114 protein-coding genes and 10 pseudogenes (1 of these 124 cut by a window edge) are annotated in these 110,158 nt (G+C 64.3%); 73 read left to right on the top strand and 51 right to left on the bottom strand.

Annotated elements, in window-relative coordinates; genetic code table 11:
* The 3 genes from AB6806_RS28460 to AB6806_RS28450 all read left to right on the top strand — a co-directional run.
* Positions 1-99: the end of a haloacid dehalogenase type II gene (locus tag AB6806_RS28460; protein WP_370956325.1), read on the top strand. It extends 624 nt beyond the left edge of the window; only the last 99 of its 723 coding nucleotides appear in the window; its start codon lies off the left edge, out of view; the stop codon is at positions 97-99.
* Between the two features lie 22 nt (positions 100-121).
* Positions 122-613 carry an Lrp/AsnC family transcriptional regulator gene (locus AB6806_RS28455; protein ID WP_370956324.1) on the top strand — a complete coding sequence of 164 codons (492 nt, stop codon included), beginning with the start codon at positions 122-124 and terminating at the stop codon, positions 611-613.
* 101 nt (positions 614-714) lie between these two features.
* Entirely contained in the window at positions 715-2,127 is a 1,413-nt protein-coding gene (locus tag AB6806_RS28450) for an FAD-binding oxidoreductase (protein WP_370956323.1), read from the top strand.
* Between the two features lie 162 nt (positions 2,128-2,289).
* On the opposite strand, the gene AB6806_RS28445 is transcribed toward AB6806_RS28450, so the two are convergent.
* From AB6806_RS28445 to AB6806_RS28420, 6 genes are all read right to left on the bottom strand, one after another.
* Positions 2,290-3,234, bottom strand: a complete 945-nt coding sequence (locus AB6806_RS28445) for an electron transfer flavoprotein subunit alpha/FixB family protein (protein WP_370956322.1) — start codon at positions 3,232-3,234, stop codon at positions 2,290-2,292.
* Positions 3,234-3,980, bottom strand: coding sequence for an electron transfer flavoprotein subunit beta/FixA family protein (locus tag AB6806_RS28440; RefSeq protein ID WP_370956321.1), 747 nt, complete (start codon positions 3,978-3,980; stop codon positions 3,234-3,236). Before AB6806_RS28440 ends, AB6806_RS28445 begins: the two co-directional genes overlap by 1 nt.
* 58 nt (positions 3,981-4,038) lie before the next feature.
* Positions 4,039-4,935 (bottom strand): 2-hydroxyacid dehydrogenase, encoded by an 897-nt coding sequence (locus tag AB6806_RS28435; RefSeq protein WP_370956320.1) that lies wholly within the window; start codon positions 4,933-4,935, stop codon positions 4,039-4,041.
* A 105-nt stretch (positions 4,936-5,040) separates the two neighbouring features.
* A complete protein-coding gene (gene gabT / locus AB6806_RS28430) occupies positions 5,041-6,345 on the bottom strand; it encodes a 4-aminobutyrate--2-oxoglutarate transaminase (RefSeq protein ID WP_370956319.1) in 1,305 nt (434 codons plus the stop codon).
* A 38-nt stretch (positions 6,346-6,383) separates the two neighbouring features.
* The gene (locus AB6806_RS28425) at positions 6,384-7,562 is read right to left on the bottom strand and encodes an NAD(P)/FAD-dependent oxidoreductase (RefSeq protein ID WP_370956318.1); all 1,179 of its coding nucleotides are present in this window, start codon (positions 7,560-7,562) and stop codon (positions 6,384-6,386) included.
* A gap of 55 nt (positions 7,563-7,617) precedes the next feature.
* The gene (locus tag AB6806_RS28420) at positions 7,618-7,956 is read right to left on the bottom strand and encodes a tRNA-binding protein (protein WP_370956317.1); all 339 of its coding nucleotides are present in this window, start codon (positions 7,954-7,956) and stop codon (positions 7,618-7,620) included.
* Between the two features lie 161 nt (positions 7,957-8,117).
* Here AB6806_RS28420 and AB6806_RS28415 point away from each other — a divergent pair, with 161 nt between their 5' ends.
* The 3 genes and pseudogenes from AB6806_RS28415 (at position 8,118) to AB6806_RS28405 (ending at position 10,853) form a co-directional block, all read left to right on the top strand.
* Positions 8,118-9,575, top strand: coding sequence for an NAD-dependent succinate-semialdehyde dehydrogenase (locus AB6806_RS28415; protein WP_370956344.1), 1,458 nt, complete (start codon positions 8,118-8,120; stop codon positions 9,573-9,575).
* Between the two features lie 172 nt (positions 9,576-9,747).
* Positions 9,748-10,263 (top strand): Lrp/AsnC family transcriptional regulator, encoded by a 516-nt coding sequence (locus AB6806_RS28410; RefSeq protein ID WP_370956316.1) that lies wholly within the window; start codon positions 9,748-9,750, stop codon positions 10,261-10,263.
* A gap of 378 nt (positions 10,264-10,641) precedes the next feature.
* A pseudogene (locus AB6806_RS28405) lies at positions 10,642-10,853 on the top strand (DNA-binding protein).
* Between the two features lie 466 nt (positions 10,854-11,319).
* Here the strand turns inward: AB6806_RS28405 and AB6806_RS28400 are convergent.
* The gene (locus AB6806_RS28400; protein ID WP_370956315.1) at positions 11,320-11,865 is read right to left on the bottom strand and encodes a MarR family winged helix-turn-helix transcriptional regulator; all 546 of its coding nucleotides are present in this window, start codon (positions 11,863-11,865) and stop codon (positions 11,320-11,322) included.
* A gap of 95 nt (positions 11,866-11,960) precedes the next feature.
* Here AB6806_RS28400 and AB6806_RS28395 point away from each other — a divergent pair, with 95 nt between their 5' ends.
* The 9 genes from AB6806_RS28395 (at position 11,961) to AB6806_RS28355 (ending at position 19,897) form a co-directional block, all read left to right on the top strand.
* Entirely contained in the window at positions 11,961-12,479 is a 519-nt protein-coding gene (locus AB6806_RS28395) for a flavin reductase family protein (RefSeq protein ID WP_370956314.1), read from the top strand.
* Positions 12,480-12,502: 23 nt separating this feature from the next.
* Positions 12,503-13,966: a 4-hydroxyphenylacetate 3-hydroxylase family protein gene (locus tag AB6806_RS28390; RefSeq protein ID WP_370956313.1), complete on the top strand. Its 1,464-nt coding sequence runs from the start codon at positions 12,503-12,505 to the stop codon at positions 13,964-13,966.
* A gap of 18 nt (positions 13,967-13,984) precedes the next feature.
* Positions 13,985-14,365, top strand: a complete 381-nt coding sequence (locus AB6806_RS28385; RefSeq protein WP_370956312.1) for a cupin — start codon at positions 13,985-13,987, stop codon at positions 14,363-14,365.
* Between the two features lie 136 nt (positions 14,366-14,501).
* Positions 14,502-15,794 (top strand): ABC transporter substrate-binding protein, encoded by a 1,293-nt coding sequence (locus AB6806_RS28380; protein ID WP_370956311.1) that lies wholly within the window; start codon positions 14,502-14,504, stop codon positions 15,792-15,794.
* A 69-nt stretch (positions 15,795-15,863) separates the two neighbouring features.
* Positions 15,864-16,763, top strand: a complete 900-nt coding sequence (locus AB6806_RS28375) for a branched-chain amino acid ABC transporter permease (RefSeq protein WP_370956310.1) — start codon at positions 15,864-15,866, stop codon at positions 16,761-16,763.
* 5 nt (positions 16,764-16,768) lie between these two features.
* Positions 16,769-17,692: a branched-chain amino acid ABC transporter permease gene (locus AB6806_RS28370; protein ID WP_370956309.1), complete on the top strand. Its 924-nt coding sequence runs from the start codon at positions 16,769-16,771 to the stop codon at positions 17,690-17,692.
* Positions 17,689-18,435: an ABC transporter ATP-binding protein gene (locus tag AB6806_RS28365; protein WP_370956308.1), complete on the top strand. Its 747-nt coding sequence runs from the start codon at positions 17,689-17,691 to the stop codon at positions 18,433-18,435. Before AB6806_RS28370 ends, AB6806_RS28365 begins: the two co-directional genes overlap by 4 nt.
* Positions 18,435-19,085: an ATP-binding cassette domain-containing protein gene (locus tag AB6806_RS28360; RefSeq protein WP_370956343.1), complete on the top strand. Its 651-nt coding sequence runs from the start codon at positions 18,435-18,437 to the stop codon at positions 19,083-19,085. The genes AB6806_RS28365 and AB6806_RS28360 overlap by 1 nt, the downstream gene beginning before the upstream one ends.
* 128 nt (positions 19,086-19,213) lie before the next feature.
* Complete coding sequence (locus AB6806_RS28355; RefSeq protein ID WP_370956307.1) at positions 19,214-19,897, top strand: DUF2848 domain-containing protein; 684 nt, start codon at positions 19,214-19,216, stop codon at positions 19,895-19,897.
* Between the two features lie 279 nt (positions 19,898-20,176).
* Here AB6806_RS28355 and AB6806_RS28350 read toward each other — a convergent pair whose 3' ends face one another.
* The 8 genes from AB6806_RS28350 to AB6806_RS28315 all read right to left on the bottom strand — a co-directional run bounded on the left by AB6806_RS28350 (position 20,177) and on the right by AB6806_RS28315 (position 28,630).
* Positions 20,177-21,199 carry a zinc-binding alcohol dehydrogenase family protein gene (locus AB6806_RS28350; RefSeq protein ID WP_370956306.1) on the bottom strand — a complete coding sequence of 341 codons (1,023 nt, stop codon included), beginning with the start codon at positions 21,197-21,199 and terminating at the stop codon, positions 20,177-20,179.
* A 443-nt stretch (positions 21,200-21,642) separates the two neighbouring features.
* Entirely contained in the window at positions 21,643-22,224 is a 582-nt protein-coding gene (locus tag AB6806_RS28345; protein WP_370956305.1) for an amino acid synthesis family protein, read from the bottom strand.
* 34 nt (positions 22,225-22,258) lie between these two features.
* Positions 22,259-23,167, bottom strand: a complete 909-nt coding sequence (locus tag AB6806_RS28340) for an NAD(P)-dependent oxidoreductase (protein WP_370956304.1) — start codon at positions 23,165-23,167, stop codon at positions 22,259-22,261.
* A 29-nt stretch (positions 23,168-23,196) separates the two neighbouring features.
* Positions 23,197-24,000 (bottom strand): crotonase/enoyl-CoA hydratase family protein, encoded by an 804-nt coding sequence (locus AB6806_RS28335; protein ID WP_370956303.1) that lies wholly within the window; start codon positions 23,998-24,000, stop codon positions 23,197-23,199.
* A 22-nt stretch (positions 24,001-24,022) separates the two neighbouring features.
* On the bottom strand, positions 24,023-25,168 hold the full coding sequence (locus AB6806_RS28330; protein WP_370956302.1) for an acyl-CoA dehydrogenase family protein: 1,146 nt from the start codon (positions 25,166-25,168) through the stop codon (positions 24,023-24,025).
* Between the two features lie 14 nt (positions 25,169-25,182).
* A complete protein-coding gene (locus AB6806_RS28325; RefSeq protein ID WP_370956301.1) occupies positions 25,183-26,238 on the bottom strand; it encodes an acyl-CoA dehydrogenase family protein in 1,056 nt (351 codons plus the stop codon).
* Between the two features lie 33 nt (positions 26,239-26,271).
* Positions 26,272-27,174 (bottom strand): NAD(P)-dependent oxidoreductase, encoded by a 903-nt coding sequence (locus AB6806_RS28320; protein WP_370956300.1) that lies wholly within the window; start codon positions 27,172-27,174, stop codon positions 26,272-26,274.
* Between the two features lie 13 nt (positions 27,175-27,187).
* Positions 27,188-28,630: an aldehyde dehydrogenase family protein gene (locus AB6806_RS28315; protein ID WP_370956299.1), complete on the bottom strand. Its 1,443-nt coding sequence runs from the start codon at positions 28,628-28,630 to the stop codon at positions 27,188-27,190.
* A gap of 322 nt (positions 28,631-28,952) precedes the next feature.
* On the opposite strand from AB6806_RS28315, the gene AB6806_RS28310 reads away from it, so the two are divergent.
* The 8 genes and pseudogenes from AB6806_RS28310 to AB6806_RS28275 all read left to right on the top strand — a co-directional run.
* Positions 28,953-30,239 carry an ABC transporter substrate-binding protein gene (locus tag AB6806_RS28310; RefSeq protein WP_370956298.1) on the top strand — a complete coding sequence of 429 codons (1,287 nt, stop codon included), beginning with the start codon at positions 28,953-28,955 and terminating at the stop codon, positions 30,237-30,239.
* 88 nt (positions 30,240-30,327) lie between these two features.
* The gene (locus tag AB6806_RS28305) at positions 30,328-31,068 is read left to right on the top strand and encodes an ABC transporter ATP-binding protein (RefSeq protein ID WP_370956297.1); all 741 of its coding nucleotides are present in this window, start codon (positions 30,328-30,330) and stop codon (positions 31,066-31,068) included.
* 2 nt (positions 31,069-31,070) lie between these two features.
* The gene (locus AB6806_RS28300; protein WP_370956342.1) at positions 31,071-31,781 is read left to right on the top strand and encodes an ABC transporter ATP-binding protein; all 711 of its coding nucleotides are present in this window, start codon (positions 31,071-31,073) and stop codon (positions 31,779-31,781) included.
* Complete coding sequence (locus tag AB6806_RS28295) at positions 31,778-32,650, top strand: branched-chain amino acid ABC transporter permease (protein ID WP_370956296.1); 873 nt, start codon at positions 31,778-31,780, stop codon at positions 32,648-32,650. The genes AB6806_RS28300 and AB6806_RS28295 overlap by 4 nt, the downstream gene beginning before the upstream one ends.
* Positions 32,647-33,678, top strand: a complete 1,032-nt coding sequence (locus AB6806_RS28290) for a branched-chain amino acid ABC transporter permease (protein ID WP_370956295.1) — start codon at positions 32,647-32,649, stop codon at positions 33,676-33,678. The genes AB6806_RS28295 and AB6806_RS28290 overlap by 4 nt, the downstream gene beginning before the upstream one ends.
* Positions 33,675-34,919 (top strand): CaiB/BaiF CoA transferase family protein, encoded by a 1,245-nt coding sequence (locus AB6806_RS28285; RefSeq protein ID WP_370956294.1) that lies wholly within the window; start codon positions 33,675-33,677, stop codon positions 34,917-34,919. Before AB6806_RS28290 ends, AB6806_RS28285 begins: the two co-directional genes overlap by 4 nt.
* Before the next feature lie 62 nt (positions 34,920-34,981).
* Positions 34,982-35,791, top strand: coding sequence for a helix-turn-helix domain-containing protein (locus tag AB6806_RS28280; protein WP_370956293.1), 810 nt, complete (start codon positions 34,982-34,984; stop codon positions 35,789-35,791).
* 112 nt (positions 35,792-35,903) lie between these two features.
* Positions 35,904-36,119: pseudogene (locus tag AB6806_RS28275) on the top strand (oxidoreductase); the annotation flags it as partial.
* A 245-nt stretch (positions 36,120-36,364) separates the two neighbouring features.
* Here AB6806_RS28275 and AB6806_RS28270 read toward each other — a convergent pair.
* The 3 genes from AB6806_RS28270 to AB6806_RS28260 form a co-directional block, all read right to left on the bottom strand.
* Positions 36,365-36,871, bottom strand: a complete 507-nt coding sequence (locus tag AB6806_RS28270; RefSeq protein WP_370956292.1) for a ferritin-like domain-containing protein — start codon at positions 36,869-36,871, stop codon at positions 36,365-36,367.
* A gap of 11 nt (positions 36,872-36,882) precedes the next feature.
* Positions 36,883-37,809 carry a manganese catalase family protein gene (locus AB6806_RS28265; RefSeq protein ID WP_370956291.1) on the bottom strand — a complete coding sequence of 309 codons (927 nt, stop codon included), beginning with the start codon at positions 37,807-37,809 and terminating at the stop codon, positions 36,883-36,885.
* Positions 37,810-37,968: 159 nt separating this feature from the next.
* Complete coding sequence (locus AB6806_RS28260) at positions 37,969-38,634, bottom strand: DNA-3-methyladenine glycosylase (RefSeq protein ID WP_370956290.1); 666 nt, start codon at positions 38,632-38,634, stop codon at positions 37,969-37,971.
* A 211-nt stretch (positions 38,635-38,845) separates the two neighbouring features.
* Here AB6806_RS28260 and AB6806_RS28255 point away from each other — a divergent pair, with 211 nt between their 5' ends.
* The 3 genes from AB6806_RS28255 to AB6806_RS28245 all read left to right on the top strand — a co-directional run bounded on the left by AB6806_RS28255 (position 38,846) and on the right by AB6806_RS28245 (position 41,166).
* Positions 38,846-38,980 (top strand): hypothetical protein, encoded by a 135-nt coding sequence (locus tag AB6806_RS28255; protein WP_370956289.1) that lies wholly within the window; start codon positions 38,846-38,848, stop codon positions 38,978-38,980.
* A 459-nt stretch (positions 38,981-39,439) separates the two neighbouring features.
* Positions 39,440-40,537 (top strand): alpha-amylase family glycosyl hydrolase, encoded by a 1,098-nt coding sequence (locus AB6806_RS28250; RefSeq protein WP_370956288.1) that lies wholly within the window; start codon positions 39,440-39,442, stop codon positions 40,535-40,537.
* A complete protein-coding gene (locus AB6806_RS28245) occupies positions 40,504-41,166 on the top strand; it encodes a DUF3459 domain-containing protein (RefSeq protein WP_370956287.1) in 663 nt (220 codons plus the stop codon). Before AB6806_RS28250 ends, AB6806_RS28245 begins: the two co-directional genes overlap by 34 nt.
* Here AB6806_RS28245 and AB6806_RS28240 read toward each other — a convergent pair.
* Positions 41,137-42,108 (bottom strand): TIGR03885 family FMN-dependent LLM class oxidoreductase, encoded by a 972-nt coding sequence (locus tag AB6806_RS28240; RefSeq protein ID WP_370956286.1) that lies wholly within the window; start codon positions 42,106-42,108, stop codon positions 41,137-41,139. The two genes, AB6806_RS28245 and AB6806_RS28240, sit on opposite strands and share 30 nt — an antisense overlap.
* Before the next feature lie 80 nt (positions 42,109-42,188).
* Between AB6806_RS28240 and AB6806_RS28235 the strand changes: the two genes are divergently transcribed.
* The 6 genes and pseudogenes from AB6806_RS28235 to AB6806_RS28210 all read left to right on the top strand — a co-directional run bounded on the left by AB6806_RS28235 (position 42,189) and on the right by AB6806_RS28210 (position 48,787).
* The gene (locus AB6806_RS28235) at positions 42,189-43,775 is read left to right on the top strand and encodes an alpha-amylase family glycosyl hydrolase (protein ID WP_370956285.1); all 1,587 of its coding nucleotides are present in this window, start codon (positions 42,189-42,191) and stop codon (positions 43,773-43,775) included.
* A 28-nt stretch (positions 43,776-43,803) separates the two neighbouring features.
* Positions 43,804-44,466 (top strand): annotated as a pseudogene (locus AB6806_RS28230) (UdgX family uracil-DNA binding protein); the annotation flags it as partial.
* A 133-nt stretch (positions 44,467-44,599) separates the two neighbouring features.
* Complete coding sequence (locus AB6806_RS28225; protein WP_370956284.1) at positions 44,600-44,836, top strand: DUF2171 domain-containing protein; 237 nt, start codon at positions 44,600-44,602, stop codon at positions 44,834-44,836.
* 59 nt (positions 44,837-44,895) lie between these two features.
* Positions 44,896-46,689, top strand: a complete 1,794-nt coding sequence (locus AB6806_RS28220; protein ID WP_370956283.1) for a thiamine pyrophosphate-requiring protein — start codon at positions 44,896-44,898, stop codon at positions 46,687-46,689.
* A 350-nt stretch (positions 46,690-47,039) separates the two neighbouring features.
* Positions 47,040-47,792, top strand: coding sequence for an endonuclease/exonuclease/phosphatase family protein (locus tag AB6806_RS28215; protein ID WP_370956282.1), 753 nt, complete (start codon positions 47,040-47,042; stop codon positions 47,790-47,792).
* Between the two features lie 38 nt (positions 47,793-47,830).
* Entirely contained in the window at positions 47,831-48,787 is a 957-nt protein-coding gene (locus AB6806_RS28210; RefSeq protein ID WP_370956281.1) for a lysylphosphatidylglycerol synthase domain-containing protein, read from the top strand.
* On the opposite strand, the gene AB6806_RS28205 is transcribed toward AB6806_RS28210, so the two are convergent.
* The 4 genes from AB6806_RS28205 to AB6806_RS28190 form a co-directional block, all read right to left on the bottom strand.
* Positions 48,740-50,329, bottom strand: coding sequence for a phospholipase D-like domain-containing protein (locus tag AB6806_RS28205; protein ID WP_370956280.1), 1,590 nt, complete (start codon positions 50,327-50,329; stop codon positions 48,740-48,742). The two genes, AB6806_RS28210 and AB6806_RS28205, sit on opposite strands and share 48 nt — an antisense overlap.
* Positions 50,319-50,690 carry a hypothetical protein gene (locus AB6806_RS28200; protein WP_370956279.1) on the bottom strand — a complete coding sequence of 124 codons (372 nt, stop codon included), beginning with the start codon at positions 50,688-50,690 and terminating at the stop codon, positions 50,319-50,321. Before AB6806_RS28200 ends, AB6806_RS28205 begins: the two co-directional genes overlap by 11 nt.
* A gap of 90 nt (positions 50,691-50,780) precedes the next feature.
* Entirely contained in the window at positions 50,781-51,317 is a 537-nt protein-coding gene (locus tag AB6806_RS28195; RefSeq protein WP_370956278.1) for an NUDIX hydrolase, read from the bottom strand.
* A 54-nt stretch (positions 51,318-51,371) separates the two neighbouring features.
* On the bottom strand, positions 51,372-52,319 hold the full coding sequence (locus AB6806_RS28190) for a hypothetical protein (RefSeq protein ID WP_370956277.1): 948 nt from the start codon (positions 52,317-52,319) through the stop codon (positions 51,372-51,374).
* 356 nt (positions 52,320-52,675) lie between these two features.
* Here AB6806_RS28190 and AB6806_RS28185 point away from each other — a divergent pair, with 356 nt between their 5' ends.
* The 15 genes from AB6806_RS28185 (at position 52,676) to AB6806_RS28115 (ending at position 66,864) form a co-directional block, all read left to right on the top strand.
* Positions 52,676-53,851: a zinc-dependent alcohol dehydrogenase gene (locus tag AB6806_RS28185; protein WP_370956276.1), complete on the top strand. Its 1,176-nt coding sequence runs from the start codon at positions 52,676-52,678 to the stop codon at positions 53,849-53,851.
* An 11-nt stretch (positions 53,852-53,862) separates the two neighbouring features.
* Positions 53,863-54,417 carry a hypothetical protein gene (locus AB6806_RS28180; RefSeq protein WP_370956275.1) on the top strand — a complete coding sequence of 185 codons (555 nt, stop codon included), beginning with the start codon at positions 53,863-53,865 and terminating at the stop codon, positions 54,415-54,417.
* 43 nt (positions 54,418-54,460) lie between these two features.
* Positions 54,461-54,721, top strand: coding sequence for a hypothetical protein (locus AB6806_RS28175; RefSeq protein WP_370956274.1), 261 nt, complete (start codon positions 54,461-54,463; stop codon positions 54,719-54,721).
* Between the two features lie 3 nt (positions 54,722-54,724).
* Positions 54,725-54,982, top strand: a complete 258-nt coding sequence (locus tag AB6806_RS28170; protein ID WP_370956273.1) for a hypothetical protein — start codon at positions 54,725-54,727, stop codon at positions 54,980-54,982.
* Between the two features lie 165 nt (positions 54,983-55,147).
* Positions 55,148-55,309: a hypothetical protein gene (locus AB6806_RS28165; protein WP_370956272.1), complete on the top strand. Its 162-nt coding sequence runs from the start codon at positions 55,148-55,150 to the stop codon at positions 55,307-55,309.
* A gap of 168 nt (positions 55,310-55,477) precedes the next feature.
* Positions 55,478-56,581 carry an NAD-dependent epimerase/dehydratase family protein gene (locus AB6806_RS28160; protein ID WP_370956271.1) on the top strand — a complete coding sequence of 368 codons (1,104 nt, stop codon included), beginning with the start codon at positions 55,478-55,480 and terminating at the stop codon, positions 56,579-56,581.
* Positions 56,578-58,653, top strand: a complete 2,076-nt coding sequence (locus AB6806_RS28155) for an SDR family NAD(P)-dependent oxidoreductase (RefSeq protein ID WP_370956270.1) — start codon at positions 56,578-56,580, stop codon at positions 58,651-58,653. The genes AB6806_RS28160 and AB6806_RS28155 overlap by 4 nt, the downstream gene beginning before the upstream one ends.
* On the top strand, positions 58,650-59,945 hold the full coding sequence (locus AB6806_RS28150) for a TIGR04295 family B12-binding domain-containing radical SAM protein (protein WP_370956269.1): 1,296 nt from the start codon (positions 58,650-58,652) through the stop codon (positions 59,943-59,945). Before AB6806_RS28155 ends, AB6806_RS28150 begins: the two co-directional genes overlap by 4 nt.
* Positions 59,927-61,105 carry a glycosyltransferase family 4 protein gene (locus AB6806_RS28145; protein ID WP_370956268.1) on the top strand — a complete coding sequence of 393 codons (1,179 nt, stop codon included), beginning with the start codon at positions 59,927-59,929 and terminating at the stop codon, positions 61,103-61,105. The genes AB6806_RS28150 and AB6806_RS28145 overlap by 19 nt, the downstream gene beginning before the upstream one ends.
* Before the next feature lies 1 nt (position 61,106).
* Positions 61,107-62,231, top strand: a complete 1,125-nt coding sequence (locus AB6806_RS28140; protein WP_370956267.1) for a CgeB family protein — start codon at positions 61,107-61,109, stop codon at positions 62,229-62,231.
* Positions 62,231-63,325 carry a CgeB family protein gene (locus AB6806_RS28135; protein WP_370956266.1) on the top strand — a complete coding sequence of 365 codons (1,095 nt, stop codon included), beginning with the start codon at positions 62,231-62,233 and terminating at the stop codon, positions 63,323-63,325. The genes AB6806_RS28140 and AB6806_RS28135 overlap by 1 nt, the downstream gene beginning before the upstream one ends.
* Positions 63,322-64,458 carry a CgeB family protein gene (locus AB6806_RS28130; protein ID WP_370956265.1) on the top strand — a complete coding sequence of 379 codons (1,137 nt, stop codon included), beginning with the start codon at positions 63,322-63,324 and terminating at the stop codon, positions 64,456-64,458. The genes AB6806_RS28135 and AB6806_RS28130 overlap by 4 nt, the downstream gene beginning before the upstream one ends.
* A 10-nt stretch (positions 64,459-64,468) precedes the next feature.
* Complete coding sequence (locus tag AB6806_RS28125) at positions 64,469-65,494, top strand: UDP-glucuronic acid decarboxylase family protein (RefSeq protein WP_370956264.1); 1,026 nt, start codon at positions 64,469-64,471, stop codon at positions 65,492-65,494.
* Positions 65,494-66,216 carry a TIGR04290 family methyltransferase gene (locus AB6806_RS28120; protein WP_370956263.1) on the top strand — a complete coding sequence of 241 codons (723 nt, stop codon included), beginning with the start codon at positions 65,494-65,496 and terminating at the stop codon, positions 66,214-66,216. The genes AB6806_RS28125 and AB6806_RS28120 overlap by 1 nt, the downstream gene beginning before the upstream one ends.
* Before the next feature lie 351 nt (positions 66,217-66,567).
* Positions 66,568-66,864, top strand: coding sequence for a hypothetical protein (locus AB6806_RS28115; protein ID WP_370956262.1), 297 nt, complete (start codon positions 66,568-66,570; stop codon positions 66,862-66,864).
* 14 nt (positions 66,865-66,878) lie between these two features.
* Here the strand turns inward: AB6806_RS28115 and AB6806_RS28110 are convergent, their stop codons facing one another.
* A complete protein-coding gene (locus tag AB6806_RS28110) occupies positions 66,879-67,670 on the bottom strand; it encodes an SDR family NAD(P)-dependent oxidoreductase (protein ID WP_370956261.1) in 792 nt (263 codons plus the stop codon).
* 215 nt (positions 67,671-67,885) lie between these two features.
* Between AB6806_RS28110 and AB6806_RS28105 the strand changes: the two genes are divergently transcribed.
* Positions 67,886-68,383 carry a DUF1003 domain-containing protein gene (locus tag AB6806_RS28105; protein WP_370956260.1) on the top strand — a complete coding sequence of 166 codons (498 nt, stop codon included), beginning with the start codon at positions 67,886-67,888 and terminating at the stop codon, positions 68,381-68,383.
* 92 nt (positions 68,384-68,475) lie between these two features.
* A complete protein-coding gene (locus AB6806_RS28100; RefSeq protein ID WP_370956259.1) occupies positions 68,476-69,000 on the top strand; it encodes a DUF4142 domain-containing protein in 525 nt (174 codons plus the stop codon).
* A 60-nt stretch (positions 69,001-69,060) separates the two neighbouring features.
* Here the strand turns inward: AB6806_RS28100 and AB6806_RS28095 are convergent, their stop codons facing one another.
* Both AB6806_RS28095 and AB6806_RS28090 read right to left on the bottom strand, forming a co-directional pair.
* Positions 69,061-69,519, bottom strand: a complete 459-nt coding sequence (locus AB6806_RS28095) for an NUDIX hydrolase (protein WP_370956258.1) — start codon at positions 69,517-69,519, stop codon at positions 69,061-69,063.
* Between the two features lie 217 nt (positions 69,520-69,736).
* A complete protein-coding gene (locus AB6806_RS28090) occupies positions 69,737-72,034 on the bottom strand; it encodes an FdhF/YdeP family oxidoreductase (RefSeq protein ID WP_370956257.1) in 2,298 nt (765 codons plus the stop codon).
* 180 nt (positions 72,035-72,214) lie between these two features.
* Here AB6806_RS28090 and AB6806_RS28085 point away from each other — a divergent pair, with 180 nt between their 5' ends.
* Positions 72,215-72,361 (top strand): hypothetical protein, encoded by a 147-nt coding sequence (locus tag AB6806_RS28085; protein ID WP_370956256.1) that lies wholly within the window; start codon positions 72,215-72,217, stop codon positions 72,359-72,361.
* A 37-nt stretch (positions 72,362-72,398) separates the two neighbouring features.
* Positions 72,399-73,298, top strand: a complete 900-nt coding sequence (locus AB6806_RS28080; RefSeq protein ID WP_370956341.1) for a c-type cytochrome — start codon at positions 72,399-72,401, stop codon at positions 73,296-73,298.
* Positions 73,299-73,304: 6 nt separating this feature from the next.
* On the opposite strand, the gene AB6806_RS28075 is transcribed toward AB6806_RS28080, so the two are convergent.
* The 6 genes from AB6806_RS28075 to AB6806_RS28050 are packed head-to-tail and all read right to left on the bottom strand — an operon-like array spanning position 73,305 to position 78,764.
* Positions 73,305-73,856: a c-type cytochrome gene (locus AB6806_RS28075; protein ID WP_370956255.1), complete on the bottom strand. Its 552-nt coding sequence runs from the start codon at positions 73,854-73,856 to the stop codon at positions 73,305-73,307.
* Positions 73,837-74,736 carry a cytochrome c oxidase assembly protein gene (locus AB6806_RS28070; RefSeq protein WP_370956254.1) on the bottom strand — a complete coding sequence of 300 codons (900 nt, stop codon included), beginning with the start codon at positions 74,734-74,736 and terminating at the stop codon, positions 73,837-73,839. The genes AB6806_RS28075 and AB6806_RS28070 overlap by 20 nt, the downstream gene beginning before the upstream one ends.
* A complete protein-coding gene (locus AB6806_RS28065; protein WP_370956253.1) occupies positions 74,733-75,350 on the bottom strand; it encodes a cytochrome c oxidase subunit 3 in 618 nt (205 codons plus the stop codon). The genes AB6806_RS28070 and AB6806_RS28065 overlap by 4 nt, the downstream gene beginning before the upstream one ends.
* On the bottom strand, positions 75,347-77,257 hold the full coding sequence (gene ctaD, locus AB6806_RS28060) for a cytochrome c oxidase subunit I (protein ID WP_370956252.1): 1,911 nt from the start codon (positions 77,255-77,257) through the stop codon (positions 75,347-75,349). Before ctaD (AB6806_RS28060) ends, AB6806_RS28065 begins: the two co-directional genes overlap by 4 nt.
* Complete coding sequence (coxB, locus tag AB6806_RS28055; protein ID WP_370956251.1) at positions 77,257-78,270, bottom strand: cytochrome c oxidase subunit II; 1,014 nt, start codon at positions 78,268-78,270, stop codon at positions 77,257-77,259. The genes ctaD (AB6806_RS28060) and coxB (AB6806_RS28055) overlap by 1 nt, the downstream gene beginning before the upstream one ends.
* Positions 78,267-78,764, bottom strand: a complete 498-nt coding sequence (locus AB6806_RS28050) for a c-type cytochrome (protein ID WP_370956340.1) — start codon at positions 78,762-78,764, stop codon at positions 78,267-78,269. The genes coxB (AB6806_RS28055) and AB6806_RS28050 overlap by 4 nt, the downstream gene beginning before the upstream one ends.
* A gap of 197 nt (positions 78,765-78,961) precedes the next feature.
* Between AB6806_RS28050 and AB6806_RS28045 the strand changes: the two genes are divergently transcribed.
* Together AB6806_RS28045 and AB6806_RS28040 are read left to right on the top strand one after the other, a co-directional pair.
* The gene (locus AB6806_RS28045) at positions 78,962-79,942 is read left to right on the top strand and encodes a chemotaxis protein CheB (RefSeq protein ID WP_370956250.1); all 981 of its coding nucleotides are present in this window, start codon (positions 78,962-78,964) and stop codon (positions 79,940-79,942) included.
* Positions 79,873-80,349, top strand: coding sequence for a Crp/Fnr family transcriptional regulator (locus tag AB6806_RS28040; protein ID WP_370956249.1), 477 nt, complete (start codon positions 79,873-79,875; stop codon positions 80,347-80,349). The genes AB6806_RS28045 and AB6806_RS28040 overlap by 70 nt, the downstream gene beginning before the upstream one ends.
* On the opposite strand, the gene AB6806_RS28035 is transcribed toward AB6806_RS28040, so the two are convergent.
* Genes AB6806_RS28035 through AB6806_RS28015 form a run of 5 tightly spaced genes read right to left on the bottom strand, consistent with a single transcriptional unit; the run spans position 80,311 to position 86,005 of the window.
* On the bottom strand, positions 80,311-80,646 hold the full coding sequence (locus AB6806_RS28035; protein WP_370956248.1) for a hypothetical protein: 336 nt from the start codon (positions 80,644-80,646) through the stop codon (positions 80,311-80,313). The two genes, AB6806_RS28040 and AB6806_RS28035, sit on opposite strands and share 39 nt — an antisense overlap.
* Positions 80,643-83,192: a cytochrome c oxidase subunit I gene (ctaD, locus tag AB6806_RS28030; RefSeq protein ID WP_370956247.1), complete on the bottom strand. Its 2,550-nt coding sequence runs from the start codon at positions 83,190-83,192 to the stop codon at positions 80,643-80,645. The genes AB6806_RS28035 and ctaD (AB6806_RS28030) overlap by 4 nt, the downstream gene beginning before the upstream one ends.
* Positions 83,189-84,169, bottom strand: a complete 981-nt coding sequence (coxB, locus tag AB6806_RS28025) for a cytochrome c oxidase subunit II (protein ID WP_370956246.1) — start codon at positions 84,167-84,169, stop codon at positions 83,189-83,191. Before coxB (AB6806_RS28025) ends, ctaD (AB6806_RS28030) begins: the two co-directional genes overlap by 4 nt.
* Positions 84,166-85,296 carry a c-type cytochrome gene (locus AB6806_RS28020; RefSeq protein WP_370956245.1) on the bottom strand — a complete coding sequence of 377 codons (1,131 nt, stop codon included), beginning with the start codon at positions 85,294-85,296 and terminating at the stop codon, positions 84,166-84,168. Before AB6806_RS28020 ends, coxB (AB6806_RS28025) begins: the two co-directional genes overlap by 4 nt.
* A gap of 10 nt (positions 85,297-85,306) precedes the next feature.
* Complete coding sequence (locus AB6806_RS28015) at positions 85,307-86,005, bottom strand: cytochrome c oxidase assembly protein (RefSeq protein ID WP_370956244.1); 699 nt, start codon at positions 86,003-86,005, stop codon at positions 85,307-85,309.
* Between the two features lie 409 nt (positions 86,006-86,414).
* Between AB6806_RS28015 and AB6806_RS28010 the strand changes: the two genes are divergently transcribed.
* Complete coding sequence (locus AB6806_RS28010) at positions 86,415-86,738, top strand: hypothetical protein (protein WP_370956243.1); 324 nt, start codon at positions 86,415-86,417, stop codon at positions 86,736-86,738.
* A 19-nt stretch (positions 86,739-86,757) separates the two neighbouring features.
* A complete protein-coding gene (locus AB6806_RS28005; protein WP_370956242.1) occupies positions 86,758-87,174 on the top strand; it encodes a M28 family peptidase in 417 nt (138 codons plus the stop codon).
* Between the two features lie 176 nt (positions 87,175-87,350).
* On the opposite strand, the pseudogene AB6806_RS28000 reads toward AB6806_RS28005, so the two are convergent.
* Positions 87,351-87,666, bottom strand: a pseudogene (locus AB6806_RS28000) (integrase core domain-containing protein); the annotation flags it as partial.
* Between the two features lie 230 nt (positions 87,667-87,896).
* On the opposite strand from AB6806_RS28000, the pseudogene AB6806_RS27995 reads away from it, so the two are divergent.
* A pseudogene (locus AB6806_RS27995) lies at positions 87,897-89,160 on the top strand (IS110 family RNA-guided transposase); the annotation flags it as partial.
* Between the two features lie 240 nt (positions 89,161-89,400).
* Here AB6806_RS27995 and AB6806_RS27990 read toward each other — a convergent pair.
* Positions 89,401-89,992 (bottom strand): annotated as a pseudogene (locus AB6806_RS27990) (transposase family protein); the annotation flags it as partial.
* Between the two features lie 191 nt (positions 89,993-90,183).
* Positions 90,184-90,360, bottom strand: a complete 177-nt coding sequence (locus AB6806_RS27985; RefSeq protein WP_370956241.1) for a DUF3606 domain-containing protein — start codon at positions 90,358-90,360, stop codon at positions 90,184-90,186.
* Positions 90,361-91,090: 730 nt separating this feature from the next.
* Between AB6806_RS27985 and AB6806_RS27980 the strand changes: the two genes are divergently transcribed.
* The 4 genes from AB6806_RS27980 (at position 91,091) to AB6806_RS27965 (ending at position 93,527) form a co-directional block, all read left to right on the top strand.
* Positions 91,091-91,390 (top strand): con-10 family general stress protein, encoded by a 300-nt coding sequence (locus tag AB6806_RS27980; RefSeq protein ID WP_370956339.1) that lies wholly within the window; start codon positions 91,091-91,093, stop codon positions 91,388-91,390.
* Between the two features lie 70 nt (positions 91,391-91,460).
* Positions 91,461-91,973 (top strand): DUF4142 domain-containing protein, encoded by a 513-nt coding sequence (locus AB6806_RS27975; protein WP_370956240.1) that lies wholly within the window; start codon positions 91,461-91,463, stop codon positions 91,971-91,973.
* 251 nt (positions 91,974-92,224) lie between these two features.
* On the top strand, positions 92,225-92,419 hold the full coding sequence (locus tag AB6806_RS27970) for a hypothetical protein (RefSeq protein WP_370956239.1): 195 nt from the start codon (positions 92,225-92,227) through the stop codon (positions 92,417-92,419).
* Between the two features lie 343 nt (positions 92,420-92,762).
* Positions 92,763-93,527 carry a Crp/Fnr family transcriptional regulator gene (locus tag AB6806_RS27965; RefSeq protein ID WP_370956238.1) on the top strand — a complete coding sequence of 255 codons (765 nt, stop codon included), beginning with the start codon at positions 92,763-92,765 and terminating at the stop codon, positions 93,525-93,527.
* Here AB6806_RS27965 and AB6806_RS27960 read toward each other — a convergent pair.
* On the bottom strand, positions 93,463-93,789 hold the full coding sequence (locus AB6806_RS27960; RefSeq protein ID WP_370956237.1) for a DUF6894 family protein: 327 nt from the start codon (positions 93,787-93,789) through the stop codon (positions 93,463-93,465). The two genes, AB6806_RS27965 and AB6806_RS27960, sit on opposite strands and share 65 nt — an antisense overlap.
* A 246-nt stretch (positions 93,790-94,035) precedes the next feature.
* Between AB6806_RS27960 and AB6806_RS27955 the strand changes: the two genes are divergently transcribed.
* The 4 genes and pseudogenes from AB6806_RS27955 to AB6806_RS27940 all read left to right on the top strand — a co-directional run bounded on the left by AB6806_RS27955 (position 94,036) and on the right by AB6806_RS27940 (position 95,282).
* A complete protein-coding gene (locus AB6806_RS27955; protein ID WP_370956236.1) occupies positions 94,036-94,368 on the top strand; it encodes a hypothetical protein in 333 nt (110 codons plus the stop codon).
* Between the two features lie 178 nt (positions 94,369-94,546).
* Positions 94,547-94,786: pseudogene (locus tag AB6806_RS27950) on the top strand (ATP-binding cassette domain-containing protein); the annotation flags it as partial.
* A 110-nt stretch (positions 94,787-94,896) separates the two neighbouring features.
* Positions 94,897-95,193 carry an ATP-binding cassette domain-containing protein gene (locus AB6806_RS27945; protein WP_370956235.1) on the top strand — a complete coding sequence of 99 codons (297 nt, stop codon included), beginning with the start codon at positions 94,897-94,899 and terminating at the stop codon, positions 95,191-95,193.
* Positions 95,190-95,282 carry an ABC transporter ATP-binding protein gene (locus AB6806_RS27940; RefSeq protein WP_370956234.1) on the top strand — a complete coding sequence of 31 codons (93 nt, stop codon included), beginning with the start codon at positions 95,190-95,192 and terminating at the stop codon, positions 95,280-95,282. Before AB6806_RS27945 ends, AB6806_RS27940 begins: the two co-directional genes overlap by 4 nt.
* A 181-nt stretch (positions 95,283-95,463) precedes the next feature.
* On the opposite strand, the gene AB6806_RS27935 is transcribed toward AB6806_RS27940, so the two are convergent.
* Positions 95,464-95,766, bottom strand: coding sequence for a TetR-like C-terminal domain-containing protein (locus AB6806_RS27935; protein WP_370956233.1), 303 nt, complete (start codon positions 95,764-95,766; stop codon positions 95,464-95,466).
* Positions 95,738-96,103: a VOC family protein gene (locus tag AB6806_RS27930; RefSeq protein ID WP_370956232.1), complete on the bottom strand. Its 366-nt coding sequence runs from the start codon at positions 96,101-96,103 to the stop codon at positions 95,738-95,740. Before AB6806_RS27930 ends, AB6806_RS27935 begins: the two co-directional genes overlap by 29 nt.
* 1,087 nt (positions 96,104-97,190) lie before the next feature.
* Between AB6806_RS27930 and AB6806_RS27925 the strand changes: the two genes are divergently transcribed.
* From AB6806_RS27925 to AB6806_RS27915, 3 genes are all read left to right on the top strand, one after another.
* A complete protein-coding gene (locus AB6806_RS27925) occupies positions 97,191-98,033 on the top strand; it encodes an alpha/beta fold hydrolase (RefSeq protein WP_370956231.1) in 843 nt (280 codons plus the stop codon).
* A 117-nt stretch (positions 98,034-98,150) separates the two neighbouring features.
* Positions 98,151-98,390: a FitA-like ribbon-helix-helix domain-containing protein gene (locus AB6806_RS27920; RefSeq protein WP_370956230.1), complete on the top strand. Its 240-nt coding sequence runs from the start codon at positions 98,151-98,153 to the stop codon at positions 98,388-98,390.
* Complete coding sequence (locus AB6806_RS27915; RefSeq protein ID WP_370956229.1) at positions 98,390-98,830, top strand: type II toxin-antitoxin system VapC family toxin; 441 nt, start codon at positions 98,390-98,392, stop codon at positions 98,828-98,830. Before AB6806_RS27920 ends, AB6806_RS27915 begins: the two co-directional genes overlap by 1 nt.
* Positions 98,831-99,034: 204 nt before the next feature.
* On the opposite strand, the gene poxB is transcribed toward AB6806_RS27915, so the two are convergent.
* The 5 genes from poxB to AB6806_RS27890 all read right to left on the bottom strand — a co-directional run bounded on the left by poxB (position 99,035) and on the right by AB6806_RS27890 (position 103,796).
* A complete protein-coding gene (gene poxB, locus AB6806_RS27910; protein ID WP_370956228.1) occupies positions 99,035-100,771 on the bottom strand; it encodes a ubiquinone-dependent pyruvate dehydrogenase in 1,737 nt (578 codons plus the stop codon).
* A 157-nt stretch (positions 100,772-100,928) separates the two neighbouring features.
* On the bottom strand, positions 100,929-102,044 hold the full coding sequence (locus AB6806_RS27905) for an FAD binding domain-containing protein (RefSeq protein ID WP_370956227.1): 1,116 nt from the start codon (positions 102,042-102,044) through the stop codon (positions 100,929-100,931).
* A 124-nt stretch (positions 102,045-102,168) separates the two neighbouring features.
* Positions 102,169-102,720 carry a DsbA family protein gene (locus AB6806_RS27900; RefSeq protein ID WP_370956226.1) on the bottom strand — a complete coding sequence of 184 codons (552 nt, stop codon included), beginning with the start codon at positions 102,718-102,720 and terminating at the stop codon, positions 102,169-102,171.
* On the bottom strand, positions 102,717-103,226 hold the full coding sequence (locus AB6806_RS27895; RefSeq protein WP_370956225.1) for a redoxin domain-containing protein: 510 nt from the start codon (positions 103,224-103,226) through the stop codon (positions 102,717-102,719). The genes AB6806_RS27900 and AB6806_RS27895 overlap by 4 nt, the downstream gene beginning before the upstream one ends.
* A 51-nt stretch (positions 103,227-103,277) precedes the next feature.
* A complete protein-coding gene (locus AB6806_RS27890) occupies positions 103,278-103,796 on the bottom strand; it encodes a Dps family protein (protein ID WP_370956224.1) in 519 nt (172 codons plus the stop codon).
* Between the two features lie 484 nt (positions 103,797-104,280).
* Here AB6806_RS27890 and AB6806_RS27885 point away from each other — a divergent pair, with 484 nt between their 5' ends.
* The 4 genes and pseudogenes from AB6806_RS27885 to AB6806_RS27870 all read left to right on the top strand — a co-directional run.
* Positions 104,281-106,161, top strand: a complete 1,881-nt coding sequence (locus AB6806_RS27885) for a PAS domain-containing sensor histidine kinase (RefSeq protein WP_370956223.1) — start codon at positions 104,281-104,283, stop codon at positions 106,159-106,161.
* Positions 106,158-106,814 (top strand): response regulator transcription factor, encoded by a 657-nt coding sequence (locus AB6806_RS27880; RefSeq protein ID WP_370956222.1) that lies wholly within the window; start codon positions 106,158-106,160, stop codon positions 106,812-106,814. Before AB6806_RS27885 ends, AB6806_RS27880 begins: the two co-directional genes overlap by 4 nt.
* Positions 106,815-106,934: 120 nt before the next feature.
* On the top strand, positions 106,935-107,339 hold the full coding sequence (locus AB6806_RS27875; RefSeq protein ID WP_370956338.1) for a response regulator transcription factor: 405 nt from the start codon (positions 106,935-106,937) through the stop codon (positions 107,337-107,339).
* 333 nt (positions 107,340-107,672) lie between these two features.
* Positions 107,673-107,776: pseudogene (locus tag AB6806_RS27870) on the top strand (IS630 family transposase); the annotation flags it as partial.
* A gap of 174 nt (positions 107,777-107,950) precedes the next feature.
* On the opposite strand, the gene AB6806_RS27865 reads toward AB6806_RS27870, so the two are convergent.
* The 3 genes from AB6806_RS27865 to AB6806_RS27855 all read right to left on the bottom strand — a co-directional run bounded on the left by AB6806_RS27865 (position 107,951) and on the right by AB6806_RS27855 (position 109,382).
* Positions 107,951-108,547, bottom strand: a complete 597-nt coding sequence (locus tag AB6806_RS27865; RefSeq protein WP_370956221.1) for a peptidase S14 — start codon at positions 108,545-108,547, stop codon at positions 107,951-107,953.
* A 54-nt stretch (positions 108,548-108,601) separates the two neighbouring features.
* Positions 108,602-108,742: a hypothetical protein gene (locus AB6806_RS27860; RefSeq protein WP_370956220.1), complete on the bottom strand. Its 141-nt coding sequence runs from the start codon at positions 108,740-108,742 to the stop codon at positions 108,602-108,604.
* A 109-nt stretch (positions 108,743-108,851) separates the two neighbouring features.
* Positions 108,852-109,382: a DUF4142 domain-containing protein gene (locus AB6806_RS27855; RefSeq protein ID WP_370956219.1), complete on the bottom strand. Its 531-nt coding sequence runs from the start codon at positions 109,380-109,382 to the stop codon at positions 108,852-108,854.
* A gap of 382 nt (positions 109,383-109,764) precedes the next feature.
* Between AB6806_RS27855 and AB6806_RS27850 the strand changes: the two are divergent.
* Both AB6806_RS27850 and AB6806_RS27845 read left to right on the top strand, forming a co-directional pair.
* Positions 109,765-109,902: pseudogene (locus AB6806_RS27850) on the top strand (IS110 family transposase); the annotation flags it as partial.
* A pseudogene (locus AB6806_RS27845) lies at positions 109,902-110,158 on the top strand (transposase); the annotation flags it as partial. The pseudogenes AB6806_RS27850 and AB6806_RS27845, both read left to right, overlap by 1 nt.

The raw sequence follows: 110,158 nt of genomic DNA, 5'->3' as shown, positions 1-110,158 counted from the left end.
GGCGCGACCATGAACCCGGGCGACATGCCAAAGGTTGATTTCCAGTTCACCAGCATGGCGGACCTGGCAAAGGCTCACCAGGAAGCCCTCCGGGGTTAAGCGAGAACAGGGCTGCGCGAGAATGACTGGTGCACCGAAATTGGATCGTATCGATATCAACATTCTCGCGCAGCTTCAGCAGAATGGTCGGCTGACCATTGTTGACCTTGCCGACGCAGTGGGCTTGTCGCCAAGCCCCTGCCTGGCACGCCTGAGAAGACTGGAAGATGCCAAATACATCATAGGCTACAATGCCCGCGTCCAGCTATCCAAGCTTGTCGAGCATATTACGGTATTTACCGAAGTTACGTTAAGCGATCATCGGAGAGATGATTTCATCAAGTTCGAATCTGAAATCCGCAAATTTGACGCCCTTCAGGAGTGTCATTTGGTCAGCGGCGGCTATGACTATCTCCTAAAATTCGCCACCAAAACTGTTGCTAAATATCAACAGCTTATGGAGTCCATGCTCGAACGGAATATCGGTGTCGAGAAATACTTTAGCTACATTGTAATAAAGACGATAATCGATCGCGGAAGCGTCCCAGTAAAATATCTCACCGACGACAGTTGATTCGTAATCTCTACTACGAGCGGTTTTAACCGGCGCTTATGAACCACTGACATATCCAGTTGCTCGGCTCTGGGTATTGCCGCACCCAGGAATAACCAAGAATGGATTCTATCGCACAGGTGCTTGCGCGATTGTCACCAGGCATCGTCACGCGCGATCAAGACATCATCGCCACCTACACAACTGACTTCCGGAGGCAATATGCAGGGAGCACGAGGGCCGTTCTGCGGCCACGGCACGCTGCTGAGGTGCAAGACATCGTCCGGTGCTGCGCCGAGTTGGGCGTTCCCCTCGTCCCGCAAGGCGGCAATACCGGCTATTGCACAGCGGCCACCCCCAGTGATCGTGGCGACGAGCTCGTAATAAGCCTCGAAAGGATGAACAGGCTGCGCGAGTTGGACCGGGCCAATCTCTCGGTTTGCGTCGAGGCCGGCATCATTCTCAGCGAACTGCAGCAAGCGGCGTCCGAAGCCGATCTTCTGCTGCCGCTCGCGCTAGGATCCCAGCAGTCGTGCCGTATCGGGGGAAATCTTTCAACCAATGCCGGCGGAATTTCGGTGTTGCGCTATGGGATGGCCCGAGACCTCGTACTCGGCCTCGAAGTCGTCCTGCCCGATGGCAGCCTCTACAGCGAACTCAGTCCATTGCGGAAGAACAATTCCGGCTACGACGTCAAACAGCTCTTCATCGGCGCCGAGGGCACTCTCGGAATCATCACGGCGGCGTCGCTCAAGCTCGCGCGCAAGCCGAGCCGTACGGTCACCGCGTTCCTCGCCATCGATGACATCACCAGTCTCGCGGCCATCCTCGATCTCGCCCAGATTCAGACAGGCGAATTGATCAGCTCGTTCGAATACATCTCCGACACATCGTTGAACTTGCTCCTCGATGCGAGGAAGGACCTCCGCCATCCGCTGCAGGCCCGAAGCGGGCACTATATTCTGCTGGAAGCGGCAACCGCCTCGCCCGTGCTCAACCTCGAAGAGACGGTCACCGGTCTTCTTGGTGAACTCTTCGAGCGCGGGCTGGTGACCGATGGAACGATCGCCGCCAACGGGCAGCAGGTCGCGGAATTCTGGCGCCTGCGGGAATGCATCCCGGAGGCCGAGGTGCACCATGGTGGCTCCGTCAAACACGATATCGCCGTGCGCACTTCAAGACTGGCTGCTTTCGTCCAGGCAGCCTCGCAGATCGTCAGGGAGGATGCGGAAGGGGCCATACTTTCGGTCTACGGTCATGTCGGCGACGGAAACGTGCACTTCAATGTCGTCGCCCCTTCCACCGCCCAAGCCGCCCCGTTCAAACATCAGTTCGAACGAGACGTGTCTCCGAAGATCTACCGACTCGCTGCCGAGATGGGGGGGACCTTCAGCGCCGAATACGGCATCGGTCGGGTGAAGATGGATTTGCTTGAGCGCTATGGCGCGCCGGGAAAGGTCGATCTCATGCGCCGCCTCAAGGCCGCACTCGATCCGAATGGAACGATGAATCCGGGAAAAGTCGTCATTCCATGATAATAAACCGCCGGACTTTGCCGTTGATGGTACGCCACACTGCTTAGCGGGCGCAGGTTGTCGAGTGATGCGGCCCGGCTCCAGCTAAGACCGGCAGGCTGCCCCAACCAGCTTCCGCAAATCAAACCGGGCGCCCGCTCTCGGCCACCCTGTCTGTACCTGTCACTTCCCGAGCTTGGCGAGCTCGGCTTCAAGCTCGGGCATGATCGTGAAGAGATCGCCAACCAGGCCGTAATCGGCGATCTGGAAGATCGGCGCTTCCTCGTCCTTGTTGATGGCGACGATGACCTTGCTGTCCTTCATGCCGGCGAGATGCTGGATCGCGCCGGAGATTCCGACCGCGACATAAAGGTCGGGCGCCACGACCTTGCCGGTCTGGCCGACCTGCCAGTCATTGGGGGCGTAGCCGGCATCGACCGCAGCGCGCGAGGCGCCCATCGCGGCGCCGAGCTTGTCGGCGACGGGCTCGATCACCTTGGTGAAATTCTCGGCCGAAGCCAGCGCGCGCCCGCCCGAGATGATGATCTTGGCCGAAGCGAGCTCGGGACGATCGGATTTGGCGACCTCTTCGCCCTTGAACCTGGAAACGCCGGGATCGCCCACGGCCGAGACGCTCTCGACGGCAGCCGAGCCGCCTTCTCCGGCCGCCTGGAAGGAGGCGGTACGGATCGTCAGCAGCTTCTTCGCGTCGGCGGATTGCACCGTCTGGATGGCGTTGCCGGCATAGACCGGGCGCTCGAAGGTGTCGGGCGAGACGACCTTGGTGACGTCCGAGACCTGCATCACATCGAGCAGGGCGGCGACGCGCGGCAGCACGTTCTTGCCGGTGGTGGTGGAGGGGGCGACGATGGCGTCGTAGGCGCCTGCCAGCTTGACGATCAGCGCGGCCAGCGGCTCGGCCAGCGCGTGGCCGTAGGCCGCGTCGTCGGCGAGCAGCACCTTCTCGACGCCGGCGAGCTTCGCAGCCGCCTCGGCCGCGGCCTTGGCGCCCTCACCGGCGACGAGGATATGGACGGGTGCGCCGAGCTGGGCGGCGGCGCTCAGCGCCTTGGCGGTGGCGTCCTTGACGGAAACGTTGTCGTGTTCGGCGATCAGCAGCGTGGTCATCAGATCACCCCGGCGGTCTTGAGCTTGGAGACGAGTTCGGCGGCATTGGCCACCTTGATGCCGGCGGAGCGGCCGGCCGGCTCCTCCGTCTTCAGCACCTTCAGGCGCGGCGAAACATCGACGCCGAGCGTCTCGGCCGAGGTCTCGTCGAGCGGCTTCTTCTTCGCCTTCATGATGTTGGGCAGCGAGGCGTAACGCGGCTCGTTCAGGCGCAGATCCGTGGTGACGATCGCCGGCAGTTTGAGCTGGACCGTCTGCAGGCCGCCATCGACCTCGCGGGTGACGTCGACCGAGCCGTCTCCGACCACGACCTTCGAGGCGAAGGTGCCCTGCGGCCAGCCGAGCAGCGCGGCGAGCATCTGGCCGGTCTGGTTGGCGTCGTCGTCGATCGCCTGCTTGCCGAGGATGACGAGGCCGGGAGCCTCCTGCTCGACCACCTTCTTCAGGAGCTTGGCCACCGCCAGCGGCTCGACCAGCCCATCGACCTTCACGAGGATGCCGCGATCGGCGCCCATGGCCAGGCCCGTGCGGATCGTCTCGGCGGCTTGAGCCGGGCCGATCGAAACTACGATCACCTCGGTCGCCTTGCCGGCTTCCTTCAGGCGCAGCGCCTCTTCGACGGCGATCTCGTCGAACGGGTTCATCGACATCTTGACGTTCGCAAGCTCGACGCCAGACCCATCCGCCTTCACGCGGATCTTCACGTTGTAGTCAACTACCCGCTTCACGGGCACAAGGATCTCCATCAGCTCCATCCCTCGTTTTGATTGAGTAACGCAGTCGGCCTAGACCGTTCGGGCCGGTTCACAGTGCGTGGTAGGCGTTCAGCGTCCGCAGCCACAGTTCCTTATAGGCGGCGTCGGTCATGTAGGCCGCGTGAGCCGTCAGGGTCGCGTTCTCCAGCTCCCGGTATGGGCTTGCCGGCGAGAGAGGTTCCTGGGGAAAGACATCCAGCGCGGCGTGGCCTATCTGTCCCTCCGCCAGCATCCTCAACAAGGCGGGTTCATCGACCAAACCGGCGCGCGCCGTATTGACCAGGATAAATCCGCGATTGGGAAGCATCAGACGCCGGCCATCGAGAATGCCAATCGTCTCGGCGGTAAGAGACAAATGGAGCGACACGACGCTGGCCCCCTGCAATGCGTCGTCGAGTTCCGCGACATAGGCCGGGTGGTCGCGCGGCGTTCGATTCCAGGCGGCGACCTCCATGCCGATGCCGAGCGCGAGATCGGCCATGCACCCTCCGATGCCACCCAGTCCGACGACCGCGAGCTTTTCGCCCTTCAACTGAAGCCCACCTGCCGGCGTCCAGGTCCCAGCACGGATACCACGATCCATACCGGCGATGCCGCGGGCGGCCGAAAACATCAGGGCGAAGGCATGTTCTGCGACCGAGCGATCGCCATATCCTGGCGTCGTGCAGACCTTCACGCCGCGCCTGGCCGCATCGTCGAGATCGACGTAGGTTCCGGCGCCGGTTCCCATGAAGACGATCGCCTGGACGGCAGGACAGGCGTCGAGAACGGCGGGCGGAACGGCCGTATGCTCGACGAGGATGACGTCCTTCCCCCGACAAAGATCGATCAACTCTTTCTCTGTGGGACTGCCCTCGTTGATTTCGACCGTCGCGGGAACGGGTAGGCCGCCCTGCTCGATGACACGTGCGAGCTCGGGCGTGCAGTCCACGAAAATCGCGCGCATTTGTCGTCCTTGGAAAATGGTGGTCAACCACCTTGCCGTTTGGATGCGGCCGCGGAGAATGCAGTCCCGACGCAGTGGTGCCCGCGTCGGAACCGCTAGACGGCATCATGCTGCGGCGGACACCTTGTCGGCGTCGAGCGCGTCGGCGAGGATGCACATCGCCTCGTCGAGGTCTTCGTCGGAGAGGATGATCGGTGCGAGGAAGCGGACGATGTTGCGGTGAACGCCGCACTTGATCACCAGCAATCCGCGCTCGCGCGCCCGTTCCATGACCTGGTGCGCCCGGTCCGCATCGGGCTTCTTGGTGGCGGCGTCGCTGATGAACTCGATGGCGCGCATGAAGCCGACGCCTCGCACCACCCCGATATCCACGTGCTTCGCCTTCAAGGCATCCAGGGCAGTCGAGAGTTTCGTGCCGAGGGCCGCGGCACGTTCCACAAGTCCGTCCTGTTCGAACGCGTCGAGGACGGCGAGCGCAGCGGCGCAGGCGACCGCGTTGCCGCCATAGGTGCCGCCGAGCCCCCCAGGTGTCGGAGCGTCCATGATTTCCGCCTTGCCCACCAACGCAGACAGCGGGAAGCCGCCCGCCAGACTCTTGGCGACCGTCACCAGGTCGGGCTGGATACCGGAATGCTCGAAGCCGAACATCTTACCGGTGCGGCCGAAGCCCGTCTGGATCTCATCGGCGATGAGCACGATCCCATGACGCAGCGTGATATCGCGCAGGGCCCGCATGAACTCGACCGGCGCTTGCAAGAAGCCGCCGTCGCCCTGAACCGGCTCGATGATGATGGCCGCGACACGATCGGGAGCGATCTCGGTGGCGAAGACCTCTTCGAGCGCCGCGATCGCGTCATCCGAGGAAACCCCGCGATAGCTGTCGGGATAGGCGGTATGGAAGATCTCCGGCGCGAAGGGCCCAAAATTTTGCTTGTACGGCTGGGCAAACCCGGTGAGCGTCACGCCCAGCAGTGTCCGGCCATGAAACCCGCCGCGAAACGAGATGATGCCCGGCCGGTTGGTGAAGCCGCGCGCGATCTTGACCGCGTTCTCGACAGCTTCCGCACCTGTCGTAAACAGGGCGGTCTTATAGGCGGCGCCCTTTCCGACCAATTTGTTCAGCCGCTCAGCAAGCGCGATGTAGGGCTCGTAGGCCGCGACCTGGAACGCGGTATGCGTGATGCGCTTGAGCTGCTCCTGCACAGCCGCTACCACGCGCGGATGGTTATGGCCGACATTGATAACGCCGATGCCGCCAACGAAATCGAGATAGCGGCGACCATTCGTGTCCCAGATATGAGCGCCTGCGGCACGATCGATAACGATCGGATGAGCAGTCAGAACGCCCCTGGGAATGTTTCTGGTACGTGCGGCCAGAAGTTCTTCGGGCTTGCGCTGGTCGGCAGACATGATCTCTTCCCTTCTTGAAAGCTTGCTAGACGGATCGATCATTCGAACGCTTCGAGCGTCCCGACGACCGGCGCGTCCGCGGCCGGATCGACCACGCAGGCGCGGCCCGGCGAAACATTCTCGGCCGTGATGCCGAGCGCGGCGATGTCGGCTGGAATCGCAGCGCCCTGAGCGAAGCTCGCGGCCAGCCGCGCTGCCGCAGCGCCGCCCATCACGCCGTTGCCGCCCTGTCCGGCAAGCCAGATGAAACTCGGCTGTTCGGGATCGCGCCCGATGACCGGCTCGTGATCCGGCGCGAAGGTTCTCAAGCCTCCCCATTTATGGGTCACCCTCTGAACCTCCATCGTGGTGAAGCGATGGATCCTGTCGATCGCGATCGCGACCTCGAGCTCGTCGGCCTGCGCATCACAGGGATCGGACGGCGCCATGTCGACCGGCGACACCATGATCCGACCCGCCTCGGGCTTGAAGTAGAAGGTTTCGGCGACATCAAAGGTCATCGGCCAGCTATGGATGGCGCTGCCAACCGGCGGATCGAAGACGACCGCAGTCCTGCGGAACGGGACGACGTTGCGGTAGGGAAGACCCGCGAGCGCCGCGATCTCCTGTACCCAGCCGCCTGCAGCGTTGACGACAATCGGTGCCTGGAACACGCCGCGCGGCGTCGTGGCCGTCCATGTCTCGCCCGAATGCGTTAGTGCTTCGACCTTTGCGTCGGTAACGAGCCGCCCGCCGCGCGCCCGCAACGCCTTGAGATAACCTGCGAGAAGCGCGTCGGTATCGATGTCCTTGCAGTCCTGCTCGTACATCGCAGAGGCGAACTCGCTCGCCCGGAGCACGGGACAGAACCGTAGTGCCTCGTCGGCCGTGGTCAGTTCGACCGACGCGCCCCTGCGCACCAGTTCCTCCGCCTGTTCGGTCAGTTGCGCCTGCTCCTCGCTCTTAGCCAGGAATAAGGCGCCACGGGAGGTGACGAGCGGAACATCGGTGAAGCGCTCGGGCGGAGTTTCGAGGAACGCTCGCGACGCCGTGACGAGCCGGCTCCACAGAGCGGGACCGTAGTTTTCAGACATGACGGCGGCGGAGCGGCCGGTCGAGTGGTAGCCGGCGGACGACTCCATTTCGAGTACGACGACCTTGCCGCCGAGGCTAAGCTCGTATGCGACCGAGGCACCGGCGATTCCCGCGCCGATTACGATGAAGTCTGCGGTTTCCATCTTTCAGGTCCCTTAGTGTCGAAGCGAGCGCGGGACGCGCCCTGCGATTGAGTTCTCAGAAGACCTGCTCGCCGAGCCCGACCTCGTGCGTCGGCGTCAGCACCTTGACCTCGCCGGCGGCGTTTCGTGCCCCGAGGATAAGAATTTCAGACTGGAAGCCGGCGATGTTGCGCGGCGGCATGTTGACGACGCAGGATACCAGCCGCCCCACGAGATCTTCCGCGCTATAGCTTGTTATCTGCGCACTGGACCATTTCCGCCCAAGCTCACCGAAGTCGACTTCGACTTTGTAGGCGGGAGTGCGGGCACGTTCGAAGGCTTGAACAGCAACGACGCGACCAATCCGGATATCAATTCTTTCAAAATCGTCGTAGACGATCTGTACCTTTTCCATAACGAACCTCGCTTTAGACGTCCGTTATTGTGCGCCATTTGCGCAGCGGAAGTGAATGAATCGATAACATGCTTTCGGTCGTTGTTGTCGACCTTGAAGGGGTTTTCAGCAGATTTTGCCGCTTCGGATGGCCGATGATCTCGCCAGCATTGGAGAAGATCATGACCCTCGCGCATCAGTTGAAAGATCCGTCGCTTTTGGCCGAACTTTGCTACATCGATGGTGATTGGGTCGGCGCTAAAAATTCCACGAATTTTCCAGTAGAAAATCCAGCCACGGGCGACGTGATCGGGCATGTTCCCGAATGTGGCGCCAGCGAGACGGACGATGCCATCGCCGCGGCGGAGCGCGCGTTCCAAGGCTGGCGCAAGAAGACAGCCGGTGAGCGCGGCGCCCTTCTCGAGCGCTGGTTCGATCTCATGATCGAGAACAGCGAGGATCTCGCCCGGATCATGACGCTGGAGCAGGGTAAACCCCTCGCTGAGGCCCGTGGGGAAATCGCCTACGGGGCCTCGTTCGTGAAATGGTTCGCGGAGGAGGCCCGCCGGATCTATGGCGAGACGATCCCGGCCGCATCCACCGATGGACGGATCATCGTCCAGAAGCATCCGATCGGCGTCGTGGCCGCCATTACGCCTTGGAATTTCCCGAATGCGATGATCACGCGCAAGGCCGCGCCTGCTCTGGCCGCGGGCTGTACCATCGTGATCAAGCCCGCCGAAGCCACACCCTTCTCCGCCCTGGCGCTAGGTGTCCTGGCGGAACGGGCCGGTATTCCCAAGGGCGTGATCAACATCCTGACCGGCAGGCCCGCGGATATCGGCGGTGCAATGACGCGCAGCCCGATCGTTCGCAAGCTGACCTTCACCGGATCGACCCGCGTCGGCAAGATCCTGATGGAGCAATGCGCGGCGACCGTGAAGCGCGTCGGCCTCGAACTGGGCGGCAATGCTCCCTTCCTGATCTTTGACGATGCCGACCTCGACGCGGCGGTTTCCGGTGTCATGGCGAGCAAGTTCCGCAATGGCGGCCAAACCTGCGTGTGCGCCAACCGCATCCTCGTTCAGGACGGCGTCTACGACGCCTTCTCCGAAAGGCTCGCCGCGGCTGCATCCAGACTGGTGGTTGGTGATGGCCTGACTGAGGGAACAACCATCGGCCCGATGATCAATCGTGCGGGAATCGACAAGATTCAGCAGCATGTCGACGACGCGACGGCGCTCGGCGCCACGGTCGTCCTTGGTGGCAAGCTCCGCTCCGGCCTGTTCTACGAGCCGACCGTGCTCAAGGGAGCTACGGTCGAAATGAAGATCGCCCGGGAAGAGACCTTTGGTCCCGTCGCCCCCCTCTTCCGCTTCTCGAGCGAGGCCGAAGCGATCACCATGTCGAACGACACGCCGTTTGGATTGGCGTCGTATCTCTACACTCAGGATATTTCACGCGCGTTCCGAGTCGCCGAGGCGCTCGAGTTCGGCATGGTCGGAATCAACGCGGGCTCTGTCTCCACGACGACCGCCCCCTTCGGCGGCATCAAGGAATCCGGATTGGGACGCGAGGGGTCACACCACGGAATAGAGGAATTCCTCGAAATGAAGACGCTGCATCTGGGCGGTATCTGAACGGTGGTACGAAAATGGAGCAGAGAGTTCTTCCACCAGAAATTGATAATGCGCCCAATCTGTCTCCCAGATCACGATCTATCACGTTGCTCGTCTTTCTCGCCCTGACTGTGGTCATTATAGCGGCTGTAGCCTTGTCAGGAGCATTATCGTTCGCCTGGAGATGAACTCGATGCTGAAGTTAATCAAAGATTCAGTTCACGCTCAAGATGACAATGTTGACAGCTTTGACCTGGCAATTATTAAAGAATTGTCCAACAATGCCCGCAGCATGAATACAGAAATCTCCGAACGAATTTGCTTATCACCTTCAGCAACATTGCGAAGGCATAGGAAATTGGAGGAGTCGAATGTTATAGAAGGCTACCACGCGAAGATAAATTACTCCCTTCTCGGTTATCACGATGTCATTATGTTGGAAGTAAAAACTTCCATCCTTGCGCCACAGGTCGCTTTTGAAGTAAGACGCATCGCGGAAACGTATGGAAAAATTACCAATTTCTACAGGTGCGTAGATGAGCCGGGATTTGTAGTATTTCTCGCCGTCGCATCAGCCTCCGATACCGCAGTACAATTACATCAACATCTTCCAAATCTTCAATTTGTTAACGGGTTGAAGCTCAGATTGATTTCTCCGATTAACAGCAACGATCCGTGTTGGGAAAGCCAGAGGGAGTCCGAGACCTAAGGGCCGACGCATAAGGAATGACTGACGTTACGCCGCAGTGGTTCAGGCTTCAGGCTGCCGCGCGCGAAGACGGCACTCGCGTCCACGGGGATCCTTCAGCTCGCGGACGAAGGTGTCGAGCAGCCTGCGGTTGAGCTTACAGAGGCCCAGGCCGCGCACGGATCCCAGCCTCGATTTTTGGCAGCGAGGCCGGCCAGGGTTGGGCAGTGAGCACTCAACTAGCTAAGTCTGCTGGCTTGAGTTTCGTCGGTTGGGCCCTTCACCTCATCTCAGCAAAGACATTCAGCCTTGCGCCGCCGCCATGACCGGACGCTGGGACACCACCGTGAAACAGACTTTACTAGTCGGCTCGGTACTCGTCTGTCCTCAGGAGATCGCGTGTCGCCCCCTGCCTACCTTACGCTCGAGGAAGTCGTAGTCCGCTACCGTGGCCCGCTCAGCGAAGGGACACTGCGGAACTCGAGAGCGATGCGCATCGGTCCGTCTTCATCAAGATTGGCAAGGCGATCCTTTATCCCGTCAGCAAGCTCGATCGTTGGGACAAGTCCAATTTGGTGATTTGCAGACCCTCACGGTCGTTGCCGGATTAAAGCCCTTCACCACGATGATGCGGGTCACCATGCCTGGCTGACGCACTCGCCGAGCCGGCGCTCCATAGACGACGAGGTGGTTGGCGCCAACGTCTATGCGAGCTTTAACGCCAGCGACCTGTGGGGCTCGCCGCGTCTGGCTCGATGCCTGGCTGACTGCATCTCCTGCGGCTTGCACAAGATCGAGCGCCTGGATCCCTCAAGATAAGAATGGCACGCTCCTTCCGCTGGCGCGATGCACAGCAACATCACGAGATCAGAATGAACAGGGTGCCGAGCACGAAAGTCGGAATGGACAAGGCGAGGCTTGTCGCGGTGTCCCGTGCCCGATCAACGCGCCCCCGGTTGTGTGCCGTGGCGAGGACTCGGAGCGGAATTCCCACGGGCGGGACAGGGCTGTGGCCGTGCGATCTTGTGAGCTCAGTTCATTGGTCGCAATCCCGTTGCCGACGCAGTGGTCGGCCGCTCAGTCCCGCAGCTTTGCAGTCTCGTTAGCGATGATGTGATCTGCAAGATGGATAGCTTGCCCCGCACCTTGAGCGAGGCGCCGCATGATCCCGCTCAGTCTCTCGAACGTCTCTCGGTCGAGAGAGGCGAATAACGCATCGTTGACCGGGCGTTGCAGAGAAGCCAGCCTCTCGAGCTTTTCGAAGCCAATGCTCGTGACGGACAGATTGACCCGGCGCCGATCGCTGGGATGCGGGCGCTTTTCGACAAGGCCAATCTTCACGAGCTTGCTCACCTCGATAGTAACGAAGGCGCCGCTGAGATGGAGACGCTCAGCCACTTGCGCCACGCCGAGCTCGCTATCTGGCGTTCCGCGGCCGACAGCAATCAGGATCAGATATTGTGGCGGCGTTAGCCCGATAGAGCCGGCGAAGCGCGCGCGCGCCTCCTCAAGTCCGCTGCCGAAGGCAAAGAAATCATAGAGCAGGTCGCGAAAACGCAGGTCGCTCCCCTCATCCAGCAGGTCAGGCTTCGACACAGTCAGGCGCCGTTCTTCGATCGGCATCGCTTATTCGTCTCCTAAAGGTTGACTTGGCAAGATAGCTTTGTTATAAAGCTATCCATAAAAGCTAATATAGCACGCCACCGCCGGAGGGGAAGATGGACGGCAGGGCCTTCAGACAATCCCTTGGTGAATTCGCCACGGGCGTGGCCGTGATAACCGCGCAGGGCAGTGGCGAAGAGCTCATCGGCATGACCATGAGTTCGTTCAACTCCGTTTCGGTCGATCCGCCCCTCGTCCTGTTCAGCATCGATAGGCGGGCGAACAGCTTGCCGGCCATGCTCGAAGCCAGGGGCTTCGCGGTCAATGTGCTGGCGCGGGAGCAGGAGCACATTTCCAACCGTTTCGCCCGAGCACTCAGCGACAAATGGGCTGAGGTCAAGCGGACCGTCGGCCATGCACAGGCGCCGCTGATCACCGGTGCGCTCGCCCATTTCGAATGCGAGCCCTACGCCAATTACGACGGCGGCGACCACATCATCTTCGTCGTGCGGGTGCTGCGCCATGCAGTGCGTCCCGGCGGTCCGGCGCCCTTGATCTTCTTCCGTGGTCGCTACCGCGACCTCGTCGACGAGACGCAGCGCGAACCGTCTTGGCCGCTGCCCATCCACTACTAACCATCAATGGAAAGGAGAAGCCCATGACCAGATCGGGACAGGAACATCTTGCCAGCCTACGCGACGGCCGCTCGATCTATATCGACGGCAAGCGCCTCGAGGACGTAACCAGCGACCGCGCCTTTCGCAATGTGGCGCAGTCGGTCGCAGGCCTGTTCGATTTCGCCGGCGACCCGTCGCGGCGCGAGTTGATGACCTTCGAGACCGAGGCCGGCAATCGAGCCAACCGCATCTGGCAGTTGCCGACCTCCTATGACGACCTGGTCGAGCGGCGCCGGGCGCTTGAGGCCTGGACGGCGATCCATGGCGGCTTCCTGGGCCGCGCACCGGATCACGTCGCCTCCTGCATCTCCGGCATGCGCATGGGGCTTCCGGTGTTTGAGGGTTACGACCCTGCCCGCGCCGCGGCACTCGAAGCGTATTACCGCTACGCTCGCGACAACGACCTCTACCTGACCTACGTCATCATCAATCCGCAGGCCGATCGCTCCAAGAACGCGGCCGAGCAGGCCGATCCCTTCCTGACCGCTGGTGTGGTCGACCGTGATGCCGAGGGCATCACCATCCGCGGCGCCAAGATGCTGGCGACCGGTGGCGTGGTCGCCAACGAGGTCTTCGTAACCACGATCCAGCCGATGCAGCCCGGCGAGGAACGCTACGCCGTTTCCTTCGCAATCCCGATGAACGCCAAGGGCCTGAAGATGCTCTCGCGCAAATCGTACGAAGCGCAGGCGGGCGCGATCTTTGATAACCCGTTGGCGAGCCGCTACGACGAGAACGATGCCGTCTTGTTCTTCGACGACGTCAAGGTCCCGTGGGACAGGGTCTTCATCGATGGCAGCGTCGAGATGTGCCAGAAGCAGTTCCACGCGACGCCGGCGCATGTCTACCAGAACTACCAGGCGATGATCCGTCTGAAGGTGAAGCTGCAGTTCCTGATGGGCATCGCCCTTCGCATCACCCAAACCAACGGCATCACCCAATTCCCGCAGGTGCGCGAAATCCTCGGCCAGCTCGCCGCGGAGGCCGCGATGGTCGACGCCTTCGTCAATGCGATGGAGGCCAAGGGCACGCAGGACGGCGAATACTACGTACCCGACCGGCACATGCTCTATTCGGCGCAGGTGCTGACCCAGCAGATATATCCGAAGATCCTGAACTCGCTGCGCGAGCTCGCCGGCGGAGGCATGATCATGCTGCCCTCATCGGTCGCGGACTTCGCCAATCCCGAGATCGCGTCGATGATCGAGAAGACACAGCAGTCGCCTGCTGCCAACTCGCATGACCGAGTGAAGTTCTACAAGCTCGCCTGGGACGCCGTTGGCTCCGAGTTCGGCTCGCGCCATCACCAATACGAGATGTTCTATGCCGGGGCGACCTTCGTGACGAAGGGCCACTCCTTCCGCACCTATGACTGGGGCGGCGCGAACGGCCTCGTCCAGTCCATGCTCGATTCCTACGACCTCGACAGCAAAGCGGCCGCCTGAGCCGGCAAAGGACCCGTCATGCCCGTCAACAAGAGTCACGACGAATTCTACACCCTCGACATGTCGAAAGGCTGGGAAGTGCCGGCCGGTTATCCCACCGGCATTCAGCAGAAGATCCTGTCGGGCGCCCTCGACGAGGACGGCCGGCGCGGTACGCGCACGCGCCTGCTGCGTTTCCAGCCCGGTGTCTACACCACCGCGCCGTTCTCCCATGAGTATTGGGAGGAGGTCTATCTGATGGAGGGGGACCTCACCGTCGGCAACGACGCGAACGGCGAAGGCGGCGAGGCCTTCCCGCCGCACACGTATGCGGTCCGCCCGCCGCATGCCCCGCACGGGCCGTTCAAGTCGCAGAAGGGCTGTCTGCTGCTTGAGATCCACTATTTCGACCCGGTCTGAGGCGCGCCCATAGCCCCACACTCTCTTGGCATCGCCGACGGACATCGCGCCCGCAAGCGCCAAAAATCGTCGGGACCGCTGCAGCCGCAGAGGGGGCGGCTGCGACAAGAACCACCCAACAACGGAGAGGAAAACCATGATCAGATCAGCTTGGATGGCCGCCCTGGCAGTCTCGTTGGGGGCGCTTGCGGTTCCCGCCTCGGCGCAGGAGAAACCGGCTTCGCTCGGCCTCGGCGTGATGACCTTCACCTCGGGCCCGGCCGCGGCCTACGGCATGCCCGGCAAGAACGCGGCCGAGCTGATGATCGACATGATCAATACCACGGGCGGGATTGGCGGCGTGCCGCTGAAGGCAACCTATGTCGACGAAGCGCAGGGCACGCAGGGCGTCATCGCCGAATATCGCCACCTGGCCGAAGACAAGTCCAACCAGGTGATGATCGCGGCGCTGTCGAGCGCCAACTGCCTGGCGCTAGCCCCGCTCGCCGAACAGATGCAAGCCCCGACGATCGGCTGGAACTGCGACACCCACCAACTCCTGCTCGACGGTAAGAGCCGCTATTATTTCCGCCCGAACGGCAACACGATTCCGGAATTCGTCGCCTACGCGCTCTATCTCCTGCAGCGCAAGCCCGATGTGAAGCGGATCGCCATCATCAATCCCGACTATGCCTTCGGCCATGACGCGGCGCTGATTTTCAAGACAGCGATGGCGGCACTGAAGCCCGATGTCGAGGTGGTGGCGGAGCTGTTCCCCAAGCTCGGCTCGGCCAACTTCCAGACCGAGATATCAAAGCTCTCGGCCTCGCGACCGGATGTGATCTTCTCCAATCTCTGGGGCGCCGACCTCGAGAATTTCGTGCGCCAGGCCGCACCGCGCGGACTGTTCACCTCGAGCCAGGTCGTGTTGGCGCTGGGCGAGACCGTGCTCCAGCGCGCAAACCTGCCGGAGGGCGTGATCGTCGGCGTGCTCGGCGACGGCTGGTGGATGTCGCCCGACGCCAAAGCCAACTCCGTGACCAAGGCCTTCGTCGAAGCTTATGAGAAGCGCTATGGCGAGTACCCGGTCTTCCCGTCGATCAAGATGGCGAACGCGATCATCTACATGAAGACCGCGTATGAAACTGCGCTGAAGAAGAGCGGCGGCAAGTGGCCGAGACGCGACGAGCTCGCCGAGGCGATGCGCGGCAGCACGGTCAAGACGCTGACCGGCACCACCGTGACCCGCAAGGACAATGACGGCCTCGTCGACCAACTCGTCGGCGTCACCGCCAAGTCGCCGGACCACAAGTTCCCGGTGATCAGCGGCATGGTCCGCTACAAGGCCGACACGCTGATGCCGCCCCAGGGCGACGATGCGATCAAATGGGTCGGCACACTGACCCCGGCCTTCCTCGCCGCCCAGCCGAAGCCCGGCAGCTACCAGTAGCGCACCAGAGGTAGGAGCCTTGCGGCCCTCCCGCTCCCCCCTTTTCTCGCCCTTCTGCAGGTGCCGTCCATGCTCGACACCCTGATTCCGCTCGCCGTCGATGGTCTAGCCAGCGCGGCGCTGATCTTCTTCGTCGCCGTTGGCCTGACGCTCGTCTTCAGCGTCCTGCGCGTGCTCAACGTCGCGCATGGCAGCTTCTACGCGATCGGCGCCTATGTTGCCGCCTCGATTGGGCTATGGATCGCCGGTGCGGAGCTCAATCCCTGGCTATCCTTCCCGGCCCTCCTCTTCAGCGCGGCGATCGTCGCGGCCCTGTTCGGCCCACTGGTCGAGCGCTGCCTGATGCGCTGGACCTATGGCAAGTTGGAGGCGATCCAGATTCTCGTCACCTTCGGCCTGTTCCTGATCCTCGAGGACCTGCAGCGCATCGTCTTCGGCGTGCGGTCGCTCGCGGAGGATACGCCGATGCAACTGCTGGGCACGACGCAGATCGGCGGCGTCGTCTATCTCAACTACCAGCTCCTGCTGATCGTGCTCGCCGTCGTCGTGGTCGTCGGCCTGCGCGTGCTGCTGACCAGGACCCGGATCGGGCGCCTCGTCACCGCCGTCGTCGCCGATCGCGAGATGGCGCAGAGCATCGGCATCAACACCAACCGCGTCTTCACCCTGTCCTTCTCGCTCGGCGTCTTCCTGGCGGCCTTGGGCGGGGCGCTGGCGACGCCGACCGCGGGCGCCGCGCCCGGCCTCGGCGCCGAGACCATGGTGCTCGCCTTCGCGGTCGCCGCAATCGGCGGACTCGGCCAGATCGAGGGCGCGGCGCTGGCTGCGATCATCGTCGGGCTTGCCCGCGTGCTCGCGATCTATTTCGCGCCATCGCTCGATGCCGTCGCCCCCTACATCGTCATGCTAGTCGTGCTGCTGATCCGCCCCTACGGGCTGTTCGGCCTGGCTGCGAGCCGGAGGATCTGACTGCCATGCGCGCCGCCCTCTTCCTCATCGCGCTTTCCGCATTGGCACTCGCGCCCCTCGTCGCACCATGGCTGCAATTCGTGCTGACGCTCGCCGTCGCCAACGGTTTCGCCGCGCTCGGCGTCGCCGTGCTGCTGCGCGGCGGGCTGATCTCGATCGGCCACGCCATGTTCTATGCAGTCAGCGCCTATGCCATCGCCTTCCTGGCGCGGTCCGGCCTGAACGAGTTCGTGGTGCTGCTCCTGCTCGGCACGCTCGCCTCAGCGCTCGCCGGCCTTGTCGTCGGCGCCTTCCTGGTCCGCTATCGCGCGATCTTCTTCGCCATGCTCAACCTCGCGATGTCGATGGTCCTCTACGCGCTACTCTCGAAGCTCTACGGCATTACCGGCGGCACGGACGGCCTGCGCCTGGCGGTGCCGCGGTTCTTCGGCATCGCGCTCGACAAGGCGAGCTTTGACACCGCGCTCTACTATGCCGGCCTCGTGCTGATGCTCGTCGTCGGCTATGGCGTCCAGCGGTACATCGCGAGCCCGCTCGGCCATGCCCTGGCCGCCGTGCACACCAACGAGCTCCGGCTCGAATATCTCGGCGTGCCGGTCAGGCTTGTGCTCCTGATCGCCTATACGATCTCGGCCGCGCTCACCGGCATCGGCGGAGCGATCGCAGCCATGGCGATCGGCCACATCCTGCCCGAATTCGCCTTCTGGACGGCGTCGGGCCATCTTGTGCTGGTCGCCGTGCTAGGCGGCATTGGAGGTGTCGCCGGCCCCTTCATAGGCTCGCTCTTCCTCGAGGTGCTGCACATGCTCGCGGTCGGCGTCACCGATGCCTGGAACCTGATCATCGGCGCTGCGCTGATCGGCGTGATCTTCTTCCTGCCGAGTGGGCTCTATGGCCTGATCCGGCGTCACCTTGGAGAACCGGCATGACCGCGCCTCTCCTCCAGGCCAAGGACCTGCGCATCGCCTTCTACGGCGTGCAGGCGGCCGACGGCGTCAATCTAGAAATTCGCGAGGGCGAGTTCCTCGCCATCATCGGCCCGAACGGCTCCGGCAAGACGACCTTTCTCAACCTCTGCACCGGCTATCTCCGGCCGAGTTCGGGCGAGGTCTATCTCGACGGCAAGCCGATCACCGCCATGGCCCCGCGCAGCATCGCCAAGCGCGGCATCGCCCGCTCCTTCCAAATCCCGCAGCTCTTCCTCGACCAGAGCGTAATCGAGAACCTGATGATCGCCGTGGCGGCCAAGCGCGGCATCTGGGTGCCGTTCAAGGCGCTCGGCGCCGATGGCCGCCGGCGCGAGGCGGAGGAGCTGCTGGCGCTGGTTGGCCTCGACGGCGGGGCCGGGCAGCTCGCCGGCGCGCTGCCGGAGGGGCGGCGCAAGCTGCTCGACATCGCGCTGGCGCTGGCGCTCAAGCCACGCCTCGTCCTGCTCGACGAGCCGACCAGCGGCGTCAGCACGATCGAGCGCTTCACCCTGATGGAGACGCTGATGAACGCGCTGCGCCGCGCCAAGGTCACGGCACTGTTCGTCGAGCACGACATGGATGTGGTGCAGCGCTACGCCAACCGCGTCGTCGTGTGGGATTCCGGTTCGGTGATGGCCGAAGGACCGCCGTCCGAGGTGTTCAAGGATCCGCGCGTGCTGCGCAATGTCGTGGGGGTGGCATGATGCTGCGCATCGAAGGGGTGACGGTGGCGATCGCCGGCGTGCAGGTGCTGCGATCGGTGTCGCTGGGGCTGGCCTCCGGCAGGACGACGATCCTGATCGGCCGCAACGGGGCCGGCAAGACGACCACGCTCAGGGCGATCATGGGGCTCCTGCCGCTGCAGTGCGGCAGCGTCCATCTCGACGAGCAGGAGGTCGGCTCTACACCGGCCTACCGGCGCGCCGCCCAGGGCATCGGCTATGCTCCTGAAGACCGCCGCCTGGTGCCGGAGTTCACCGTCGAGAACAACATCCTCCTGCCGGCGTTGGCGCTCTGCCTGCCGGCGGCGGAGCGGGCGCGGCGGCTCGACGAGGTCTATGCATTGCTGCCGCAGCTCCACGCCATGCGCCAGCGCCCCGGCGGCGGCGTCTCGGGCGGACAGGGCAAGATGGTGGCACTCGGCCGGGCGCTGATGGTCGCGCGCACGGCCCTGCTGCTCGACGAGCCCTTTCAGGGTCTCGCCCCAGCGCTGGCACTCGACTATGCGCGCACGCTTGGCAAGCTCCGGCGTGGCCGACCGGACCTCGCAATCCTCATCACGGAATCGACGCCGGCGCTGCTCGATGCGATCGCCGACGAGACACTCCAGATCGAGCGCGGGGAGATCGCCTGAGCACTCCTGACTCCCTCTGAAGATACCCCACTCGTGTGCCTGTCTAGGCAACCTGACTGTGGTGCCCCGCGCGTCTTCGAATAGCCCCGGGCGCATCGCCTTCCCTCAAACAGAATCCGCAGGATGTCATGGAACTGAATTTCGTCGTCGAAGGCGGGGCCGCGCAGGTGCTCAAGGTCCACCTCACCGAGCTGGTCGTCGCCGGCTGGGCCGGGCGCGACCGTGCCGCGATCGAGCATCATATCGAGGAGCTCGCCGTCATCGGCGTGCCGCGCCCAAGCACCGTGCCGCTCTATTATCGTGTCGCCGAGAACCTGATGACGCAGGCGAGCCGCATCCAGGTGCTCGGGGCTGAGAGCTCTGGCGAGGTCGAAACCTTCGTCTTCAGCGTGGGTGGCGAGATGTATGTCAGCCTCGCTTCCGACCATACAGACCGCAAGCTCGAGACGCTCGGAGTCGCGCTCTCCAAGCAGATCTGCGCCAAGCCTCTGGCGCGCTCGGCCTGGCGTTTCGCGGAGGTCGCCGGGCACTGGGACGAGATGATCATCCGCTCCTATATCGAGGAGAACGGGGTCCGGGTCCTCTACCAGGAAGGACCGCTGGCCAGCCTGCGCCCGCCGCTCGAGCTCATCGCCGGCTTCACCGGCGGGACCGCGCTCCTGCCTGATGGAACCGGCATGATCTGTGGCACGGTCGGGGCGATCGGCGGCATCCGCCCCGCGCCGGTCTTCGCCATGGAGCTGTTCGACCCCGTGCTCGGCCGCAGCCTCGCGCATAGCTACTGGATCGAGCCATTGCCGGAAATCGCCTGATCAAGAACCAGAGTTTGATCGAACTGCAGGACGCTCTCGCTGCAAGGCGCACCACCTCCGTTGCCCTGACCGAGGCCTTGGCACGCGCGCACCAGTTCAGAAATATTTGCGCCAAGGCAGAGCCGCCGCGCGATCTCGCAAAACGCGAATGACTAGCGAATATAAGAAAGCGCGAATACTTGGCCGATGCGAGCCTCGTCCTGAAACCAGATCTCGATCGGCTTGCGCCTGGGCACATGAGCGAGATGGGCCTTCAGCGTCGCCGCGAAGTTTGTACCGCTAACCTAATTCGGAAACTCTCAGTGTGATCTTGCCGATTGTCGTGCCGCTCTCAACCGCGGCATGCGCCTTAGCAAGGCTTTCCGGGCGCATCAGGCCCATGTTCTGCATCGCGGTCGTGCGCAACAGCCCGGCATCGACCAACTCTGCCACCTCGTTGAGCAAACGATGCTGTTCGATCATGTCAGGGGTCTTGAAGATTGACCGGACGAACATCGCCTCGCCCGCGATAGTAACAGCCTTCTTCAAGAGCGGCACGACGTCATAGCTAGATGGAGCATCGGTGATGGCGAGATTGCCTTGCGGGGCGATGAGCTTAATCACCTCAACTCGATGGAGATCGGAGGCCGTGAGGCTGGCGACGTACTCCGCAGAACGCAATCCAACCGCTTCCAACCCCTGTGACAGTGGCTGGCGATGATCAATCACGTGATGAGCCCCAAGTCTGCGGCACCAATCGACAGATTCGGCACGTGAGGCGGTAGCAACCACGGTGAGACCGGTGAGCCTGCAGGCGAGTTGAATCAGCATCGATCCAACTCCGCCTGCGCCTCCGATCACCAGCAGGGTTCCGGCTTTGCGCTTGACGCCATAGGGAACCCTGAGCCGGTCGAACAGCAATTCCCACGCTGTGATACTCGTCAATGGGAGAGCAGCCGCGTCCGCCCAATTGAGCGAGCGCGGCTTGTGTCCGACGAGCCGTTCATCAACGAGCTGGAACTCAGCGTTGCTGCCTGGGCGGGTTACCTCGCCTGCATAGAAGACTTCATGGCCGGGGGCGAACAAGGTTACTTCGTTTCCGACGGCTTCCACCGTACCCGCCGCATCGAAGCCGAGAATGCGCGCTTCGCCGTCCTTGGGGTTGCCCGAGGCGCGGATCTTGGTATCGACTGGGTTCACTGAAACAGCGTGAACGCGGACCAGCAGGTCACGCGGTCCAGGCTCTGGACACGGCAGATCGATTTCCACGAAGGCATCGGGATTTGTCGCAGGTCCGGCTTTGCGATAGGCGGTTGCTTTCATTTATCCTCGCGAGCTTTACCTTTTGGCCAATGCGATTGGCCGTGGTCATGGTTTGCTGTCACGGAATTGCGCAGCACGGCACAGCATCTGAGGCTGGACCTGACACGCTAGGCGATCGAATGTGGGGCGTTGGCGGTATCGAGCGAAGCCATCCAGCTTTCCGATGCGCCGATACTCTCCGAGACCAGCTTGGCGAAGACCTGCCGGTGCTGTGGAGGGTGTCGAGCGACTTCGGAAGCTGGATGCCAGACGCCATTTGATCTCGGACGCAGACTTGGTCGGTCGCTGGCATTGCGATCGTGCTTAAAGCCGCTCCTGCGGTTGCAGCCATGACTTAACGGTGCTTCACGGTCTGGTTCCTCCCCTTGGTGTGGCGCTCCCGCATCCTGTTTGTCATCGCTCTCCGGCTGGGCGGTGCAACCATCCGTGGGGAGCCGCCTCCTTCACCTCTGGCCATCGCCGACGCTGACATTCTCCTTGAGCAGGCCGCCGAGGCGCGAGTGGACGCGCCCGCCGGTGCCCATCACAAGGCTGAACAGGATCTCGCGCGGCTTGGGCGCATCCTGGATGCCGATCTCGATGCTGTTGAAATGGCTGCGCACGTAGGAGGCATGGATGTAATGCACGGGCACCATCATCCTGTAGCCGGCCGATGCGACGGCTTTTACTGCGGGCACCATCGCCTTCGGCTCGCCAAGCACGGAGCGCATCGCCCAGCCTCCGGCCTCGTGCCAGACCGCGCCGTGCTCCATCTCACCGTCGAGGCCGACGATGGCGGCCTTGCTGTAAACCTCGACATTCTCCTTACCGCCCAGCGTCTCTACGAGTTCCATCGCCAACAGCGTCCCCAGCGAGCGCAGCTCCGCCATGAAGGGCATCAAATCCTGCTCGTAGCGGCCGGCATAGGGGTTGTGGATGACGGCACTAGCAGCAGCGAGCTTGAGCGGCTTCTCCGGCGCCGGCCCACCCTCGTGATGGATGGTCTCGACGATCAGGCTGCGCTTGCGGATGTGGATGAGCGACATGCGTCTGTCTCCGTTCGGCTTTCGTGCAGGTGCGTTAGGTGGCAACGGCTGCGGTCCGTCGCGCGACGTGCTGGTAGATTGTCGTATTGTCTGCGCCAGGCTCCGCTTGTTCGAGCGCCCGTCTCCAGACGGCGTCGCACAGGCCGAGAAGCTGCGCGTCGAGGCCGGTTACCTCCTTCAGCTTCGTCGCCGTCGCGAGATCCTTGGCCTGCAGTGCCAGTGCAAAGCCGCCGGCGAAATCACGCGGGATGATGAACTGTTTGAGCTTGGTCTCGCTGGCAACATTGCGGCCGCTCGAGGCGTTCAGCACATCGGCGAAGATAGAGGCATCGAGGTTCAGCCGCTCGGCGATTGCCAGGGCTTCGGAGACGGCGAGTAGGCCTGCGGCATAGACATAGTTGTTCAGTGTCTTCATCGCATGGGCGGAGCCGACGGCGCCGCATCGGATTAACGTCGACCCCATGCGCGAAAGGATCGGCTCGACGCGGGCGAAGGTGTCATCGTCGGCTCCGGCCATGATCGCCAGTGTCCCGGCCCGCGCCTTGGCGACCGCGCCGGAAACGGGTGCGTCGACGAAGGCGATCCCGGCCGCTTCGAGAAGCGGCGCCAATCTGAGCGTCTCCATCGGATCGGAAGAACCCATATCGACGATCGTCGCGCCACGCGCCAGGATCCCGCTGAGCCCGGTCTCACCACCTCCACCCTCGATGATCCGCGAGGTGATCGCGCTGTTGGGCAGCATGGTGATGACCACGTCACAGCGGGCGAGCGCTGCGAGGTCCTCGCAAGCCGAAAGCGTATCGCCATAGGATGGCAGAGTGGACAAGCGGACGAGCGCTCCGCGATCCCTGTCGAAGGCAAGGACTTCCGCTTCTCCGCCGCCGGCGAGATTCTCCACCATGGGGAACCCCATCATTCCCAGACCAACGAACCCTATGCGCATGAGGCGTCTCCCTGTGGCGTCTGCCGCCATCATTCGCCGGTGAAATTCGGAGCACGCTTCTCCAACAACGCTGCCACCGCCTCACGATGGTCTTGCGTCTCGTGGGCGAGCGCCTGCATGGCAGCCGACATCTCCAGCAGCGGCTCCAGGCGCGCGGTCCAGGCTTCGCGCAGGAGCCGCTTGGTCATTCTCACCGCATGGGGCGGATTGACTGCGATGCGCATTGCGAGACGGCGGGCAGCATCGAGTAGTTCGTCATGAGGTACGACCGAGGAGACCAGCCCGATGGCACGCGCCTCGGCGGCATCGACCGGCTCGCCGGTCAGCGCCATCTCGCAGGCCTTGGAGAAGCCGACGATGCGCGGCAGCAACCAGGCGCCGCCGTCGCCGGGGACAATGCCGATCTTGACGAAGCTTTCAGCGAAGATTGCCTTCTCCGAAGCGACCCGCAGGTCGCACATCAGCGTCAGGTCGCAGCCGGCCCCAATGGCGGGGCCATTGACCGCGGCGATCACGGGCACCTCGAGCGTTTCGAAAGCCAATGGCAACTTCTGGATGCCGAAGCGATAGTTGAGCCGAGTACGCGCTGGCAGCAGGTCGTTGAGGCCGCCGCCCTTGCCCATTTTCTTGAGATTGCCGCCGGAGGAAAAGGCACTGCCCGCTCCGGTCAGGATGGCGACACGGGCCACCCGGTCCCGCTGCAGGCGGTCGAGGGCGGCGAGAAGCGCCTGCAGCACGTCCTCGTCGGAAATCGGGTTGCGCAGATCGGGACGGTTCAAGGTGAGGATGACGATTCCGCGATCGTCCATATCGTAGAGAACAGCGTCGCTCATCGGGAGACTTTCCGGTTTCGCATCAGCGCAGGCCGAGGCCGCGGGCAATGATGCCACGCAGAATCTCGCGCGTGCCGCCGCGCAAGGAAAAGGCGGGAACGTTGAGGATTGTATGGGCGAGCACCTGCCCATAGTCGTCGGCTGCGGCCAGAAAGGGCTCGCTGCCGACGAGCCGGCGCGCGATGTCTGGCACCTCCTGCTCCAGCACGGCGCCGAGGTCCTTCACTAGCGAGGCCTGCAGCTGCGGATTCTCCCCCGCCTGCAACATGCCAGCCACCGAGCGAGAAAGGCGGCGCAGGACGATGAGATGCCCCGCCAAACGACCCAGTGCCTCGGCGCCCGCCGGCGACGGATGCCGCTCGATCACGCGCGCAAGTTCCAAGATTAGGGTGAAGGAGGACAGGAAGCGCTCCGGCCCGCTGCGTTCGAAGGCGAGCTCGCTCATCACCTGCGCCCAACCCTGTCCGGGTGCGCCGAGCAGGCTCTCGGGCGGCAGGAAGACGTCGTCGAAATTGACCTCGTTGAAGTGGTGTGCGCCGGAGATGTCGAGCACAGGCTTGATGGCGATGCCCGGCGTGGCGAGATCGACGAGGAACTGGCTCAGGCCGTTGTGCCGCTCCCCCTCGTCGGAGGTGCGCGCCAGCAGGATCATGTAATGCGATTCATGCGCATAGGTCGTCCAGAGCTTGGTACCATTGACACGATAGCCACCATCGACAGGCCGGGCCCGGGTGCGCGTGGCGGCGAGATCGGAGCCGGAATCAGGCTCGCTCATGCCGATGCAGAAATAGCACTCGCCTGCGGCGACCCGCGGCAGGATGCTGCTGCTCTGTTCCTCGCTGCCATAGCGCAGCAGGAGCGGGCCGCTCTGCCGGTCCGCGATCCAATGCGCCGCCACGGGCGCGCCGGCGGCGAGCAGCTCCTCCATTACGACATAGCGCTCGAGCGCGCTGCGCTCATGCCCGCCGTAGCGCTTCGGCCATGTCATGGCGATCCAGCCGCGCGCTCCGAGCCTGCGGCTGAATCCGGCGTCGAAACCGCTCCATGACTGGGCGCGTTCCACGGGCCGGCGGGTCGCCAGTTCCTCCGAGAGGAAGGCGCGGACCTCATCCCGCAGCGCCTCGGATCCGGGCGCGGCGGGCGGCCTTGGGAAAGTGAAATGGGACATGAATCCGCTCCCGCTCAAGCCGCCGCGATGAAGGGCCAAAGCACGTCGGCGCCCTTTTTCAGCGCTCTCTCGCCAAGGAAGCGGCTCCATTCGGCCTCGCCGCCGAACTCGTCCCGCCATGACCAGAGCCTCCGCGTGAACAGGTGCAGCTCATGCTCCTGGGAAAAGCCGATGGCGCCATGGACCTGATGGGCGATGGCGGCGCCGATCCCAGCCGCCTCCCCGGCCCTGATCTTGGCGGCAGCCGCTGCCTCAGCCCCGCTCCCGCCCGCCAGCGTGTCACCGGCCAGCGCCGCAGCACCGTTGGCGGCCGCTACCTGTCCGGCCAGGATCGCGAGATTCTGCTGGACTGCCTGGAAGCGACCTATCGGCTTGCCGAACTGGCTGCGCTCACCGGCATAGCGAACCGTGATGTCCAAAACCCTTTCGAGCGCGCCGGACATGGCGAGGCTGCGCAGGCAGGCCCCCATCTGCCACAGATCCGAGGGCTGAAGCTTGGTTTGCGCCATCCGGCCAGACACGAGCTGCGTGGAAATGAGAACAGTGTCGCGCGGTTCTCCAGCGATGTTGCTACCCGGCTCGACGGCATAGTCGTCGCGGCCGAGCAGGACGAGATGCTGCCCGTCGCGGGACGAACAGAGCACGGCCAAGGCCCCCGCCCTCCCGCCCCAGGCGACGCGATGCGCCCTGCCCGCGATGCGACGATCGCTTCCCTCGCCGACGAGAGACAGCGCATCGTCGCGGCCGGCACCGGCAAAGGCGATCGGCCCCGCAGGCGCCGCCAAACCAGCCTCGGCGAGCAGTCGCGTGGCCAGCATGGTTTCGGGCAGCGGCACCGGCAACCCGTAATACCCGCACAGGCGAACCAGTTCCGCCGCCGCCTCTGGCTCGACGCCGAGCCCCCCTACGTCTTCCGGTATCATCGCCGCTAAGAGCCCGGCGTCCTCCACGGCCTGCCAAAGCGACTGCGGCCAGCCGCCAGCATCCGCAGCCCGACGTACGTCCGGCGTCACGGCGTCGGCGAAGAGACGGGAGGCCGTCTCGATGACGATATTGCTGACCTCGTCCATGCCGATCTCCCGGCTGTCGTGTTGGATCGCGGCTCAGCGCAGGCGGGGTGGAGCAATCCCGGCGAGCTCGGCGGCGTAGTCGAGCATCGCGGTGAAGTCCTTGCGAGCGTAGTCGCCAGAGCGTGCCGCGCCGTAGGCCGCATGGACAGCCGCGCCGACCGGGAGGCCGAGGCGGTTGGCATGGGCGGCCTCCATGGCCAGCGACACGTCCTTGTGGGCGAGGTCGATGGTGAAGCCAGGCTGTGTATCGCCGACCAGGGATTTGGTAGCAAAGTTGACCTGCATTTGTCCGTTGGTGGCGGTGGTGCCGGCGTTGATCGCCTTCACCGTCTCGATGTCGAGCCCCAGCTTAGCGGCGAGCACGAGCGCCTCCGCCGTGATTTGCGCAATGCTCATCACCTGAAAATTGTTGACGATCTTGATCCGGATGCCGGTTCCAGTGCCGCCGCAGCGGATGATGGTGTCGCCCATCGCGTCAAGCAGCGGCTTCACCTCGGCGAAGAGCGCCTCGTCGTCACAGCCCACCATGAACAGCGACTTGCCGGCCGCGGCGTGGCTCGCCAGACGCCCCACCGGCGCGTCGAGGAAGCGGATGCCTCGCGCCGAGCAAGCCGCAGCGACCGCATCGGTGCCGGTCGGCGAGATCGTGCTCATGTCCATCACAACGCCGCCGGGCGTGATATTTTCGAGCACGCCGTCCTTGCCTGCGACGACGTCGAGCACATGCTGCGTCGCCGGCAGCATGGTAATGACGATATGCGCTCCCTTCGCTGCCTCGGCGACGCTCGCGGTGCGGTGACCGCCGGCCGCCGCGACCCGTTCCAGATTGGCTTCCGCGATGTCGTAGACGGTGAGCGGGATGCCCTTGCGGACGATGTTGGTGGCCATCGGGCCGCCCATGGCGCCCAGGCCGATGAAGGCGATTTTTTCGCTCATATGCATATCCTCCCTAGACGATGCCGTGGTTGAAATAGGTCGTCTTGCGTTCCGTGTAGAATTCGATCGCGGCCGAGCCCTGCTCCGAGCCGCCCATGGCGCTGGCATGGCGTCCGCCGAAGGGGGCGTGGAAATCGATGCCGGCGGTCGGTGCGTTGACGGTAACCAGTCCTGCGCGCGAGGCACGGCGGAAGCGTTCCGCCGTATGCAAGCGGCCCGTACAGATGCCGCTCGAGAGGCCAAATGGCGTATCGTTGGCCATGCCGATAGCTTCGTCCAGGTCCTCCGCCACGATGACTGCCGCGACCGGGCCGAATATCTCCTCGCGGGCTATGCGCATGGCGTTGCTGGCGCCGACGAACAGCGTTGGCGCGACGAAATAGCCACCCGTCTCGGTGGAGAGGGGCTCGCCGCCGACAATGGCGCTGGCACCCTCAAGCCGTCCGATTTCGACGTAGTTCATGATCCGCTCGCGCTGGGCAGCGGAAACGACCGGACCAATCTGCGTGTCCGGCGCAAGCGCGTCGCCGACCCGCAGCGCCGCGACCTTCTCCGCGAGCGCATCGACGAAGCGGTCGTGGATCGAACGCTCGACGATCAGGCGGCTCGACGCAGTGCAGCGCTGGCCCGAGGCGAAGAATGCGCCGTCAAGCGCCGTGTCGACTGCGTGGTCGAGATTGGCGTCGGCGGCGATCACGAGGGGGTTTTTTCCGCCAAGCTCGAGCTGAACCTTCTTCATGCCCAGGGCGGCGCGCTGAAGGATTAGGGAGCCGACGGGGCCCGATCCGGTGAAGGTAATGGCGTCGGAATGGTCGACGAGCGCGTCGCCGATCTCGCTGCCAGGGCCGAAGACGAGGTTCAGAACGCCAGCTGGCAGCCCCGCCTCGATCGCGACCTCGACGAGCGCGAGGCCGAGCGCAGGCGTCAGTTCGGAAGGTTTGAACACCGCCGTATTGCCATAGACCAGCGCGGCCGCGATCTTCCATGCCGGCAGGGCGATCGGGAAGTTGAACGGGGTCACGATCGCGACGACGCCGACCGGCTCGCGAGTGACCGTGACGTTGAAGCCGGGCCGCAACCCGGGCAGGAATTCACCCGGCGCGCGAAAGGCCTCCCCCGAGAAATAGTCAAAACAGCTCGCCGCGCGGTTGACCTCCCCGACGCCCTCTCGCAGCGTCTTGCCCTCCTCACGGGCGAGCAGCGCTCCCAGCGGCTCAGCACGCTCGGACAGCAGCAAGGACATTCGGCGCAAGATCTCGTGGCGCCGCCCGGGAAGTGTCGCTGACCAGGATGGAAGCGCCCGCCGCGCCGCCGCGCAGGCTTCGCCGACAAGCCGCGCATCGGCGCGGGCGAAGCGTCCGATCAACTCGGCCGGGCGCGAAGGATTAAAGCTATCGTCGCCGGCAGCGGCTTCGCGCCATCGGCCGTCTACGAGATTCCGCCCCTCGATCGGCAAAGCATTCCCCGTCACGTCTTTCTCCCCGGCGCATCGAAATGTGCCATTTTGTTATTTTCACTGTATGAAATGAAATTTCATTTACATGTGAACACGGTGATGCCAGACTGCTTCACGGTTTGCAAGATAGATTTATCGCAAACTATATACAGGTATTAATTCGCAGAAATTTGGTATATGCGCCTATAGAAAAGACAATCTTGTCATTTCATAAAACTAAAAAACGTGATCAGCCCACATGCCGGTTGTTTTGGAGCGGTAAGCTCAAAAATAGCCGACGGGAACTGATCATTCACTAGGGCATGGCACACGGGAGGAATTGATGAAGTCGCTATACCTATTCGCAGCGGTCGCGGCCGCCGGCATTGCCTTGAATACGCTCGCGCAAGCGCAAGACATCAAGGTCGGTGTGATCTACGATCAGACCGGACCGTTCGCTGGCGGCGGCTCTGTCAACGCCTCGATCGGCACGCAGATCGCGATCGATCTGATCAACGAGCGGGGCGGCATCCAGGGGCGCAAGCTGGTACCCATCAATATCGATGCTCAGTCCAAGGTCGACGTCGCGATCAACGCGGCGGAACGCTTGCTCAACGAAGACAAGGTCGACCTGATCATGGGCATCTATTCAAGCGCCCAATGCGTACCGATGGCGGCCAAAGTAGACAACGCCAAGCGCTTCATGTGGGCGAATGTCTGTATCTCCTCTGCGGTCTTCGCCAACCGCAACCTGCAATATGTCTTCCGCGCCCAGGTCCACTCGGACCAATACGGCGAGGCGTCGTGCCTGTTCCTATCGGAAACCTCGCAGGAAAAGTTCGGTATAGCTCCCTCTGCGCTCAAGGTCGCAATCATCCACGAGGACGGCCCGTACGGCTCCGGCGTCGCCAAGAGCAACAAGGAGACCTGCGCCAAGGTGGGCATCAACATCGTGCTCGAAGAGGGCTATGCGGTCAGTGCGACCGATCTCGCGCCGATGATCTCCAAGCTCCGCCGGGCTCGACCTGACGTCATCCTCCACACCGGGTACAATCCCGACATCGCGTTGTTCCTGCGCCAGGCCAAGGAGCAGGGGCTGAAGTGGAAAGCCCTGATCGGCCATGGCGCCGGATACGCCAACATCGACCGGATTCGCGAGGCTGCCGGAAAGGATGCCGATTACGTCATGGATGTCGATCCGGTCTCCGCGCAATACCTGAAGGCCGAAACGCTCAAGCCGGGTCTGGGCGACGTCACCCAGGAGGTGGTCAAGCGCTTCAAGGCCAAGACGGGCGCCAGCGACGTCGAAACCAATGTCTGGATGGGCTTCAACCAATCGTGGATCCTGTTCACGGATGTCCTGCCGCGCGCGATCAAGAACCATGGCGGCATCGATCCGGAGGCGTTGCGCAAGGCCGCGCTCGAGACCGATATTCCTGTGGGCGGGACCGTTCAGGGTTACGGCGTCAAGTTCTATCCGCCGGGCCATGCCATGGCCGGTCAGAACGAGCGTTCGTTCCCGGTCGTGATGCAGCATACGCCCGAGGGTACCAGGGTGCTTTGGCCGAAGGCGATCCGCACCGGCGATCCGATAATGCCGCTGCCCAACGGCCATACCTTCGCGCAGTGAACCCGGCGGCCGTCTGCCAAATGCAAGGCGGCGACCACCCTGCCCTCTCCCGAACTGTGAAGACGCGGCTGCGCCGCGGGGAAGTGCTATGCTGTCAGTCCGAGGACTTACCAAGATCTTTGGCGGATTTGCCGCCGTATCGAACGTTTCCTTCGATGTGCGGGAAGGTGAAATCCTAGGATTGATCGGCCCCAACGGTTCGGGAAAAAGTACGACGTTCAGCTGTATCGCCGGGCTTCACGCCCCGACCGAGGGCAGCATCACCTTCCAGGGACGCAATATAACCGGCCTCGCAGCTAACAGGATCTGTCAAGCCGGAATCGGGCGTACCTTCCAGATTCCACGCCCTTTCGGCAAGCTTACCGTCCTGGAGAACGTCGCGCTCGCCGCCTGGTTTGGCCAGGATCGCAACGTTGATCGCGAGACATGCTGGCGCCAGGCAGTGGAAGCGCTCGATCTCGTCGGCCTGCCGACCGGGCCTGCGACAACGACCGAGGGTATGGGCGCGGCGGCGCTGAAGAAACTCGAACTCGCCCGCGCGCTCGCCAGCCAGCCGCGCCTCCTGCTGGCCGATGAAAGCCTGAACGGCCTCGATCCCTCCGAGATGGACCAAGCCGCGAGCATGCTCGACATGATCCGTCGCGAGAAGGGCATCACCGTTGTCTGGGTCGAGCATATCATGGGCGTGCTGATGCGTGTGGTCGATCGGGTCGTCGTGCTCGACCACGGCGAGGTGATCTATGACGGTGACCCTGCCGGGGCCCAGCGCGATCGCAACGTGATCGCTGTCTATCTCGGTCGGGATGCCGCAATGGAGTTCGCGCCGTGAGCCTGCTGGAGTTGAGCGGCGTCGCGGCCGGTTATGGCGGGTTTCCAGCCATTTCCGATGTGAGCCTCACCATCGCGCGCGGAGAGTCGGTTGCGGTGATTGGCGCCAACGGCGCCGGCAAGACGACCCTGCTGCGGGTCATATCGGGCATGCTGCCGGCAACCGCGGGAGCCATGACCATGGCCGGACGGGATCTGCGTGCCACGCCGCCCCACAAGGTCATCGAAACCGGTATCGCGCACGTCCCGGAGAACCGGCATCTGTTTCCGGGTCTCTCGGTCGAGCAGAATCTGCGCATGGGCGGTTTCATCCGTTCGGCGCGCGCTCATTTCGATGAGCGCCTGGCCTATGTCTACGACCTTTTCCCGCGGCTGAAGGAGCGGCGGATGCAGCTCGCGGGCACCATGTCCGGTGGTGAGCAGCAGATGTGCGCCATCGGCCGTGCGCTGATGAGTTCTCCCAAGCTCGTCCTTTTCGACGAACCCTCTACCGGCCTTGCCCCGGTCGTCGTGGAGCAGGTCTTCGATCTCGTTCGCCGCATCAGCGGCGACGGCTATACGGTTCTGATAGTCGAGCAGAACGTGAAACAGGTGCTTCAGGTCGTCGACCGGGCCTATTTGCTCGAAGTCGGCCGCATCCGCGAGCGTGGCAGCTCCGCCGAGATGCTGGCTTCCGAGACGGTTCGCCAATCTTACATGGGACTCGGCGCATGACCTGTTCGCTAGACATCTTTTTCATCGAGGCCATTCTGAACGGCCTGCTTTTGGCTGGTCTCCTCGCGCTGCTTTCGCTCGGCCTCAACATGGTCTTCGGCGTCGTCGACGTCGTCTGGATCTGCTATGCCGAACTCGTGATGGTCGGGATGTACGGCGTCTACTACGCCCACGTCACGCTCGGCCTGCCTTTGCCCGCCGCGATCGCAGTCGGTATAGCACTTACCGCTCTAGCGGGCGTCCTGCTGCACAAGCTCGTCATCAGTCCGTTGCTCGATGCGCCGCCGATCAACCAGCTGCTGGCCACCGGCGGCGTCCTGTTCGCCCTGCAGGCTGGCGCCACCATGGCCTTCGGCATCGATTTCCGTAGCCTCGGGGTCCAGCTCGGCTCGCTTGCCGCCGGCGACATGTACTTCTCCTGGGCGCGCATCATCACTTTCGGCGTCGCGCTTGGTACGGTGCTCGTGCTCAGGACATTCCTCCGTCGCAGCTATCTGGGGCTGGCGATCCTCGCGTTGAGCCAGGACCGCAAGATCATGCCCTTGATGGGCGTCGACAGCCGCAGGCTCTACGGCATCACCTCGGCCATCGGCGGCGGACTTGCCGGCCTCGCCGGCGCGCTGATGGCCCTGCAATACGACATCTACCCGCAGATCGGCCTGCAGTTCGGGCCGCTGATCTTCATGGTCTGCGTGCTCGGCGGTCTCGGCAACATGCTCGGCGGCTTTCTGGCGGCGATCGTGATCGCGCAGTTCATCACTATCGGGGGGTCGTGCTTCGCCACGGAATGGGGCTACGCCATCGCGTTCCTGTTCTTCATGGTGATGATGTTCATCCGCCCGCAGGGCCTGCTCGGAGCACGCTCATGAAGCGGATCAACCCGTTCTATGCCGTGGGTCTCGCCGCGCTGATCGCTTTGCCAGCGGTCATCGCCGGGGTTTATCCCGGCGGTCAGCGTTACTATCTGCACATCGTCATTCAGATGTTGATCTGGGCGCAGATCTATACCGGCTGGTCGCTGATGGGCCGTTTCGGACTGACCTCGCTTGGTCACGGCGCATTCACAGGCATAGGCGCCTATGTCACGGTTCTGCTCTGGAACTATACTGGTCTGACGCCGCTCGTCGGAATCCCCGTTGCCGTCATCATCGCGGTGATCGCCGGATTGCTGATCGGCTATCCCTGCTTCCTGCAGCGGATCAAAGGCCACTACTTTGCGCTTATGACGCTCGCCATGGTCGAGTTCGTGCGGCTCTGCATCGTGGGCTGGCGCAGCGTCACTGGCGGCTCTCTTGGTACGCAGGCGCAGCGCTACGGCGACGGCATCTCGCTTTATGCCGTCCAGTTCGAACCGGACCGGGTACTGGCTTATTTCATCGTGCTCGCTGCCTGGCTGATGACGCTCGCCATATGGCACCGTGTCGATCGCAGCATGGACCGGCTCGCACTCGAAGCGCTGGGGCAGGACGAAGAAGCAGCCGCAGCCGTCGGTATCGACGTGACCCGGGAAAAGCTCAAGATCACGGCCATTTCGGCCGGGCTTTGCGCTTTTGGCGGCGCTATCTTCGCCCAGTACCAGATGTATATCGGACCGGAGACGATCGCGGGGTTGGGCGTTTCGCTGAGCATCGTCTTCGGCGCCATCGCGGGCGGTATGGGGGTGCTGCTTGGTCCGACAGTCGGCGCGGTGTTCACACAATTCCTCAGCGAGGGCCTGCGGGTCGCGGTCCAAAGCTCGCAGACGCTGTCGGGGCTGTTCGGCAACCGCGCCCTCGCTTTGGACATGCTCATTTACGGCGTGCTGCTCGTCCTATTCATCATCTACATGCCCAAGGGAATTCTCGGAACGGTCCAGAATTGGTTGCGGCGGGTCCACCACGCGGAGAAGACGCGATGAATTTGGACCGCGACGACGCACCGCGCGGTGCGCTTGCCCATTTGCGCGTGCTCGATCTCAGCCGTGTCCTCGCCGGTCCTTGGGCCGGTCAGGTTCTCGGCGATCTTGGCGCTGAGGTCATCAAGGTCGAGGCGCCGGAGCGCGGCGACGACACGCGGCTTTGGGGCCCTCCTTTCCTGCATGAAGCGGATGGAACACCGGAATCCGCTGCCTATTTCAGCGCCTGCAACCGCAACAAGCGCTCGATCACGATCGACTTTTCGCGGCCCGAGGGCGCTGATCTGGTGCGCAAGCTCGCGGCGGGCTGCGACATCGTAATCGAGAATTTCAAGGTCGGGGGTCTCGGCAAGTATGGTCTCGATTATGAGAGCCTGAGCAAGATCAATCCCCGGCTGATCTACTGCTCAGTCACCGGCTTCGGCCAGACCGGCCCCTACGCGCATCGTGCCGGCTATGACTTCCTTGTCCAGGGAATGGGTGGCCTGATGAGCGTGACAGGCCAGGCCGACGGCGATCCGGGGGCCGAGCCGATGAAGGTCGGCGTCGCCGTCAGCGATCTGTTCACCGGCATGTATGCGGCGGTTTCGATCCTGGCCGCCGTCGCCCACCGCGATCGTACGGGCGAAGGACAACACATCGACTGCGCGCTGCTCGATTCCCAGGTCGCGATGCTCGCCAACCAGAGTGCCAACTGGCTCGTGGGCGCAGTGGAACCCACTCGCCTCGGGAATAACCATCCCAATGTCGTGCCCTACCGTGTCTATCCTGTCTGCGACGGCCACATCATCGTAGCCTGCGGCAATGACGGACAGTTTCGGCGCCTCTGCGGCGCATTGGGGCGGCCCGAAGCGGCTGATGATCCGCGTTTCGATAGCAATGCCGCACGCGTGGCCAACCGCGATGCGCTCGACGAGATGCTGACCGGCCGCCTCCTTTTGCTCGGGCGAGACGAAGCCATCGCGACGCTGGAAACCGCTGGCGTTCCCTGTGGGCCGATCAACACGCTGCCGGAAGTCTTCGCCGATAAGCAGATCAAGGCTCGGGGCCTTGCGATAGCTATCGAGCGCGACGACGGCGTTAGCGTGCCCGGCGTCGCATTCCCGGCCCGGCTCAGCTTGACGCCAGCGACCTACAGGACGGCCCCTCCGCGGCTAGGGCAGGACACCGATGCCATTCTCAGAGATGAACTCGGCCTTGATGACAGGGCTCGTGCCACATTACGCGCTAGTGGAGTTGTCTAGAGGTCGGAGAAGCGAATTCGCCGACTGGGCCGCGAGACTGCACGTGAGGAGAAGAACCACCCATGTCGTCCTATAAGCCGGTCACAGCCGCGCTGCGGGTGCTTGACATCCTGGCAGCCGTCAATCGCGCGAATCCGCGTGCGACGGTCGGCGAGGTTCACCGCCAAACCGGCATCGACAAGGCGACGATCGTGCGAATGCTCGAGACCCTGGTGCATGCCGGTTACGTGATCCGCGACAAAGCCTCAACGAGCTATCAGGTCAGCGGCAAGACCCTCCAGCTCAGCAATAGCTATGATCGGCACAGCGTCATTGCCTCCTTGATTGAGGAGGATTTGACCGCCTTCCGGCAGCGGATCGGCTGGCCCTCGGACGTCGCCATTCTCGACAACGACGCGATGCTGGTCATCAAATCGTCGCGGCAGGGGGAACCACTGTCCTTCAACCGCAAGCCCGGCTATCGCGCTCCCGTACTGGGCACAAGCCTCGGCCTCGCCTATCTGGCTTTTTGCCCGCTCCAAGAACGCGAGGCGGTGATCGCGCGCGCGCTGGATGAGACCGGGCCATGGAACGAGATCGCACGCTCGCCGCAAATGCTCGCTGCCAAGCTCGACCTTGTTCGCGAGCAAGGCTACGCGACGATGGACGAGAATTATTCGCGAATCGAATACGACAACCGGATCTTGTCGATCGGCGTGCCTATCAAAGCCGGAACGACCGTGATGGCCTCGATCAACGTGATCTATCTCACCAGCGCCCTCACGCCTGCCAAGGCTCGGGAAACGCTTCTGGCGCCGCTGCAGGCCGTCGCGGCCCACATGGCGGATACGCTCGCCGCCAAGGGCGGCCTTTCGGGCTCAGTGCCTCGATGAGCAACGCAGCCAGGCGAGCGCGGCGTCCCAGGACCGCGCTGGATTGGTGATGCAAACACCATGCGATTTGCGCCGGCCGAGATTGCCGGTGAAACGAACAGGAGGAAGTTTGATGCCGTCACTATTCGAACCCCTGATCCTGGGTGCGGTCGAAGCCCGCAACCGCATCCTTATGGCACCGCTGACACGCGCTCGCGCCACGCGGGACCACGTTCCGACGCCGATCATGGCGAGTTATTACGCCCAGCGTGCGGGCGCGGGCTTAATCATTTCCGAAGCTACCGCGATCAGTCGGCAGGGCATGGGTTGGCCTTACGCGCCCGGCCTTGCACACCCCCAAATTGACGTCTCATGCCCTGCCATCGCCTTTGATTGCCGCGAGTCGCTTGACACCGGGCCTTCGGGCGGAGGTTGGAGTGGCAAGGTCAAATCTTCGGGCCGTCGGAGTGCGGATCGCGCAATCCGGTCCGCACTCCGGCGGCCAATCTTGCCGCAGGTTGCTGCGTTAGCCCGCGATCTGGTTTCCGCTTTCGAGGGGCCGGATTGCGCGTCCGCACCGGCGGGCGTCACCGATCAAACCTTCGCAGGCTGATCCGTGGCGGAGCGGTTCAGGAAGGCGACCGTCACCTGTTCCATGTGCTCTCCAAGCCAGTTCGCCATCTCGATTTCCTGATTCAGAATGCGCCGGCAGATCGCGCTGGTTTCGGGATCGTTGCAATGATCCGCGGCGGCGATTAGCACCTTATAGGCCGCGACTTCGGTATGCTCGAAGGCGTAGCCGGCCATCGCGCCCTTGACGACCTCGTCGGACGTCATCATGCCGCCGACGCCCTGCCCCGTCGCCGCGAAACGGCCCATAAGGTCTTTCACCGTGGATGTGTCGCCACCCCTGCGCTCGATGCAGGAACTGAGCATGTCCGATTGCACACGCGTCTCCTGCAGATGGCTTTCAATCCGCGCCTTGAGCTCCGGGTAATGCTCAAGACGTCCGGCCATCGAGGAGAGCATCGTCTCCGCCTGCTTTTCCATGGCGTGCGCATCGCGCAGCCAGTCCATCAGATGGTCTTCCGGTCCAGTCATGGGTCCTGCTCCTAGCGCGAGGCTTTGTAGAGTTTGGTCGCGATCTCGAACATTTCTTCCGGTGCGTAGTCAGGCGTGAAGGCGGACGGCACGCCGGTAAGCTGATGGATCTTGCCGCCTTCGGGCATGCCGTCCACAACCTCGAGCTCGCCCGGCGGGTCGCCCGGCAGAGCCATTTCGCCATTGCCCCAAATGCCCGCCATCTCCTTGTAGTCATTGGGGCTGAACGTATAGAGACGGCGGTGCGAGCCCTCTTGCAGGTATTTCTGGCATTCGGGAATCTTGTCCAGGTTGATGTTCGGGGTCGGCAGCATCTTGGTGATATCGACACCTGTGATCTGCTTGAGCGCGAGCGCGTAGGCGTGGGCGTGGACCGAGCCGCGTACGAGCAGATATCCGCAGACCTCGCGCCCTGTGGGATCGGTGAGCGTCTCGTAGACACGCAGCTTGTGCAGCCGCGCGCCGCATTCGAGGTGGAAATTATGAAGCAGGTCCATCACGACGTTTCCCGTCGTCGTGACGAAGTCGGTGTTCCAGGATACGCCGTTGCTGTTGACCGGCGTTGCGCCGCCGGCGTTCGAAAGGAACGCGGCAGCGAGGCGCATATCGCTCATATCCTGGAACGGCGCGGCCGAGATGTCGCCGCCGTCTCCCGTATCTCCGTCGCTCTTGTCGGGGCCGTTCGCGATCATCGCGACGCCGTTGCTGACCAGTTCGACATGGCCCAGTTCCTCTGCCGTGATGCTGGCAACGAGGCTGTAGAACGGACGGAGCTTCTCCTTGCTGCGGAAATTGAAGCTCTGGAACATATAGTTGCCGAGCGTCGACATCTCTCCATATTTGCCGCCGAGCAGTTCCTGCAGAGCTGCGGCTGCGTTGGGATCGGCTTTTTTCGGTGGCGGCAGTTCGGCTTGAAGCTGGTCGACGCGCATGAACATGATGTCACCTCCTGTTGCTTCGGCCAGAACGGCTCGTCAGAACCGTTGTTCCGCGTCAAAACTTTGCCAATCAGGGTGTGGTCTTCCGGACGCCCCGCTGATTGTCGGCGGCGGCTACGTGCCGAACCGCGCTATGCGGCAAGCACGAGGTGGCCTATCTCACGCCTCAATCGTCCGGCCGATCGGCCTGCTCAGGAAGCGCGACCCAGCGAGGCAGAAGCGCCATGGAACGTCGGCGGCCTTGGTGATGCCGATGCGTGGCCCCATCGCAATCGCGGACGCCGGCGGTTTGTGATCCGCCAGCATCGCGAAGGGTGCTTGGCCAAGATCGTGGCCATCTCGACTGCCATCTATCCCAAGCGCTGCGCAGAGGCGCCCCGGCCCGGAGCAGAGCAGATTGCTGGGAAGCTCGCCGCGCCGCGCTTTCATCCGAGCAAGGCCGACCCGTGGCTCGATCGCCCGGATCAATACGGCTCCGCCGGGATGAGAGCCGCAGACCACGTTGAGACACCAGTGGATCCCATAGGAGCGATAGACATAGGCGTGGCCCACGGGACCGAACATGCTGCCATTGGTCTTGCTCGGGCCGCGCGCACTGTGTGAAGCCGGATCCTCGCCATCATAGGCCTCCGTCTCCACGATAATCCCGCCGACACCATCGAACAGCAGCCAAGTACCCAGCAAGTCCGCAGCGACAATTGCAACAGGACGGCGGAAAAAAGTCCGGCTGAGGGGCTCCGCGCCCGGCGGCCCGCTTTCCTCGACTGGATCATCGCCGCGGTACTCGGGATCGCGGAGATGCTCTGGAACTTTGGCATGTCTCATTGTCTTCCCGCAAGCCGGCTATGAACCGCCCATCGGGCAAACTGTTCCGCAGGAGCACGGGCAGGACCGCGCGAACGGAAATCGCGGTGGCTCGTTTAGCTTCTGGGGGAGCATACAGGAGGCCGCGATGAAGACAGATATCAGTAAACCGCAAAGGCGCGACGAGGCTCGCCCGCTTCACGTGGCGATCGAGACCAAGGAGGATTAAGCCTTGGCTCAGCAGAAAATCAGCGCGCTGCGTCACAGTTCAAAGGACGAGAGCGCGGAACGGGAGTTGGCTGCCCTGACGCAAGCCGTCAGCGACTGGGACAGCGGCAAAGGGCGCAAGGCCGGCTACCCCATCTAGAGTATCCGCTTCACTCGAAATGCCGGGTCTCAGCGAGTGCTCCAGCAGGCCTCCATCAGCTCTAGCTTTGACCGGGAGAAGCCGCCAGCGCTGTAGCCAATACCGGAAAACCGGTCCCGGAAGCGGGGCTCGTGTGCCTCAGCCGCCAGCAATTGCGCGATGCGCTCGCGCTCGGTTGTCAGGCAGACGTCCGATAGCCCGCCGAAGGACCGGTCCGGTCACCCTTATTCCGAACGAAGACGATCAGCCCGGATGCGATGATGCTCATCTGCGGGAACCGGGCACACGGCAGCTGCTTCAACCGGCGATCCAGTCCAGCGACCGCGGAAGTGCCGATGCATGATATCACCGTCCGCAGCCATCGGCATGCCATGCGTTTCGGGACGGAGGTATTGCCCGGAGGCACCCGGTTCAGCCTTTGGGCGCCGAAGCTCGATCAGGTCTCCGTCGAACTGGGCGATGGCGGCGTGCATGCGTTGTCGCGACGCGGCGATGGCTGGCACGAGATCTATTGCCGATGTGGGAGCGGGAACGCGTTATCGCTTCGTGGGTCCCGACGGCAGCCGCTTTCCTGATCCGGCATCGCGCTACCAACCTGACGACGTCCTGGGTGCGAGCGAGGTGATCGATCCCGGCAGCTTCCGCTGGACCGATGCGGATTGGTCCGGACGCCCCTGGGAAGAGGCCATCATCTACGAGCTGCATATCGGGACCTTCACGCACGAAGGCACGTTTCAGGCGGCTCTGCAACGGCTCGATCATCTGGTCTTCCTGGGCATCACGGCGATCCAGATCATGCCGCTTGGGGATTTCTGGGGCCGGTTCAACTGGGGTTATGACGGTACGGCGTGCTTTGCTCCGGATTCAATTTACGGCCGGCCGGATGATTTCAGGCGCTTCGTGCAGGCGGCGCATGAGCGCTCGCTCATGGTCGTCCTCGATATCGTGCTCAATCACTTCGGAGCCGAGGGAAACTACCTGCCGGGGCTGGCGCCGATCTTCACCGAGCGGCACGACAACCTCTGGGGGGACGCGATCAATTTCGATGGCGAGGACGCGGCTTGCGTCAGGCAGCTCGCGATCGACAACGCGCTCTTCTGGCTGACGGAATTCAACCTGGACGGCCTGCACTTCGATGCCGTCCACATGATAAAGGACGACAGCGCGCCTCATATCCTGGACGAGCTCGCCCAGCGTCTGCAGGAGGTGCGGCCGCAGCGCCATACCCGTCTGATCGTCGAGAATTCGGATAATCAGGAGCGCTGGCTGAAGCGGCGCGACGATGGCGCCCCGGTCCGCTTCGCGGCCCAATGGAACGACGACACCCATCACGTCATGCATTCCTGCGTGACCGGCGAGATCACCGGCTACATCGCCGATTTCAATCCGGCCGAAGGACGCGCCGATAAGCTCGGGCGGTGCTGGCGGAAGGGTTTCTCTATCAGAGCGAATACAAGATCCATGAAGGCATGCGCCGCGGCGAGCCCAGCGCGGGCCTGCCGCCGACTGCCTTCATCTGCTTCATGCAGTCTCACGACCAGATCGGAAACCGCCTGACCGGGGACCGCGTCACGGCACTGGCCGACGAGGCCGCGATCAAGGCCTGGGCTTCGATCTACCTGCTCTCGCCGCAGATTCCGATGCTCTTCATGGTTGAGGAGTGGAGCGCCGGGACCCCGTTCCCGTTCTTCAGCGACATGCCGCCCGAGCGCCGCGACGAGACCGCGAAAGGCCAGCATAAGGAATTGAGGCTGAGCCCGGAAGCGGGCGACCCCGACAAGCCCGAGGTGACAGCGGCCCTCGATCCGACTGACCCGGCCACGTTTGCCCGTGCAAAGATCGATTGGACAGAGCTCGACAAGCCGCGTCACCAGGCGTGGCTCGCCTGGTATCGCCAGCTGATCGCGCTGCGCAGAGCCGAGATCATCCCGCTGCTGCCCAGGATCGGCGGATTTTCCGCCAGCTACGAGATGGCGGGCGAGCGGGCGGCCACGGTGCGCTGGAGCCTGGACGACGGCTCGCGACTGGTGCTCCAGGCCAATCTGAGCCCTGACGCGAATCCGGACCTTTCGATCTGCGGCGGGCGTCGCATCTGGCAGCATGGGCTTGTCGAAACGGAGCGCTTAGGCCCGTGGCCCGTCGCGCTGAGCTTCGAACTACCGGGCGGCGCCGACAATCTGGGGTAGCACGCTCCTGCCGAAGGCCTCGATGAAGGCTTCCTGGTTGCGCCCGACCTGGTGCAGATGGATTTCCGAAAAGCCCAGCTCGATATAGTCCGACAGCCAGGCTGCGTGCCGGCCGAGATCCGCTGAGATCAGAAGGTCCCCGGCCACGTCCTCGGGCCGGACCAGCCGGCCGATGCGCTCGAAATCCGCAGGCGAGCGCAGGTCCCAGCTCACCTCCCCGCCGGCCAGGCAATAGCGCCACTGCTCATGGGCGCCAGACAGCGCGGCCTCCTCGCTTTCGTCCCAGTTCAGTCCGACCTGCAGGATGATCGGCTTGCCTTCCCCGCCCCCGCGCCGAAATGCCTCTACGACTCGCCGGAGCTGCGGCAAATCGGAATTGACGGTCAAGAGCCCGTCGGCCCAGCCACCGGCAAGGCCGGCGGTCGCTTCGGTTACGGCCGCCGCGAACAGAAGGGGCGCACTCGGAGGCAGGCTGTAGAGCTTCGCGTCGATCGCGGTGACGCGGCCGCGATGGGTCACGGTCTCGCCGGCGAGCAGCGCCCTGATGATATCGGCGCATTCGCGCAGCCGCGCGTTGCGCTCGGCTTTCTCGGGCCAGGGCAGTCCGGTGACGTCCTCGTTGATACGCTCGCCGCTGCCCAGAGCCAGCCAGAACCGGTCCGGGAACATCTCGGCCAGCGTCGCGGCGCCTTGCGCGACAACGGCCGGATGGTAGCGATAGCCAGGCGCGGTGATCAATCCGCAGGGCAAGGCGATGCGAGCCATCGCCGCCCCGATCCAGCTCCAGGCGAAGCCGGATTGTCCCTGCGCTTCCGCCCAGGGCTTGAAATGGTCCGACGACATCAGGGCCTGGAAGCCCGCAGCCTCCGCCTCGACCGCGAGCGCCAGCAGATGCGACGGCGCAAACTGCTCATGCGATGCGTGGAATCCGATCAGCGCCATTTCCGCCCCGCCCCAACTTGCGCAAAGGCAACCGGATCGGTTCGCGAACGTTCCTTCGCCGGGCCAATGAGGGGCAGGTCATGCCGGATCAATCCAAATGGTGGCAGTCTGGGGTCATCTATCAGGTCTATCCGCGCTCGTTCCAAGACAGCGACGGCGACGGCATCGGCGATCTCCTGGGCATTCTGGCACGATTGGACTATCTGGCCGAGCTCGGCATCGACGCAATCTGGATCTCGCCGATCTATCCTTCGCCGATGGCGGATTTCGGCTACGACGTCGCCGATTATCAAGGCATCCACCCCAGCTTCGGCACGCTCGACGATTTCGACCGGCTCGTCGCTGCCGCGCACGCGCGCAGCATTCGGATCGTCCTGGATTTCGTTCCCAATCACAGCTCGAACCAGCACCCCTGGTTCACCGAAAGCAGATCGGGCCGGGATGCCCCCAGACGCGACTGGTATGTCTGGCGTGATGCCGCGGCCGATGGCGGTCCGCCCAACAACTGGATCAGCGAGTTCGGCGGCAGCGCCTGGAGCTGGGACGAGGCGACGGGCCAATATTACTATCACGCCTATCTGCCCGAGCAGCCCGACCTGAACTGGCGCAATCCGCAAATCGCGGCGGCGATGCTGGATGCGCTCCGATTCTGGTTCGAGCGCGGCGTCGACGGCTTTCGGGTCGATGCGATCCATCATCTCTTCGAAGATGAAAGCCTGCAGGACAATCCGCCCAATCCGGAATGGCTGCCGACGATGTCGCCGGCCAGAAGCCTGATCCGGACCCGGACGATGGACCAGCCCGAGGTTCACGACGCCATCATGGCGATGCGGCGTGTGGCCGACAGCTTTCCCGGCGACCGTGTCATGATCGGCGAGGCCTATCTGCCGATCACCCGCCTGATGGCCTATTACGGCGTCGATCTCGGCGGCTTCCAGCTGCCGTTCAACTTTCACCTGATGTCGACCGCCTGGAATGCGCAGGCCGTCTCTACGCTGGTCGAGACCTATGAGGCCGCGCTGCCCGCAGGCGGATGGCCCAACTGGGTCCTGGGCAATCACGACCGCTCGCGCGTCGCCAGCCGGCTGGGCCCGGCGCAGGCCAGAATTGCCGCGATGCTGCTCCTCACCTTGCGGGGAACGCCGACGCTCTATCAGGGCGACGAGATCGGCATGACCGATGTCCCGATCGCGCCGGAGCGCGTGCGCGATCCCTGGGAGAAGCGCGTACCTGGCCTAGGCCTCGGCCGCGATCCCGTACGCACGCCGATGCAGTGGGACGAGGGGACCCATGCCGGGTTTTCGAGCGCGGAACCGTGGCTGCCGCTGCCGCCGAGTTTCGAGGGCTTTACGGTGTCGTCGCAGCTTCGTCAGCCCGACAGCATGCTGCAGCTGTACCGAAAGCTGCTCAGGCTGCGCCGCGCCGAGCCCACGCTTTCGGTCGGTGGCTATCGCGCGGTCTCAGCCGACGAGAACGTGCTCGTCTTCGAGCGCTTCCATCAGCAGCGGAAGCTCCGCATCGCTCTCAATTTCGACGACCATGCCAAGACGCTGCCGGACGCGGATGCCACCGGACACATCCTGCTGTCGAGCTATCTCGACACGCCATCCGCGACGAGCTCCGTGGAACTCCGGCCGTCGGAGGGCGTCATTACCGAGCTGGACTGAAGCTGGCACGGCTAGCGAGCATACGGGAAAGCCCGCCATGACGATCATCAGGCGCATTTCGAAAGCCGAGAACGCGAAGCAGGATCCGAAATCGCTCGACGAACTCAACGCGACCATTCTGGCGGCCGAGCCCTTGGTGCCGGGTGCGACGCGGGCGGTCCTGGGCGAAGGCCCGCCGGGCGCGGCGATCGCCTTTGTCGGCGAGCAGCCCGGGGACCAGGAGGATCGCGAAGGCCGGCCCTTCGTCGGGCCGGCGGGGCAACTCCTGAACCGGGCGATGTCGGAAGCGGAGATAGCCCGCGACAAGGTCTACGTGACCAATGCCGTGAAGCATTTCAAGTTCGAGCAGCGCGGCAAGCGCCGCATTCACGAGCGGCCGACCACCGGCGAGGTCAAGCATTATCGCTGGTGGCTGTTCAAGGAACTGGAGTTCGTGCAACCGCGGCTCGTCGTCGCGCTCGGGGCGACGGCGGTGCTGGCCCTTGCCGGGCGGGCCCTGCCGATTTCGCGGAATCGTGGGGAGATGCAGTTCGACGGATGGCGCGGCTACATCACGGTGCACCCGTCTTATCTCCTGCGCGTGCCCGACGAGGGCGCCAGACGATCGGCATATGAGGAGTTCGTCGCCGACCTCGAGCGCATTCGAATCCTCTCCAGAGATGACGCACCGGTCTCGTCCGCCGCAGAATGAGCTTGGGTCTGCGGAAGCCGCTGCCCGCTCAAAACGCCGTCGCGGGCCGCGGCTGAGTCGGGAACAACGTCGGCTCCGTGCCGTTCCATGGCCATCTGCCTTTCCAGGAGCTCCCAACCACGGATCGAAAGCCATGATGCATGTTGAGCAGATCAAGGAAGGTTTGGAGGTCGTCGGCTCCGATGGCGCGCATGCTGACATGGTCGACGCTTTGGTTGGGCAGCTCCTGAAGCTCAAGAAGAGCGATCCCGGGTCGAATGGCGTCCACCATTATCTCGACATCGGACTGGTCGTGGCCGTCGACGAGAAGATCCGGCTGATCGTGACCGGCGCCGAGGCAAAGGAGCGCTGGTCGGAAGAGAGCGACTGACGCCGTGATCACGGCCGACGCGACCAAGCGACCCACCGACAGCTTCCGGAGATGACGCGATGACGCAAACCGTTGCCGACTTCATTTGGAACCGCTTGCGGCAATGGGGCGTGTCGCGCGTCTACGGCTATCCCGGCGATGGCATCGGCGGATTGATTGCGGCGCTGCATCGGCAGGAGGACAGGATCGCCTTCGTCCAGGCACGGCATGAGGAGATGGCGGCGCTGATGGCCTCTGGCGAAAGTCGCTTCACCGGAGATGTCGGCGTCTGCATCGCGACGTCAGGTCCGGGCGCGGTCCATACGCTGAACGGGCTGTACGACGCCCGGCTGGATCACAGGCCGGTGCTCGCGCTGGTCGGACAGCAGGCCAGGTCCGTGTTGGGTGCGCATTACCAGCAGGATCTCGACCTGCAGAGCCTCTTCAAGGATGTTGCCGGTGCCTATGTCGAGACGGCGACGGTTCCCGAACAGGTGCCGCATCTGATCGACCGGGCCTACCGCATCGCCAAGGCCGAGCGCCGCGTCACCTGCATCATCCTGCCCAATGACCTCCAGATCCAGGAGATGCGCCAGCCCGGCATGGAACATGCCATGACCCATTCCGGCGTGGGCATCGACACCTCGCCGGCCTTGCCGGGTGCGGATGCCCTGCAGCGCGCGGCAGCGATTCTGAACGGCGGGGAGAAGGTCGCGATGCTGGTCGGGGCCGGCGCGCTGGGTGCGACAGATGAGGTCATCGCGGTCGCCGAAAAACTCCAGGCCGGTATCGCCAAGGCCCTGCTCGGCAAGGCGACGGTCCCCGACGATATCGCCTTCTGCACGGGCTCGATCGGACTGCTCGGAACCAGCGCGAGCTGGGAGATGATGCGGGATTGCGACACGCTCCTGATGATCGGCTCCGGCTTTCCCTATACGGAGTTCCTGCCCAAGCCCGGGCAGGCGCGCGGCGTCCAGATCGATATCGATCCCGGCATGCTCGGGCTGCGCTATCCGATGGAGCTCAACCTCGTCGGTGACAGCGCGGCGACGCTCGCCGCCCTGCTGCCGCTGCTCGAGCAGAAACCCGCGGCGTCCTGGCGCAGCACGATCGAAAAGAACGTCGCGGCGTCCTGGGACGAACTTGCCGAGATGGCCAAAGTCGAGGCCGACCCGATCAACCCCCAGCAGGTCGCAGCCGAATTATCGGCGCGCTTGCCCGACAATGCCGTCGTCACCGCCGACAGCGGCACGACGACCGTCTGGTATGCCCGCAATCTGCGCTTCCGCCGCGGCATGATGGGCTCGGTCTCCGGCACGCTCGCGACGATGGGCTGTTCGGTGCCTTATGCCATCGCCGCCAAGTTCTCGCACCCCGACCGCCCCGCAATCGCGCTTGTCGGAGATGGCGCGATGCAGATGAACGGTCTTGGCGAACTCGTCACCATCGCCAAATACTGGCGCGATTGGGCTGACCCGCGCTTGATCGTAATGGTGTTGAACAATCGCGAGCTCGCCTATGTCACCTGGGAAGAGCGCATCCAAGAGGGCGATCCGAAATGGCCGGCGAGCCAGAACCTGCCCGATCTGCCCTATGCCGAGATCGCCAAGCTGATGGGGCTGGACGGCTTGCGGGTGAATGAGCCGGGCCAGGTCGGTCCGGCCTGGGAGCGCGCTCTCGCGGCCGACCGCCCCTTCGTGCTCGATATGGTGACCGATCCCGATATCGCGCCATTGCCGCCGCATATCACCTTGAAGCAGGCCAAGGGCTTTGCAGGAGCGATCCTCGCAGGCGATCCGGAAGCCGGCAACATCGTTTCCAAGACCACGCGCACCCTGCTGGATGCGATCCTGCCAGGGCGCGCGGATGGCTAAATAGCCAGCGAAAAAGCCCTCGGTCACTACGGACGAGGGCTCGGATTGTTCGATAATCAACCGCAATATCCAACTGGCGCTGGCTGGGAAGCGCATGACCTCGCATCGTCTTTTCACAGTGCTCTGAGAAACCTGGTCCGCGCCATGGACTGCGGAACTTGCTGACACAGTGCCAGTTCCTTTCGAAAGGAAAGTGCCATGGCCGCGTCGAGCACGAAGCAGAGTTTTCCGGTCTCTGGGGGAATCCTTCTCGGATCGGGCTCGGGTGATTTTTTAATTGCGCCAACTGATGTCTCTAGGCGCAGATCCGGAGCGACAACGACGGTCCAGAATCCGGCCCCACGCCGAGCATGAGGCTGGTTACATATAATATCCGGCGCTGCCTGGGCACCGATGGGCAATTGTCTCCCAAGCGCATTGCCGAGGTCATCGCCGAATGCGACGCCGATATCGCTGCCCTTCAGGAGGTCGACGTCGGCCGGCTGCGCAGCGGCAGCATGGATCAAGCCCACGAGATCGGCACTCATCTAGGGGCAAGCGCAATCCACTTCCACCCGGCACTGCAAATCGAGGACGAGCGCTACGGCGACGCGATCCTGACGCGGGGATCGTCACGATTGAAGAAGGTCGGTCTTCTTCCCCGGGGTGGGATCTTCCGCCCGGCCGAGCCACGGGGAGCGCTGTGGATCGAAGTCGAGCTTGGCGGGACAGCGATTCAGATCGTCAATACGCATCTCGGCCTGCGGCGCCGCGAGCGAAGGGCCCAGGCCGAGGCGCTCTTCAGCGACGAATGGCTCGGCCATCCCGGCTGCAGCTCGCCCTGCATTCTGGCAGGGGACCTCAACTCGCTTCCGGGCGGAGTTGTCTACCGGCGCTGCTCCAGCTTTTTGCGGGATGTGCAGGCAGGGACCCGGGCGCGTCCGACGCCGACGTTTCCATCCTGGCGCCCGCTGCTTCGCATCGACCATATCTTCGTCTCGCGCGATATCGCGATTTGCGAAGCCAGGGTGTGGCGGTCGCGTCTGGCGCGGATCGCATCGGATCACCTGCCGCTGGTGGCGGAGCTCGATGTTCGTCCCGCCCGCGACCGTCTCGCGCAATGATCGATCGGATGAAGGGTTCACTGACCGAGGATAGTCGCATGGCGCAGCTGCGCTCCGTAGCTGCAACGGTTTTCGGCCGGCTGAAACCTCTGCTGGCGATGGCCGTCGTCGGTCTCGCGATAGGTCTGCTTTATCGGACACTGAGTGCCCACAGTTTTGAGGATGTCGCAGCGCAGCTTCGCTCTGTAGATGGCGCGCGGATAGCGGCGGCTTTGGCGTTTGCGGCGGGAAGCTATGGCTGCCTCACCGTCTTTGACGTCCTCGCGCTGCACTTTGCCGAGAAGCCGCTGTCGTATCCGAAGGCGGCTCTGGCCTCCTTCGTCAGCCTTTCGCTCGGACATAATCTCGGCTTTGCAGCGCTCAGCAGCGGAGCAATACGCTATCGCTTCTATTCGCGATGGGGGCTCGGCGCGGGCGACGTGGCGAAGGTCATCCTGTTCTGCGGTCTGACTGTCGCAATCGGTCTCGCCACTCTTGCCGCCCTGGCGCTCGCTGCCCGCCCGGATCTGGCCATGCGAGCGACCGGCCTGTCTCGGGGACTGGTTCTCTGGCTTGCCGTGGCGAGCACGCTTGCGCTGGGAGCCTACCTCGTTTCGTGCATTGTCTTGCGCAAGGAGCTTCAGTTCGCCGGCTGGAGCGTGAGGTTGCCGTCGTGGCAGCTCGCGATCGGCCAGTTCATCGTCGGACCGCTGAACTTCGCGATGGTCGCCGCCTGTCTCCACCAGTCGATAGCTGCGACAGGCCCCGCCGCTTTCCTCGACGTAGCGGCGGCGTATGTGCTGGCGAACATTGCGTCGCTCGTCACACATGTGCCCGGAGGCTTGGGGGTGATCGAGGCCCTCGTCAGCCTCGTGCTGGCCGGATCCCAGGTCATCGGCGGACTGATCATCTTTCGACTGGTCTATTTTTGGGTGCCGCTTCTGTTCGGCGGCGTCCTTCTCGCCGTCTCAGAGCTCCTTCTCGGGCGCTCGCCACGCGCCACTTCTTCCTCGTGAAACGAACGGCAAAGAGAGGCGGAACGGTCTGACCGGATCAAAGATCGAGGTGCCGAAGATCGGCCGGGTCGGACCCGGACTCCGCATTGCCGAGAACGGCCGCAAGCCGCGCATCTTGACGTTGAGCCGATCGACGGCAGCGATCAGCCCGCCTTCCGTGGCTATCGTTTCGGCCATGTCCGCTTCTGCACAATCGAGATGTTCCGCCAGGAGTCGATTGCGGATCTCCGCGATCGCAGCGCGATCCGCTTCGTTCCTCGCTTCGATCGCCAGATCGCATTCGGTATCCAAAGCGATCGATCGGTTGTTCAGGTTGGCGGAACCGACGCGAAGCAGCGTGTCGTCGATGATGATCAGCTTGGCGTGGACGAGGACCTGCGTTTGCCCTTGGGGACTGGGCACCACCGGATACACGACGCGAAGCCGATCGTGACCGTCTGCTTTCGCGAGCCTGCGTATCAGACGGTCGCGGTTGCTTGCCATGGCGAAGCGTTCGATCAAGCCTTTCGACGTGTGCGTCATGACGACCATGATCTCCGGCCCGTCCGGCTCGCGCAGCCTGGCCGCCAGAGCGTCGCCCACCGCGGGAGCGGTCATGTATTGGGCTTCGATGTAGATTGATGTCCTGGCGGCCGCGATCATGTCCAGTGTCAGCGTACCGATCTCGGATATCTCCGCTCGCCCACCATAGGCCGGGCTGGTCCGCGCGATTGCGACGCTGACATCGCGAAACTGGACGGGCAGTTGCCGGGGCCAGATGTCGTCGTTCTTGCCTGCGGTCGAACTCGGCTTTTCTCCGGTTGCATCCGACCAGCGCTCGGCCGCCATCCTGCAGAGCACTGCAGCCGCCTCTGCATCGACGATCATCTGGATATCGTGAACCGGCGGATAGATCGTCCCGTCCAGATCGACCCGTTCGCCATCGTCCGCACGATGGCTGTTCCGGTCCCAGCGGCGCACCGTCAGGTCGATGCCGCCGGAAAAGGCGACACGGCCATCGATGCAGACGATCTTCTGATGATGCGCCGCGTAAAGCGGATGCCGGGTGTCGAGCTTCATGTGAATGCGCGGATGGTCCTGCCACGGGCTGCCGAGCAGCGCCGGAGCAGTGGCGCTCGGGCCGTGAATGACCGACACGCTCCAGACCAGAATATAGACATGGAGCTCGGGGCGATCCTCGACCAGCCCGCGAAGAAGCGCTCCCAGCGGCGGAGATATGTCCGCAGGCTGGTCGGCGCGGAGCCTTATTCGGCCGTCAAAATCCCAACCCACGATAAAGATCGAGTGCCGAGCCCGACGCAGCGTCGCTTCGAGGTGGCTGAAATAATTCGCTCCGTCCACAAGCACCGCAGCGCGATCGGCATGCGCCACCTCGCAGCAATTTACCTTCGGTACGAAAATCGACTGCCAGTTTTGCCCCGTGATCGCTTCGACTGCTGTGGGCATTGATTTTGACATGGAGCCGTTCTGTTGGGCGCCGAAGGCCTCATCATCGGCCTGCCTGAAGGCCGCGCGAGAGGCTCGCCCAGCCTTATGAATCACGTCTCGAAACGCTCATTTTGGGTCGCACCCTGTCCTGCCGATCTTTCTCGCCGAGCATCTCGCCCGCGGGCGACAAGAGGTCTCGTGGCAGGCTCATATCCTCCTGTAGGTGCCATTCGACCACATCGCGGCTCCGGCCCGAGCGCTGCACGAACGACGCGATCCAGTCCTCGCCGGGAAAGGCCTTGTTCATGCGCAGAGCCAGCTCGCGGCCCGTCGTGGTGGGCGCTATCGGGTCCATGGCCGTCTTCTCCGCTCGCGCATCCAATCTAAACATCCGAGCCGAGCGCCAGTTCCTGAACTCGCGCCTGGGAAGCATCGAACAGCGAGTGGCCGGCAGGATAAGGCGAGCTTCGGTCATCTCGCTCTCCTTTCGCTCGACTTCCATCGCAGTGAAGCGAACGGCGCGGCTTCGCGGGTCTCACCGCCGCCACCGGCCTGCGGCAGCCGCTCAGCCCGACGGCTGACCAGGGTCGAGAAGACCTGCCGCCATCAGCCCGATAAGCAGGCTGGCAACGTGGAGCGATTGCCCGATCAGGCCTCCGCGCAAGCCGGCCACGACCTGCGGGATCGGCATCAGATGCACCGTCATGCCGTCCTCACCGGCGTCACGGCTCGGCCGGCCGTGCGGCTTGGCGTCGTCCACGAGGCAGATATGCACGCGGTTGGTCTGGATTGCCGGATTTGCATGGAGCGACGAGATCAAGCGGGCGCGCGAGCCGATATAGCCGGTCTCCTCTTCGAGTTCCCGTACCCCCGTCATGGTCGGATCGGAATCCGCCGGCTCCATGACACCGCCCGGGACCTCCAGAAAATCGGAGCCGGCGGCATGCCGGTATTGCCGGACGAGGATCAGTTGCCGATCCGGCGTGATCGCAACGACATGCACCCAGTCGGGATAACCCAGCACGTAGTAAGGATTCAGACGATGGCCCGAGGCGGTTTCGCAATCATCGGCGCGCACGTCGATCCAGCGATCCTTCAGCAACGTCTTGGAGGAGTGAACGCGCCAGGGATCGCTCATTTCCGAACCCGCGCCGCCTCAATTCAGCGGCGGCGCAGCGCCATTGCGGCGTTTGCTCGCGGCATTCGTGCTGTCCGACGCGCTCACGCTGGCACGCCTGCCCTTTTTCGTATGTTGATAGATGATCACGGCCAAGGCGCGCGCGCGCGGAATCTTCTTGGCCAGCGACAACTCCACCGCTTTGGGCGCGATCACGCCGCCGAACCGCGCCAGAGCCTCGACGACGGCGTCCGGCTCCACATCGCCATACATCGGCGAGTGGAATATGGCGTCGATCGCATTGATCATCTCGGCGCTGATCGGCGCCAGCTGCGCCTTGACCAGGGTCTCGATGACGATGCGGGCCTGCATCGCCGAGCGCCGCTTGATCAGCTTCATCAGGGCGGCGACTGCAATGATCTCCCCTGGCCGGAACGGACGCCCGGGTGAAGGGTTGCGCAGGACGGTGGCGCCGGCCCGCTGGCAGACGCTCAGCGCCGTATGCACATCCTCGTCGCCGCTCGCCGCGGCTGCGAAGAACAGCTCGCCGGTCGTCACGGCGATCCTGTCCCGGTTATGGCCGAGAAACGCTTCGGCCCGATCGCCGACCGCGTCCGTCTCGACCACCATCACGTCGATTTCGCCGATTCCGCCATGCGACAAGGCAGCGATCGCCGTATGCTGTCCGTCGATCACATGCCAGGCTCCGTCGACCTTCGCGACGACGGGGATGCTGAAGCGGCGCCAATCCCACTCCCGCACCAGCTTTTCGATCAGCTTGAGCGATTTGGGCGAGAGATCGCGCTGATAAAGGCCATCGACCCAGAGTTCCGCCGGGTCGAGCCGCATGATATGTGGGCGAGGACCTACCCGGGCTCTGGGGACGTTGGGCAACGCAAGCGGTTTTATTGGGCGAGCAGTTGTCAAGTCGCGCCTCCTGGGTCTTGAGATGGTTATTATAACGACGTCCGGAGAGCATCGTTCCAAGCATCGCTATCCCCATACGTCAAACTAGGGTCTGGTCACGCCTACGCCTTAACTTATGATAACAGCTCAGGATTTTTAGCGAATCCCGACATCGCGCGACGGCAAAAGCGGTCCCGCTGCGCCGTTTGAGGCGCCGGTCCCGACCGCCGGCCGGGAGACGCCCGCGATCCCAATGCTTGAGGCGCCTTCGCTTGGCGCGCCGCGACCACCGGAACCCGCCATCGCGGCCCCCGTTCGACCCCAAACGGCGGCCAGCGCACCGGCGCCGGCAGGCTACCGGGCCTCCTTCGGCATAGGCGCCGGAATCGAACTGCGTAAGACGCCCACCGCGTCGCACGCGAAGTCGGGAGATCCGCATGCGAGCACTGGTATGGCACGGCAAGGAAGACATCCGCTGCGATGAGGTCGACGATCCCGAGATCGAGCATCCGCGCGACGCGATCATCAAGGTGACGAGCTGCGCGATCTGCGGCTCCGATCTGCACCTCTTCCACAACCTGATCCCGGCGATGAAGCCCGGCGACATCATGGGCCATGAAACCATGGGAGAGGTGGTCGAGATCGGCTCCGGGCTCGGTGGCAAGCTCAGGAAGGGCGACCGCATCGTCGTGCCGTTCACCATCTTCTGCGGCGAATGCGAGCAGTGCAAGCGCGGCAATTTTTCCGTCTGCGAGACGACGAACCGGAAGAAGCACCTCGCCGAAAAGGTCTTCGGGCACTCCACGGGCGGGCTGTTCGGCTATTCGCATCTCACGGGGGGCTACCCCGGCGGCCAGGCCGAGTATCTGCGCGTGCCCTATGCCGACACGACGCATATCAAGATCCCCGACGGCTTGAGCGACGAGCAGGTCCTGTTCCTCAGCGACATCTTCCCGACCGGTTGGCAGGCCGCGGTGCAGTGCGACATCCAGCCGACCGATACCGTGGCGATCTGGGGCTGCGGTCCGGTCGGCCAGATGACGATCCGCAGCGCCGTGCTGCTTGGTGCAAAGCAGGTCGTCGCGATCGACTGCGTGCCGGAACGGCTCGCGATGGCGCAAGCCGGCGGAGCGATCACGATCGATTTCGAGGAGGACAGCGTCATCGAGCGGCTCGACGAGCTGACCGATGGCAAGGGTCCGGAGAAGTGCATCGACGCCACCGGCATGGAAAGCCATGTCTCGCTCGACCAGCTCGACACGCTCTATGACCGCGCCAAGCAGGTGTTCCTGATGGAGAGCGACCGGCCCCATGTCCTGCGCGAGATGATCTATGTCTGCCGTCCCGCGGGCGTGATCTCAATCCCCGGCGTCTATAGCGGCCTGATCGACAAGATGCCGATGGGCATCGCCATGAACAAGGGCCTGACCTTCCGGATGGGCCAGACGCATGTGAACCGTTGGAGCGACGACCTGCTGCGCCGCATCGAGGAGGGGCAAATCGATCCGTCCTTCGTCATCACCCACACGGTCGGCCTCGAGGACGGGCCCGAGATGTACAAGGTGTTCCGCGACAAGCAGGACAGCTGCATCAAAGTCGTCCTGAAGCCCTGAGGGAGCCGCCGATGAACCTGATCGCGAACATGATGCGCACCAAGGGCGATCCGAAAATCCGCCGCTCCGGGCCGAGTTCGCTCAGCGCCTCCGACAGGCTCGCACGCAACCTCGGCTGGCTCGGCATCGCGCTCGGCCTGACCGAGGTCCTGGCGGGCCGCAGGATCGCGCAGGCCCTGGGCATGCGGGACAAGGAGGCACTGATCCGCGGCTATGGCCTGCGCGAAATCGGCAGCGGCATCCTGTGCCTTTCCGTCGACAAGAAGACGGGGCTGATCAGCCGGATCGCCGGCGACAGCCTCGACATCGCAACGCTCAATCGAGCGCTCGATCCGCGAAATCCCAAGCGCGGCAATGTCGCGCTGGCGATGGCCGCGGTGATCGGCATCGGCATGCTCGATGTGATGGCGGCCAAGCTCAGCATGGTGCGGCACGAGCGGAGATCCCAGCCGCGAGACTACAGCGACCGCAGCGGCTTTCCCGGCGGAGTGGCTGCCGCGCGCGGACGCGCGCGCGAAACATTCAAGACCCCCGCCGACATGCGCGAGATTCCGGTCGTGCCCTGATCGGGGCCGCTCGGAAAAACACGGAGAGATAGAGGAGACGAGCATGAGCAAGTCCAAAGCTTTGACCGATCACGATGAGATCCGCCGTTGGGTCGAGCAGCGCGGCGGCAAGCCGGCGCGCGTGGAAGGCACCGAGGGCAAAGACGGTGCGGGCGTCCTCCGGCTCGATTTCGGCGAGCCCGATGAAGGTCTCGAGCCGATCTCCTGGGATGATTTCTTCGAGACGTTCGAGGACCGTGGCCTTGCCCTGCTCTGCGGCACGGAGGCCGATAGCCGGTTCAACAAATTCATCGACAGGGAGTGAGCCTTGGTGCGCGCACGTAACCCGGTGAACGCAATGCCATCGTCGCGCGCAATAACGATCGCGGGCGAGCAAGCCATGTCCATCGTGGAAGCCGAAGGCCGGATCCTGCTCGACGGCTATGCCGACGACCTGATCCGCTCCTACGCCGCCGCAGGGCTGCTGACGGCCGCCCTGGACGAGCTGACTTCCGGAATCTCGCGTGAGGTCGCGATCGAAACCCTCAAAGGCGCGCTGCTGACGCTCGAGGCCCTGCCATCCTGAGATCACCAGGGGCGCGAGCCAGCTACAGCTTTAACGGCAAATCCGCGATCTGCGTGAACCGTACATCCCCGCCAGCACCCCGATCCGGGCGGCCGACGAGCCGACAAGCCATACGACTGGAACAGTCCGTTCGGCGCGACGGTTGCCGAGCAGGGAGATGATTTCATGACAGTCCCGTCGCTCGGTCCAATCCTGTCCAGCGTGACCTTGGGCTATATGCTTCACGCGGGCATCGTCACCGCCGGCTCGCTGGCCGGAGATCTGGCGTGGCTCGTCCTGGCCGCGACGACCACGATCGCGCTTGCCTCCCTCGACGAGCTTTCCTGAAAACCTCGAGCTTTCGAAGCGCCCACCGAAAGTGCAGCAAGAGCTTTTCGGCCGAGGATCATCATCTTCTTCATCTACATCTTTGACTTCTTCAACCGGAACCGACCCGAAACTGTGTTGTTGAACAGGTTGCAAGATCATCTGCATTCAGCACGTCGGAGGTCGGGAATGCCGGCAAGATATCTGGTCACGGGCGGAGCGGGTTTCATTGGGCGGTACCTTTGCGCCGAGCTCCTCGAGCATGGTCATGAGGTGCGCGTCCTCGACAGCTTCGTGCCGCAAGTCCATGGCGATGCGGCGGACGCCCCTCCAGGGGTCGAGTTGTTGACCGGCGATGTCCGCGACGCCGATCTGGTGAGGCGCGCGCTCGGCGGCGTCGACGGCGTGTTTCATCTCGCGGCGGAGGTCGGCGTCGGCCAGAGCATGTACGAGATCGCGCGCTATGTCGGCGGCAACGATCTTGCCACCGCCGTCCTGCTCGAACAGATTTCCCAAAGTCAGGTGCAGCGGCTGGTCGTCGCCTCGTCCATGAGCGTCTATGGCGAGGGACTGTACCGCAGCGCCGAAGGCGAGCTCTTCCCCGCGGTGCGGCGTGTCCTGAAGGAGGGCGAGCGCGCCTGGGATCCGGCTGGCCCGGACGGTCAGCCGTTGCTCCCGGTGGCGACCGACGAGACCAAGCCGGTCGACCTCGCCTCGATCTACGCGCTGACGAAATATGTGCAGGAGTGCAGCAGCCTGATCATCGGCAACGCCTATGGCGTGCAGACGGTGGCCTTGCGGCTGTTCAACGTCTTCGGACCCGGACAGGCGCTGTCCAATCCCTACACAGGCGTGCTGGCGAATTTCGGCTCGCGCCTGCTCAACGGCCAGCCGCCGCTGATCTTCGAGGATGGTCGCCAGAAGCGCGATTTCGTCCATGTCAGCGATGTCGCCAAGGCATTCCATCTGGCGATGCATGCGGCCTATGTCTCGGGCCAGGTCCTGAACATCGGCAGCGGCAACGCCTACACCATCGAGGCGGTCGCGCTGCTGCTGGCCGAGGCGATGGGCCGGCCCGAGCTCAGGCCGCAGATCCTTCAGAAGGCCAGGGCCGGCGACATCCGGCACTGCTTCGCCGACATCAGCCGCGCCCGGGACATCATCGGTTATCTGCCGGCGCGGCGGCTCGAAGCCTCGATGGATGAGATGGCCGAATGGATTGCCGGCTCGCAGGCCGTCGACGGCGGCGAGCAGGCGCGGCGCCAGCTCGAAGCACGGGGCCTGGTGGTATGAACGCGCCCTCCCCCATTGCCGGCGCAGGGCCGGCGCTCGGCTTCGCGGAGTGGTTCCGGCGTGGCGAGCACGCGCGCGTCGAGGCCGCGATCGCCGGCATGCGCCAGGCCGGAACGCGCTATCTGCGCACGCATCTGTCCTGGGCTGAATATCACGCTCCGGGCGGCCGCGACTGGTACGACTGGCTGATTCCGCGCCTGGGCAAGGCCTTCGACCTGCTGCCTTGCGTTCATTATACGCCGCCGTCGCTGTCGCGGACCGGCGCCGCCTCGGGCCCGCCGGTGCGGCTGAAGGACTATGCCGACTTCATCGACGTCGTCCTGACCCGCTATGGCGAGCATGTCCGCGACATCGAATTGTGGAACGAGCCCAACAACCTGCTCGACTGGGATTGGCGCGAGGACCACGACTGGCAGCTCTTCTGCGAGATGATCGGCGGGGCCGCCTACTGGATCCAGCATCGCGGCTGGCGCGCCGTGCTCGGCGGCCCCTCGCCCTTTGACGCGCATTGGCTCGATCTCATGGGCCAGCGCGGCGTGCTGAACGTCGTCTCGGCGGTCGGCTTTCACGGGTTTCCCGGCACCTGGGACAGCGAGGCTGCGGTCTGGCGCGGCTACGACCAGCATATCGCCGAGGCGCGCGCCGTGCTCGCCCGCTACAATCCCGCTTGCGAACTCTGGATCACCGAGGCCGGCTACTCGACCTGGCGTAACGACGAGGCCGAACAGGTCCGGCGCTTCCGCGAAGCGCAGGCGGCGCCTGCCGAGCGGCTCTACTGGTATGGCTGGCAGGACATTCCGCGCGACGTGCCCGTTCAGGAAGGTCTCTATTTCGACCTGCGCCACTATCATCTCGGCGTCACCGATGCGGAGGGCAGGCCAAAACTCCTGCGCCGCCTGCTCGAAACGCAAAGCTCCGTCGAACTCGACGGCGTGCTGCCAACGGCATCGCAGCGCTCGCCCCATCGCGGTCTGCGGCCGGTGGAAACGGCGCCGGTCGTGATCTTCGGCGGCGCCGGCTTCATCGGCGCGAACCTCGCCGAGCGGCTGCTTCGGGATGGCGAACGGGTGCTGGTGTTCGACAATCTCAGCCGCCCCGGAGTCGAGCGCAATCTCGCCTGGCTGCGCGCGCGTCATGGCTCGAAGGTCGAGACCTGCCTTGCCGATATCCGGGATGAGGATTCGGTGGAGCGCGCCGTCAAGGGCGCAAAGGCAGCCTTTCACCTCGCTGCGCAGGTCGCTGTGACGAGCAGCCTCGTCGACCCCCGCCACGATTTCTCGGTCAACGCGCAGGGCACGCTGACCATCCTGGAGGCGCTGCGGCGACACGCGGCCGACACGCCGCTCGTCTTCGCCAGCACCAACAAGGTCTATGGCGCGCTGGCCGATATCGCGATGCAGGAGAGCGACGGGGCCTATCAGCCCGTCGAGGCGGCGCTGAAGCGCTACGGCATCTCGGAAAACCGCCCGCTCGATTTCTGCACGCCCTATGGCTGCTCAAAAGGCGCGGCCGACCAATATGTGCTGGACTACGCCCACAGCTATGGCCTCCGCACGGCGGTGCTGCGGATGAGCTGCATCTTCGGCCCGCGCCAGTTCGGCACGGAAGACCAGGGCTGGGTCGCGCATTTCCTGATCAAGGCCCTGCGCGGCGACAGGATCACGATCTTCGGCGACGGCAAGCAGGTGCGCGACATCCTGCACGTCGCCGACGCGGCCGACGCCTATTGTCGCGCATTGGCGGCGATCGACACCATCACCGGCCGGGCCTTCAACCTCGGCGGCGGCCCGGCCAATGCCGTCAGCCTGAACACGGTCCTGGCCGAGATCGGCCTGCTGCTCGGCCGCGATCTCGCGATCGACTTCGAGGACTGGCGCCAGGGCGACCAGCCTTATTTCGTCGCCGATACGCGCGCGCTCGGTGCGGCGCTCGGCTGGCGTCCCGGCTTCGGCTGGCGCGACGGCCTGCGCGATCTGCACGACTGGGCGTGCCATGAATTCGGCCATGCCGGCAGCGCGCTCCCGGCCATGGCGGCGGCACCGACACGCAGCAGACGGAGGGTCACGGCATGAAGGTCGCGCTGGTCAATCCACGCTGGAGCTTCGACGGCAGCATCTATTTCGGCTGCCGGGAACCGCATCTCCCGCTCGAACTCGGCTACTCCAAGGCGCTTCTCGAACGGGCCGGCCACGAGGTGCTGCTGCTCGACGGCCATCTCACCGACCGCGGCGACGACAGCCTGGTCGCCGAGGTCGCCGGCTTCGCGCCGCAGATGACGGTCGTCACCACGGCCCCGAGCTACCTGTTCTGGCGCTGCGCGCCGCCGGAGCTGCGAGTGCCGGCCGGCTTCCTGCAGGCGCTCGGGCGCCAGGGCGGGCGCACGGTCGCGACCGGTCCGCATGGCTCGGTCACGCCACAGACGACGCTGCGCAAGCTCGGAGTCGACGTCGTCGTGCGCGGCGAATGCGAGGAGGTCATCGCCGCGCTTGCGGAGACGCAGGACCTGTCGCGGGTTCCCGCCATCGCCTGGCGCGACGCCGGCGCCATCCGCGTCAATGGCGGCCCGGCCGCAAGCCCCTTCATCGAGGCGCCCGCCCTGTCATGGCCCGACGAATGGATCGCGCGCCACCAGCACCATCACCATCGCTTCGACGATGCACGCTCGGGCTTCGGGGCCGAGGTCGAGGCTTCGCGCGGCTGCCCCTATAATTGCAGCTTCTGCGCCAAGATCGAGTTCCGCGACGCCTACCGCCGGCGCAGGCTCGACCTCGTGCTGGAGGAGATCGACCGGCTGATCGCCCAGGGGGTCGGCTATGTCTATTTCATCGACGAGATCTTCCTGCCGCAGAAGCCGCTGCTCGAGGCGCTGGTCTCGCGCAATCTGCAGTTCGGCATCCAGACCCGCATCGATCTGTGGAAGCCCGAACTGCTGGAATTGCTCGGCCGCGCCGGCTGCGTCTCGATCGAGGCCGGCATCGAGAGCCTGACCGTCGAGGGCCGGGCCGCGCTCGCCAAGCGCTGCAAACTCGAGACCGAGGACCTGGCGGCGCTGCTGATCGAGGCGCGCCGCCATGTGCCCTTCGTCCAAGCCAACCTGATCGGCATGGAGCAGGACAATGCCGGGCTGGTGGCGCATTGGCGCGATGTGCTGATCGGCGCCGGCGTCTGGGCCAACGAGCCCGTGCCGCTCTATCCGTATCCGAGCTCGCCGAGCTATCGCGACCTCTGGGGCGAGCCCGACGATCACGCCTGGGAACGGGCGCATCAGCATTATCTCGCCGCCTTCTCCGAATTCAGCGACATCCAGGACAAGCAGCCGCTGCCTCTGAGCCAATTGGAGGCGACATGCTGCGCAGCCCATTGATGGCGCCGCCGCGCCGCGTCCTGATCACGCTCGATGCCGTCGGCGGCGTCTGGCGCTACGCGATCGATCTCGCGCGTGGGCTTGGGCAGCACGGGGTGGAATGCCTGCTGGTGGGCTTTGGCCCCGCCCCGGGGCCGGACGGAATCGAGGAGGCCGAGGCCCTTGCGAATGCCTCGCTGATCTGGCCGGGTGGGTCGCTCGACTGGCTCGTCGAAACCGAAGGCGAGCTCGAAGGCGCGGCCCGCGCCCTGACGGAGCTGGCACGCGACTGGCGGCCCGACCTGCTGCATCTGAACCTGCCCTCGCAGGCGGTTGGACTGCCCGACGATCTGCCGCCTGTGCTGGTCGCCTCGCATTCCTGCCTGGCGACATGGTGGGCCGCGGTGCGTGGCGGGACGCCGCCGGCCGCATGGCATTGGCAGCGGCGGCGCACGCAGGAAGGACTGCAGCGGGCCGCCTGCGTCGTCCTGCCGAGCATGAGTCATGCGGCGGCCACGCAAGACGCCTATGGAGCAATTGCCGAGCACGAGATTGTCTACAACGCCAGCCCCGTCGCGCATGGCTCGGCCGAGCGCCAGGAGATCGCGCTGGCTGCCGGACGCTGGTGGGACGAAGGCAAGAACGGCGCGACGCTGGACGCGGCGGCGCTGCTGACATCATGGCGCGTGCTGATGGCCGGTCCGCAGACCGGCCCCAACGGCCAATCCTGCGAATTGCGGCACGCCTCCCCGCTCGGCCAGCTCCCTGCGCCGTCGATCTGCGCGCTGATGGAGCATGCCGCGGTCTTCGTCGCGCCGTCGCTCTACGAGCCATTCGGCCTGGCGGTGCTGGAAGCGGCTCATCGCGGCGCCGCGCTGGTCCTGGCCGATATCCCGACCTTTCGCGAGCTCTGGCAGGATGCGGCGTTGTTCGTTCCGCCGCGCGAGGCGCCCGCCTATGCGCAGGCGATCGACAAACTGATGACCGATCGGGAGTTGCGCTCGCGCCTCGCCCGCCGGGCACGCCTGCGCGCCCTCGACTTCAGGTCCGAGCGCCAGGTCGCGGGCATGCTTGCGGCTTATGCGCGTGCATGCAGCGGCAGCTCCGGCCATGCACGGGCGCAATCGGCGCTGCGGGCGTCGTCGGCCGCGGCCGAGCCCACTCCCGACATGGCGGTCTGACATGCGCATCGTACTCTATACCCACTCGCTGATCTCCGACTGGAACCATGGCAACGCCCATTTCCTGCGCGGCGTGCTGCGCGATCTCGAGGCGCGCGGCCATGAGACGCTGGCGCTCGAACCGGAGGACAGCTGGAGCCGCGCCCATCTCGTGGCGGAACGTGGCGAGGCCGCGATTGCACAGTTTGCGCAGGATTTTCCCGAGCTGACCGTCGCAACCTACGGGCCCGACTTCGACCACGCCGAGGCACTCGATCGCGCGGATGTCGTCATCGTGCATGAATGGACCGAGCCGGCGCTGGTGGAAAGGCTCGGGCGGCTGCGCCGCGCGGGGGCCGGCTTCACCCTGTGCTTCCACGACACCCATCATCGCGCGGTTTCGGCCGAGGCGGAGATCGGCGGGCTCGCGCTCGACGACTACGACCTGATCCTGGCCTTCGGGGACACGCTGCGCGAGCGCTATCTGGCGCGCGGCTGGGCCGACAGGGTCCATACCTGGCACGAGGCCGCCGATCTCAGACTGTTTTCACCGCTGCCGGCGAACGGCCCGCGGCAGGATCTGATCTGGGTCGGCAACTGGGGCGATGGCGAACGCGCGCGAGAACTCTACACGTTTCTGACCGAGCCGGCGGCTCGCAGGGGGCTGAGCGGCACGGTGCGCGGGGTGCGCTATCCCGACGAGGCGCTGGCGAAGCTCGCCGCCTCCGGCCTGCGGTATGGCGGCTCGATCGCCAACGCCGAGGTCCCCGCAGCTTTTGCCCGCCATCGCATGACGGTCCATATCCCGCGCCGGCCTTATGTCGAAGCCCTGCCCGGGATCCCCACCATCCGCGTCTTCGAGGCGCTGGCGTGCGGCATCCCGCTGATCAGCGCGCCCTGGGACGATGCGGAAGGCCTGTTCCGGCAGGGCGACTTCATTAGGGTCCGGACCGGCGGAGAGATGGCGCGGGCGATGTCGGCCCTGCGCGACGATACCGCCTTCGCCGACGAGTTGGCCCGGCGCGGACGCGAGACGATCGAGTCACGGCATAGCTGCACCCACCGCGTCGACGAGTTGCTGGCCATCCTCTCACGGCTCGGCAGCGCGCGGACCCGCCAAGCCTTACCCCAGACGGAGCTGCTCTGATGCGGATCGCGTTTTACGGATCAAGCCTGCTGTCGTCCTACTGGAATGGGGCGGCCACCTATTACCGCGGCATTCTGCACGCGCTTGCCAGGCGGGGCTATGCGATCACCTTCTACGAACCAGACGCCTTCGAGCGCCAGAACCATCGCGACATCGCGCCGCCCGACTGGTGCCGCGTCGTGGTCTATCCGGCTACCGAAGCCGGCTTGAGTGAAGTGCTGGCGCAGGCGGGCGCTGCCGACATTGTCGTAAAGGCCAGCGGCGTCGGCTATGGCGACGCCGAACTGCTTGCCGGAGTGCTGGCTGATGGACGCTCGGATGCCTTGCGCATCTTCTGGGACGTCGACGCCCCGGCGACGCTCCGCGAGATCGCGGCGAGCCCGCTGCACCCGCTGCGGCAGGCGCTCGCGGAGCTTGATCTGGTCCTGACCTATGGCGGCGGCGATCCGGTCGTAGCTGGCTATGGTGCCTTGGGAGCTCAGGCCTGCGTGCCTGTCTACAATGCGCTCGACCCGTCGACGCATCATCCCGACAAACCCGAGCCGCGCTTTTCCGCCGACCTCGGCTTTCTCGGCAACCGCCTGCCCGATAGGGAGGCCCGCGTCGACGAGTTCTTCTTCAAGGCCGCCAGCTTGCAGCTGGGACAGCAATTCCTGCTTGGAGGCGCCGGCTGGGACGACAAGCCTTGCTCCCCCAACATCCGCAAGCTTGGCCATGTCGCGACCGCACAGCACAATGCGTTCAACGTGACGCCGCGCGCCGTCTTGAACATCTCGCGCGCCGACATGGCGGCGATGGGTTTCTCCCCGGCAACACGGGTCTTCGAGGCGGCCGGGGCCGGAGCCTGCCTGATCACGGATGCCTGGACCGGCATCGAGCTGTTCCTCCAGCCGGGTGAAGAGATACTGGTGGCGCGCGACGGGGCCGATGTCGCCGAGATCATCGGCGAGCTCTCGGCTGAACGGGCAAGGCGCATCGGCGAGCGCGCGCTCGCCCGCGTGCGGCGCGACCACACCTACGAGGACCGCGCCGCGGCGCTCGACGCATTGCTGCGGCAGAGGCTTGCCGCCAAGCGCAGGGACATGGCCGCATGACCCGCCCGCTCGACATCGTCATCCTGGGGCTGTCGCTGAGCTCCTCCTGGGGCAATGGCCATGCCACGACTTATCGAGCCTTGCTGCGCGGGCTGAAGCGACTTGGCCACCACGCGCTGTTCCTGGAGCGGGACGTGCCCTGGTACGCGCAGCACCGCGACCTGCCGCGACCCGATTTCTGCGACCTCGCGTTCTATCGCGATCTGGGCGGCCTCATGCGGGACCACGGCGCGCGGATCGCCGGAGCCGATGCCGTCATCGTCGGCTCCTATGTGCCCGAGGGCGCGGCCCTCCTCAACCTCGTCATGGCGCATGCGAAGGGCTTGCGGGCCTTCTATGACATCGACACGCCTGTCACGCTGGCGGCTCTCGAGCGGGGCGAGACGTCCTATCTCGCACGTCGGCAGATCCCGGAGCTCGATCTTTACCTCTCGTTCTCGGGCGGCGAGGTGCTCGATGTGCTGGCAGGACGTTTCGGCGCCCGCTGCCCGCGCGCCCTCTACTGCGCCGTCGACGAGGAACGCTACAGGCCGCTCGACCTGCCCCGGCGCTGGGACCTGGGATATCTCGGCACCTATAGCGACGACCGCCAGCCGGTGCTGGAGCGTCTCCTGCTGGAGCCGGCGCGGCGCTTGCCGGATCGCCGTTTCGTCGTCGCCGGACCGCAATATCCGGCTTCGATCGCCTGGCCCGCCAATGTCGAGCGCATCGAGCATGTCGGACCGGAGGACCACGCGGCCTTCTACAGCTCGCAAGGCCTGACGCTCAACGTCACGCGCGCCGACATGGTCGCCGCTGGCTGGTCACCGAGCGTCAGGCTGTTCGAGGCTGCCGCCTGTGGCGTGCCGATCGTGAGCGATCGCTGGCGCGGTCTCGACGAACTCCTGCCCGAGGGCGAAGCGCTGCTGATCGCCGACGACCCGGAGGCGGTCGTCGCGGCACTGGCCGAGCCGCGTGCCGTCTCGCTGCGCCGCGCCGCACGGGCCCGCGACATCGTGCTCGACCGCCATACCGGCACGGCCCGCGCCGGAGAGTTGCTCGCCGCCCTGAGCGCGGCCGTGCCGACGGCAGCAAGAGCCGCTCAGCAATTGCCCAAAGCCGCAGCCATGATGGCTCCCGCGGCCTCAGTCTGAGGAGACGACCATGGTACGACGCGTAAGTCCCGTCACCCTTGTCGCCGGCGGCGCCGGCTTCCTCGGAAACCATCTTTGCGAACGATTGCTCGGCGAAGGCCATCGCGTGATCTGTCTCGACAATCTTCAGACGGGCTCGCTGGAAAACCTGCGCCGCTTCGAGCGCGAAAGCCGGTTCCGCTTCATCGAGGCCGATGTCTGCGAATTGCCGGCGCGGCTGCGGGCCGACTATGTCTACAACCTCGCCTGCCCGGCCTCGCCGCCGCTCTATCAGGCCGACCCGGTCCACACGATGATGACGAGCGTCGTCGGCACCCGCAATCTGCTGGAGGTCGCAAGGCGCAGCGGCGGACGGATGCTGCAGGCTTCGACCAGCGAGGTCTATGGCGATCCCGAGGAGCATCCCCAGCGGGAAAGCTATCGCGGCAGCGTCAACCCGATCGGCATCCGCGCCTGCTATGACGAGGGCAAGCGTGCCGGAGAGGCGCTCTGCTTCGACTACCGCCGCACCTACGCGACCGATGTCCGCGTCGCCCGCATCTTCAACACCTATGGTCCGCGGATGCGGCCCGATGACGGCCGCATCGTCTCGAACCTCATCGTCCAGGCGCTCAGCGGCGCACCGCTGACGATCTATGGCGATGGCGAGCAGACCCGTTCCTTCTGTTATGTCAGCGATCTGATCGAGGGACTGTGCCGGCTCATGATGGTCGACCCCAACCCCGAAGTCCCGGTCAATCTCGGCAACCCCGACGAGTATACGATCAATGCCCTGGCCGACCTTGTGCTCGACCTGACGGGCAGCGCCTCACGACCGGAGCGCCGCCCGCTCCCGGCCGACGATCCGCAATGCCGCAGGCCCGATATCAGCCGGGCTTACGACGTGCTCGGCTGGGCTCCGAGGACCGGCGTCGTCGAGGGCCTCGCCGCGACGATCGCCTGGTTCGATGCAAGCTCGGCCATCAAGCGGCCGGTGGCGCCGGCATGGCCGGCCGCCGTCGGCCTGAAGTCCGCGGCGGCGGGAGGTGCAGGCTGATGAATGCGATGCCCGACGACAAACCCGCAGCCGCGCTGCGCAGGCGCATGGAGGCGCTCGGGCCCTGGTTTCACAACATGGAGCTCGACGGCATCGCGACGGCGCCGGAGCATTTTCTGGGCGACTACCCGCGTTTCAAATGGCGAACTTTCGCCCACTTCGTCCCCGCCGACCTCTCCGGCTGGCGGGTGCTCGATATCGGCTGCAATGGCGGATTCTATTCGCTTGAGATGAAACGGCGGGGGGCCGAACGGGTAATCGGAATCGATGCCGATCCGCGCTATCTCGCCCAGGCTAGGCTCGCCGGAGAGGTTCTGCGCCTCGCGGTCGAATGGCGGCAAATGTCGGTCTACGAGCTTGCGGATCTCCGCGAACGCTTCGATCTCGTCCTCTTCATGGGCGTGCTCTACCACCTGCGCCACCCGCTGCTCGCCCTTGATCTGATCCGCGAACATGTCGCCGACAAGCATCTGATCTGCCAGTCCCTGTTGCGCGGGTCGGACGACGTCACACCATCGCAAGCCGATTATCCGTTTCAGGAGACGGCCCTGTTCGCCGATGATGCGGCACCGCGCCTGCACTTCATCGAACACAGCCTCGCCGGCGATCCGACCAATTGGTGGGTTCCCAACCGCGCCTGCATGGAGGCGATGCTGCGCAGCGCGGGTTTCGCGATCCAGGCGCCGCCGGCAGGCGATGTCTATCTCTGCCGCACCGCATGACGGCAACGAAAACAGGAAAGGCATGGCGCGCCCTGAAGGCCGCCGAAGCCCGCATGTCAGGTCCCGCCCCGCATTCGCCGAACCATGCTCCTCATGCCGCGTAGAGCTACCAGGTAGCCGGTAGCTGGAGCGCGCCATGGATGACTGTCCCGCAGACTCAAACGATGAACCGACCAATGAGGGATCGCCGGCTGCGAAGGCGCTCGCCAGGATGGACGAGGCGCTCGCCAGCCTGCGTGCCCGGCGCGCTGCAGTGCAGGCGGCGGAGCCCGGCAAAGCCGATCCAGGATTCGGCCATAGCCAATCGCTGGCAGCGAAACACCCATGCGCAACACAAGGCGACAGCTCGTCATGAACACCGCCAATCTCCAGCTGGAAGGCCTGCTCGTCGCGCTGGCAGAGCTGTCGCGGCTCCTGGTGCAAGCCGGCGCCGTGTCGCAGGAGGCGATCGAGGAGGCGCTTCAGAAGGCCGAGCAGGCGGTCCATGCCGACGAGGCGCGGACGCGCCAGCTGAGCGACAGCCAGGTCGATGCGATGCTGTTTCCGATCCGCTATCTCGCGCTCGCCGGCAAAGCCGGCGGCGAGACCCAAAGCTTTGCCGATCTTGCCGCGGAAATCGGGCGCCTCAAACCCGATCGCGTGCCATGAGCAGGCGTCGTCGCTCAACGCTCGCCAGAGCCGGGTTCGGCCATCTTGCGGTGCTGCTCGGCCAGGATTCCGGCGGGTGTGACGTTGGCCAACGTGGTCTGGAGCTTGTTCTTCCAGCCGCTGACGACATCGGCGTCGCCGCGCATCAAAGCCTCAAAGCCCGTCTTGGCGACCTCCGCCGGATCGTCTTTCTCCTGCTGGCCGACAGCGGTGTCGAGCATGTCGGCGCGGCGGAAGAATTCGGTCTCGGTCGGCCCCGGCATCAGGCAGGAGACGACGACTTCTGTGTCTTTCAGCTCGTTGCGCAGCGCGAAGGCAAAGCTGTCGATGAAGGCCTTGGTGCCGTTGTAGACGGCCTGGAAGCTGCCGGGCATGAATCCCGCGATCGATCCGGTAAGCAGGATCTTGCCAGCATTTCGAGCCCGCATGTCATTGCCGATCCTGTGGATCAGATAGACAGTGCCGGTGATGTTGGTGTCGATGACGCGGCGGAATTCATCCACATCCTGATCCAGAAAGCCGCGTCCGAGGCCGCGTCCGGCATTGGCGAAGAGAGCATCGACCGGCCGGCCTGTCGCAATGACGGCATCGTACAACTGATCAACGCCGTCCAGTGTCGCGAGATCGGCCTCGACGGCGACCACCATCCCGCCAAACGCGCCGAGCTCCGCCGACGCGCCGTGAATCTGTGGCTCGTCGGCGGCGACGACGAGGTCGAAGCCCTCTCGCGCGCAAAGCCGCGCAAGCTCAAGGCCGATGCCCGAGGAGGCACCGGTGACAACCGCAAGCTGCCGCCGTTCGGTCATGTCGATCTCCGGATATCTCAAGTCTGAGTCGCTGAAGCCAACTGCGGCGCGACCGGGCAGTTCCGGGGTACGAAGCCCCGCATCGGACGGAACGCCGTCGGCGCATGGCTCTTGATGTCCGGAACGCCTTGTCGGCCGGGCGGAGGATGGGCATCGTGCGAACAGCCGAGACTGAGACGGATCGATCCAGCGCAAACCCGGAAGCGGCGCGGCCCATGGCCTCGGTCTTGCAGCGCAATGTCGGTGCGATGGCGCGGGTGGCGGCAAGGCAGGCAGCCCAATCGGGGTGGCAGCAGAAGATCGCGGAGGCGATCACCCGCTTCGCCGGCAGCATGACCTTCGTGTACCTCCATCTCGTCGGCTTCGGCATCTGGATCCTGGGCAATCTCGACGTGCTGCCGCAGATCCGGCCATGGGATCCGAGCTTCGTGATGCTGGGGATGATCGCCTCGGTGGAGGCGATCTTCCTGTCGACCTTCATCCTGATCAGCCAGAACGCGATGTCGGCCGCGGCCGACCGGCGCGCCGAACTCGATCTTCAGGTCAACCTGCTGGCCGAGCACGAGGTTACGAAGCTCGTCGAACTGGTCTCCGCCGTCGCCGAGAAGCTCGGTGTCGAGGCGCCGGCGGCCACGGAGCTCGAGGAGGCGAAGCAGGACGTCAAGCCCGAGATGGTGCTGAGGCAGATCGAACGCCCTCAAAGTTTTGACTGAGCACAGGCAGGAAGCGATCGAATGAGGGACCTGATCGCAGAACGGCGGGAAGGGATCGACGTTGTTGCCGAAATCCCATCAGGAGAACGATCATGGACAGACGACACGCATTGGGCGGGCTTGCACTGCTCTCACTTCTGCCCTCGCGGCAGGCAGGCGCTCAAACCATATCGCAGAACGGCCCGAATTCCGTCGAATCCAGGCAGATCATGGACACACTGGCGACGGGAACGGTTTCGCTGGAAACCAGCCGCATCGCGATGACGAAGGCTGCGAACCCGATGGTGAAGCGCTTTGCCCAGTTCGAGGTCGCGGAGCAGGAAACCATCGCGATGGTCCTGAAAGGCCGCGGCAATCTCGGCGACAATCCGCCCCCGCCGGCAGACCCCAAGGGCGAGGCGATGCTCAAGGCGCTGCAGGCGAAGACCGGCGCCGAATTCGACCGGGCCTATCTCGACGGACAGGTCGAGGGCCACCAGCGTCTCCTGCAGATCCAGGAGAGCTATCTTCAAGCCGGCAAGGACGAAGCGCATCGCGGCATCGCCATGCTTGCCCGCGGGCATATCAAGGAACACCTCGCCAACTTGGATATGATCCTCGGGGCGATGCCGGGTTGAGCCCGGCTGGTCCCACATCCGTCAAATCGAGGGTGCAGCTTGGCTGCACTCCAGCCCGGCTCAGCGCTGCAGCCTGCCCGCTAGCAGGAAGCTCTCTCGGCCGAGCATCTGGCCGATCACATCCTGCAGTTCGGGCTCCTGGACGCGCTCGACGGCCTCTTCGAGCGAGACCCAGCAATTCGTCCGTTGCCCCTTTTCTCGCCAGTTCGACAGCATTCGCGTGACCGACAAGACGAAAACGACCACCTCGACCAACTCCCAGCCGAATTTGAGCCTTTTCCAATAGCGGTAGGTTCCGATCGGCGTCTTGTCGATGTCGCCGAGCAGGCCGGCTTCTTCCCGCGCTTCCCGCGCGGCCGCGTGCCAGGCTGCAAGTCCTTTCATCGGCCACCCCTTGGGAATGAGCCAACGCCGTGTCTCCCGGCTCGTGATCAAGCAGATCTCGACGGAGCCGTCAGCGGATCTGCGCAGCGGCAGGCTTGCGACCTGATGGCGAAGTCCGGGTTGCTTGCGCTTCATTCTCTCGCTTTTCATTGCCCGACCGTAAAATCGTCGAGACGATCTCTGACCCCTGTCTCGCGGAGCCGACTGATCTCTGGAGGTGAGCACCGCGGGTGGGACCTGTGAGGAGCTATGGCAACAACCGACGCGGGTGGCCGGTTCCACGCGGCTTCGGCCTCCCAAACATGTGACGGAGTCAGAAACGGTGCGCTTCCCGGGGGAGCATTGGGCCGGCTCAGCCCGGACCGACCGCTGCAAGAGCAATCCTGACCGGAACCGCCTTCGCCGCGGGAACCTTGCTCTTCTGCGCATGCTGCCAGAGCGGGATCAAAGCGTTGCATTCCGGATAATAGCCTCCGCAGCAGCCTTCCGGAATGTCGTAGGCGACGGCCTGGAAACCCGAGATGCGACGCTCCCGGCCATCGCCCGCCGCGCTGCTGAGCACAAGCTGCGCGCCATCGGCGATTCCGAGCCGGGCCATGTCCGCCCGGTTCATGAACACGACCATCCGTGTGCCTTCAACCCCGCGAAACCTGTCGCTGTAGCCGTAAACGGTCGTGTTGAACTGGTCATTGCTGCGCAGCGTGATCAGCCGGAGCACCTCACCGCCCGGCTCGCCTTCGAAATGAGCCGACAAGGCCGAAGGCAGCTTGAAATTGGCCTTGCCGGACTGGGTCTTCCAGACCCGCTTGGCGGCAGGGAGATTGCGCGAGAAGCCGCCGGGTTCATCCATGCGAGCGTTGAAATCGTGGAAGTCCGTCGGATAGGTCTGCGCGATCAGGTCGCGAATGAGACCATAATCGGAAACCCAGGCGTCCCATTTGAGCTTCGGGTTGGCGGCCAGCGTCGCCTTGGCGAGCTCGGCGATGATCCTCGGCTCGGACAGCAGCGTTTTGGCCGCCGGCTTGCGCAACGCGCGCGAGGCATGGATGCGCGCCGTGCTGTCTTCGATCGTCACGGTCTGCGGCCCGGACGCCTGCTCGTCGATCTCGATGCGGCCGAGGCAGGGCAGGAGATAGGCGATCTCGCCATTGACGAGGTGCGAGCGGTTGAGCTTGGTGGCGATCTGCACCGTCAGGCGCAGATCGCGCCAGGCCTGCTCCATCGCCTCGCGCTCAGGCACGGCGCGCACGAAGTTGCCGCCGAGGCCGATGAAGCCCCTCACCGATCCGTCGAGGACCCCTTCGCAGGTCTCGACGGTGTTGAGACCTTTTTCGCGCGGCGGTTCGAAATCAAACAGCGTGGCGAGGGTGTCGAGCGGCACGAGCTCAGGCTTCTCCGAGATCCCGACCGTGCGCTGGCCTTGCACGTTGGAATGGCCGCGCACCGGGCAGATACCGGCACCGGGCTTTCCGATGTTCCCCTTCAGCAAGAGCAGGTTCACCAGGGTCTGGACGGTCTCGACGCCGCGCTTGTGCTGGGTGAGACCCATCCCGTAGATTCCGATCGCCGCCTTCGCCTGGGCGTAGATCGACGCTGCCGCCTCGAGCTCCGCCTGGGGCAGGCCCGAATGAACCTCGATGTCGGGCCACGCCGTGCTGCGGAGCTGGGCGATGAAATCATCGAAACCATGCGTGTGTTCTGCGATGAAGCCGGCGTCGAAGACGCGCTTGCCCGTGCTGCGTGCTTCCGCCTCGTCGAGCGCCAGAACCGCCTTGCACAACCCCATAATCGCGGCGATGTCGCCGCCGGGAAGGACCTGGTGATAGCTTGAGCTGATCCGCGTCTCCGCGCCGCTCAGCATCTCCAGCGGACTTTGAGGATTGAGAAAGCGCTCTAGGCCGCGCTCACGCAACGGATTGAAGGTGATGATCGGAACACCGCGCCGGCTCGCCTCCTGCAGATGATGCAGCATGCGAGGGCTGTTGCTGCCGACATTCTGGCCGAAGAACAAGATGCAGTCGGTCTTGTCGAAGTCCTCCAGATGCACCGTGCCGACAGGCACGCCGATGCTCTCGGGCAATGCGACCGAGGTGCTCTCATGGCACATGTTGGAGGAGTCGGGCAGGTTGTTGTTGCCGTAGACCCGGGCGAAGAGCTGGTACAGATAAGCCGCTTCAAGCGAAGCCCGGCCGGAGGCGTAGAACACGACGGATTTCGGCGCCAGTGCTTTGAGCTCTGCTCCGATTGCCGCGAACGCCGCCTCCCAAGTGACGGGGAGGTAACGGTCTGACGCTGGATCGTAGCGCATCGGCTCGGTCAACCGGCCCTGGATCTCCAGCTCGTGATCCTCCCATGTCAGGAGTTCGCTGACGCTGTGCCGGGCGAAGAAATCCCGGTTGACCCGCCGGCGGGTCAGTTCGGCGAAGGTCGCCTTGGCGCCGTTCTCGCAGAATTCCGCGACATGCGGCTCGGCCGGCTTGGCCCAGGCGCAGCTCACGCAGGCGAAACCGTCCGGCTTGTTCTGCTTCGGCAGCGCCGCGAGCGCATCGGGAACAGCCGCCTGCGCGACCGATTGCTCGAACAGCGCACGCACCGAGCCCCATCCGCCGGACGGGCCGTCATAGGGTTTGATCTTGGGGATGCGGCGCATCTGCTCGTCCTCTGGGGCGCTGCCTCAACGCTTGCGCCATCTGACGAACCAGCCGCCGAATTGACCGGTTCCCACCAGCGCCATCCCGCTCCGACGGTTGGGCAACACCTCGGCCAATGTGGAACCGTCGCTCGATCCTCCCGTTCATTTTGAAGAGGCAACTTGGCGGGGAGCAGCGCCATGATCGAGGATTGGAGCCCGGTCGCCTGGATCGTCATCTGCGCGATTCCTGTTGGGCTGGTCATGATCAGCATATGGACCGGCACGCGCGGATCGCGAGCCATGCTCGACAAGCCGAGCCGTGACGACCCGCGCGATCCGCTCTAGCCTGCCTGTGCCGCTCGCAAAGCGCCCTGGCCTCTGGCTGGCGCTGGGGACGGCAGCCATCTGCCTCGCAATTGCCGTTGCCTGGATCATCACGGCACCGAGGCCGGCTTTCTCGGCGCAGGACGCGGTCGCATTCGAACCGGCGGGCGATTCCGAGGCTGGACGGCTCGTCTTCGCCGCCGGCCAATGCGCCTCCTGCCACGCGTCGCCGGGCCAACCCGACCGTTTGTTGCTGGGGGGTGGCCTGGCCCTGTCTTCGCCCTTCGGCACCTTCCGCGTGCCCAACATCTCGCCCGATCCCGCCGACGGAATCGGGCGCTGGCGGACGCTCGATCTCGCCAATGCCCTGATCAGCGGCGTCTCGCCCGCGGGCGAGCATTACTACCCGGCCCTGCCTTATCCGCATTACACGCGGATGCATCTGGGCGATCTGCGCGACCTGATGGCGTATCTGCGCAGCCTGCCCGCGGCTCGCGGACGCCCGCCGCCGCATGACCTCAGTTTTCCATTCATGGTTCGGCGCGGCGTCGGCTTCTGGAAGCTGCTGTTCTTCGATCGCTCGCCGCCCGCGCCGGAGCCCGGGCGTGACGAGGCCTGGCATCGCGGGCGCTACCTCGCCGAAGCGCTGGGCCATTGCGCCGAGTGCCACTCGTCCCGCAACCTGTTCGGCGCAATCCGGCCCGAGACGCGCTTCGCCGGTGGGCGCGATCCCGAAGGCTCGGGCTTCGTTCCCAACATCACGCCAGCCCGGATCGGTTCCTGGACGCAAGGCGAGCTTGCAGAGTTCCTGGCCAGCGGCCGTACGCCCGATGGGCGCATCGTCGGCTCGTCGATGGCCGACGTCGTCACCAACACCGCCATGCTGCCCGAGCGCGACCGGCTCGCCATCGCAGCCTACATCAAGAGCCTGCCGTCGCGCCCCACGCCATCGCCGTAAGGCCGCTCAATGGGCGTAGAGGAAGGCTGCCACGTCGCGCGCTTCCTCCGGCGTGATCCCGGTCGCCGGCATGGCGGAGCGGGGCGACAGGCTCTGCGGCGAGACGATCCAGCGCACGAGATTATCGGGTGAATTGCGCGCCGCTCCGCCGATGAAGACACGCTGCGCGAAGGCGTCGAGGGGAGCTGCAACCTTGCCGTCGGCGCCGTTCAGCGCGGATATGGTATGGCAGCCGCCGCAGCCATAGCGGCGCAGCAGCGCCGGAGCGCGCGCGGGATCGCCGCCGGTCAACGCATGCCCGATGCGGTCTGCCTGCCACGAAGACTGCAGGAAGACAGCGCCCGTGCCGGCAGCGCAGACGAGCAGGACGGCTCCGGCGAGCAATGCCGGCCTGCCGAGCCGACGCGGGGAAGGCACTGGCTCGAGCGCTTCACCGGCCGCCCTGGAGGCCCTGTCACGCTTGCGCGCAGCCTGACGACCGGTGTAGCGGCCGAGCACATAGGCTGCGCTCACCAGGGCGAGCGGCAAGAGCCGGATCTCAAGCCTGCCGAGGCGCATCGCGCTGCTCCCCTCGACGACCCGAGCGCCCGATCCACCGCGCAGCGAAAACCAGCGCAGCCCCGGCATAGACGGTGCCGGCCGGCACCCACATCACAAGTCCGGCAAGCTGCTGATCCTCCAAAGGCGTGAGCCCGAAGCGGGCCGCCTGCGCCGTCTGCAGGCTGTAGAGCACCCGGGGCGACAGCGCGATCAGCGCGCCGAGGATCGTCATATGCATCATGGTGACGAAGAGGTGCCAAACCGCCAGACCGGCATCGCAGCGGCGCAGCACCGCCCACCAGAACATCACGCCGGTCAGGATGAAACTGAGATGCTGCAGCCGATGAAGCAGGACGTCGGCGACGGCGGCATCGAAAAGCAGCGGCACATGCCAGATCCAGAGCGCCAGCCCATGCAGCACGGTCGCATGGCTCGGCCGCGTCAGCACCTCAAAGCAGCGCCGCGCCCATGGTTGGCGCATGGCCCGGCCGATCGCGTGCCGCAGGCTTGCCGGGAAAGCCCAGAGCAAACCAGCGGCGGGACGCGCCAGCACCAGAAGCGGCGCCGCGACCGCGATCACGATCTCATGCTCGATCATATGCGCGGTGAAGAGGTGCTCGCCCCATTCATGCAACGGCGAAACCAGCGCTGCAGCGAGGCTGAGCCAGCCGAGGGCATAGGCGCCGGCCTGCGGCAGCGTCACGCCATGGCCAAGGCCGACGCGATGCCAGAGCCGGGCAACGCCGATGGCATAACTCGCTCCGGCAAGCGAAAGCGGCAGGACGATCCAGGGATCGAAGGTCCAGCCCATGCCGGCGGCATGCAAGTCGGAGCCGTGCGCCAGCGCGTCACCCGCACCGACAACGGCGATCATCGCAAGGGCAGGGCTTCGTTTCACAGATAAGATATCCCATAGATGCAGCCATAGATCGGAAGCCAGGTCAGAGCGACGAAGTTCCAGTACAGCGCATTGTCCTGGACATCGCCGAAGCGGCGCCGGTTGTCGCCGTGCCGGGTGAACATGATCGCCAGCAGCACGAGCGTATCGACGACATCGGTAGCGAGATGCGTCGTGTGCAGGCCGAGCAGCAGCCAGAGCGTCGAGCCATAGGCGTTGCTGTCCCACATCACCTTGAGCGCCGGAAACTCGTAGATTCGCAGCACCAGCGGCGCGATGCCGAGCACGCTCATGACGACCAGGCCGATGCGGACCTTGCGCAGATCGCCTTCGCCGGCCCAGCGCGCGACGAAAAGGTTCGGCACCAGGCTGACGAGCAGCAGCAGCGTGATCCAGCTGCCGGGGCCGGGGTCGGGCAAGGCGCCGGCTGGCGGCCATTGCGGCGCGAGGCCAGCCAGATAGAAATAGACCGCGATCACCAAGGCGAAGCCCGAGCCCTCCAGGAGCATGAAGGCCATCGTGCCCCAGAAGGTCGGGCTTGCCCGTCCATGACCGTGCATCGGCAGATCCGAGAGATCGGCGACGACGCGCTCCTTGAGGCCACGGCCGGTCATGCCTCGTCCTCCGGATCGCCCTTGGGCCAGAACCAGCCGATCAAGGTCGCGGCGACGGGGAACGCGCCCCAGACCACAGCCCAGGGTGTGAAGATCGAGCCGATCAACAGGATCGACGTCGTGACGGCGGCGAGCAGCGGCCAGATCGAGTTGCCGGGCGAGGCTTCGCGGGCTTCGGGCGTCGCCTCCGCGACGCTGCTGACGATGAGCTCGCGCCGGTCGACCCGCAGGCCGCAGGCTACGGGCAGGCTCTCCCGCTCGCGCCAGAGCGGGTTGGCGTCGATCACGACCGGGATGCGGGCAAAATTATAGGACGGCGGCGGCGATGACGTCGCCCATTCAAGCGTCGCAGCGTCCCATGGGTTGTCGCCCGCCACCGGCCCGCGCCAGGCGCTCCGGATCGCGTCGACGGCGAAGACGACGAAGCCAGCCACCAGGATGGCGCTGCTCGCGCTGACGAAGAGGTTCATGCCGCCCCAACCCATCTCCGGCGGGTAGGTGTAGACGCGCCGCGGCATGCCCTGGAGCCCGAGCAGGTGCATCGGGAAGAAGGTCAGGTTGAAGCCGACGAAGATCAGCCAGAACGACCAGCGCCCGAGTCTGTCGCTCATCATCCGGCCGGTGATTTTCGGATACCAGTATGTGGTCGCGGCCAGCAGCGGGAAGACCGCGCCGCCGACGAGCACGTAGTGGAAATGCGCCACCACGAAATAGGTGTCGTGCACCTGGGTGTCGAAGGGCACCGAGGCGACCATGACCCCCGTCAGCCCTCCGATGACAAAGGTCACGATGAAGGCGATGATGAACAGCAGCGGCGGTTTGAAGATGGGTCGGCCGTCCCACAATGTCGCCAGCCAGCAGAAGATCTGGACGCCGGCGGGAATCGCGATCGCCGTGCTCGACGCGGTGAAGAAGCTTTCCGCCAGGCGCGGCAGCCCGGTCGTGAACATGTGGTGGACCCACAGGCCGAATGAGAGGATGCCGGTGGCGATGAAGGCCAGCACCAGCGCCAGATAGCCGAAGACCGGCCGGCGCGCGAAGGTCGGCAGGATGGAGGAGACCATCCCGACCGCCGGCAGGAAGATGATGTAGACCTCCGGATGGCCGAAGAACCAGAACAGATGCTGCCAGAGCAGCACGTCGCCGCCCGCCGCCGGGTTGAAGAAATGGGTCCCGACCAGGCGGTCGAGGATCAACGTCGTGCTGGCCACCATGATGGCCGGCATCGCCAGGATGATCAGGAAGGAGGTCACCAGCATCGCCCAGACGAAGAGCGGGATTCGATCGAGCGACATGCCCGGCGCGCGGTGCTTGAAGACCGTCACGACCAGGCTGACCGCCACCGCCAGCGCCGCGATCTCGGTGAAGGTGATCATCTGAGCCCAGATGTCGGCCCGCTTGCCGGCGCCAAATTGCGGGCCCGACAGCGGCACATAGGCGAACCAGCCGACATCGGGACCCATCTGCAGCACAAAGGCGACCCAGAGCAGGATGCCGCCGGCGAGGTAGATCCAGTAAGAGAAGGCGTTGAGGCGCGGAAACGCGATATTGCGTGTGCCGAGCATCAGCGGCACGAGATAGACCGCAAAGGCCTCCATCACCGGCACGGCGAACAGGAACATCATGTTCGAGCCGTGCATGGTGAAGATCTGGTTGTAGAGATCGGGGCTGACGAGCCGCGCCTCCGGCCGCGCCAGCTGCAGCCGCATGACGACCGCGAGCGCACCTCCGAGCACCAGGAAGATGAAGGCCGTGACGATGTAGCGCCTGCCGATCAGCTTGTGGTCAACGGTCGTCAGCGCCCCCCAGAGCCCAGGAGGGGTCTGCCATGTTCGGGCAAGCTGTGCCTCCAGCACATCCCGCGAAAGGGCGCCGTCGCGGGTATCGGGCGCGAGTTCGGGTATCATCAGCGTAGCCCCGCCATGTAAGCCGAAACCGCCCTGAGCTCGTCCCCGCTCAGGCTCACCATCGGCATGGCATTGCCCGGCTTCATCGTCTGCGGGTCGGCGATCCAGGCCGCGAGCGAGCCGCGCGTGGTTTCGACGAGGCCGGCGGCGATCATGCGGCGGCTGCCGACATGGGTCAGGTCCGGGCCGAGCCTGCCGCGGGCCTGCGTCCCCCGCACGCTATGACAGGCCGCACAGCCCCGGCTCATGAAGACGGCGCGTCCGGCCTCCTGCTCTGCGTCGGCGGGAGCGGCAGCCGGCGCGCGCTGCCGCGCCAGCCAGGCCTCGAAAGCCTCGGGCGGCTGCGCGACGACCAGGAACGCCATATGGGCGTGCTGCACGCCGCAGAATTCGGCGCATTGCCCGCGATAGACGCCCTCCCTCCGCGCCGTGAAGGTCAGCGCGTTCTGCCGCCCGGGGATCATGTCCTGCTTGCCGGCAAGGCTCGGAACCCAAAAGGAGTGGATCACGTCGGCGGCAACGAGCTCGACCCGGACGGGCTGCCCAACCGGCACATGGATCTCATTGGCGGTGACGACGATCTCGTCGGGCGATTGCCCGAGATAAGTCACCTCCCACCACCACTGGAACGCGCGCAGCCGGATCACCAGCGGCTCCTGCGCAGTAGCGTCGGATTTGCGCGTGGCGATGAAACTCAGGGCCGTGAGCGCGACGAGCGTCACAGCGGTCAGCGCAACCGCGCTGCCCACAGCGATGGACATCCGCCGCTCGACCCGCTGATCCAGCGCCAGCGGTTGCGGCCGCAGCGGGCGCCTGCGCCAGATCGCGCAGGCCAGGACGAGGACAACGAGCAGCCAGACGACACCGCAGATCAGGACGATCACGCCGATCAACTCGGCGAGCGCCTGGGCCTGCGGGCTGTGAGGATCGAGCGCCGACTGCCAGCCCGCGCAACCGGCGGCCGGCAGCGCGGCGAGTGTGACAACGCCGATGTGCCCGGCGCGGCTCCTCATCGGCTGGACTGCTGCGTCACGGTCACCGCCGGGGCGCGGTTCTCGGCCGGGCGCGACGGCGGCTCGTCATTGCGCCCCGGCGCCGCCGTCTTGCCATCATAGCTGCCGATCGCCTGGACATAGCCGGCAAGCTGCCAGATCTGCTCGGTCGTCAGAACATCGCGAAAGGCTGGCATCCCGCCCGGGCGCCCGTCGCGTACCGAGATCACGATCGAAACCATGCTCGGGCCGTAGCGCCAGCTTCCATCGAGGAAGGACGGCCCCGCGCCTCCTTCTCCATCGCCATGGCAGGCGCGGCAGCCGAAGCCGGCATAGAGCCGCTTGCCCTGGCTCAGCTGATAGGCATTGGTCTCATAGGGCTTGCCGAGCGCTAAATAGACCTCGGGCGGCGCGCCGGAAATCCGGTTCGGCATGGCCGCCACGGCATCCATCGCCTCGGCGAAAGCGGGCGCCAGGCGGGGCTCGCGCTCCTCGCGCTGGCAGGCGGCCGCCATCGCGGACAATGCTGCGACCGCCACGGCGAAACCTGTACGCTGGATACGCAAACCCACCCCCGCACTGCGATCGGCCGTCCCGGAGACTGCGGCGCAGGACCCGGAACTCGCTCGACGGCCACGACATCAACGCGCGCTCGCAGCGATGGTTCTGGCAAATCTTGCGCATCATTGCGTGGCCGCACGGATCCAAAGCTTTGGGACCGTTCCACGGGGAAAAAGGGCCGGTCATCACCGCTGGAGAAAGGGGCCGTGACGAAGACCGCCGAGATCGGAATTCGGCGTCTGCATTTGCGGCTGCTTCCCTCATAATATGGCAACCGGTCTCTACCGCCTTCATTGCCTGTCGAGGCTGTTCGCCCAGGGCGGCCCAGATGACTGAGATGACGCGTTTTCCCATAGTCGGCGTCGGCGCTTCAGCCGGAGGCATTCCGGCGATGGAGGCGCTCTTCAAGAACCTTCCCGCCACGCCCGGCATGGCGTTCGTGGTGGTCACCCATCTCAGCCCCGAGCGCGAAAGCCTGCTTCATGAGGTGGTGGAACGGTATACCGAAATGGCGGTCGTCATCGCCGATGACGCCATGAAGGTCGAGCCCGACCATATCTACGTCATGCCGCAGAATGCGGTGCTGACCATCAAGGACAGCGTCCTCGCACTCCACCGTCCTCAACCGCCGAACCGTGAGCGCAAGCCGATCGACATGTTCTTCAGCGCCTTGGCCGACAACCAGCATGACTATGCCGTCGGCATCATCCTATCGGGCGGCGACGGGGACGGCACGCTCGGCGCCAAGGCGATCAAGGAAAACGGCGGCCTCGTGCTGGCCCAGTCCGCCGACGGGTCGGGACCGCGCAATCCCGACATGCCGCAAAGCGCCATTGCGAGCGGCGTCGTCGATATCGCCGTTGCCGCCGAGGAGATGGGTGACAGGCTGGTCGCCTTCGCATCGGGTTCCGGCGTGCTGGAGCCTCTGGCGGATGACGACGACGACAAGAGCCGCTCCGAGGACGTCGACCGTGCCGCGATCTATGCGATCCTGCACAGCCACACGGGGCATGATTTTCCGGCTATAAGACGAAGACCTTTCTGCGCCGGGTCAGACGGCGCATGCAGATCGGACAGCTCAAATCACTGTCGGGCTATATCGAGCTCCTCCGGACAAGCCACGTCGGGGTGAACCACGTCACCACGGAAGAAAAGGCCCTTCTCTCATCCGCTCAATTTCGCCATCTCGGCTTCGCACGCGGCAAGGAGATCGTCGCAGCCAAGTCGCGGCCCGGCGAGAGCTGCCTCATGATCAAGGGCATCTCGGGTCGCGAGACCGTGACGCCCGACGGCAAGAGGCAAATCAGCGCGCTTCACATCGCCGGCGATTTCGTTGACCTGCACAGCTTCGTCCTGAAACAAATGGACCATGCCGTCATCGCGCTCACGGATGTCAGGGTCGCGTTCATTTCCCATTCTGAACTTCGTCGCATCATCGACCTGTCGCCCCATCTGGGCCGACTGTTCTGGCTGCTCACCACTATCGACGGAGCGAGGGTGTTAGAGAAAATACCCGCAGGCCGGCAATGCGAGACCTGAGACGAAGACAAGCCCGATCGCCAAAAGCGACAGGCCGTCCAGCGCCAGGGCTGTTTGCGCGAGGAAGCCTCGAACGCCCTGGCTCCGAAGCGCCCGCATCTGCCTGGCGGCATGCATGACGAGCGCCAGAGCTGCGGCGACGCTCGCAGCTGCAAGGAGAACGGTGTGCGCATACCCGGCGGAGCTCTTGCACAGCTGCGACTCCAGGCCATAGACGACGATGAAATGTAACGCCCAGACAAGCGGGCCCAACATTGCCGACGCAGCCTGGCGGATCCGGATGGCGCGACCGGTCACGGCGACACCAGGCGTGGAAAGCCATGAGCCAGGATCAGGCCGAACGCGGCCTGCCCGATGGCATAGGCCCAGAACAGCGCGAGATTGTCGAACACGACCCGCCGGATCGCGGTCAGCCGGCCCGCGACCGCACGCGTGATCGCAAAGCCCCCCATGACAGCGACCGACGCCGAGATCTGGAGCTGCAGCGCGGCATTGGCATAGACCATCGCGCCATAGCCGCTGGCCTGCGGCCGCAGCCCCACGCTCCATTGCGACAGGGCGTCTACGGCGAGCGCCGCCAGAAGCGCGACGATGCCGAGCGCGACGAGCGCAGCAAATCCGGCTCGCGGCAGCTCGCGCCGCTTCGACAGACGGTGCGCACCCAGCAGCATCCCCGCGCTTGTCGCCAACAGTCCCCCAGCGGCGAGCGGGCCGGCCAGGCTGGAGAGCGCGGAGGCATCGGGCCAGCCCTGCGACGAGACGGTCCAGAGATAGAGATAGCCGAACAAATAGGAGAGGTAGAGGGCGGCGGCGACCAGTATCAGGACCACCATCGCCCACCAGCTATGCGAGAGCGATCCCGACGCGTAGGTCGGCAGCACGATGCCGCCACCGATATCGACCGGCTCCGTCGGAGCCGGGTCGCTGCCCCACATCCAGACGATGATGGCGACGATGGCGAGCACGCCGCAGCTTGCCGCCAGGAACACGGCCTTGACCGTCAGCAGCAGGAAGAACCCGGCCGTGAAGATCGCAGCCGCGACATGCGCCCAGCCTGGGCCGCTCAGCCGCATCAGATATTGCGGCTCCGCCTCGACCGGCGAGGTCACGATCGTCTCGCGATAGCCGGTCGCGCTGCCGGGCAGATAATAGCGCCCGGCCTCGACATCGCGGGCCAGGCCCGGCTGAGTCCAGAGCGGATCGCGGCTATCGACGCGGGGCGTGCTGCGCGCCGCGAAATCATGGTTCGGCAGCCATTCCAGCGTATTGGCGCGCCAGATATCGCCGGCCGGGCTGCTGCGCGTGAGCCGCATGTTGCGGGCGACGTCGACCAGGAAGACGAGCACGCCCGCCCCGATCATGAAGGCGCCGGCAGTCGAGACGAGATTGAGCACGCCCCAACCCATGCCTGCCGGATAGGTATAGACGCGGCGCGGCATGCCTATCAGCCCGGTGACGTGCATCGGCAGGAAGGTGGTGTTGAAGCCCACGAAGACCAGCCCGAAGGCCCATTTTCCGAGGGTCTCGGAGAGCGGGCGCCTGCTGAAGGCCGGCGTCCAGTAGTAGATCGCGGCGAACAGCGGAAACACCATGCCGCCGAACAGCACGTAATGCAGATGCGCGACGACGAAGTAGCTGTCATGGGCCTGCCGATCGAACGGCACCATCGCCACCATCACGCCCGTCAGTCCGCCCAGCGTGAAGATCAGCAGGAAGCCGATGACGAAGAGCGAGGCGACGGTGAGCTTCAGCCGCCCGGCCGCGATCGTCGCGATCCAGGCGAAGACCTGGATGCCGCTGGGTATCGCCACCGCCATGCTGGCGGCAGAGAAGAATCCCAGGGATCTCGCCGGAATGCCGGTGGTGAACATGTGGTGGACCCACAGCCCGAACGAAAAGAAGCCGACAGCGATCAACGCCACCACGATCAGCCGGTAGCCGACCAGCGGCGTCCCGGCCATGGTCGGCACGATCATCGAGACCATGCCCGCCGCCGGCAGGAAGATGATGTAGACCTCCGGGTGACCGAAGAACCAGAACAGGTGCTGCCAGAGCAATGGGTCGCCGCCGCGCTCGGCGATGAAGAAGGGCCAGTCGAAGGCCCGCTCCAGCTCCAGCAGGATCGTCGCCAGAATCACCGCGGGAAAGGCGAAGACGATCATCCCGGCGAAGATCAGCATGGTCCAGGCGAAGATCGGCATCCGCGCCAATGTCATGCCCGGCGCCCGCGTGCGCAGCACGCCGACGATGATCTCGATCGCGCCGGCGATCGCCGAGATCTCGATGAAGCCGATGCCGAGCAGCCACCAGTCGGCGCCGACACCGGGCGAGAAGCGGACACCGGTCAGCGGCGGATACATGAACCAGCCGCCCGACGGCGCGACGCCGAAGAACAGCGTGCAGAAGAAGACCAACCCGCCGACGAAATAAGCCCAGAAGGCGAAGGCGCCGAGCCGCGGGAACGGCAGGTCGCGCGCACCCAGCATCTGGGGCAGCAGCAGCACGCCGGCCGCCTCGACCGCCGGCACCGCAAACAGGAACATCATCACCGTGCCATGCATGGTGAAGATCTGGTTGTAGGTCTCCTGAGGGAGGAAATCATTGCCCGGCGAGGCGAGCTGCAGCCGCATCAGCAGGCCGAGCACCCCCGCCAGCAAGAAGAACAGGAAGGCGGTCGCGACGTAGAAATAGCCGATGACCGTGTTGTTGACGTCGCTGACGATGCGCCAGCCTCTGGGCCCGGCCCAGATCCTTTCAAGCGTCGCAAGTTCGTCCGCCGGGCGCGGCAACGGGTTCGGCAAGCCATCGTCGCCGGCCGGATCCGGGCTGCGTGGGGCGCTCATTTCAGGCCCGCCAGATAGGTTGCCAGGGCACGCAGCTCGTCCTCGGTAAAGATGCGGAATTCCGGCATCTGGTTGCCGGGCTTGATCGACTGGCCGCTGGTGATGAAGCGCGCAACATTGTCCGCCGTATTGGGAAGCGTCGCTGCGGCAAGGAAGCGCCGCGCCCCGATGCGCGAGAGATCGGGCCCGATCGTGCCTGCGGCAGGCGTGCCGCGAACGGCATGGCAGGCCCCGCACCCCGCCGCCTGGAAGAGTTCGCCGCCACGGCTGCCGCTGCCCCCTGCCGCCGGCGCCCCGGCTCCGCTCCGCAGCCAAGCCTCGAAATCGGCGTCCGGCATGGCAACGATCTCCAGCGCCATCAGCGCATGCGGCCCGCCGCAATATTCCGCGCATTGGCCGCGATAGATCCCGGGCCGTTCCGCCTTGAGCCTGAGCGTATTGGCGCGGCCGGGTATCATGTCGAGCTTGCCGCCGAGGCTCGGCACCCAGAACGAATGGATGACGTCGGTGGAGCGCAGCACGAGGTCGATTTCGCGTCCGACCGGAAGCCGGACCTCGTTGGCCTCGGCGAAGGACTGCCCGTCGCTTCCGGCATAGGTGACGCGCCACCACCATTGCTCGCCGGTGATGTCGATGCGCAGGGCAGCAGGACGATCGCTCGCGATCGTCTCGCGCATCAGCCAGACGCCGTAGCCGAGCAGCACCGTCAGCGTGACCGCGGGAAAGATGATGCCGCCGAGCCTGACCGCGTTTTCGGATCGCAATGCATGACGCGACCGCTCCGATCCCCCGATCGCCAGGAACAATGCGGCGCAGACGATCAGCAGGACGGCGGCCGCGCCCGCGAACAGGATCCAGCTCAGCAGGGCGACGCGGCTCGCCTCGTCGCCGGCCGGCGCCAGCGCGGACTGCATCTCACTGCAGCCCGACAGCGCGAGCCCGCTCGCGCCGATGCCGACCGGCGCGCGCCACGTCATCGGCCGGCCTCGCGGCCTGCCCCATCGGCGGGCGCCAGGCTGGAGAAATACGCCGCAAGGTCGGCGGACTGCTCCGGGGTCAGCCGGCGCGCGATCGGCGCCATGATCGCGCCGGTGGCGCTGCGATCGTTCAGGCCGGCACGCCAGACGCGCAGTTGGCCTTCGAGATAGCGCGCCGCCTGGCCGGCCAGGCGCGGATAGGGCGAGAGAGCCTGGGGACCATGGCAGCCCAGGCAGCTCGGGATGTCGCGCACGGGGACGCCGTCACGCGCCAGCGCCTCGCCGCGCGCGACCGCTTCACCGTCGACGGAAAGCGCGACACGCACACCAGGCGCAGGCAGTCCGGCATAATAGCGCGCGAGCGCATTGATCGCGCGGTCGGACAGGCCCGATGCCGCCATTTGCATGATACCGCTGGGACGCTCGCCGGCCGCATAGGCTCGCAAGGCGCCCGCAATCATCGCCTCGGGCTGGCCGTGCAGGAGCGGCACAAGCCCGCTCGTCGGCCGCTGACCGGCGCCGTGGCAGCGCGCGCAGGCGTCGACGGCGTCGGCCTCGGTCCGGCCGGTCGCGATGGCAAAGCCGTCCGGCGGCTCGATCTCGACCTCGCCTAGCGCCAGCGCCCGGTACCCCTTGCGATCGAGCGTCGGCAGGCGGCGCAGGAAGGCGACCAGCGCCCACACCTCATCCTCGCGCTCGAGAACGGGCCATCCGGGCATGCCGGCATATTTCAGGCCGTGCCTGACGAGCCAGAACAACTCGCCATCACGCCACAGCCCGACCTTCTCCGACAGATCGGGCGGCGGCGGCAGCATGCGCGCAGCGACTGGGCTGATCGGCATGCCCGGAGCACCGTGGCAATAGGCGCAGCCGCCATGGAAGTGGCCGGCGCCCAGCCGGATCATGTCCTCGTCGTCCCGGCTTGGAAGCGTCGCATCGGGCGCGCGCGCCTTGACCGAGTTCTCCATGCCGAAGCGCAGGATGTGATCGACGATGCGGAAATGCCCGGTGCTTGCCGCGACGTTGTAGACGCCGAACCAGGCAAACAACGTCGCCCCGACCAGGCCCGCGCCGATGAGCGCCAGCACGGCGCCGATCACCCGGCGCCAGCTGGCGAACAGCCACAAGCTTGCAAGCCTAGCGCGAGCGATCAGCGACATCGCCAGCCACCAGCGGCACGGCGCGCTCGTCATCGACGTCGAGGCGCAACAGCATCTGCGCCGCAAGGATGACCCCCGCGACGAGATAGCTCAGCGGGCAGGCCGTGATCATCAGCAAACCCGCCAGCTGCTGGTCGGCCAGGCTCGAAGGGCCTGTCGCGCAAAGCGCCAGCGCGAGACTTGGCAGCCCGTAGAGATCGCGCGAGGCGAAGATCAGGAGCACGCCGAGAAGGCAGGCGACTTTGCCGGTCAGCATGAGGGCTGCCAACGACCGCCAGCCTAACTCGAGCCCGGCGACCAGCACGGCTCGCCAGAACATGACGGCTGAAATCGCCAGCAGGACGAGCAAAGCAGCCTGCAGCAGAACCGAGCCTGCCGTGGCCTGCTGTACGGCCGGAGCATGCCAGACCCACAGAAACAGCAGTTGGAGCAGTCCCGCCACCCAGATGGTGCCAGGGTCGGATGGCGTGACGCGCTGGTTGAGAGAAAGTGCGGCGAGCGGAGCCAACACGTTCATCACCGCGAGGTGCTGCAGCATCTGCAGCGAAAGCGGACCGATCTCGACCAGCGCGACCGTCACCGTGCCGACCGCCGCGACCAGCACGCAACTCGTCAGAACGGCGACCGAGCCGCTCCGAAGCCCCCCGCCACCGTTCTGTTGGAGCTTGCGTTGCACTTCAGGTCTCCCCCACTTCGCAACGAGCGATGCGCGGCGGGGTTCCCTAGGAGAGGCGCGGTTGAGCATGCGGCAAGGCCCAACGGCGATCGAACAGCCCCGCTAAAGCTACGTGCGCCAGCTCGGCAAGCCGCCGGCCTTCACCTTCCGCTTTGGCGTCTCCGACGTCAACATCTTCAACGGGTTGGGCGGCATCACGACCCTTCTCTTCGGCCCGGCGGCGCCAACATGCACGCCGCCGACGAATGGGCCGATGTCTCCCAGATGGTCGCGGCTCGCGCCGTCTATCTCGACCTCGCCGGGCGTTTCCTCGTCCCGGCCATAGGAGGGACGGCATCATGACGTTCGGTTCCGCCAAGCTCCCCGATTCCATCGAGCAGGTGATGCTGTCCTCGAAGTGGCCGCTCCCGTGCGACGTCAGACCACGGCATTGGCCTGCGCCCATATCGACGCGACGCCGGAAGGCGGCTACAGGGGCAGTCCGACGCCGGAGACCTGGGGCGACATTCCGCGCCTGTTTGGCCTGAGCATTTCGCGCAGCGATGGCGAGGCCCTGCGCGAGCTGATGAAGACCAGCAAGGTCGAGGTCAGCGCCAAGGTCACCGCTCATCGCGAATGGCGCACGCTCAGCCAGCCGGTCGGGTGGCTGCGCGCGCCGCAGACCTCGCCCGAGCGCGACCAGTTCGTCATCGTCCGGCCATATCGATTCCTGGCTGCCCGGCGTCACCGATAACATCACCGGCAATGCCGTGATGATGGAGGTCGCCCGCGTGCTGGCGACCAGGCGCGCGGAACTCCGCCCCTCGGTGGTGTTCTGCTTCTGGAACGGGCACGAGGTGGCTGAAGCTGCGGGATCGGCCTATTTCGTCAATGCGCTCTGGGAGGAGATCAACCGCAGCGGCGTCGCCTATCTCAACATCGACTCGGTCGGCGTGAAGGATACGACCGAGTTCCACGTGAACGCCTGCCCCGAGCTGAGGGCCTTCTCGAAGGCGGTCGCCGAAGCGACGCTCGACGGCGGCATCCCGATCATGGTCGGCAATCTCGACCGCTTCGGCGATCAGTCCTTCTTCAGCATCGGCGTCTCGTCGACGACAGCCCGGCACGGGGCGCAGACGTTGTTCCGTTGGAACCGTCTAGTCGCCAACAACCGGACATTCCAAGGCTAGAGGCGTAGTTTCCACGCCATGCGGGAGATTCTGAGTGGCACATGACATTCTGCTATTCGCTGGGCGAGTTTAGCAGAACCCACATCTCGCTATCTTGCCTTCGACGAATTCGGCCGCGTCGGCTCCGGTCACGGTGACTGGACCATCTGCAGGGCCGGCTTCCCAGCGCAGCACTCCTAGATGTTTGGTCCCGGCACTTGCTGGAGCGGATTGGTTTTGAAGCGTTCCGGTTGTGACGCCCACGCCTTGCAGATGAACTCGTAGGGTGTGAGACCCTTGAGGGTCTTGAGCCTGCGGGCGAAGTTGTAGGCGGCAACGAAGTCGGCGAGATGGGTGCGGAGTTGGTCGTGGCTCTCGTAGTAGAAGCGCTTGACGGTGGCGTCCTTGATAGTCCGGTTCATTCTTCTCGACCTGGCCGTTGGTCCACGGATGCCTGGCCTTGGTCGTGCGGTGCTCGATGTCGTTCCTGGCGCAGGCGTATTCGAAGGCGTGAGCGCGGAAGATCTCGCCATTGGCGATTGCCTCCTTGATCAGCGGCACCGCCGAGCCACCGGCGCCGGGGGTGGTGAACTGGATTCCATAGCACATTGGGAAGAGGCTCAACCGTTGGCTGACGGCGCGCGGAGCCTTGCGTAGCGCAGCGCGCCGTCACGGCGGTCATGGCCAGCCAGCAGGTCTCTAAAGTGAAGTTGTCGAGACAACACTTTGGAGCGAGGCCGACCATGACCAAGCGCTTTTCTACTCCGACCGGCGCCGTGCTGGTAGCGATCGACATGTCCAAGCACCATCAGGAAGTCCTGATCGAACGACCTGAGGGCGGTCGACGCCGGCGGATGACCGTGATGGCGACCAAGTCGGACTATGACCGCCTGGCTGCGGACCTTGCCGCGCTCGGACGCCCGATCCTCGTCGGCTTCGAGGCGACCGGCCACTACCATCGCACGCTCGCTTACCGGCTTCTGACGGCAGGCTTCGAGCTGCGGCTGATCTCCTCGGTCCCGCTGGCCCGAACCCGGGAGGCGCTGCACAACGGCTGGGACAAGAACGATCCCAAGGATGCCCAGGTCATCCTGCACATGCTGCGGATCGGCGCCACACAAGCCTATGTCGATCCGCTGGCCGCCGGCATCAACGATCTCCAGGAGTTATCGAAGACACACGAGACGATCTCGAAGGCCAAGACGCAGACCTGGCACCGTATCCTGACGCATTATCTCCCGCTGTACTTCCCGGAGATCGGCCGCTTCGCCGGCAACAGCCGCTCCGATTGGTTGCTGGCATTGATCGAGCGCTTCCCGACGCCCGGCAGCATCACGGCACTGGAGCGGAAAGCGTTCGTGGCCGAGGCCTGGCCTCTGGTCGGCCGCAAAGTCTCCAAGGCTCGGCTGATCAACGATATCTACGAGACGGCTTGCTCATCGATCGCGTTGCCCGTGCCGGAGGAGAGTGCGGCGATCACGATGTTCCGGATGATCATCGCCCAGGCGCAGGGTCTGATCCGGGAGCGCAACCGGATTGAGGAGATCGCGCAGGTCACGTTGGCCAATCATCCCGACTACCAGTTGCTGCGGCGGATCCCGGGAATCGGACCAATCAACGCTCTGACAATCCTGGCCGAAGCCGGAGACCTGCGGCGGTTCGGCCATCACCGCCAGTTCCTGAAGTTCTGCGGCCTCGACCTCGCGACCTGCCAATCCGGCACCTTCCGCGGTCGGACCAAGCTGTCGAAGTACGGCAATGCGCGACTGCGCCGAACGTTCTGGATAGCGGCGCAGGTCGCCGCACGCCAATGTGACAACAGCTTCCGCGACAAGCTCGGCCGCTATGTTGCCGGCCACGCGGACGATGCCGATCGCCGTCGCAAGGCGATGACCGCGCTCACCGCCAAGATGGCGCGGGTGGCGCATGCCATCGTCAAGACGGGGACAGAATACCGGCCGTTCCTGGAGCGGTCGGATGCCAGGTGGAAGGACCCCTCTCTGCAAGTGCCGTGAGGGCGCCAGAGGCGACCCTGTAGATAATGTTCGGGCCTTCCACCTGGGTGCGTATCTCGTCTTGAGGACGGTGAGGACCACGGCCGCGTCAATGCCGCTGGATCCTGTGTTTGCTGGGAGCGATCCCGTTGACGGTGGAAACCATCTGGATCAGCTTACTGCCGACGTCGGTAGCCTGCCGGCGCGATGAGACCTGTTGGCCAAAGCCCAAAGCTGCTTCCCGACATAGGACGTTGTCGGTAAGCACGGTGTGGATCTTGTAGGGGACAGCCGCGATCTGCCGCAGTTAGAAAGTCTCTCGATACGGCGGTGGGAGCCTTCTCGTGCAACTCGACGAAGGCGAACTTCGAGGTGCGGTCGATGGCGACGAACATGTGCAGCTTGCCCTGCTCGGTTCTGACCTCGGCAATGTCGATGTGGAAGTAGCCGATCGGGTAGCTCTTGAATTTCCTCTTCGCCGGTTTGTCGCCCTCGACATCCGGCAGCCGGCCGATGCCATGGCGTTGCAGGCAGCGATGCAATGAAGACCGCGTCAGGTGCGGGATGGTCGTCTGAAGCGCATAGAGGCAGTCGTCGAGCGGCAGCAGCGTTTAGCGGCGGAAAGCGACAATGATCGCCTCCTCCTCAATCGAGAGCACCGTCGATCTCGGTTCCTTCGGACCAGTCGGCAGATCGGCGACCGAAGCGCGCCGCTTCCACTTCGCGACCGTCTTCTGGTTGATCCCGTAGCGCTTGGCCAGCGCCCTCAGGCTCTCTTGACTATGCTGTATCGCTCGACGGACCGCCTCTGTCGTTGTGGCGCTCCCATGCAGAACCTGGCCCATAGCGCATCCTTTGATTCGGAAGATAAGGATGCCCATCAAAGCCCGGGATCAAACATCAACTCCTGGAATTCCTGCGCTTCTTTTGAGCCGTCTAGCGAACCAAAAAGCTCCTCGAAACGTCTGAGTGCCGAAGGTCTTCGAAACTCTCGATTCGCACTGCGCTCACAAGGGCTGGCCTTTGTCGCCGCTGCCTAGCGCTTTGCGCCGAAGCTCGGCTTCCACAGCATCGGCGGAGGAGCGCGAACGGCCCCTTCAAGCTGCGCTTTTGAAACCACGAACTTGTCGGTCCAATAGCGCACCTCATAGTCCTCGCTGAGACTAATGCGCGAGCGGTCCTGCGAGCCGCGATTGTCCTTGTCGTCTGCCATTGTAGCCTCCTGACGACGATAATCGACTCGGAGCCTGGTGGTTCCACGCGGGGTCTATGTAGAATGCACGGGACCGTACCCGCCAGGAACAACCTCCCCGCCGACTGGTTTAGTTCTCCAGGAGTCAGGAAGACTCGCAGCATTCGTGGAGGAAGCGATGGCTAAGGGACCAGGAATTAAAGAACGGGTGGCTGCGGCTGCACTTGCTGGGCACGAGCAGGGTGTTTCGCTCGGCCCTGAAGCTGCGCGGCTGGCAGAGCGTCACACGACCGAAGAACTGCGGGAAATGTCGACCTCAGAGGCCGCCGCCGAAGCAAGGGCAACAAAGCGTCGTGCGAAATCTGAGGAATAAAGACGGGTTGCAATTAAAGCCAATGCTTCGACCGCCATATCTCGACATCAAGAACAAGGTGGATGAGCTTGGGTTCCTTGGGAGTGTCTGCGGGGCGCCCCAAGTCTAGCGCAGCGTCACCATTAGCTTGGCCTGACCCACTGCATTTTCTGTCGCGACTAATAGACCGTTCGATGTTCGGGCTTGCATTGAATGCAATTCCGCCATGAAGCTTGGCAGTGGATTTGTTAAAATAAGGCATATTTTTCAACCCCATAAAGTGATTTGTGCTTTATGTTAAACCGGCAGTTTTTCAGGAACTGTGTGGCGCGCATTCGGTTGGTCGCACAGTGGATGACTCATATCCACGCTTTCGAAAATCCAACTGGAGAATGCAAAATGGCTAATCAGTCAGGCCGAGGCTTTGCGTCCATGGACGACGACAAGCAGCGCGATATCGCCTCCCAGGGAGGCCAGAGCGTTCCGGCGGAGAAGCGCAGTTTCTCGCAGGACCACGAACTCGCGTCCGAGGCCGGCCGTAAGGGCGGCGAGAACAGCGGCGGCGGTAATCGCCAGCAGCAGGCCAGCGGTAGCGACCGCGACCAGCAGAGCAGCGGAAACGAGCGTGGTGGGACGGGTAACTTCGCCAACGACCGTGACCGTGCCTCTGAAGCCGGCCGCAAGGGCGGAAAGAGCTAATACTGCAGAGCTGCCCCCGGCACCGCCGGGGCAGCTTCTGTTGTTCACGCAATAGTTGGAGGAACTTGAAATGGACCGTAGAACTGTTGTGAAGCTGGCTCTAGCCTCCTCAATTATGCCCACCGGTGCATTTGCGCAGTCCAGTCAGAGTAAGCCGTCGGCCGAGGCGAAGCATGCCGCTGATACGCTCAGGGCAGGAGCGCTGGCCCTGGAGACAAGTCGCGTCGCGATGAAGAAAGCGTCCGATGCTGGCGTGAAGCGCTTCGCTGAGTTTGAGGCGGCTGAGCAAGAAACTGTGGGGTCGGTCGTCAAGGCCGCGTCTCGGCTCGATCCAGCAGCCGCCAGCCCCGATGATCAGGGAAAGGCCGTGCTTGAGGCGCTCTCAGGAGTGGGTTCCGGTAAATCATTCGACGCTGCCTATGTGAAGGTGCAGGTCGATGGTCACCAGAAGCTCTTGCAAATTCAGGAGGCTTATCTCGCCAATGGCAAGGATGCGCTGCATCGATCCATCGCGGCATTGGCACGCGGCCAGATCAAGGAGCACCTAGCCAACCTTGATCTGCTACAACGCCAGCTCGGTTGAAAAGCACCGAGCGCTTGTTGGAAAGCGACGTGAGTAAATAGATGATCGATTTATCCATTTTTGCCAGCCCAACGCATAACTTCATGGTTTATCGATTATGCAACGGTTAGCTTCTTTCTCGATCGTTGCATGACGCGAGAAAGCAGAATGGCCCGATTGTCCTCGAATTGACGACAGCGGGTGACGATGCCGACGCCGCCCGGCGCATTGCTTTGGAATGAGGCTTTTCCAAAATCTTCACAGGAGACAACTTGACTTCGGTCACGTCCCGTTTCCTGAGCCTGGAGGCCGCAGCCGCGCTGCCCGGGCGGCAAAAAGGAGTGGCACTCGGCGGCAAAGCGCGAGAACTTGCCGAGAAGCACACTTCCGCCCAGTTGACGGAAATCGCCCAATCTGAAGCCGCGGCGGAAGCGAAGGCGAAAAAAGCCGGCCTCAAGTCAGGGTAACTCTCGATGCGGCTCGCCTGAGGGTCAGCTTGCGTCGGAAGCGAGGTGACCCGCCCCGCTTGCGCTGTGCCGGGTCTTTTTTGCTCTCGCGCCAGCGCATAGCGCCGGCATCATCATCCCGTTTCATCGTTTCACAAATATGCCATCTCGCGCGCTCATGGCGCGAAGTCTGAACCGCCTAGCCAGCGCCCTCGGCGAGCGAAAGCCCAATTTTCAACAAGTCATTTGATCGGACGTCGAGAGCATCATCTGTTAAAGTACGTCGATCGCTGGTCGGCTATTTTGGGCTCCAGTGGCTGAGAGATATCAAGCGCTCCCGCCCCTCGAACGGCGCGGTGGCATAATGTCTGATTCTCAGTACGGTATTTTTGCAGCATTATTGCGCAAACTGGAGTTGCGGGCTCCTCTCGAAGAGCGGGACCGAAAAGCGGTGTTAGCACTGCCGTCCCGCATTCAGACAATCGAGCCGAATATCTATCTGGTGCGAGAAGGCGACCGACCGGATCATTCATGCGTCCTCTTGAGGGGCTTTGCGCTTCGCCATAAAGCTACCGAGGCGGGGGAACGGCAGATTATTAGCTTCCACCTCGATGGCGATTTTCTTGATCTTGAAGGCTCACTGCTGAATATCGCCGACCACAATGTTCAAACGCTAACGCGCTGCGAGATTGCTTTCATTCCGCGGAGCGCTATGCGCGACCTCATCGCATCTCACGCGAAGGTGGGGATGGCATTGTGGGTCGATACCCTGATCGACGCTTCGATCTACCGCGAATGGGTCGTGAACGTTGGGAAGCGAGAAGGATTCCAGCGTGTTGCGCACCTACTCTGTGAATTTGGGCGCCGGCTAGAGGTGGCGGGCCTCGCTACCACCCGGGGCTATGATTTGCCCATGACGCAAGAGCAACTCGCTGATGCAACGGGCATGTCTCTCGTACACGTCAATCGGGTTCTCAAAAAGCTCGCGGAAATGAACCTCATTGAACGGAAGAAGAGGTTCGTGAGCATTCCCGATTGGGAGCGGCTCCGGAGCGTTGCGGGCTTCAGCGAGCTTTATCTTCACCTCGATCAGGTCGCTCGCGGGAACCGGGCCGATCGTGCCCTTTAAAGTCGGCCGACACCGGATCTGTTTCGTTGTTGGTCCAGGATCCGGTCAGGATGAGCGACGCGCTATAAAGCACGGCGCCCTGGCTATCCCTGAGGCGGATCACGAAACGTTGGCTATCCCCATCTGGCACCGCGTCGCGCGCCATGTCCGGAAGGCCGGCCAAGGCCGTCTTGCGAGCCGCTACGTTGTCACGCGCGATGAAGCCATCGCGGTCAACATAGGCAGAATGCCCGTCTGAGCTGTCGACGAAATAGCGCGGCATCAGGGTTCAATGCCCGGCGTTAATCCAAGTGCTCGATAATTACCACGCGGTTCGGCGGCTCGCTATATCAAATGTTGCAAAGCAAGCGGTCTCGTCTGGCAGCGCGCCGTTAGCTTGGAATCTCCAACTTTAACATTTGTGGCGGACGGCGGCTTGAGAGGAGAGCAAAGTTCATCCGCAGTTGTATCCATCATCGTGTGGAAACGACCGCTCACGGCATCCAAAGCCATACAGCGGGAGAGTGTTATGATCAAAGGGAAGGGCGTTCTCGTCCTGCGGGATCAACGCAGAATACCCGTCGAATATCAGTTTGGGGGCACTCACGATGATACTCGCGTGGGCTACCTGGTGTTTGACACATCCGGCCTGGACCCCGGCGTGCTCTTGGACCGTTTGACCGTTGGCTGCGACGACGGCACCAATGTAACGATAGCCGTTATGCATAGCAGCGATCGGCATTTGGCAGTAATCGGCCGCGTCGTTCAATTTGCTTCGCCTCCGGAAGCAGAGGACGCGAATGCTAGAGCGAATTTCGAGCTGATTGAATCATTTGGGATTCCCAAATCAGCGGTGAGGTGATTCAGGCTGCCTGCCGGATCGGAGGCCGGCGGGATGTCGAAAGCTCTGTCTGTCGATCTTGGGGTTCGGGTGCTGGCGGCGGTCGCGCGGGGTTTGACGCACCACCAGGCCGGCTCGACACAAGGGGCGCGGCCGGCGACCTCCGCCGCCCGAGCGAGCGAGCGGAGCCGATCCTGGCGTGCGCGACATCGCGGTGCGTTTCGTCCGCCCGGATCGCAGCGTGACCCATGCCGCGAACGGCGTCTCGCTGACCGTCTTCCCCGGCGAGACCCTTGGCATCGTCGGGGAATCGAGCTCAGGCAAGACCACGATCGGCAAGGTCGCGCTCGCGCTGCGAAAGCCCGACGCAGGCGACGTCCTCTTCCGTGGCCACGCTTGGAGCCAGCTCCTGGAACGCGAGCGCCGGCCACTGCGCCGGCACATCCAGACGATCGTTCAGGACCCGCTGAACTCCTTCGACCCGCGCTATGCCGTCGCAGCCTTTGCTCCTGCACACCCGCTCTCGGCAAAGCCGAGCGGTCGGCGCGTGTGCAGGAGTTGGTCCGGCTCGTCAATCTGCCACCGGATATCCTCGACCGAAGGCCGATCGCCCTGTCGGGCGGCCAAAGACAGCGCGCCTGGATCGCCCAGGTGCTCGCCAGCGAGCCCGATCTCCTGATCTGCGACGAGCCCGTCTCCGCGCTCGATGTCACCACGCAGGCGCAGGTGCTCGACCTGCTGATAGCGCTCCAGAACCGGCTCGGGCTGGCGATGCTCTTCATCTCCCACGACCTCGGCGTGATCGGGCACATGAGCGATCGCATCGCCGTGGTGAGGACGGCGTGATCGTCGAAACAGGCGCGGCCGAGGAGGTGTTCGATGCTCCGAAACACGACTATACGCGCCGCCTGCTCGAAGCGGTGCCTAAGCTTTAGCGACCTGTCCTGTCATCGGCCAGAAACGCCCTAAGCCGCAACGGTGGTACCTGGCGACAGAAGACCGGCGTCAATGATCGGCAAAGGAAATACCCTCAACGCCAGAAACTTCCGATCGCGGAGATCATCTCGCCTCCACTCTGGCCGGGACCGCATTTGAACGTCGATCAGCGCAGGCAGACTAGTTTTGCGTCCCCGGACGCAATGGTTCAGCCAGGCTGTTACTGTCAGCAGTGGCCAGGCTGCTCATGACGAAGCGTGTCGTTTCCTCAGCAAGTTCGTCGGGCAGTCCGCGATAACCGCCGAGAAAGGCGCGGCAGATCAGAGGGCCTGTGAGGAGGTCGCAAATCCACTCAGCATCGACCTCGCCGTTGATTTCGCCGCGAGCCTTGGCCCGAGTGAGGGAGCGCGCCGTTGAGGCCCTGCGCGGCGCCACAAAGCCGTCCCACCAAGTTCTAGCGGCCGAGCGCCTCGACCTCTTCATCGATGAGGAATCCTGGCCCGTCAGTGGCAATCTCGACGAGGATGCCGTCCGGTCCCCGGAAATGGATCGACTGGTAATAGGACCGGTCTTTGCTCACGCTGACGGCGATGTCGTAATCCGAGCGAAGCCGCTCGGCCATATCCGCCTGATCGCGGGCGTCACGAGCCCGGAAAGCGACATGGTGGATGGTGCCCGCCCCGACGCGGCCGCGCGTCGGGGCTCCGGATTCGTGCAGACAGATGCGGCCTCCGGAACCTTCGTGAGCCGCAAGCGCGACCTGGCCGCTCGCTCGCGCGACTTCGGAAAAGCCAAGCACATCGACCAGAATGGCAGCCATCTCTGATGCGCGCCTGACATAGCGTCAGCCCTCCGACACCGCGGATGCGGTTCGCCACGGGAATGACGGAATGATGCGACTGCATCGCATCCGGCATGGAGGAGGCGACGAGCGAGAGAGGTGTCCCGTCCGGGTCCGTCAGAATGAGGGTGTTCCTCTCCGAAGGCCGAGGGCTCCCGTCTGAAGCCGAGGGCCGCGTCGGTCAGCCGCCGCTCCCACCACGGGAGCGAATCCGGCCCAACGGCGAAGTCGATCTGCTCGGCTTCTCCTGCACCGCGCGTGCCGGCTGAAGCCCCGGACCACGAGAAGAACGACGGCAATGTGCCGGGAACGCCGAGCCGTCCCCCATAGAAGACGTGATGTGCGCCGGGATCCTCATGAGCCACGGTCCGCTTCACCAGCCGCAAGCCCAACACGCCGTGTAGAATGCCATGTTGCGCGAAATGTCGGTCGAGACGGCGGTTATGTGGTGGAGACCACGCCCAGGCATGCCGATGCATCCAACTCAGCCGAGAAAAGACGGATTGCTCAGGTCGGCTCCGGCAATACCTGCATGTGACATCACAATCTCCCAGTCGATCCCCAGCAGACGACCGGATCACCCTGCCTGTCTTGGACAAAGTCGCGAGAATTTGCACCTGAGCGCCACCGTCTCAGAATCAGGGTCGCGGCTGCGCTCGAGCACCGGCACGCATCCGAATCCGCTTTGCCGCGCCCGTGACCACAACACCTTCGTATGACCCCATGAACCGAGCGTAGGATTCTCCGCCGCAAGCCGCGGCCCTAGCCTTCCCTTCGTCAACCCGCTCTGGAGACGAACATGAGCATGATCAAGACGACGAAGGGCCGCGCGATATTTGACCGGAATGGCGCGACAAATCGATTCAGCCCGCGGGCTGCGGTGTGGCCGGGCAGCGGCCGGTCATGAGCGGGATCCGGTAGGCCAGTCATGTCGGATCCAAGCACGAACGTTACGCGGCGCGACATCATTGCCGGAGCTGCCGGCGTCACTGCGACGACGTGGCTTCCCACGGACGCGTTTGCCCAACGCCAACCACCCCATCAGCTTTCAAGAGGAGAGACGAGAATGAGCAGCGGTTTCATCACCACCAAGGACGGCGTCGAGATCTTCTACAAGGACTGGGGTCCCAAGAGTGCCCAGCCGATCATGTTCCATCATGGCTGGCCGCTGTCTTCCGACGACTGGGACGCACAGATGCTGTTCTTCCTCAGCCACGGCCATCGCGTGGTGGCCCATGACCGGCGCGGCCATGGCCGTTCTTCCCAGGTCGACACCGGTAACGACATGGACCACTACGCCGCCGATGCTTCGGCCGTCGTCGAGCATCTCGATCTGAAGAACAGCGTCCATATCGGCCATTCCACCGGCGGTGGCGAAGTCGCCCGCTATGTCGCGAAATTCGGCCAGCCCCAGGGCCGCGTCGCCAAGGCGGTGCTGGTCAGTGCCGTGCCCCCGCTGATGCTCAAGACCGCGAGCAATCCCGGCGGCCTGCCGATCGAGGTTTTCGACGGGCTGCGCAAGGCGCTCGCCGCCAACCGCGCGCAGTTCTTCCTCGATCTGCCGAGCGGCCCGTTCTATGGCTTCAACCGCGAGGGCGCGACGGTGTCTCAGGGCGTCGTCCAGAACTGGTGGCGGCAGGGCATGATGGGCGGCGCCCAGGCCCATTATGCGGGCATCAAGACCTTCTCGGAGACCGACCAGACGCAGGATCTGAAGGCGATCACCGTGCCGACGCTGGTGCTCCATGGCGAGGACGATCAGATCGTGCCGTATCAGGATGCCGGTGTGCTCTCGGTCAAGCTCCTGAAGAACGGCACGTTGAAGCTCTATCCGGGCTATCCGCACGGCATGCTGACCACCCATGCCGATGTGATCAACCAGGATCTGCTTGCCTTCGTGAAGGGCTGATCCACGTCCCGGTCACAAAAATCGGCTATTCGGATTTGAGTGTGGAACAGCGAGCCCTTGCGCAGCCTTGCCACGAGCGCTATCTTTGCTCTCAATGATATCATTGGAGGCATGTGAATGGCTGGAAATCTGCATGTGCGGAACTTGGACGACGACCTGATCGTGAAACTGAAAATGCGCGCCGCCCGCCACGGTCGCTCTGCGGAAGCTGAGCATCGAGAGATTCTGCGCCAGGCTTTGCAGAACGAAACGGAGGCTGACTTTGATAGCTTGGCAGCTGATTTAAGGAGGCTGACTGCGTCGCGTAAGCAGACGCCCTCCGAGGAGCTCCTTCGACAAGGGCGAGACGAGCGTTGATGGAGAGGGTGGTCGTTGATGCTAGCGTCGCGATAAAATGGGTCGTGGCAGAAGAAGGCTCCCAGGTCGCTGTCGATCTGCGTTCGCAATTCCGGTTTGCGTCCCCTGAGCTTCTCATCCCGGAATGCGCTAATATCCTTTGGAAGAAGACGCAACGAGGTGAACTCACTCGCGAAGAAGCCATCTTGGCAGCAAGGCTGCTCGAACGCTCGGGTGTCGCATTTCTCTCGATGGCGGGATTGCTGGAACGGTCAACGAGCCTTGCGATCGAGCTCTCGCATCCCGCATATGATTGCACCTATTTGGCAGCCGCGGTCGAAACGGAGGCGAGGTTCGTGACAGCGGATACTCGATTGCTGCGCATCATTGCTCAGCGAGGCTCAAGTGAACTCGCCAGTTCTTGCCTGTCGCTGGCAGATATCTCGAACGGCAGGCATTAGGAGGGGGCTTGAAACAGCAGTCGACGGGACTGAATCCCGCTCGGCTTGACTAGATCCACGCTCAAATCCGGATAGCCCAAAAATCGAGGGAGGGCGGATGATCTCCGCCCTCCCTTTTTCATGTTTTGCGGGCAGCGCCGACGGCGAAAGCCCGCGCCGGGCCCAGCGCTGCTTCGGTTTGATGAAAGACCAGCGGGTGGAGCGTCAGCGCGGCAGCAGGTTCTGCTTCGCGAGATCTATCACCTCGTCGCCCCGGCCGCTCATCACGGCGCGCAACATCCACAGCCCAAAGCCCTTGGCCTGTTCCACCTCGATGGTCGGCGGCATGGAGAGCTCCTGGGTGGCGGTCACCACGTCGAGGACGGCTGGCCCATCATGGCCGAGGACCTCTGCGACCGCACCGGGCAGATCGCCGGGATCCTCGACCCTGACGCCATGGATGCCCATGGCGCGCGCCATCGCGGCAAAATCTGGATTTTCGAGACTGGTGCCGAGTTCGAGGAAGCCGGCGGCTTTCATCTCCAGCGCGACGAAGCCGAGTACGCCGTTGTTGAAGATCACGATCTTGACCGGCAGCTTCTGCTGCTTGAGCGTGATCAAATCGCCCATCAGCATGGTGAAGCCACCGTCGCCGGAGAGCGAGATCACCTGGCGCCCAGGCTGCGCCGCCTGAATGCCGATGGCGTGGGGCATGGCGTTGGCCATCGAGCCGTGCACGAGCGAGCCGACCATCCGGCGCTTGCCGTTCATCGCGAGATAACGGGCCGCCCAGATCGTCGGCGTGCCGACATCGAAGGTGAAGGCTGCATCCTCCGCCGCGAGGTCGCTGACGAGCTTCGCCAGATATTGCGGATGGATCGGCTTGCGGCCAGGCGTGCCGCGCGCCAGCGCGTCGAGCCCTTCGCGGGAGTGCCGGTAGCGGTCGAGACTGTCGTCGAGATGCTTGCGGTCCTGCTTCACCGAGAGGCGCGGCAGCAGGGCCTCGATCGTCGCCCCGACATCGCCGACGACGCCGAGATCGAGCTTGCAGCGCCGCCCGAGCTGAGATGCGCGGATGTCGACCTGCGCGATCGTGATGCCGCTCGGCAGGAACTGCTTGTAGGGAAAATCGGTGCCCAGCATCAGCAACAGATCGCAGGCACGCATCGCCTCATAGCCGGAGGCAAAGCCGATGAAGCCGGTCATCCCGACATCATAAGGATTGTCGTATTCGACATATTCCTTGCCGCCGAGCGCATGCACGATCGGAGCCTTCAGCGTCTCGGCGAGTTGCATCAATTGCGGATGCGCGCCAGCGCAGCCGCGACCGCAGAACAGCGTCACACGCTGCGCGCGATCGAGCAGGCCAGCCAGCGCCGTGACCTGCGCATCGGCCGGTGTCATGACCGGCACTGGCGGCAACAGGCCTGCGATGGGCGAGACGTCGCGCTTGGGGGCCGGCTTCAATGCCACGTCGCCCGGGATCACGATGACGGCGACGCCACGCTCGCCGACCGCGGCGCGGATCGCGTTTTCCAGCACATACGGCATCTGGCTGGGGTCGGAGACCAGTTCGCAATAGACGCTGCATTCGCGAAACAGGTTCTGCGGATGCGTTTCCTGGAAATAGCCGCCGCCAATCTCCGCCGATGGAATCTGCGCGGCGATGGCAAGCACCGGCGTGCGGCTGCGCTGGGCGTCGAAGAGTCCATTGATCAGGTGCAGATTGCCGGGCCCGCAGGACCCCGCGCAGACGGCAAGTTTGCCGGTGATCTGAGCTTCGCCGGCGGCCGCGAAAGCGGCGACCTCCTCGTGCCGGACATGGATCCATTCGATGTTGCCGGTCTGGCGCAACGCCTCGGTCAGGCCGTTCAGGCTGTCACCGACGACACCATAGATGCGCTCGACTCCCGCCTGATCAAGTGTTTCGACGATCATATCCGCGACGTTGCGTTTCGACATTGTACCTCGCATCGTTGGTTCCGGCGTGACGGAGCTAAGCACGGTATTCCAGCAGAAGACCTGCTTGCGAATTTCGTAGCAAGCTGACTCGGGCACACCAAGACCGAGGGCCGTTGGCCTCCTCATGATCAAGGGACGCAGTCGGCGTCGCGAACCGTCACAAGGCCGAAGCGCCGAGCCTGCGTCCATAAGCGGCAATCTCTTCGCCGATCGGGCGGCGCTCGCTTTCATAATGCGCCAGCGCAGGTCGCAGTTCGCTTCCGGCCGCAATATGGCGTTGCAGGGCCAGGACGTCGCCTGCTGCCTTCGATACCCCCATGGCGGTGTGAGGCCTGACGACGAAAGCTGCATCGCCGATCAGCGCGATGGAACCACCAACCATGCGCGGAGCTTCATAGTCGAAAATGCCCTGAATCGACGGTGCGTCCTCGGCAGCCACAGCGAGCGCGAATTGCGGGGGTAGAACGTCGAAGGCGTCACGCCGCAATCCGTCTCGTCGATCGTCGGAAAGGCCGCCCCGCGGCAAGGAAAACTCAAATCTCTTGCCGCTGCGATCGGTGAAGAGTCCGGCGAGTTCGCCAGCTGGCACCTTTCGATACCAAACCCAGTTGTACCGGCGCTCGCCTTTGGCCATTTCGCCCCTGGGCCCGGGAACGAGATAGCCCAGGACATGGACACCTTGCGCCACATAGAAGGCGAAGCGCTCCAACAGGAGCCCTGCCCCTTCGGGAAGCGCGGTCTCGGGAATCAGGCCGCGCCAAGCCGCATAGCCGGCAAAACTGTTGGTATAATTGTCGGGATTAACCGCCCTGCGCACCACGGAGCCGACCCCGTCGGCCCCGATGACCAGATCCGCCTCCTCTGAGGTTCCATCCGAGAACCGGATCGTCGCGCCATTGGGACCGTCGCTGACCCGTTCAACCGTACGGCTGAGCACGTAGTGGCCCGAGGCTATATGGGACGCGACCGCTTCGTAGAGCACATCCCACGATACCTGCGTCTGCGGCGTTGCAAGAGTCTGGGCGACGACGCCATTGCGTTCCAGATAGATGCGCTCCCTGGCGACGACGCCGATGCTGGCGACATGCTCGCATCCGATCAGCCGCAGCATTTGGAAGACCTCCTGCTGCGCGACCAGACCGGCCCCTCGCCCACCCAGTCCATGGCGGGAACGCTCGTAGATGCGGACGTCATGCCCGCCGCGCTGGAACAGGACGCCAGCGAAAAGGCCAGCGAGCGAACCGCCGACAATTCTGATCCGAAGCGGTTTCACGACCAGTTCTTCCCATCAGGTTGAAGTCGCCTTCAGTCACACGCCCGAGGCGCGCATCATGCAGGCCGGCAGCGGTTCAGTTGCCGCCGCCGGCTGACCCACGGTGACGTTGTGACCACTGGGCTTATCGGGAAGGCGCCACGGATCGCATACCGATGGTCGCTGCCCGGCTCAAAGCTTCGACAAGGCTCTCGACATCGCGTTCGCCATCATAGCGTTGGCCGTTGATGAAGAGCGTCGGCGTGCCATTCACGCCGCTGCGGACGCCGCCCGCGAAGTCGCCTTTGATCCTCTGATCGAAACGGCCGTCGAACCCTTCTGCAACCGCAGCGGCATCGAGGCCCAGGCGCACCCCATAGGCAAAGAGATCATCAGTGCTCAGCGCGGTCTGATTCTCGTAAAGCATGTCGTGTGCCTGCCAGAACGTACCCAAGCTCGCGGCGGCCTCGGCGAACTCGGCCGCGCGAACGGCATGGGGATGAAGTTCGGCGATGGGGAAATTGCGGAAGACGAAGCGCATCTGGTTGCCCATGGTCTGCTGGACGGCCTTCATGACCGGGTAGGCCTCGCCGCAATAAGGGCATTCGTAGTCGCCGTACTCGACCAGAGTCACCGGAGCATCGGCGGGGCCTTGCGCGTGATCCTGCGGGCCGACGGGAATGGAGAGACGGCTCATGGCTGAACTCCTTGGAAAGATGACGGTGAGGCGAGCTTGTCCAGCGCCTCGATAATGCCGTCGGCACCGGGATTGATGCCCAGCGGCGAGACGAAGCTCCAGGCGATGACCCCATCCGCGTCGATGACGAACAGCGCCCGCTCGGTCGTCCCCTCCCCGTCGCGGTAGACGCCGTAGCTGCGCGCCACGGCGCCCTTGGGCTCGAAGTCGGCGAGCAGGGGGAAGTGCAGCTTGCGCTGTTCGGCAAAGGCTGCATGACACCAGACGCCGTCGACGGAGATACCGACGAGTTGGGCTCCTGCACGGTGAAATTCGGTGAGAATCTCGTTGTACAGGGCCATCTGGTCGCCGCAGACCGGGCTCCAGTCGGCCGGATAGAAGGCGAGGATCGCAGGTTTGCCACGCAAATCGTCGAGCGAGACCTTCTGGTCCGGCGTCACTGGCAGATTGAAGGCCGGCGCGACGCTTCCGGGGGGAAGCGCCGTTGCGGGGTACGACTGAGACATGGCAAGCCTTCTCGAGCGAGCGAACGGAACTGAGAGTGGGACGGTTCGCGCTCAGCGCGCCGGGCGCGTGATTTCGTAGAGAAACCAGCTGCGACGTTCGGCCTCGTCGATCCAGACTTCGATCAGGCTTGTCGAGGCGACGTCATTATGGCTCTCGCAGACGCCATGGGTCGCACGCAGGAAGCCCGTCAGCCGGCGGTTGTCGTCGGCGAGTTCGGCGAGCATGTCCTGCGGCGTGACATAATCGGCATCGTTGTCGAGCAGGCGCTGGATGCGGTTGATGTGGCCGATCGAACGCAGGGTTGCGCCGCCGACCTTACGGGCCCGTTCGGCGATCGCGTCCGTCGTGGCGAAGATCTGGTCGCCCTGTTCGTCGAGCATCAGGTGGTAGTCGCGGAAATTCGGCCCCGAGAGGTGCCAGTGGAAGTTCTTGGTCTTCAGGTAGAGCGCGAACATGTCGGCGAGCAGCCCGGTCAGCGAAGCCGCGATATCCGTCGTCGCCTGCGCACCGAGATCGGTCGGGGTGCGCAGGGCAGCGGTTCTGCGAAGCTGAAGGGAAAGATCGGTCATGGGAGATCTCCTGAACCTGGCTGGCCTGGATGCAGGCCGCGACCGTTGCGGACCGCCGACGGGAGCGCCGGAGGACGGGCTGTCAGCCCGATGAAGCTGAGAATAGGGGGGTGCATGGCCGGTCTGTATCGGACGATCGTTTCGCCGCCTCATACGTCGGTTTAGTCCCGGTGCCCGAGAGGTCGGCACGCAGGCGTATGTCGCAATGCCTGCTGGAGGCTGCCGCGAGACAGGCTAAACCCCTGTATGATGTCCTAACCCGTCCGGATCGGTCAGAACGTCCGAGCCGAGGACGACGAATTCCGACCAAGGATCACGCGAATGTTCAAGCCCGAGTGGGTACGATGACCTACATGCCAGGTCGTAGAGCCCCCACGCCCCAAGGCCGACCCTGTTCATGTCGTCTCTCGCGCTCGTCGATCCGCGGTCGCCTCGTTCGCCGCAGCGCGATTCAGACAAGGCGGCCGTGGCAGCGGGATCACGCATGACGCGCACTGCGTTCCGCGTCGCAGCCGCGTTGCTTGCGCTCGGGATTTTCCTGATCGACACGCTGACCCCGCTCGAAGGCGCGGTGGCCGTGCTGTATGTCGTCGTGGTCCTGCTCGCCGCGCGGACATCGCGACGTGGTGACATTTTCGTGGCCGCGGTCGGCAGCCTCGTGCTCACCGTCGCGGCGTATATCGACAGCCACGGATTGACTCATGCCGGCTCGCCGACCCTGCGCGCGCTCGTCAGCCTATCGGCGATCGGCATCACCGCCGCTCTCGCGCTCCAAAACCAGCGCGCGACGGATACGCTCTCCGCGCAGGCCAGGCTGCTGAACCTCTCGCACGACATGATCTTCGTGAGGGACCAGTTCGGCGTGATCACCTTCTGGAACAGCGCGGCCGAGGAGGTTTATGGCTGGCGGTCTCGCGAGGCGGTCGGCCGGGTGGCGGATGAACTGCTCGAGACACGCTATTCCGAACGGCGCGAGACGATCGAGGCGGCCCTGCTCGATACGGGGCGCTGGGATGGGACCTTGGAACAGCGGACCAAAGTCGGCGACACCCTGATCGTCGAGAGCCGCTGGGCCGTGCAGCGCGACCAGCTCGGCCGTCCCATGGGCGTGCTCGAAACGCATACCGACGTCACCGATCGCCAGGCAGCCCATGCCGCCCTCGTCCAGAGCGAGCGGCGCTACCGCCGGATGTTCGACGCCAGCCGGATCGGCGTCGTCCAGGAGGACTGGAGCGGCATCAGGGCCGAACTGACTGCGCTTGGTCTTTCGGACGCCACGGCGCTGGGCGCGCATCTCGCGAGCCATCCGGACTTCATCGAACGGGCGCGCAAGCTGACCAAGATCATCGATGTGAACCCCGCATTTCTTTCGATGGTTGCGGCCGGAAGTTCATCCCGCTTTCTTGAATCGGTCGGAGACATCCTGTGTGAAACCGACAGGACTTTCGCCGCGGCGCTGGTGGCATTCGCCCGGGGCGATGCCTTCCACGAGGGCGAGACCGAACTCGTCGGCATCGACGGGCGCCGCGTCCCAGTGCTCTTTGCGATCACCTTTCCCGGGGTCGATGACGGCGACGGCAATGTACTTGTCTTCGTCATCGACAACACCGAACGAAAGCAGGCACAAGATGCCGTGCTCGCGGCCCAGGCCGAGCTCGCCCATGCCGCACGGGTCGCGACGCTCGGCGAACTCACGGCCTCGATCGCCCATGAAGTCAACCAGCCGCTGATGGCAGTTGTGACCAGCGGCGAGGCCGGAATGCGCTGGCTGAGCCGCGAAACACCGGATCTGCACGAGGTCGAGACCGCGATCAGACGCATCATCTCGGAAGGACGCAGGGCGAGCGAGATCGTCAAGCGAATCCGCGCGTTTCTCAAGAAGGCGCCGGCACAGCAGAGCGAGCTCAGCGTCGCTGCGATTATTGAGGAGGCAAGCCAGCTCGTGCAGCGCGAACTGGCACGCGAGCGCGTCGAATTGCGCATCGAGATCGAGCCCGGACTGCCGGCGGTCATGGGCGACCGGATTCAACTCCAGCAGGTGCTGGTCAATCTCATGGTCAATGCCGGCCAGGCGATGGCGGACCAAGCCGGGCAGCGGTTGCTTTCGATCGTCGCCGCACGCTCGGCGCCCGACAGCCTCGCGGTGACGATCACCGATTCCGGGCCCGGCATCGCCGAAGGCGATTTGGCTCGCCTGTTCGATCCCTTCTTCACGACCAAGCAGCAGGGGATGGGCATGGGGCTTGCGATCTGCCGGACGACGACGGAAGCTCATGGTGGCAGGCTCTGGGCCGAGAGCGCACTGGGTGGGGGCGCGACGTTCCAGATCATGCTCCCGGTATGGCAGGACGGCACGACACCATGATTAGGCAGACATCGGCGAGGGCCGCCGCCGCCATCACGCCAAGCGAGCCTCTGGTCATTGTTGTCGATGACGACCTCGCCGTGCGCGAATCCCTTGACAGCCTGTTCAGGTCCATCGGCCTCCAGACACGGCTTTTCGGGTCACCGGCTGAACTTCTCCAGGGTTCGCTTCCGGACCTGCCGGGCTGCATCATTCTCGATGTGCGCCTGCCGGGTATCAGCGGGCTGGATTTCCAGGACCAGCTCACCAGGCAGGGCATCGATCTGCCGATCGTCTTCATGACAGGTCATGGCGATATCCCCATGACGGTGCGGGCGATGAAGGCCGGCGCCGTCGATTTCCTGTCCAAGCCGTTCCGGGACCAGGACATGCTCGACGCGGTGACCGCGGCGATCGAGCGCGACAAGCAGAGGCGAACGGAGGCCGGCGCGAAGAACGATCTACGCGCCGAATACGAGACCCTGACGCCGCGGGAGCGCGAGGTCTTGGCTCATGTCGTGTCAGGGCTGATGAACAAGCAGGTCGCCGGCCTGATCGGCCTGAGCGAGATCACGGTGAAGATCCATCGCGGCAACGTCATGCGGAAGATGGGCGTGCGTTCGCTCGCCGACCTTGTGCGCAAGGCGGAGGCTCTGGGCATTTCCCGACCCTGACGGGTGCCGCCTCCAAACCAGTGTATGATTTCCACAGCGTCGGCAGGGGGCCATATAGGATCACAGCCGCGCATCGGACGTTCCCATTCGTGCGACACACGGCGCGAAGGATTCTTGCCGATGGCCCGTTCTCCAATAATTGCGATCGTTGACGACGATGACGGCGTGCGAACCTCGCTGACCAGTCTCGTGCGCTCACTGGGCTACGACACCCGCAGCTATGGCTCGGCGCCCGAGTTCCTGAACGATCAGGAGATCGGTGACCCGGACTGCATGATATCCGACATCCAGATGCCGCAGATGACGGGAGACCAGCTCCAGGCCGAGCTACTCGCTGCGGGCCGCGTGTTTCCGATCATCTTCATCACCGCCTTTCCGACGGAGGCCACGCGGAGCCGTGTCATGGCCGCAGGCGCCTGCGCCTACCTCGACAAGCCCGCAGACGGCGATACGATCGCCCATTATCTGGCAGCTGCGGTGGAGCATCGCTGCGCAACCGACACCTCCCAGCCTGAAGGGCAGTGAAATAGGTAACCCATCGGCTGGGCGGAGAACCCCGCCCGTATGCCAGAGCTGACAAGCGCAAAGAATGCGCCCACCCGCCTCACGGACAGCTTTCGTGCCGTGCGGCCAATCATCGCCTGCGCGTCCTTCAGATGCCGGTTGCGTAAGGCCAGCCCAGGCCTTGGCGGCTGATGCCGGTCGCTTCCGAGATGATAAGGCCCGCGCTTGCCAAGTGGCGATAGTACGGGGCCATTATCGGCATGGCAGATGGCCGCGCGTGCCCCACGCCCTGTTCAATGGGGCCATGAAAAATTCGCAAGCGGGAGCGCTGAGGCACACCAGCGTCGGTCCACTCGCCTCGTCTTCGTCGACGAGACCTGGATCAAAACCAACATGGCACCGCCGCGCGGCTGGTACCCAACGTACAGCACCTTCCGGCCTATGCTCCCCATGGCCATGTGTGGACGCCCCCTCTCTGGCGCTCCTGGCGTCTCCACCGGAGGCGCTGGCGCGGGCGCGAGGAGGCTGCCAGAGGTGGCATAGACAATGCCGTTCCTGCACTCACGATTGGCGGCTGGTCGCACCGCTCGTCTCGAACACTGTGCACTGCCGGCCACGCTCAACGCCCTGGTTCAAATCACGTCTCTGATCAGGCCGAGCTTTTTGGCATCCGCAGCTTCAATGTACCAGTTTTCTGGTGCCTTCCGAAGAACCTCTTCCATTGATACCGAGGACCCGCGGATTAGGCTCTCAAAGTCTTCGTTCTGTATACGGATCGAATGTTCAATTTCATTTAGCTTGGCTTTGAGCGATGCAACGCAAGTTGTCAGAGGGCCTTCTATGGTCAACTGAGTGCTCATCTTGCGTTCGTGAATCATCAGCCGGGCGCCGCGCGTGAGATAGCGGTTATCGCGCTGAAAGAAGCCCATGAAGGTGGCGCCTGCGGAATATATGGCGGCCTTGCCCAGGAAGGCAAAATGGCGTCCCGGCTCCTGCTTGCTATGAAACGCGATGTCCTCGCCCATCATACGCGCGACCTCCGGATCGCCGCCAAGGGTGCTGAGTTCGACAACAACGATTCCCTCGGCCGGCGCAGCCGCGAGCATCCTGCGAAAGTTATCATACATCGCAAAGTCGACCGGCCCGGCGAGCAGAATAGCTGGGTTTGCAAACTGCGATGGCGCCAATGCCTGGATTGGTCTGGGATGATGTTGCTGGTCATCCGCCACTGGATTTTCTTCCCTTCATCCACTTTGGAGAGCCACTCCCGGCGACTCCAGCGCTCAGCTGGCGTCATCCGTAGCGGAGGAATCAGCGGATCTTCGGTTGGCTGCACTGTCGAAGGCCTGCTCGATCTGGATGAACTTGCCGTCCAGTCCCCGTACGCCCGACTGCTGCGCCTTATCGCGATTTGTCAGGACCATGTTTTCTCTGACCTCCTCGGTTCGTGTACTCATGGCGCCTGTGCCGTCGCCCTTGCCGGTAGCTCCAGCGCCGATTCACCGTACAAAGCTCCGCAGCCTCGGCCGCGGGTCAGTTCCCTGACTGCGCTGCGGCCTGAACGTGCTCCGCGTGCCTCTCGAGCTTGGGAAGAGTCTCGCGCGCGAAAGAGACAAGCCTGGAATCGTCCCCGCTTCGCGCATAAATCTGGAACAGCGTGATCGCCTCGTCGTGCGCCTGCGCCTGAACGGCCAGATAGGCGGCGTCGAATTCGTTGGCCGGCGTAGCGGCAAGCTGAGCCACCATAGCCTGGTGACGACTGCTCAACACCGCCGGCGGCGGCTGCATGCCCGAAGACCGCATGACTGTCGCCATGCGCCGCGATGCTGCCGTATGGTCGCGGATCATGCGGTCAGCGACGCGCTTCACCTGGGGGTCGCGCGACCGTCGCAGGGCAAGGCGGCTGGTTTCGATCTCAAGAAGGTTGGAGGACACGGCCATCGGCGCAAACGCGCCGCTGGTCGTGGCAGCGGATGCCGCGACAGTCGCGACCGGAGATGAAACAGGTATGCACCCGCCCAAGGTGGCCCCGAGCGCGGCCACGACAAATATGGTTTTAATCATGGAGTGACCCTCTGTGGTTGGGCTTATCCCTGAGCCGCAACCAGATCGCGGTGTCGTAGTTCCTTCGCTGATGCATCGGTTTGGATCGCCAAAGATGTAGAAGAGGCTGCGCCCTGTGGCGCCAGGTTGGCGGGTGCACCCGGTGTCTAGCCCAAGCGCTATGCAACCGAACTTTCTGTTCTTCATTGTTCAATTGAGCTGACATTGAACAGGAGCCGGAATGAGCCGCCACAAAATGCCTTTTGGTGCTGAGATCACCGATGAGGGTGTCCGATTCTCAGTAAGACCGTATGTCCGCTGAGCCGGGGTGGCTCGCCCTGCACTGCGCCTTCGAGGGTTGCTCGGAGTGGCCGAGCCGATCCTCATCGCAGGAGGACGAGCCGTGGGCCATTGTAGCGAGATTTTTGTCGGGATCGATGTTGCGAAGATGCGGAACGCCATCGCCGTAGCCGATGGTGAGCGCGGAGGCGAGGTGCGCTTCGTCGGCGAAGTGATTTCAAGCGTGACGCGGTCGCGCAGATCACGGAGCGGGGCTACCCGGTTGCAGAGGTGTCCAAGCGGCTCGGCGTTAGCCAGCACTCGCTACGCCTGGAAGCGGAAGTTCTCGAAGCCATCGGCCCCGGCTGGTGTTGACGAGGCTGCGGAGGTTCGCCGCCTGAAGGCGGAGCTGGCACGGGTCACCGAGGAGCGCGACATCCTAAAAAAAGATCGGGTTGTTGGGGCTCCGGCCTCCTCCTGGTCGCTGGGTGACGGGAGGGTGGCTTTCCGGGCAGGCT

Source organism: Allobosea sp. RCC_152_1, from assembly GCF_041360765.1.
Lineage (GTDB): Bacteria > Pseudomonadota > Alphaproteobacteria > Rhizobiales > Beijerinckiaceae > Allobosea > Allobosea spartocytisi.
The sequence above is the reverse complement of the archived record's forward strand: the minus strand, read 5'-3'. Positions and strand labels throughout refer to the sequence as shown.

Bases quoted from the DNA above. Each gene is read 5' to 3' on its own strand.
- AB6806_RS28455 (WP_370956324.1), top strand. From the start codon at position 122: ATGACTGGTGCACCGAAATTGGATCGTATCGATATCAACATTCTCGCG.
- AB6806_RS28450 (WP_370956323.1), top strand. From the start codon at position 715: ATGGATTCTATCGCACAGGTGCTTGCGCGATTGTCACCAGGCATCGTC.
- AB6806_RS28445 (WP_370956322.1), bottom strand. From the start codon at position 3,234: ATGACCACGCTGCTGATCGCCGAACACGACAACGTTTCCGTCAAGGAC.
- AB6806_RS28440 (WP_370956321.1), bottom strand. From the start codon at position 3,980: ATGGAGATCCTTGTGCCCGTGAAGCGGGTAGTTGACTACAACGTGAAG.
- AB6806_RS28435 (WP_370956320.1), bottom strand. From the start codon at position 4,935: ATGCGCGCGATTTTCGTGGACTGCACGCCCGAGCTCGCACGTGTCATC.
- gabT (WP_370956319.1), bottom strand. From the start codon at position 6,345: ATGTCTGCCGACCAGCGCAAGCCCGAAGAACTTCTGGCCGCACGTACC.
- AB6806_RS28425 (WP_370956318.1), bottom strand. From the start codon at position 7,562: ATGGAAACCGCAGACTTCATCGTAATCGGCGCGGGAATCGCCGGTGCC.
- AB6806_RS28420 (WP_370956317.1), bottom strand. From the start codon at position 7,956: ATGGAAAAGGTACAGATCGTCTACGACGATTTTGAAAGAATTGATATC.
- AB6806_RS28415 (WP_370956344.1), top strand. From the start codon at position 8,118: ATGACCCTCGCGCATCAGTTGAAAGATCCGTCGCTTTTGGCCGAACTT.
- AB6806_RS28410 (WP_370956316.1), top strand. From the start codon at position 9,748: ATGCTGAAGTTAATCAAAGATTCAGTTCACGCTCAAGATGACAATGTT.
- AB6806_RS28400 (WP_370956315.1), bottom strand. From the start codon at position 11,865: ATGCCGATCGAAGAACGGCGCCTGACTGTGTCGAAGCCTGACCTGCTG.
- AB6806_RS28395 (WP_370956314.1), top strand. From the start codon at position 11,961: ATGGACGGCAGGGCCTTCAGACAATCCCTTGGTGAATTCGCCACGGGC.
- AB6806_RS28390 (WP_370956313.1), top strand. From the start codon at position 12,503: ATGACCAGATCGGGACAGGAACATCTTGCCAGCCTACGCGACGGCCGC.
- AB6806_RS28385 (WP_370956312.1), top strand. From the start codon at position 13,985: ATGCCCGTCAACAAGAGTCACGACGAATTCTACACCCTCGACATGTCG.
- AB6806_RS28380 (WP_370956311.1), top strand. From the start codon at position 14,502: ATGATCAGATCAGCTTGGATGGCCGCCCTGGCAGTCTCGTTGGGGGCG.
- AB6806_RS28375 (WP_370956310.1), top strand. From the start codon at position 15,864: ATGCTCGACACCCTGATTCCGCTCGCCGTCGATGGTCTAGCCAGCGCG.
- AB6806_RS28370 (WP_370956309.1), top strand. From the start codon at position 16,769: ATGCGCGCCGCCCTCTTCCTCATCGCGCTTTCCGCATTGGCACTCGCG.
- AB6806_RS28365 (WP_370956308.1), top strand. From the start codon at position 17,689: ATGACCGCGCCTCTCCTCCAGGCCAAGGACCTGCGCATCGCCTTCTAC.
- AB6806_RS28360 (WP_370956343.1), top strand. From the start codon at position 18,435: ATGCTGCGCATCGAAGGGGTGACGGTGGCGATCGCCGGCGTGCAGGTG.
- AB6806_RS28355 (WP_370956307.1), top strand. From the start codon at position 19,214: ATGGAACTGAATTTCGTCGTCGAAGGCGGGGCCGCGCAGGTGCTCAAG.
- AB6806_RS28350 (WP_370956306.1), bottom strand. From the start codon at position 21,199: ATGAAAGCAACCGCCTATCGCAAAGCCGGACCTGCGACAAATCCCGAT.
- AB6806_RS28345 (WP_370956305.1), bottom strand. From the start codon at position 22,224: ATGTCGCTCATCCACATCCGCAAGCGCAGCCTGATCGTCGAGACCATC.
- AB6806_RS28340 (WP_370956304.1), bottom strand. From the start codon at position 23,167: ATGCGCATAGGGTTCGTTGGTCTGGGAATGATGGGGTTCCCCATGGTG.
- AB6806_RS28335 (WP_370956303.1), bottom strand. From the start codon at position 24,000: ATGAGCGACGCTGTTCTCTACGATATGGACGATCGCGGAATCGTCATC.
- AB6806_RS28330 (WP_370956302.1), bottom strand. From the start codon at position 25,168: ATGTCCCATTTCACTTTCCCAAGGCCGCCCGCCGCGCCCGGATCCGAG.
- AB6806_RS28325 (WP_370956301.1), bottom strand. From the start codon at position 26,238: ATGGACGAGGTCAGCAATATCGTCATCGAGACGGCCTCCCGTCTCTTC.
- AB6806_RS28320 (WP_370956300.1), bottom strand. From the start codon at position 27,174: ATGAGCGAAAAAATCGCCTTCATCGGCCTGGGCGCCATGGGCGGCCCG.
- AB6806_RS28310 (WP_370956298.1), top strand. From the start codon at position 28,953: ATGAAGTCGCTATACCTATTCGCAGCGGTCGCGGCCGCCGGCATTGCC.
- AB6806_RS28305 (WP_370956297.1), top strand. From the start codon at position 30,328: ATGCTGTCAGTCCGAGGACTTACCAAGATCTTTGGCGGATTTGCCGCC.
- AB6806_RS28295 (WP_370956296.1), top strand. From the start codon at position 31,778: ATGACCTGTTCGCTAGACATCTTTTTCATCGAGGCCATTCTGAACGGC.
- AB6806_RS28290 (WP_370956295.1), top strand. From the start codon at position 32,647: ATGAAGCGGATCAACCCGTTCTATGCCGTGGGTCTCGCCGCGCTGATC.
- AB6806_RS28285 (WP_370956294.1), top strand. From the start codon at position 33,675: ATGAATTTGGACCGCGACGACGCACCGCGCGGTGCGCTTGCCCATTTG.
- AB6806_RS28280 (WP_370956293.1), top strand. From the start codon at position 34,982: ATGTCGTCCTATAAGCCGGTCACAGCCGCGCTGCGGGTGCTTGACATC.
- AB6806_RS28270 (WP_370956292.1), bottom strand. From the start codon at position 36,871: ATGACTGGACCGGAAGACCATCTGATGGACTGGCTGCGCGATGCGCAC.
- AB6806_RS28265 (WP_370956291.1), bottom strand. From the start codon at position 37,809: ATGTTCATGCGCGTCGACCAGCTTCAAGCCGAACTGCCGCCACCGAAA.
- AB6806_RS28260 (WP_370956290.1), bottom strand. From the start codon at position 38,634: ATGAGACATGCCAAAGTTCCAGAGCATCTCCGCGATCCCGAGTACCGC.
- AB6806_RS28250 (WP_370956288.1), top strand. From the start codon at position 39,440: ATGGCGGCGTGCATGCGTTGTCGCGACGCGGCGATGGCTGGCACGAGA.
- AB6806_RS28245 (WP_370956287.1), top strand. From the start codon at position 40,504: ATGCAGTCTCACGACCAGATCGGAAACCGCCTGACCGGGGACCGCGTC.
- AB6806_RS28240 (WP_370956286.1), bottom strand. From the start codon at position 42,108: ATGGCGCTGATCGGATTCCACGCATCGCATGAGCAGTTTGCGCCGTCG.
- AB6806_RS28235 (WP_370956285.1), top strand. From the start codon at position 42,189: ATGCCGGATCAATCCAAATGGTGGCAGTCTGGGGTCATCTATCAGGTC.
- AB6806_RS28225 (WP_370956284.1), top strand. From the start codon at position 44,600: ATGATGCATGTTGAGCAGATCAAGGAAGGTTTGGAGGTCGTCGGCTCC.
- AB6806_RS28220 (WP_370956283.1), top strand. From the start codon at position 44,896: ATGACGCAAACCGTTGCCGACTTCATTTGGAACCGCTTGCGGCAATGG.
- AB6806_RS28215 (WP_370956282.1), top strand. From the start codon at position 47,040: ATGAGGCTGGTTACATATAATATCCGGCGCTGCCTGGGCACCGATGGG.
- AB6806_RS28210 (WP_370956281.1), top strand. From the start codon at position 47,831: ATGGCGCAGCTGCGCTCCGTAGCTGCAACGGTTTTCGGCCGGCTGAAA.
- AB6806_RS28200 (WP_370956279.1), bottom strand. From the start codon at position 50,690: ATGACCGAAGCTCGCCTTATCCTGCCGGCCACTCGCTGTTCGATGCTT.
- AB6806_RS28185 (WP_370956276.1), top strand. From the start codon at position 52,676: ATGCGAGCACTGGTATGGCACGGCAAGGAAGACATCCGCTGCGATGAG.
- AB6806_RS28180 (WP_370956275.1), top strand. From the start codon at position 53,863: ATGAACCTGATCGCGAACATGATGCGCACCAAGGGCGATCCGAAAATC.
- AB6806_RS28175 (WP_370956274.1), top strand. From the start codon at position 54,461: ATGAGCAAGTCCAAAGCTTTGACCGATCACGATGAGATCCGCCGTTGG.
- AB6806_RS28165 (WP_370956272.1), top strand. From the start codon at position 55,148: ATGACAGTCCCGTCGCTCGGTCCAATCCTGTCCAGCGTGACCTTGGGC.
- AB6806_RS28160 (WP_370956271.1), top strand. From the start codon at position 55,478: ATGCCGGCAAGATATCTGGTCACGGGCGGAGCGGGTTTCATTGGGCGG.
- AB6806_RS28155 (WP_370956270.1), top strand. From the start codon at position 56,578: ATGAACGCGCCCTCCCCCATTGCCGGCGCAGGGCCGGCGCTCGGCTTC.
- AB6806_RS28150 (WP_370956269.1), top strand. From the start codon at position 58,650: ATGAAGGTCGCGCTGGTCAATCCACGCTGGAGCTTCGACGGCAGCATC.
- AB6806_RS28145 (WP_370956268.1), top strand. From the start codon at position 59,927: ATGCTGCGCAGCCCATTGATGGCGCCGCCGCGCCGCGTCCTGATCACG.
- AB6806_RS28140 (WP_370956267.1), top strand. From the start codon at position 61,107: ATGCGCATCGTACTCTATACCCACTCGCTGATCTCCGACTGGAACCAT.
- AB6806_RS28135 (WP_370956266.1), top strand. From the start codon at position 62,231: ATGCGGATCGCGTTTTACGGATCAAGCCTGCTGTCGTCCTACTGGAAT.
- AB6806_RS28130 (WP_370956265.1), top strand. From the start codon at position 63,322: ATGACCCGCCCGCTCGACATCGTCATCCTGGGGCTGTCGCTGAGCTCC.
- AB6806_RS28125 (WP_370956264.1), top strand. From the start codon at position 64,469: ATGGTACGACGCGTAAGTCCCGTCACCCTTGTCGCCGGCGGCGCCGGC.
- AB6806_RS28120 (WP_370956263.1), top strand. From the start codon at position 65,494: ATGAATGCGATGCCCGACGACAAACCCGCAGCCGCGCTGCGCAGGCGC.
- AB6806_RS28115 (WP_370956262.1), top strand. From the start codon at position 66,568: ATGAACACCGCCAATCTCCAGCTGGAAGGCCTGCTCGTCGCGCTGGCA.
- AB6806_RS28110 (WP_370956261.1), bottom strand. From the start codon at position 67,670: ATGACCGAACGGCGGCAGCTTGCGGTTGTCACCGGTGCCTCCTCGGGC.
- AB6806_RS28105 (WP_370956260.1), top strand. From the start codon at position 67,886: ATGGCCTCGGTCTTGCAGCGCAATGTCGGTGCGATGGCGCGGGTGGCG.
- AB6806_RS28100 (WP_370956259.1), top strand. From the start codon at position 68,476: ATGGACAGACGACACGCATTGGGCGGGCTTGCACTGCTCTCACTTCTG.
- AB6806_RS28095 (WP_370956258.1), bottom strand. From the start codon at position 69,519: ATGAAGCGCAAGCAACCCGGACTTCGCCATCAGGTCGCAAGCCTGCCG.
- AB6806_RS28090 (WP_370956257.1), bottom strand. From the start codon at position 72,034: ATGCGCCGCATCCCCAAGATCAAACCCTATGACGGCCCGTCCGGCGGA.
- AB6806_RS28085 (WP_370956256.1), top strand. From the start codon at position 72,215: ATGATCGAGGATTGGAGCCCGGTCGCCTGGATCGTCATCTGCGCGATT.
- AB6806_RS28075 (WP_370956255.1), bottom strand. From the start codon at position 73,856: ATGCGCCTCGGCAGGCTTGAGATCCGGCTCTTGCCGCTCGCCCTGGTG.
- AB6806_RS28065 (WP_370956253.1), bottom strand. From the start codon at position 75,350: ATGACCGGCCGTGGCCTCAAGGAGCGCGTCGTCGCCGATCTCTCGGAT.
- ctaD (WP_370956252.1), bottom strand. From the start codon at position 77,257: ATGATACCCGAACTCGCGCCCGATACCCGCGACGGCGCCCTTTCGCGG.
- coxB (WP_370956251.1), bottom strand. From the start codon at position 78,270: ATGAGGAGCCGCGCCGGGCACATCGGCGTTGTCACACTCGCCGCGCTG.
- AB6806_RS28050 (WP_370956340.1), bottom strand. From the start codon at position 78,764: ATGGCGGCCGCCTGCCAGCGCGAGGAGCGCGAGCCCCGCCTGGCGCCC.
- AB6806_RS28040 (WP_370956249.1), top strand. From the start codon at position 79,873: ATGCAGATCGGACAGCTCAAATCACTGTCGGGCTATATCGAGCTCCTC.
- ctaD (WP_370956247.1), bottom strand. From the start codon at position 83,192: ATGAGCGCCCCACGCAGCCCGGATCCGGCCGGCGACGATGGCTTGCCG.
- coxB (WP_370956246.1), bottom strand. From the start codon at position 84,169: ATGACGTGGCGCGCGCCGGTCGGCATCGGCGCGAGCGGGCTCGCGCTG.
- AB6806_RS28005 (WP_370956242.1), top strand. From the start codon at position 86,758: ATGATGGAGGTCGCCCGCGTGCTGGCGACCAGGCGCGCGGAACTCCGC.
- AB6806_RS27985 (WP_370956241.1), bottom strand. From the start codon at position 90,360: ATGGCAGACGACAAGGACAATCGCGGCTCGCAGGACCGCTCGCGCATT.
- AB6806_RS27980 (WP_370956339.1), top strand. From the start codon at position 91,091: ATGGCTAATCAGTCAGGCCGAGGCTTTGCGTCCATGGACGACGACAAG.
- AB6806_RS27975 (WP_370956240.1), top strand. From the start codon at position 91,461: ATGGACCGTAGAACTGTTGTGAAGCTGGCTCTAGCCTCCTCAATTATG.
- AB6806_RS27965 (WP_370956238.1), top strand. From the start codon at position 92,763: ATGTCTGATTCTCAGTACGGTATTTTTGCAGCATTATTGCGCAAACTG.
- AB6806_RS27960 (WP_370956237.1), bottom strand. From the start codon at position 93,789: ATGCCGCGCTATTTCGTCGACAGCTCAGACGGGCATTCTGCCTATGTT.
- AB6806_RS27955 (WP_370956236.1), top strand. From the start codon at position 94,036: ATGATCAAAGGGAAGGGCGTTCTCGTCCTGCGGGATCAACGCAGAATA.
- AB6806_RS27935 (WP_370956233.1), bottom strand. From the start codon at position 95,766: ATGAAGAGGTCGAGGCGCTCGGCCGCTAGAACTTGGTGGGACGGCTTT.
- AB6806_RS27930 (WP_370956232.1), bottom strand. From the start codon at position 96,103: ATGGCTGCCATTCTGGTCGATGTGCTTGGCTTTTCCGAAGTCGCGCGA.
- AB6806_RS27925 (WP_370956231.1), top strand. From the start codon at position 97,191: ATGAGCAGCGGTTTCATCACCACCAAGGACGGCGTCGAGATCTTCTAC.
- AB6806_RS27920 (WP_370956230.1), top strand. From the start codon at position 98,151: ATGGCTGGAAATCTGCATGTGCGGAACTTGGACGACGACCTGATCGTG.
- AB6806_RS27915 (WP_370956229.1), top strand. From the start codon at position 98,390: ATGGAGAGGGTGGTCGTTGATGCTAGCGTCGCGATAAAATGGGTCGTG.
- poxB (WP_370956228.1), bottom strand. From the start codon at position 100,771: ATGTCGAAACGCAACGTCGCGGATATGATCGTCGAAACACTTGATCAG.
- AB6806_RS27900 (WP_370956226.1), bottom strand. From the start codon at position 102,720: ATGAGCCGTCTCTCCATTCCCGTCGGCCCGCAGGATCACGCGCAAGGC.
- AB6806_RS27895 (WP_370956225.1), bottom strand. From the start codon at position 103,226: ATGTCTCAGTCGTACCCCGCAACGGCGCTTCCCCCCGGAAGCGTCGCG.
- AB6806_RS27890 (WP_370956224.1), bottom strand. From the start codon at position 103,796: ATGACCGATCTTTCCCTTCAGCTTCGCAGAACCGCTGCCCTGCGCACC.
- AB6806_RS27885 (WP_370956223.1), top strand. From the start codon at position 104,281: ATGACGCGCACTGCGTTCCGCGTCGCAGCCGCGTTGCTTGCGCTCGGG.
- AB6806_RS27880 (WP_370956222.1), top strand. From the start codon at position 106,158: ATGATTAGGCAGACATCGGCGAGGGCCGCCGCCGCCATCACGCCAAGC.
- AB6806_RS27875 (WP_370956338.1), top strand. From the start codon at position 106,935: ATGGCCCGTTCTCCAATAATTGCGATCGTTGACGACGATGACGGCGTG.
- AB6806_RS27860 (WP_370956220.1), bottom strand. From the start codon at position 108,742: ATGGTCCTGACAAATCGCGATAAGGCGCAGCAGTCGGGCGTACGGGGA.
- AB6806_RS27855 (WP_370956219.1), bottom strand. From the start codon at position 109,382: ATGATTAAAACCATATTTGTCGTGGCCGCGCTCGGGGCCACCTTGGGC.